Source organism: Melissospora conviva (assembly GCF_049523535.1).
In the GTDB taxonomy this organism is placed as follows: domain Bacteria; phylum Actinomycetota; class Actinomycetes; order Mycobacteriales; family Micromonosporaceae; genus Melissospora; species Melissospora conviva.
The window spans coordinates 713553-828895 of record NZ_JBLLDT010000001.1; the positions used below are offsets into that span (position 1 = coordinate 713553).

Below are 115343 nucleotides of genomic sequence, written 5' to 3' on the forward strand. Positions count from 1 at the left end.
CGCTGGCGTCGGGCGGCAACAACACCAAGGCGGAGCTGAACGCCGAGCGCCGCGACTACATGCGGTACCTGGCGCAGAGTCGCAAGCGAACCCGGCGGGCCGCCGCCCAGCAGCGGGGTGCCACCGCGTGGAAGCACCCCGAGCCGGACGCACTCTGGTCGATCGCGGCTTCCCGCCGGCTCTGGGAACGGCGCGTCACCGACGAGGACTTCGGCGACGCCCGGCTGGCCATCGGACCGCAGCAGCTGGCCGTGCAGATCGTTCCGCCGGAGACCAAGCCCGTCGAGGACCTGGAGCCGATGAGCGCGATCGCCCTGCGGCGTTTCGTCCGGGCGCACTCCACTGTGCCGCAGCTGCCGACCGCCGTCTCGCTGCGGGCGTTCAGCCGGGTGGCGCTGCGCGGCGACCGCGAGTCGGTGCTCGGCATGCTCCGGGCCGTGCTGGGCCAGCTGGTCACCTTCCACGCCCCGGACGACCTGCTCGTGGTGGTCGTCGCCGCGCCGGAGCGCCTCGGCGACTGGGAATGGGTCAAGTGGCTGCCGCACGCGCAGCACTCCGGGCAGACCGACGCCGCCGGAGCGCGTCGCCTGGTCTTCGCCACCCTCGACGAGGCGGAGGACTTCCTCGCCGAGGAGCTGTCGAGCCGGCCGCGGTTCAGCCCCGAGGCGAAGCCACTGACCACCGGGCCGCACCTGGTGGTGGTCCTCGACGGCGGCGAGTACTCGGCCGCCTGCCAGCTGATGGGCGCCGGACTGCTTGGCGCCACCGTCTTCGACCTCGCCGGCGGGGTGCCCCGCGACGCCGGACGGTGGCTGCTCTGCCTCGACGTCAACGGCGACAAGCTCGAGGTCGTCCGCGGCCGGTCGGTCTCCCTGCTCGGCCGCCCGGACCGGCTCGGGCTCGCCGAGGCGGAAGGGCTGGCCCGGCAGCTGGCGCCGTACCGTCTCTCGCAGCAGACGACCAGCGAGGAGCCGCTGGCGCGCAGCATGGAACTGCCGGACCTGCTCGGCATCGGCGACGCCGCCGCGGTGGACACCTCGGTGACGTGGCGCCAGCGCAGCCACCGGGACCGGCTGCGCATTCCGATCGGTGTCGCACCCGACGGCCGTACCATCGAGCTGGACTTCAAGGAGTCGGCGCACGAGGGCATGGGCCCGCACGGCCTGGTCATCGGCGCGACCGGCTCCGGCAAGAGCGAGCTGCTGCGTACGGTGGTGGCCGCGCTGGCGGTCACGCACTCCTCCGAGGAGCTCAACTTCGTCCTTGTCGACTTCAAGGGCGGTGCGACGTTCGCCTCGCTGGAGGCGCTGCCGCACACCAGCGCCGTCATCACGAACCTCGCCGACGAGCTGCCGCTGGTCGACCGGATGCGCGACGCGCTCGCCGGTGAAATGGTGCGCCGGCAGGAGCTGCTGCGCGCGGCCGGCAACTACGTCTCCCGCTACGACTACGAGAAGGCCCGGGCCAACGGCGAGCCGCTGCGCCCGATGCCGAGCCTGCTGATCATCTGTGACGAGTTCAGTGAACTGCTCGCCGCCAAGCCCGACTTCATCGACCTCTTCGTCATGATCGGCCGGCTCGGCCGCTCGCTCGGCGTGCACCTGCTCCTGGCCAGCCAGCGCCTGGAGGAGGGGAAGCTGCGCGGGCTCGACACCCACCTGTCGTACCGGATCGGTCTGCGCACCTTCTCCGCGGTGGAGAGTCGCATCGTGCTCGGCGTGCCCGACGCGTACGAGCTGCCCAACGCCCCCGGTCACGGCTACCTCAAGACCGACACCTCGACGATGCTGCGGTTCCGCGCCGCGTACGTCTCCGGCGCGTACCGGGCGGCGGGCCGCGGCAGCACCAGCCAGTCGGTGCTGCAGCGGCGGATCGTGCCCTACGGGGTCGACTACGTGCCGATGCCGGTGGTGGAGGCGGTCGAGGAGCCGGAGGCCGAGGAGGCCGCCGAGAGCGGCAAGGTTGTGGCGATGCTCGACGTCATCATCGAACGGCTGCAGGGCCGGGGCGCGCCGGCCCACCAGGTCTGGCTGCCGCCGCTGGCGGACCCGCCGAGCCTGGACGAGCTGCTCGGCACGATCTCGGTCGACCCGGTGCGCGGTCTGACTGCGGCGGGCTGGCCCAACCACGGCGGCCTGGTGGTGCCGGTCGGCGTGGTGGACCGCCCGTACGAACAGCGCCGTGACCCGCTGCTGGTGGAGCTGGCCGGCGCGGGTGGCAACGTGGTGATCGTCGGCGGGCCGCTCTCCGGCAAGACCACCATCCTGCGCTCGATGATCGCCTCGCTCGCGCTGACCCACACGCCGCGTGAGGTGCAGTTCTTCTGCCTCGACTTCGGTGGTGGCGCACTGCGGGCGGTCGAGCGGCTGCCGCACGTCTCCGGGGTCTCCGGACGCCGTGACACCGAAGGGGTGCGCCGCACCGTCGCCGAGGTGGTCACCCTCCTCGACGAGCGGGAGCTGCGGTTCAACCAGTACGGCATCGACTCGATGGCCGGCTACCGGCGGCGCCGGGCGGCCGGCGAGTTCGCCGACGACCCGTTCGGGGACGTCTTCCTGATTGTCGACGGCTGGAACACCCTGCGCCAGGATTACGAGGAGCTGGAGCAGACCATCACCACGCTCGCGGGCCGGGGCCTCGGTTTCGGTATCCACGTGGTTCTCACCGCGGCCCGCTGGGCGGAGGTCCGCATCGGCATGCGGGACCTGCTCGGCACCCGGCTGGAGCTGCGGCTCGGCGATCCGGCCGAGTCGGAGATCGACCGGCGGGCGGCGATGAACGTGCCGGAGAAGTCGCCGGGCCGTGGTCTGACCCGCGACAAGCTGCACTTCCTCGCCGCGGTCTCCCGGGTGGACGGACTTCGTGCCGTCGACGACCTCGCCGAGGCTACGGTCGCCCTGGCGGAGCAGGCAGCTGCCGCCTGGCCCGGTGCGCCGGCCCCTGCGGTACGGCTGCTGCCCCGCAAGCTCACCATGGCGGAGCTGGTCCGGGTGACCGACCGGGCGGCGCCGGGACTGCCGATCGGCGTCAACGAGTCGGCCCTGGCCCCGGTCTACCTGGACCTGCAGACCGAGCCGCATCTGACGATTTTCGGCGACGCGGAGTGCGGCAAGACGAACCTGCTGCGGCTGATCGCAAGCAGCGTCGTGGAGCGGTACACCCCGGCCGAGGCGCGACTGGTCATCGCCGACTACCGGCGCGGGTTGCTCGGCGCGGTAGAAGGCGACCACCTGCTCGACTACGCCGCCTCCAACCAGGCGTTCAGTCAGGGCCTGGCCTCGATCCGCACGGCCATGGAGAACCGGCTGCCGGGACCGGACGTCACCACCGCACAGCTGCGCGAGCGCAGCTGGTGGAAGGGTCCGGAGCTCTACATCCTGGTCGACGACTACGACCTGGTCGCCTCCGGTGGCACCAATCCGCTCAGTGAGTTGCGCGAGCTGCTGCCGCAGGCCCGTGACATCGGCCTGCATGTGATCATCGCCCGGCGGGTCGGTGGCGCTGCCCGTGCGCTCTACGAGCCGGTGCTGCAACGGCTGCGGGAGCTTGACTCGCCGGGCCTGCTGATGTCGGGCAACCGTGAGGAGGGCGCCATCTTCGGCACCCTGCGGCCCAGTCCGCAACCGCCCGGCCGCGGCACCCTGGTCCGGCGGCAGGACGGTCAGCAGCTCATCCAGACGGCGTGGTGCGAGCCGCGATGACCCCTCCTGCCTCCGGCAGGATGCGCGGCGGCACGCCCTCGGGTCACAGCTGGGCCACAAGCCAAGGATGGGCGGTAGGCGGTTCCGGCCGCTGTCCACGTCCTGTTCAGCGTGCCGATCGCTGAACCGTCCCGGGTGGAGCGGCCCCCGCCGGGAGTCTCCAGCGATCCGAAGATGAATGTCGATGGGGTGGCGAGCGGGCGGGTCTGCGCGGAATGGACGGCGTCGGCTACCGTTCCATTTAAGATTGTCCTTCGGTGGGGTGTCCGCGCCTTACCGAGGGGAGGACGCGGCATCGTGCCGCCACAACGTGACGAAGGGGTGAAGACATGACGTCCCCGTTCGAGGTCGATCACGCGACACTGCACACCGCTGCAAGTGACGTGCGTTCCACGCGCCAAGATGTCGATGGTGAGCTCAGGAAGCTCTGGAACGTGGTCGACGACCTGGCTCTCGCCTGGAAGGGCGGCGCGTCGACCGGTTTCCAGCAGCTCATGACCCGGTGGAACGAAGACACCGCCAAGCTGCTGGTAGCGATGGACAGCATCGCCGAGCTGCTCGACAAGTCGGGCACGACGCACCAGGTGAACGACGACGAACAGAAGCAGATGCTGGACAAGTTCCAGTCTGCGCTGAACCCGTGACCGGCTGACCAGGAGAGGAGGAGACCGCCGTGACGATCAAGGTTGATTACGCGGTCCTCGAGAGCAGCAATCAGCAGATGATTGCCATCTCGAAGACGATCGACGACAAGCTCGACACCCTTCGTTCGATGCTGTCCAAGCTGCACTGGGACGGTGAGGACCGGCAGGCGTACGAGATGCACCAGGCGCAGTGGGACGCCGCCGTGCGCAGCATCAACAAGATCCTGAACGACATCGGTGGCGCTGTCGGCGTCGCCAAGCAGAACTACGTCAACACGGAGATGAGCAACTCCAAGATGTGGGGCTGACACCAGCCACTTGCGGCTCCGGTCCGGTTCGACGGGACCGGAGCCGCAGTGTCTGCCCGTCGGGTACGGAGAATTTGGGGGATTCATGCGAGCGGATTCCGGCCTGCGCGGGGCGGCCCGTTCCGTAGGTGCGGCACTGGTGTCGTTGGCGCTCGTGACCGGTGGCGTGCTGGTCGCGCCGGCACCGGCGAGTGCGGACACGGTGCGTGGGCTGCAGTGGTATCTGGATTCGTTGCAGATCCCCCAGGCTCACAAGATCACCAAGGGGCGGGGCGTCACCGTCGCGGTGGTCGACACCGGGGTCGACGCGTCCCATCCTGCGCTCGTCGGCCGGGTACTGGGCGGCGCCGGCTTCGGTATCGCCGCAGGCTCGGACGGGCGCAAGGACGTGGACACCAAGTCCGGCCACGGCACGGGAATGGCCGGTCTGGTCGCAGGCGTCGGTGGCAGCGACATGGTGCAGTTGGGGATCGCGCCGGAGGCGGAGATCCTGCCGGTCGCGGTGGCTTCTGGTAGCACCGGAGCGCCGCCACGGGTGCTGGTGGAGGCGGTCCGGTGGGCCGTCGACAACGGGGCGGACGTCATCAATCTTTCATTGCGTATCGCGGGTTCTTCGCCGGAGTTGGCCGAAGCCATCGCGTATGCGATCTCCCGGGACGTCGTGGTGGTGGCTGCGGCCGGCAACACCGAGCAGGCGGATGTGGGCATCGGGCAGCCGGCGAACATCCCCGGCGTCATCGCGGTGACCGGGACGGGGCGCAACGGAAAGTTCCACTCCGGTTCGACCTTCGGTCCCGAAGCGGTCCTGGCGGGGCCGATCGAGGACATCATCGCTCCGGTTCCCTTCGGGGTCTCGCACAACGGTTACGGAGTGGGTACCGGTACGAGCAGCACGACGGCGATCGTGTCGGGGATCGCGGCGCTGGTGCGGGCGAAGTATCCGGATCTCGACGCGGCGAATGTGGTGAACCGGTTGATCGGCACGGCGTCGGATCTGGGCCCGGAGGGCCGCGACGACCGGTACGGGTTCGGTGCGGTCGACCCGGTCGCCGCGCTGACCGCCTCGGTGCCGTCGGTGCAGCAGCATCCACTGGTCGCCGCAGACGGTGGAGGTTCCGGGCCGGATGGTGCCGGACCTGAAAAGAGCGATGATGGCGAGCCGTGGCTGACCGTCGGGGTGACGAACAAGACCGGTGCGGTGATTCAGGTCGCGCTCTGTCTGTTGATTCCGGTCGCGCTGGTGGTGGTGCTGGTGCTGGTGCTGCGGCGTGGCTCCCGGCGTAAGGCCGCAGCCGCCCCCAATCCGCCCGGCTTCGGCAACCCGGGGCAGCCCGGCGGACCGCCGCCGCCACCCGGGCCCTTCAATGGTGGATACGGGCCGCCGCCCGGGCACCCGATGTGGCAGCCCCCGGCGGGCCCTCCGCAGCCCCCGGCGGGCCCTCCGCAGCCGCCGACGGGCCCGCCGCATCCCGGCTACCGGCTGCCGACGCCGCCGCCGCCCGCTGAAGGCGGTCCCGGCGAGCACCGGCCGCCGACCGGTGGCAGCGGCCGATAGGAGTAGCGCGACATCTGCGACGTCTGATCGATACATCGGAGGCAGGCAATGACTGACAGGACCGAACAGCCGGACAGATTCCAGGCCCGGGTGCCCTCCGTTCCCACGCTGACTCCCCAGTTCAGGGGTGTGTCGGTCGACAACATCAACAAGGCCGAGGCCCCGGAGGGGCTGGCCGGAACGAATGCGGTCACCGAGTGGGATGCGGACAGTCTCGACAAGGCGATCGAGTGGCTGGACTATCAGTCCCGTTATCTGGAGAAGCTCTACTACCGGATGCCGGAAATCGAGCAATTGATGGTCCCCGCTGACGGGAAGTCTGCCCTGGGCAGCTTTCCCATGGCCCAGGAACTGGCGGCCAAGCACAGTGGCCTGTATGCCACGACGCGGGCCAGTCTGAAGACCCAGTCGGACAATCTCGATCGTGCTGCCCAGGCACTGCGCAAGGTCAAGGAGAACTACCAGACCGCAGAGGCGGCGAACGAGATGAGCGCGGCCCAGATGCGGCAAATCTTCGGCGGCACGGCGTAGTCAGGGGAGGGGACAAGATGGGCAAGAGCTGGGAGGAGATGTGCCAGGAACTCGTCGTTGACGGGCGTCCGGGTGATGTCGCCAGCGCCGCTCTGGGCTGGGAGCAGTTGCTGACGAACCTGCGGTCCGTCCAGGGCAGCCTGGAGCGGGACGTCAAGGACATCAACACTGTCTGGAAAGGGCCGGCGTACGAGGCGTTCAAGGAGCATGTCGAAAAGATCGCCAAGGACATCGAGGGCATCATCAAGGATGCCGAAAAGGACGACGGCGTCGTCCACTCGCTCAACGAGGCGGCCGACAAACTGAGCAAGGCGCAGGCGGACTTTCCGGTCCCGACATCGTGCGTCAACGATGTTCTTGAGGCGCGCGAAGGCCGCATCCACATCAGTGCCGGCTTCTTCGAGGCGAAGATCACTCCGGACTTCCTCGGCCTGTTGGACCCGATCGTCAGCGTGAAGGACAAGGTCACCGACTTCCTCTTCGGCAAGACCGAGGAAGCGGCCAGGGTGTACAACAAGGCTGGCAACGACTACGTCAACACCGCCGTGGCGATGCCCGGTGAGGCCGGGCCTGGAATCATCCGGCGTCCGGATATGGAGACGCCGGACCTCGGACCGGGTCCTGGCGGTGGTCCCGGGCCGGGGCGGGTGCCGAGCATCGGCGGCGGACCCGGAGGCCCCGGTGGTCTGCCGACGAGCCCGACCACCTCCGTTGCGGAGTTTGCGCCGCTGAAGGGCCCCGGCGGCGGAAGCCTGGGTGAGCCGGGTGTCCTCACCCCGAGCACTCCCACCCTGGGCGTGCCGAGCCCGCTGACGCCCGGAGAGGGATATGGCACCCCTCCCAAAACCGAATACGGCACGGGGCTGGCGGGTGCGACGCCAACCGTCGGTAGCGGTCTGGTGGGCGCTGGTGGCGGTGGCCTCGGTGGCGGTCTGGGCACCGGCGGCATGGGTGGCGGCCTGGGCAGCGGCGGTGGGGCCGGCGGAGGAGTCGGCGTGGGTGTGATTCCCGGTGGCGGCTCGCTGGGCCGCCCCGTCTCTCCCACCATGGGAATGATGGGCGGGATGGGCGGCGGTGCCGGCGCCGGCACCGGCGCACGTGGTGCCGGCAAGGCCGGCGGATCACGTGCCGGCGGCGGTATGGGCGGCATGGGTGGAATGGTTGGGGGCGCCGGAGCCTCAGGTGCCGGCACGCGTGGTGCCGGGGCACGGGGCGGCGGTGCCGCTGGCGCCGGCGGCGCCCGGGGAATGGGGGCCGGTGCGGCAGGCGCCATGGGCGGCCGTGGCGGGATGGTCGGCGGCGTCGGCTCCTCGGCCGGGTACGGCGGTGGCGAGGATGTGGCCGACCGTTCCAGCTGGCTGGAGGAGGACGAGGACGTCTGGGGTGGTGGCGGCGGCGAAGCTTCGCCAGGCGTGCTGCGCTGATATCCGGACGCCGGGGCGCGGTCGCCGTCAGACCGAATGAGGCGAGCCAGTGTTGCGGGGGTCGGAGGACGAAGAGTCCGCCGGCCCCCGCGCTGCTGTCAGCGCAGTGGTGAAGGCTCGTGACTCGCCGGGGCCGACCCCAGCCAGCCGACCGTCCACGAGACCCAGCCCACGAGACCCAGCCCACGCGGGCCGGCCAGGCGACGCGTCAGGCGTCGGCGCGCCGCCCGGGGCGCCAGCCCCGGCTACGGCCGAGCCGGGCAGCCGGGCGTACCAGCAGCAGCGCCAACGCCAGCGCCAGGCCGAGCAGCGCGGTCCAGATCGCGACGTCACGCTGCCAGGCCAGCGGATCCTCCCGTGGGGGCGCCGGCGGCAGGGCTCCCAACGGGGCGGCGGTACGGGTCCCCAGCAGCTCGGAGACCGCCCGGTACGGGTTGACCACGCCGTACCCGACGTCGGCGTTGCGTCCCTCCGGTGGGGCGTCGGAGGTGCGGATGATGCGGTCGGCGACCTCTTCGGCGGTCAACTGCGGGTGGTAGCTGCGCACCAGGGCGGCCACCCCGGCGACGTACGCGGTGGCGTAGCTGGTGCCGCCCTCGGACTCGTGCAGGTAGCCGTCGCCACCCGGCGCCGGACCGTCGATCGCCAGACCCGGCGCGGCCACGTCGACGTAGTCGCCGCTGACGGAGCTGCCGACGTGGCCGCTCTGCTGGTCGATCCCGGCGACGGCGATGACTCCGGGGTAGCGGGCCGGGTAGGCCGGCTGCCCCGGCTGCTGTTCGGACTGGTTGCCGGCAGCGGCCACCAGGACCACCCGCTTGCTGACGGCGTACCGGACGGCCTCGGCGAGCGCGGGAGTGTCCACGGTGACCAGCGAGAGGTTGATGACGTGGGCGCCCTTGTCCACCGCCCAGCGGATCGCCATGGCGATCCGGGCCGGCAGATCCTGGTCGAAGGTGCGTGCGGTGTCGCGCAGGATCCGGATCGGCAGGATTCGCGCTTCGGGGGCGATGCCGCTGTAGGGGACGCCGGTGCCCGTCCGGCCGGCGATGATGCCGCCGATGAGGGTGCCGTGCCCGACCTCGTCGCACTGTCCTCTGTGGTTGGGCAGGCCCAGGTCGACGCCGGGGAGCACCTGCCCCCGCAGCAGGGGATGGCCGGCGGCCACCCCTGAGTCGATGACCGCCACGACGATTCCGCGGCCGCGGGTGAGGGGCCAGACCGACTCGGGTGCGAGGCGGTCCAGGGCCCAGGTCCGCTGGGCGGGTGCGGTGCCTCCGGCCGGACCGCAGGCGGGCGCGGCGGCCGCGGGTGCCGCGGCGGCCGGGACCAGAGTCAGGCCGAGCAGGAGCGCGGCGAGGCCGTTGCGCAACCGTCTCGGCATGGCCGGTCGTCGGTCCGCAGGGGTTCGCCGGTGGAGGCGGGCTCGCTCGTGCACGCCACGAGATTAACCGCCGTCGCGGTCCGGCGGGGGCCGGGGCGGCGGGCTGGTAGGGGCCCGCTGGCCCTCGGGGCCGTACCGGCTTTCGGCCGATGCGGCCCCGAGGCGCTTCCCTGCGGCCATGATGGGATCCATGGGTGCACTTGTGACGCTGGACCTGCCGGACGACTCACCGATGATCGCCCTGCCGTGGATCATCACGTTCGGCCCGTTGGACGAGGCCGAGGAGTGGGAGCCGGTGGTCTGTGGGCCGTACGAGCGGCCGCACGCGCTCTCGATGGCCGAGTGGATCGTCGCTGACGACGATCTGATGGCGGTGGTGGAACCCCTGCTGCCGGCGGTGTCGGTGGAGGAGATCCGCGGCGAGATCACCTCCGCGCGTACCGCGGCGGCCGACGAGGCCGCGCAGGTGGAACGGGCCGACCTCTACGGCGACTACGCCGACACCGTCGACGAGGAGGACGAGGAGGGGGCCGAGGAGGTGGAGACCCCGGATCCGCCGACCGAAGCGGAGGTCCGGGCCGGCTTCCAGCGCGTCGCCGACCTGCTGACCTCCCGGGCCTGAGAGCCGCGACCGCCCGGGCCGTTCGAGGTGGGACGGGGCCCGGCCGCCCGGCAGTGCGAGAACTCACCGGACGACCAGGGACCCGTCGGTTACCCGTTCACTCGCGTTCGAACCACGCGGCGGCGTCGACCGGCAGCGCGATCTCGCCGTCGACCTCGGTCGGCGGGGCGCTGGCGAGCAGGACCCGGCCGTACCCGCCGACCGGAGCCGGGGCCGCCGAGATGTTGACCACGCAGACCAGCTCCGGCGCGTCCGGCGTGGCGCGACGGCTGAAGGCCAGCACCCCGGGCGCGGCGTCGAGCCAGCGCACCGGGTCGTCCGAGCCGGCCAGGCCGGGGTGGGCACGCCGGATCCGCAGCGCACTGCGGTAGAGCTCCAGGGTGGAGCCGGCGACGCCGGTCTGGGCGGCGACGGAGAGCTGCGCCCAGCTCGCGGGGGCGGGCAGCCAGGACTTGTCGCAGCCGGCCGGCCCGAAGCCGTACGGCGGCTCGGTGCCCTCCCAGGGCAGCGGTACCCGGCAGCCGTCGCGGCTCTCGCCGGTACGCAGGAACGACGGGTCCTGGCGCAGCTCGTCGGGGAGGTCGAGCACCTCCGGCAGGCCCAGCTCCTCGCCCTGGTAGAGGTAGGTGCAGCCGGGCAGGGCGAGCATCAGCAACGCTGCAGCGCGGGCCCGGCGCAGTCCGACCTCGCCGTCGCCGTACCGGGTGACGTGGCGCTGCTTGTCGTGGTTGGAGAGGACCCAGGTGGTCGGCGCGCCGACGATCGTCGCCTCGGCGAGCGCGGTGTCGATGACCTTGCGGAAGGAGCCGGCTTCCCAGGTGGCGTCGAGGAAGTCGAAGCTGAACGCCTGCTGCAGTTCGTCCGGGCCGATGTAGCGGGCCAGCCGCTGGGGCGTTTCGGCCCAGGCCTCCGCCACGGCCATCCGGCCGCCGGGGTAGCTGTCGAGGATGGGCCGCCAGGCGCGGTAGATGTCGTGCACCTCGTCCTGATCGAAGTAGGGCAGCTGGCCGCTGCCGAGCATCGAGGACTGCCGGCGGCCGTCGATGAGCATGCCGAATCCCACGTCCGGCAGCCCTTCCTCCTTGATCATTCCGTGCGCCACGTCGATGCGGAAGCCGTCGACGCCGCGGTCCAGCCAGAAGCGCAGGATCTCTTCGAACTCGGCCCGGACCTCGGGGTGGCGCCAGTTCAGGTCCGGCTGGGCGGGGTCGAAGAGGTGCAGGTACCACTGGCCGTCGGCGACCCGGGTCCAGGCGGGACCGCCGAAGATCGACTCCCAGTCGTTGGGGGGCAGTTCGCCGTCGGCGCCCCGGCCGTCCCGGAAGAGGTAGCGCTCGCGTTCGGCGGAGCCGGGTCCGGCGGCGAGGGCGGCGGTGAACCAGGGGTGGGCGCTGGAGGTGTGGTTCGGCACCAGGTCGACGATGACCCGCAGCCCGAGGGAGTGCGCCTGGCCGATCATGGTGTCGAAGTCGTCGAGGTTGCCGAAGATCGGGTCGACGTCGCGGTAGTCCGCCACGTCGTAGCCGCCGTCGATCTGCGGTGAGGTGTAGAAGGGCGTCAGCCAGAGCGCGTCGACGCCGAGGTCGCGCAGGTACGGCAGGCGCTGCGTGATGCCGCGCAGGTCACCGATGCCGTCGCCGTTGGCGTCGGCGAAGCTGCGGACGTACACCTGGTAGACGACGGCGGAGCGCCACCAGGTCGCGTCGTCGGTGGTGCGGGGGGTGTTCTGGGTCATGGTGATCCCCGTTCTGCTGGCGCGGTGGTTGCCCGTGCGCGGCGGCCGGCCGCTGGGGCGCGGGCCCGGATGGTGAGGATTGGGCCGCTTTGCCAGCAGAATGCCGCGCCGGGCTTGCAAGAGTCAAGCAATCCTTGCGCAAGACGGATGGCGGGTGGTCAACGGGACGCGACGGCCGTCCGCAGTTCGTTCCCGGGGTCCGGTTCGGATCGCGGCGCGGGCTGTGCCGCGACGGGGGGAGTCGCCTCGCCGGCGCTGGTCGCCGGCCGGGCGGTTGCCTCGGGCCCGGTGGTCGCCGCCTGCGGCCGGGGCGGGTCCGCGGCGATCGCGGTGGAGCCGCGGACGACCAGCTCAGGGCGGAAGACGTACTCGGAGTGGGGTGCGCCGTGGCCGTTGATCTCGTCGACCAGGGCGCGGACCGCGGCCACCGCCATCGCCGTGACCGGCTGGCGCATGGTGGTCAGCGGCGGGTCGGTGAAGGCCATCAGCGGTGAGTCGTCGAAGCCGACCACGGAGACGTCCTGCGGCACCCGGTGACCCCGCTGTCGGGCGGCGCGGATGGCGCCCAGCGCCATCAGGTCCGACCCGCAGACGATGCCGGTGACTCCGCGCTCCAGCAGTCGCGCGGCGGCGGCCTCGCCCCCCTCGACACCGAAGAGCGACAGCTCGGCGAGCACGTCGAGGTCGGCGTCCGTGGTGGCCAGCAGCCGGCGCATCGCCTGCCGGTAGCCGGCGAGTTTGCGCTGCACCGGGCTGAACCTGTCCGGTCCGGTGATCAGGCCGATGCGCCGGTGGCCGAGCGCCACCAGGTGCGCCACGGCGAGCTCGGCGGCCTCCCGCTCGTCGCAGGAGACGAAGGGGGCGGCGAGGCCCGGGACGTAACCGTTGACCATCACGATCGGCAGCCGGCGGGCGAGCAGGGTCCGGTAGCGGTCGTGGTCGGCGGCGGTGTCGGCGTGCAGGCCGGAGACGAAGACGATGCCCGACACCTGGCGATCGAGGAGCATCTCCACGTACTCGTCTTCTGTGACGCCCCCCGCAGTTTGGGTGCAGAGCACGGGGGTGAAACCACTCTGCGCAAGGGTCGACTCGATGACCTGCGCGAACGCGGGAAAGATGGGGTTGTCCAGCTCGGGTACGACCAGGCCGACGAGGCCGGCGCTGCGCTTGCGCAGCTGGGCCGGGCGCTCGTAGCCGAGCACGTCGAGAGCGGTGAGAACGGCCTGCCGGGTCTCCGGCGCCACTCCGGGCCGGTCGTTGAGCACCCGGGAGACGGTCGCCTCGCTGACCTCGGCCTGCCGGGCGATGTCGGACAGGCGTGCGCGCATGGCCGCACCTTAACCCATCGGCAAATCCTTGCGTACACTTTGCAAAGTCTTCCAATCGCTGCAACCTGTTGCTAACGTCCCGGCAACACCTGGGACCGCAGCGGCGCGGCACCCGCGGGCGCCGGTTGCGTGAACTTTTGAAGACCAGAAGGCTGGCGGCCGCCCCCGGTCGTCAGCCACGACGACAGGAGCAACGATGCGCATCCGTACCACGGGTGTCGTCGCCGCTTTTGCCATGGCGCTGGCGCTTGCCGGTTGTGGCACGAGCGACGAACCGGCGGAGACGTCCACCGACGCGGCCGGCGGCAAGCTGGTGATCTGGGCCGACGACAAGCGGACCGAGGCACTCAAGCCCTTCGCGGAGAAGTTCGGCGCCGAGAACGGCGTGACCGTCGAGGTCCAGGCGGTCTCCAAGGACCTGCAGACCAACTTCGTGACCGCCTCCCAGCAGGGCGCGGGGCCGGATGTTGTCGTCGGCGCCCACGACTGGATCGGCAACATGGTGCAGAACGGGGCGATCGACCCCGTTCAGCTCACCGCCGAGCAGAAGGCCGGCTTCAACGAGACCGCGATCGCGGCCACCTCGTACAACGGCCAGCTCTACGGTGTGCCGTACGCCATGGAGAACCTGGCGCTGATCCGCAACACCGAGCTGGCACCCGAGGCGCCGAAGACCATCGAGGACCTCGTGGCCACCGGCAAGAAGCTCAAGGCCGATGGCAAGGTCAGCGAGATCCTCTGCCTGCAGGTCGGCGACAAGGGTGACGCGTACCACATCTACCCGTTCTACACCTCCGGTGGCGGCTACCTCTTCGGCACCGGCGCCGACGGCGGCTACGACCCGAGCGACCTGGGTGTGGGCAAGCCGGAGTCGGTCGAGGCCTTCTCCAAGATCGCCAAGCTGGGTGAGAAGGGCGAGGGTGCGCTGAAGCGTTCGATCAGCGACACCAACTCCATCTCCACCTTCGCCGGCGGCAAGTGCGCATTCCTGATCTCCGGACCGTGGGCCACCGCGGACGCCAAGAAGGCGGAGATCTCGTATGACATCTCCAACATCCCGGGCTTCGCCGACGGTGAGGCTGCCCGCCCGTTCATCGGCGCGCAGGCCTTCTACGTCGCCAGCAAGGGTGCCAACAAGGCCCTGGCGCAGGAGTTCGTCACCAACTACACCACCTCCACCGAGGTCGCGGTGGCGCTCTACAACGCCGAGGCCCGGCCGCCGGCGCTGACCGCCGCGCTCGACCAGGTCAAGGGCGCCGACCCGGACCTGGCCAAGTTCCAGGCCGCCGGCGCCGAGGGTGACCCGCTGCCCGCGATCCCCGAGATGGCCGCCATCTGGGACCCGTTCGGCAAGGCCGAGGCCGCGATCGTCGGCGGCGCCGACGTGAAGGGCGCCGTGGACGCAGCCGCGAAGAGCATCGCGGATCAGATCAAGTAATGAACGCGCCACTGACCGGCCCGGGGTCTGCACCGCAGACCCCGGGCCGGGGGCCCGAGGGCCCGCAGCCAACGAGCCGTGCCGCGCGCAGCGACGCGCCGGTCACCGTCACCGGACTCGTCGTCAAGGTGGTCCTGCTCGGCCTGGCCGCCGCGATCGCGGTCTGGGGAGCCTTCCCGCTGATCGAGGCCGAGGCCTGGGGTGGGCTCGCGCTGCTGGTGGCGACCACCGCCGGTCTCGGATACCTCTATCTGACCCGCCGGCACATCCCGATGAAGTACCTGGTCCCGGGGACGTTGTTCCTGATCGCCTTCCAGGTGCTCCCGGTGCTGATCACCGCGGCGACCGCCTTCACCAACTTCTCCGACGGTCACCGCGGCACCAAGGACGAGGCGATCACCGCCATCCAGACCGCCTCGGTGGTCCGGGTGGCCGACTCGGCCGACTACACCCTCTCGGTCGCGACCAAGGGGGATCCGGGCAGCGACCCGCTGGTCTTCCTGATCACCGACCCGACGACCGGGACCGCGTACGCCGGTGACAGCGACGGGCTCAGCCCGCTCGACCCGGCCGACGTGACAGTCGCCACCGGCGGCAAGATCACTGCCGCCGACGGCTACACCATCCTCAACTTCGGTCAGGCCGGAGCCCGCAGCCAGGAGGTCACCGACTTCGTCGTGCCCACCGAGGCGGGCGCCATCCGGGCCGCGGGTCTGACCCGGGCGTACGAGGGCCGGGCCGTGCGGGCGTACGACCAGGCGTGTGACTGTGTCCGCGACGCCGAGACCGGCAAGGTCTGGACCGCAGACGAGGCGACCGGTTCCTTCGTCGCCGACGACGGCGAGACGCTCGCGCAGGGCTGGAAGGTCGGCGTCGGGCTGGCCAACTTCACCCGGGTGCTGAGCGACCCGAACGTCTCCGGCCCGTTCCTGTCCACGCTGATCTGGAACTTCGCCTTCGCCATCGGCTCCACCGGCGGCACGTTCCTGCTCGGCATGTTCTGCGCGCTGGCGCTGCACCATCCGCGGATGCGCGGCACGAACCTCTACCGCATCCTGCTGATCCTGCCGTACGCGATGCCGTCGTTCGCGATGCTGCTGATCTGGCGGGACATGTTCAACACCGACTTCGGCCTGATCAACAACCTCTTCGGGCTGGACGTCAACTGGCTCGGCGAGCCCTGGTCGGCCCGGCTGGCGGTGATCATGATCCAGCTCTGGCTCGGGTATCCGTACATGTTCCTGGTGGCCACCGGCGCGCTGCAGTCGATCCCGAAGGAGCTGGGTGAGGCGAGCGCCGTGGACGGGGCGAATCCGTGGCAGCGGTTCCGCAAGATCACGCTGCCGCTGCTGCTGATCTCCCTCTCGCCGCTGCTGATCTCGTCGTTCGCGTTCAACTTCAACAACTTCAACGCGATCTGGCTGACCACAGAGGGTGCGCCCTTCCCGGTGGACAACCCGACCGTCGGCGCGACCGACCTGCTGATCACCTACACCTACCGGCTGGCGTTCGGCGGCCAGGGGGCGCAGTTCGGCTACGCGGCGGCGATCTCCATCTTCATCTTCGCGCTGGTGGCGACGATCTCGGCGATCAGCTTCCGGCGGACCCGCGCACAGGAGGAGGTCTGGTCATGACCATCTATCCGCAGCCTGTCGCGGTGACCGCCGGGGCAGGGGGAGGGCTGTCATGACGACGGACGTTGTCACGGACCGGGCGCCGGCGGGCACGTCCGCTGCCCCGGGGCGGGCGCGCCGACGCCGGCGCTGGCTGACCCAGGTCGGCTGGCGGCACGTGGTCGGGGTGCTGGCCGTTGTCTTCAGCCTCTTCCCGATCGTCTTCGTCGTCTCGGCGGCGTTCAACCCGCTCGGCACCCTCTCCTCCACGAACCTGGCGCCGACCAACGGGCTGTCGTTCGCGAACTTCACCGAACTGTTCGACCGGACCGCCTTCGGGTCCTGGTTCCTCAACTCGATGATGATCGCGCTCACCGCCTCGGCGGCGTCGGTCTTCCTCTCGGCGCTGGCGGCGTACGCCTTCTCGCGGATGCGCTTCCGCGGCCGGCGGGTGGGGTTGCTGTCGCTGCTGCTGATCCAGATGTTCCCGCAGTTCCTGGCGATCGTGGCGATCTTCATGATCTTCACGACGGTGAGCGAGTACTGGCCGCCGATCGGCTTCAACTCCGCCGGGGGCCTGATGCTCGTCTATCTCGGCGGCGCGCTCGGGGTGAACACCTGGCTGATGAAGGGCTTCTTCGACACGCTCCCCAAGGAGCTGGACGAGTCGGCCACCATGGACGGCGCCTCGCACGCGCAGGTCTTCTTCCGGATCATCCTGCCGCTGGCGGCGCCGATCCTCGCCGTCGCCGGCCTGCTCTCCTTCATCACCACGATCAACGAGTTCCTGATCGCCAACGTCTTCCTCACCGACACCGGCTCCAAGACCCTCGCGGTGGGGATGTACGGCCTGCTGGAGGGGACCGAGCGCAACAGCAACTTCGGCATCTTCGCCGCCGGCACGCTGCTGACGGCGATCCCGACGGTGCTGGTCTTCCAGTTCCTGCAGCGCTACATCGTGTCCGGGCTCACCTCGGGCGCGGTCAAGGGCTGATCCGGGCGGTGCCTGCGCTTTCGTCCCGCGGTGGGGGGAGTTGATTCCGGCGTACGGCAGTTATCGGGTGCAATCACTGCTAAAAGCCTGCCGTTCGACGACCGGGCGTAGTAGGAGAGGATTGGCCGCATGGAAGCTCTTCGCCTCGTGCTGCTCTACGTGCATCTGTTCGGTTTCGCGCTGCTGCTGGGCGGCGCCATCGCCCAGTACGTCACCGGGAAGCTGAAGATCAACTCGGCGATGCTCTGGGGCTCGATCATCCAGGTCGTCTCCGGCATCGGCCTCGCGGCTCCGCTGCGGGACGGCAACGAGCCCGACCCCGCCAAGCTCGTCACCAAGTTCCTGCTGGCCGTGATCATCTTTGTGATGGTCTTCTTCGCCCGCAAGCGGGACAGCGTCAACCGCGGCCACTTCCTGGCGATCATCGGCATGACGCTGGTGACCGCCGCGGTCGCCGTCTTCTGGCGCTGAGCAGGATAGCTCTGGCGCCTCCGCAGTGAGGCGCCAGAGCTCGCGGCGAAGCGGACCAAGAGACCACGCGGTACAAGTTTGTGACACCTAACGTGACGAGATGCACCGCCGGGTCACGCGCGCGTAACAGGCGTCCAACGGTCCGGCACGATTACCAAGTGGTGGGAAGCATGGGCGTACGCTCTGCCTCCGAAACTGTGGGAAGCCGCAGGCACCTGCCGCGCGGCTCGAAACTGCCACCGTCTGACAGCGGTGTGCAATGTGAAGGGAGACCGTCTTGCGCTCTCAGCGTGGGATGCGGATCGTCTCGGTATTCGCGGCCAGCGGGCTCGTCCTGAGCGCTGCCGCCTGTGGCGACGCTCCGGATGAGAACAACGCCGCCGACGGCGGCAAGAAGTACACCGCCTGCATGGTGACCGACACCGGCGGCATCGACGACAAGTCGTTCAACGCCTCCGCCTGGGCCGGCCTGCAGGCCGCCGCCGAGGAGAAGGACGGCATCGAGCCTAAGTACGTCGCGTCGAACGCCGAGGCCGACTACGAGGTCAACCTCAACGCCTACGTCAGCCAGAACTGCGACTTCATCCTCGCGGTCGGCGGCCTGATGAGCGAGGCGACCAACAAGATCGCTGCGGCCAACCCGGAGCAGCAGTTTGCGATCGTCGACGCCGGCTCCGAACTGAGCAACGTCTACTCGATGCAGTTCGACACCGCGCAGGCCGGCTTCCTCGGCGGCTACCTCGCCGCGGGCATGACCAAGACCGGCAAGGTCGGCACCTACGGCGCCATGAAGATCGAGCCGGTGACCATCTTCATGGATGGCTTCGTCGACGGTGTGGCCCACTACAACGAGGCCAAGAAGGCCGACGTGACGGTGCTGGGCTGGGACAAGGAGAAGCAGAACGGCTCCTTCTCGAACAGCTTCACCGCCCAGGACGAGGGCAAGAAGGTCAGCGACGCGCTGGTCGCCCAGGGTGCGGACATCATCATGCCGGTCGCCGGTGGCTCCGGCCTGGGCACCACCGCCGCCGCCAAGGCCGCCAACGGCAAGTACTCGGTCATCTGGGTCGACGTTGACGGCTGCGAGAGCACCCAGGACTGCTCCGTCCTGCTCACCACGGTCGCCAAGAACATCTCCGGCGCCGTGAAGGAGGCCGTCCTCAAGGGCGCCGCCGGCGAGAAGCTGGCCGACGCCGAGGCGTACGTCGGCACGCTGGCCAACGACGGCGTGGGCCTCTCCCCGTACCACGAGTTCGACGACCAGGTCTCGGCCGAACTGAAGGCGGAGGTCGAGCAGCTCAAGGCCGACATCATCGCCGGCAAGATCAAGGTCGAGTCTCCCGCTCAGCCGAAGTGACCCGGTCCGCGGCCGGTACGTACCACCTCCGGAACGCGGTTTGTAACACGTAGTACAGATCCGGCCGCTCCGGCACCGAGAGACCCTCGGGGCCGGAGCGGCTCGCATCACCGACAGCTCGTCGAGCCTGCGGTGCCTGGCGTGGAGGAACTCCCCTCCAGCGACCTCACCGCCCCACTCCAGGAGGTTGCGCTGAAACTCGAACTGCGCGGCATCACCAAGCGGTTCGGTGCTCTGGTCGCCAACGACCAGATCAACCTGACGGTGGAGCCGGGAGAGATCCACGCCCTGGTCGGCGAGAACGGTGCCGGCAAATCGACCCTGATGAACGTCCTCTACGGGCTCTACCAGCCCGACGAGGGCGAGATCCTGGTCGATGACAAACCGGTGCACTTCACGAGCCCGTCGGACGCCATCGCGGCCGGCATCGGCATGGTGCACCAGCACTTCATGCTCGTCCCGGTCTTCACCGTGGCCGAGAACGTCATGCTCGGGGCCGAGCGCACCCGCGGTGGCATCGCCGGGATCCTCGACCGGCGCCGCGCCCGCCGCGAGGTCGCCGAGGTCTCCGAGCGGTACAACCTGCCGGTCGACCCCGACGCGGTGATCGAGGACCTGCCGGTCGGCATCCAGCAGCGGGTCGAGATCGTCAAGGCGCTCACCCGCGACGTCGACCTGCTCATCCTCGACGAGCCGACGGCGGTGCTCACCCCGCAGGAGACCGAAGAGCTCCTCGCGGTGATGCGCGGCCTCAAGGAGAGCGGAAAGTCGATCGTCTTCATCACCCACAAGCTGGGCGAGGTCAAGGCGATCGCCGACCGGATCACCGTCATCCGCCGCGGCAAGACCGTCGGCACCGCCGACCCCGCCACCAGCCGTGAAGAGCTGGCGACGCTGATGGTGGGGCGCAGCGTCAAGCTGACCGTCGAAAAGGGCCCGGCCACCCCGCGCGAGCCGGTGCTGCAGATCGAGGGCCTGGTGGTCGACGACGACCGGCGGGTCCGGGCCGTCGACGGCATCGACCTGACCGTGCGGGCCGGTGAGGTCCTCGGGATCGCCGGCGTGCAGGGCAACGGCCAGACCGAACTGATCAAGGCGATCATGGGGTTGCAGCCCGTGCTGGCCGGCTCGATCAGCGTGGCCGGCGAGCGCATCGACGGCTGGAGCACCAAGAAGGTGCTCGGCGCGGGCGTCGGATACGTGCCCGAGGACCGCAGCGCCGACGGCCTGGTCAAGGAGTTCAGCGTCGCCGAGAACCTGATCCTCGACCTCTACGACCGGCCGCCCTTCGCCTCCGGCCCGGCACTGAACCGGGACGCGATCGCCGGCTCCGCGAAGGAGCGCGTCGAACAGTTCGACATCCGGACCTCCTCGCCGGGCGCCGCCGTCGGCACCCTCTCCGGCGGCAACCAGCAGAAGGTGATCGTCGCCCGGGAGATGTCCCGGCCGCTGAAGGTCTTCATCGCGGCCCAGCCCACCCGGGGCGTGGACGTCGGCTCGATCGAGTTCATCCACAGCCGGATCATCCACGAGCGCGACGTCGGCACCGCGGTGCTGGTCGTCTCCAGCGAGCTCGACGAGGTGGTCGGCCTGGCCGACCGGATCGCGGTCATGTACCGCGGCCGGATCATCGCCATCGTGGACCCCGACACCCCGCGTGACCAGCTCGGCCTGCTGATGGCGGGCATCGTCCCGGACGAGATCGCCGCCCGCGGCGACCGGGGCGCGTACGCGGGCTCCGCGGGTACCGCGGCCTCCGACGCCAACGAGGACAAGTCATGACCAACCCTGTTCCGCCCACGCAGCGGACACCGGATAACGAACCCGCCGCCGCGGTGCGCACGGCCACCGCGCCGGACCAGGACGGCCCGGAGCAGCCACCCTCGCTGGGCAAGCTCTTCCTGGCCAACCTCTGGGCGGCCAACAGCGCCACCGTGACGGTGCTGGCCCTGGTGCTGTCGATGCTCATCGGCGCTGTGCTCATCGTGCTCTCCTCGCCGGACGTGCTCGCCACGTTCAGCTACTTCACCTCCCGCCCCGGCGACGCGCTGAGCGCGAGCTGGGAGGTCATCAGCGACGCGTACCTCAACCTCTTCCGCGGTGCGATCTTCGACGCGGAGGCCTTCGCGGCCTGGCAGGCCGGGGAGGGCAGCTGGCAGCGGGTGCTCGCGCCGATCTCGGAGACGCTGACCTACAGCACCCCGCTGGTCTTCACCGGCCTGTCGGTGGCACTGGCATTCCGCGGTGGCCTGTTCAACATCGGTGCCCAGGGGCAGGCGATCATCGGCGTCATCTGCGCCGCGCTCGCCGGCTTCCTGCTGCCGCTGCCACCGGTGCTGCACGTCGTCGTCGCGGTCCTCGCCGGCGCCCTCGGCGGCGCGCTCTGGGGTTTCATCCCGGGCATTCTCAAGGCCCGCGCCGGCGCCCACGAGGTGATCAACACGATCATGCTCAACTACGTGGCGACCTACTTCCTCGCCTGGATCATCCTGCAGAACGGGGTGAAGAGCCCCGACCGGGCCGACGCGATCAGCAAGCCGGTGGACGCCTCCGCGCAGCTGCCCCGCCTCTTCGGCGACGACCTGCGGGTGCATTTCGGCATCATCGTGGCGGTGCTCGCCACCGCCGCGGTCGCCTGGCTGCTCGAGCGCTCCACCCTCGGTTTCGAGATGCGCGCGGTGGGGGCCAACCCCTCCGCCGCCCGCACCGCCGGCATCAGCGTCGGCAAGACGTACGTCCTGCTGATGGTCGTCGCCGGCGCCCTCGCCGGACTGGGCGGGACGAACATGGTGCTCGGCTCCACGGCGAGCGCGCTCACCCCGTTGGTGATCGCGCAGATCGGCTTCAACGGCATCCTGGTGGCCCTGCTGGGCCGGGTGAAGCCGTGGGGTGTGCTGGCGGCGGCGCTGCTCTTCGGCGCCCTCACCGCCGGCGGCAACCGGATGCAGTCCTACACCGGCATCTCGCTGGAACTGGTCAGCGTGCTCCAGGCGCTGATCGTCATCTTCATCGCCGCACCCGCCTTGGTGAAGGCGCTCTTCGGGCTCCGCGCCGCGCGGGCCGGCCGGGCGCAGACGAAGCTCGCGAAGGGCTGGTGACTCCCATGTCGACGACAACTGTCGCGCCGGCGCCTGCGGTGACCGAGGTCAGCGAGGGCTACTGGACGCGTAACCGCAAGGTCGGACTGCTGATTCTGGCCCTCGGTGTGCTGGCCGCCGTGATCTTCGGCGCGCTCGCCACCGATCAGCAGGCCCGGTTCACCCTCAGCGAGGACGCCGGCGGCACCGCGCTGGAGATCAACGGAACCTTCGGTGCGATCCTCTTCGGGATCATCGCCGCGGCGGCGGGCGCTGCCCTGCTCGCCAAGCTCCCCGGCAAGTGGTTCCTGCCGCTGCTCGCCGTCGGCGTGATCGGTTTCGTGCTCTCCTTCATCTGCTGGCAGGTCTCCGCGGCCCCGGCCGGGCAGAACTTCATGCCGATGGTCAACATGGTCCGCGGCACCTTCCTGCTCGCCCTGCCGCTGATCTTCGGTTCACTCGCGGGTCTGCTCTGCGAACGCTCCGGCGTGGTCAACGTGGCGATCGAGGGACAGCTGCTGATGGGCGCCTTCTCCGGTGCGCTCTTCGGTTCCATCTCGCAGAGTGTCTGGGTGGGTCTGGTCGCCGCCGCCTTCGGTGGCGCGTTCATCTCGGCGCTGCTGGCGATCTTCTCGATCCGGTACCTGGTCGACCAGGTCGTCATGGGCATCGTGCTCAACCTGCTCGCGGTCGGCCTCACCGGCTTCCTCTACGAGCGGCTGATGCAGACCAACGCCGCGGCGTACAACTCGGCGCCGCGCTTCGGCACCTGGGAGGTGCCGCTGCTGTCGGACATCCCGGTCCTCGGACCGGCGCTGTTCCGCAGCAACATCTTCCTCTACGTCGGGCTGCTGCTGGTGCTGGTGATCCACCTGGCGCTCTTCCGCAGCCGCTGGGGTCTGCGGACCCGCGCCATCGGGGAGCACCCGACCGCCGCCGACACCGTCGGCGTGAAGGTGCTGCGCCTGCGCTACCGCAACGTCATCCTCGCCGGAATGATCGCCGGCATCGGTGGCGCGTCGTACACCCTGGCGCTCTACAGCTTCACCAAGAACATGATCGGCGGTAAGGGCTTCATCGCCCTCGCCGCGCTGATCTTCGGCCGGTGGAACCCGACGGGCGCCCTGCTCGCCGCGCTCTTCTTCGGCTTCGCCGACCAGCTCGGCACGTACCTCAGCGCGATCAACAGCACCATCCCGAGCCAGTTCCTGGCGATGCTGCCGTACCTGGCGACGATGCTGGCGGTGGCCGGCCTGGTCGGCAAGGTGCGGGGACCCGCGGCGGCCGGAAAGCCGTACATCAAGAACTGACACTTCCGTCAACCGGGCCGGCCGCCAGCCGGTCGGCCCGGTTGGCCGGAGGTTCGGTTGGCGATGCGGAAGGATGCGGTGATGGACTCGCAGATCGACTGGGCGCAACTACGCGCCGCCGCCGTCGAGATGATGGCCCGGGCCTACGTGCCCTACTCGAAGTTCCCCGTCGGCGCGGCAGCGCTCGTCGACGACGGGCGCATCGTCGCCGGCTGCAACGTCGAGAACGCCGGTTACGGCGTGACGCTCTGCGCCGAGTGCGGCGTCGTCTCGGCGCTGCACGCCACCGGCGGAGGCCGGCTGGTCGCGCTCTCCTGCGTCGACGCCACCGGTGAGCCGCTGATGCCCTGCGGCCGTTGCCGGCAGCTGCTCTGGGAGCACGGCGGGCCGAACTGCCTGATCGAGGCGAAGGGCGGGCCGCTGACGATGGCGCAGCTGCTTCCGCACGCCTTCGACGTGGCCGACATCGAAGCGGTGGTCGGCGAGCACCCGGTGCCGGTGGTGCCGGACCGGCTCGCGGCCTGGCGCGGTCGCGGCAGCGTCTTCGTCCACCCCGATCTCGACGCCGGCCGGCAGGTCTGGACGGCGTACTGGGAACGCTCCGCCGGGGCCGAGGTCGAGGCGGAGACCGGGGTGCTCGAGGAGGGGCCGACCTGGCCGGACCCGGCCGAGGCGATCGATTGGGGACTGGCCCGCACGCCGCGGGTGGTCGTGGTCGACGCCGCCGGGGGCATCTTCTGGGCCGGCGAGGGCGAACCTCCGATGGAGATCCCGGTCCGCTGGGGCTGATCTTCAACAGCAGTACGTGGACTAGTGGGAAGTGGGTTTTGGCGGTGGGTGCTTTCAGCGCTGTGGACGTGATTCGGGCCAAGCGGGACGGGCATGTGCTCAGTGACGCGCAGATCGACTGGGTGGTCGACGCGTACACCCGGGGGCAGGTCGCCGACGAGCAGATGGCCGCGCTGGCCATGGCGATCCTGCTGAACGGGATGGGCGCGCCGGAGATCGCCCGCTGGACCGCGGCGATGATCGCCAGCGGCGAGCGCCTCGACCTCTCCGCGGTCACCCGGCCCACGGTCGACAAGCACTCGACCGGCGGGGTCGGCGACAAGATCACGCTGCCGTTGACGCCGCTGGTGGCGGCGTGCGGGGCGGCCGTGCCGCAGCTCTCCGGCCGAGGTCTGGGCCACACCGGTGGCACCCTCGACAAGCTCGAATCGATCCCTGGCTGGCGTGCCGGGCTGAGCAACGCCGAGTTCGTCGCACAGCTCGCCGACATCGGCGCGGTGATCTGCGCCGCGGGGGACCAGCTCGCCCCCGCCGACCGCAAGCTCTACGCGCTGCGCGACGTCACCGGCACCGTCGAGGCGATCCCGCTGATCGCCTCCTCGATCATGAGCAAGAAGATCGCCGAGGGGACCGGCGCCCTGGTGCTCGACGTCAAGGTCGGCCCCGGCGCCTTCATGAAGTCCGTCGAGGACGCCCGCGAGCTGGCCCGGACCATGGTGGAGCTCGGTGGCGCGCACGGCGTCCGGACCGTCGCGCTGCTCACCGACATGTCGACCCCGCTCGGACTCACCGTCGGCAACGCCGTCGAGGTCGCCGAGTCGGTCGAGGTCCTCGCCGGCGGCGGCCCCGCCGACGTGGTGGAGCTGACCCTCGCCCTGGCCCGGGAGATGCTCGACGCCGCCGGGCTGCCCGATGCCGACCCCGCCGCCGCGCTGCGCGACGGCCGGGCGATGGACACCTGGCGGGCGATGATCCGTGCCCAGGGCGGCGACCCCGACGCGCCGCTGCCGGTGGCCCGCGAGGTCGAGGTGGTCCGCGCGCACACCGACGGCTACGTCGCCGCGATCGACGCGTACGCCGTGGGCGTCGCCGCCTGGCGGCTCGGCGCCGGCCGGGCCCGGAAGGAGGACCCGGTCGACTTCGGCGCCGGTGTCGTGCTGCACAAGCGCCCCGGTGACCCGGTGCGGGCCGGTGAACCCCTCTACGAACTGCGCAGCGGCCGGGCGGACCTGATCCCGGCGGGTGCCGCCGAGGCCGCCTCGGCCATCACCATCAGCGCCGAGGCGCCGACGCCGGCCCCGCTGGTGATCGACCGGATCGCCTGAGGCGACCGGGTGGGAGTGTCCCGGCCGGGCGGGCCGGCGCGAACGGCTATCCTCGCTCGCCGGGACACCACCATGAGCAGCAGGGAAGTCGAGCCGTGACCGTACCCGCGCCGGACCCCCAGGTCGTCCGCGACGCCAGCCTGCAGGAACTGGCGCGGCTGGGACTGCCGCTGCCGCCTGCGGAGTACCCGATGGTCTGGGAACCCGGCGACCAGGTCGCACTGCGCCCCACCGCCGAACTGGAGGCGCGGGCGGCGGTGCTGCACCTGATCCAGGCCCGCTGCTTCGGGATGCCGCCGCAGACGGCGATGAGCTGGCTGCTCGGCTCCCGGCTGACCGAGCAGGTGACCGCGCCGGAGTGGCAGTTCATCACGCTCGCCGAGGGCGACCACCGGTCGTTCGTGCTGCACCACGAGGCGCTCTTCGCGCTCTCCTGGGTGCTCGGGCTCGCCGCGCACATCGACCCGACAGTGGCGCCGGACCCGCGTACCGCCGGGCGTTTCCCGGACCTGGCCGGCGGCGAGACCTTCGACCAGTGGCGGGCCCGGACCCTCGCGGCGCCCCGGGCCGCCGACGAGGCGGCGCAGCTGCTGGACCTCTACTACTGCCTGGACTGGAGCTTCCTGCACGCCGAGCGGGAAGGGCTGCCGCTGCCCGGAGAGCTGGACGCCAATGCCATCGGTCAGCGCCGCTGGGCGCTGGAGTGGGCGGTGGTGCTCGTCGGGCCGTACCACGAGGATCCGCCGCCGGGCTGGGAAGAGGTCGACCTCTCCACCTGAACCGGGCCGGCCGCTGTGCCGCCGGTCAGCGTGGGCGGTAGCAGCCGATGCGCACCGCCAGTGTCACCTCGACCGGCTCCGGCAGCGCCGTGAGCCGCTCGCCCAGCCGGTCCACGTCGGTGTGCCAGGCGCTCGGGCCCATCCCGACCAGGGTCCGCACCTCGCTGCGGCTCAACGCCAGCCGGGCGCTGACAGTCGTCGCGCCGACGGCGGCGAAGTGCCCGGCGAGACTCTGCGCGACCCGCTCCTCCTTTTCCGGGTCCACCCGCAGCAGGCCCAGCGTCTCCACCAGCTCCGCGAGGTGCGCGGCGGCGGGGGTGGCCACCAGCAGCACGCCGTCGGCCCGCAGCACCCGGTGGAACTCGGCGCCGTTGCGGGGAGCGAAGACGTTGAGCAGCAGCGCGGTCGTGCCGTCGGCCAGCGGCAGCCGGGCCCAGGTGTCGGCGAGGGCCGCGTCGGCGCGGGGGTGGGCCCGGGCGGCCCGGCGGGAGGCCGGCTTGGAGACGTCCAGCGCCAGCCCCACGGCTTGCGGCAGGGCGTCCAGGACCGCCGCCAGGTGCCGGCCCGTCCCGGCGCCGGCGTCGACCACCAGCGGGGCGTACGCGTCGCGGGGCAGGGCCTGCGCGGCGGCGTCGGCGAGCGCGGCCGAGACCGGGTCGTAGTGGCCCGCGGCGAGGAAGTCGGCGCGCGCGGCGATCATCTCGGCGGTGTCGCCGGTGTGCGGGGCCCGCCCGGTGAGCAGGTTGACGTAGCCCTGCCGGGCCAGGTCGAAGGTGTGCCCGCGCGGGCAGCGCAGCGAGCGCGGTGGGGCGGCGCCCACCTCGGCCAGCGGCTCGGCGCAGACCGGGCAGCGCAGGTGTGTCACGACGTCCGCGTTCATCTCGGACCCATCCTCCCAGCCGGCGGGTGGGCGTCCGGAGCAGGGCCACCGGGCCGGGGTGTCGGCTCGGGCGGGGCCGCACCATGATGGCCGCCACCACCGGTGGTGGCGCACGGGCGTGGCGGCGGCGCGCTGATTAGGGTTCGGTCATGGTCCCGATCGGATACGAAGAAATCGTCAAGGCACCAAAAGTGCTCCTGCACGACCACCTGGACGGCGGCCTGCGCCCGGCGACGATCGTCGAGCTGGCAGCGGCGGCCGGTCACGAGCTGCCCACCACCGACCCCGAGGCGCTGGGGCGCTGGTTCGTCGAGGCCGCCGACTCCGGTTCGCTGGAGCGTTACCTGGAGACCTTCGCCCACACGGTCGCCGTGATGCAGACCGCCGAGTCGCTGCGCCGGGTGGCGGCCGAGTGCGCCGTCGACCTCGCCGCGGACGGGGTGGTCTACGCCGAGGTGCGCTTCGCGCCCGAGCAGCACCTGGAGCGGGAGCTGACCCTGGACCAGGTGGTGCAGGCGGTGCTGGAGGGCTTCGCGCAGGGCACCGCCGAGGCAGCCCGCGCCGGCCATCAGATCCGCGTCGGCACGCTGCTGACCGCGATGCGGCACGCCGCCCGGTCGCAGGAGATCGCCGAGCTCGCGGTCCGGTACCGCGACACCGGCGTCGTCGGTTTCGACATCGCCGGCGCCGAGGCGGGTTTCCCGCCCACCCGGCACCTGGACGCCTTCGAGTACCTGCAGCGGGAGAACTTCCACTTCACGATCCACGCCGGCGAGGCATTCGGCCTGCCCTCGATCTGGCAGGCGATCCAGTGGTGCGGTGCGGACCGGCTCGGCCACGGCGTACGGATCGTCGACGACATCACCCGCGGCGACCAGCCCGAGCTCGGCCGGCTGGCCGCGTACGTGCGGGACAAGCGGATCCCGCTGGAGCTCTGCCCGTCGTCGAACGTGCAGACCGGTGCGGCGGAGTCGATCGCCACCCATCCGATCGGGCTGCTGAGCGATCTGCAGTTCCGGGTGACGGTGAACACTGATAACCGCCTGATGAGCGGTACCTCGATGTCGCGGGAGATGGCCTTGTTGGTGGAGGCCTTCGATTACGGCTGGGCGGACCTGCGACGGTTCACCATCAACGCGATGAAGAGTGCCTTCATCCCGTTCGACGAACGGCTCCGGATCATCGACGAGATCATCAAGCCGCGTTACGCCGCACTGATGTCATGATCATTTTCCCGCTCCGTGGCCGGCCGTCAGCGCGGCCACGGAGCGGATGACCTCGCGTCCCCGCGCCGGCCGGGCGCCGAGGGCGGCCTGACGCCCCAGCACCGCCGGTTCGGCGCGCAGCAGGGTGACGCCGCGGCGCAGCAGCACCTTGGGCTCCTTGCGCTGCTCGGCGAGGTCCCGTGCCAGCCGTCGCAGGAACGTCGTGCTGCGCGAACGACGCAGCGCGTAGGCGCCGGCGAGCAGGTCACGCCGCCGGCATTCTTCGACGATCTCCGCTGCGAAGATCCCCTCGGCGACGAAGAACGGCGATCCGGCCAGATCGAGCAGGCGGGTGTCGACCTGTCGATCCTCGCCGATGGCGTAGACCGGCACCTCGGCGCGGCCGTGGCGCAGCAGGTCGGCGATGGTCTCCACTGCGGCGGCGGCGTTCCAGGCGAGCGGGGAGTCCCAGTCGACCAGGTCGCCACGGCGCGGCAGCGACGGGTCGTCGCCGTTTTTGTAAAAGTCGTCCAGGCAGAGCACCGGCAGACCCGTCTGCCGGGCGATGTACGACTTTCCGGAGCCGGACGGCCCTGCGAGCAGCACAACTCCATATGGCTGATTCATTACTTTTAGTAACTCCGGACCGACGGGATGCTATCGAATTGCTCTCACATCCCACCACACGCCATATGCGAGGACGCCTGGGCTTTCTCTTTCTGTGACGGCGTGATGGAATCTCGGGGGTCCGACCCGCCGGGTCGGCCGCTGTGCAGTGCCCCGGGGCACGCCACAGGGCGCTGAAACGCGAGGACGGTGACGTGAGCAGCAGGCCAAAGGCGGCGGGTTCCTTCCTGTCACGTCTGCGCCGGCCTGTCGGCCGGCTCAGTGACATGCCGATCTGGTCCAAGCTCGGTCTCATCATGATCGTGCCCACCGTCGCCACTGTCGTGGTGGGTACGAGCGGACTGATCGACCACCTGGACACACTCAGCGATGCCGGCCGGGCCCACGACCTGGCGATCCTGACTCAGCACTCGGGCGAGCTCGTGGCGGCGCTGCAGGACGAGCGCGCCAACGCGGTTCTGCTGCTCGGCGCCGGTGGCGGCGAGCCGGTCGAGCGCTACACCGAGATTTACACCAATGTGACGAAGACCACCGACGCCGCCGCCGAGCCCTACTCGCGGCAGCGGACGACGATCCAGGACGTGCCGGCCAACTTCACCGACCTGCTCGGCCAGATCGACCAGAATCTCGGCGGCCTGCCCGGCATCCGCAGCCAGGTGCTCAACGGCAAGCTCAAGCTCACCGAGGCCGCGCAGACGTACGAGGGCCTGATCGCAGACCTGCTCGACGTGCGCGACTCGGCCACCCAGCTCGCCGGCGACACCAACCTCAGCGAGCGGATGCGCGCCGCCAGCGCCACCGCCCGCGCCAAGGAATTCCTCTCCGTACGCCGGGTCGTCGTGCACCGCGCGCTGATCCAGGGCAGCCTCACGCCGCTGCTGCGTACCGAGTACATCGCCACCCAGACCGGTCAGCAGCAGGCGCTGCAGACATTCCTGTCGGTGTCGAACCAGGCCGAGAAGGAGTCCTACGAGCAGACCGTTGCCGGTCCCGACCTGCGCGAGTCCGATCTCTACAGCGACTGGATCGGCAGCACCGTCGACGAGAGCCTCGCCGGGGCGCCCTTCACCGCCGACCGGTGGGACGCGGCGATGGCCGGCAACTCGCGGCTCATCCGCGCCGTCGAGGCCGACCTGGACGGCAAGCTGGTCGCGCAGGCCGACGAGATCCGCTCGGGCGTGCAGCGCCAGGTCTTCCTGGAGACCGGGCTGCTGCTCAGCACGCTGCTGCTGGCGATCCTCCTCGCCTGGGTGGTCGCCCGCTCGATGGCGCGTTCGCTGCGCGAACTGCGCGACGGCGCCTTCTCGGTCGCCCAGTTCGGCCTGCCGCAGGCGGTCGCCCGGCTGCGCGACCCGAAGGTCACCGGGCAGCTCTCGCCGACCCAGCTGGCCAGCCAGATCGCCGAACCGCTGCCGGTGCGCGGCAACGACGAGTTCGGCCAGGTGACGAAGGCGTTCAACGCCGTCCACCTGGAGGCGGTGCGGACCGCGGCCGAGCAGGCCGCCCTGCGCTCCTCGGTCTCCACGATGTTCGTCAACCTGGCCCGCCGCTCGCAGATTCTCGTCGACCGGCTCATCGGACACCTGGACCGCCTGGAGCGCGGCGAGGAGGACCCGGACCGGCTGGCCGAGCTCTTCCAGCTCGACCACCTCGCCACCCGGATGCGCCGCAACGACGAGAACCTGCTGGTCCTCGCCGGCGCGGACTCCACCCGCGTGCAGCGCGAGCCGGCCGCCCTGATCGACGTGCTCCGCGCCGCCCAGTCCGAGGTCGAGCACTACACGCGCATCGAGTTCGGCGTGGTCGACCGGGACATCGAGGTCTCGGCGCACGCCGTCAACGACCTGGTGCACCTCGTCGCCGAGCTCTTCGACAACGCCACCTCGTTCTCGCCGCCGGACTCGCAGATCCTCGTCGAGGCCCGCCGCGTCGGGGACCGCGCCTCCCTCTACGTCGAGGACCGCGGCATCGGCATCAGCGGCGACCAGCTGCGCGAGCTCAACGAGAAGCTGGCGATGCCGCCGGCGGTGGACGTGACCGTCTCCCGGATGATGGGTCTGGTCGTGGTGGCCCGGCTGGCCGCCCGGCACGGCGTCAAGGTCGAGCTGCGACCCGGCTCGGACCGCGGCACCGTCGCCGACGTCACCCTCCCCACCTCGGTGCTCGTGCCGCGCGCGCTCGCCGGCCGCAACGGCACGCGTCTGGACCTGCCCCCGGCCCCGGCCGCCCCGCAGGCCGGCCGCACGCCGACCTTCGGTGCGATCGCCGCCCTGGAGAGCGGCCCATCGACGCCGTCGCCGACGGCCCAGTCGACCGGCTTCGGTGCCGGCCGGGAGACCCCGCCCGCCCCGCGCAACGGCTCGGTGACCCCGCCGCCGAGCCGCCCGCTGCCGGCCTGGTCCGACCTGACCGGCGTGGCCGGACTGGAATCGGCCGACCCGTTCGTTCCCCGGCAGCCGGAGGGCGGCTTCGAGCCGCTGCCGCAGCGCCGGGCCGGTGGTGAGCAGTCGGATGCCCGCCCCGGCGAGGCCGCCATTCCACAGCAGCGCAGCGGCGAGAGCGACACCGCCGGCGGCGGTATGTTCGCGCCGCGCAAGAGCGCGACACCGGAGAGCCCGCAGACTCCGAGCGGCCCGCAGCACCCGGGTGGACCGCCGAAGCCGTTCGGTGCGCAGAGCCCGAGTGGTCCGCAGGACCGCTTCGGCGCGCAGAGTCCGGGCACCCCCGCCGGTGCTCCGCCGGCCTGGCCGCCGGCGGCCGGACGCCGGCCTGAACAGCCCGGACCCCAGCAACGGCCCGCCGCGTCGGACCTGACCACCGAACTGCCGCGAGTGCCCCGTACGGAGAGCACGGCGGGCGCCGCTGCCCCGCAGCGCAACGCCGGGGGACATGTGCCGGCCCGCCCCGCCGGCGCCCGTCCGGCCCCGGCCTACGCCGACGAGACGATGGAGCTGCCGATCTTCCGGGAGCTCGAGTCCAACTGGTTCCGTACCCGCCGGCCCGCAGACGAGGCCGGGCCGGGCACGCCGCCGGGCCCCGCAGCCCGCAAGGCCGTGCCGGCGCCGGGCTTCGCACCGCAGCAGGCGCGACCGGCCGCGACCCAGGACGAGGACCCACCCCCGGTACGCCGCCCCACCGGCGGTGGCGGGTGGCAGACCGCCGCCGACGAGGGCTGGCGGGCGGCCAGCGCCGCCAAGGCCGGTCCCGTGGAGACCACCACCGCAAAGGGCCTGCCGAAGCGCACCCCGATGGCGCAACTGGTCCCCGGTGGCGTGGAGAAGCCGGCCGTCGCGGTGCAGCGACGGTCCCCGGAGGCCGTACGTGGTCTGCTCTCCGCCTACCATCGTGGTGTCCAACGTGGGCGCACCAACCCGATGGACGGCACATCGACCAACCCGGAGGCAACTCCGGGAGGGCAGCAATCCTCGCAGTCTGGCTCGGGCGGTACGGCCAAGAGCGGGCAGAAGGAGCATGAAGGATGACAACTACGCAGGACTTGGGTTGGCTACTGACCAACTTCGCCGATCGCGTGCCGGGAGTCGCACACGCGATCGCGGTCTCCGCGGACGGCCTGCTCCTCGCGTCGTCCCGGGACCTTCCGCGGGACCGAGCCGACCAACTCGCGGCCATCGCCTCCGGACTGGTCAGCCTGACCCAGGGAGCGGCTCGCTGCTTCGAGGGCGGCGCGGTGCTCCAGACAGTCGTCGAGATGGACAACGGATTCCTTTTCCTGATGTCCATCTCGGATGGTTCCTCGTTCGCCGTCCTGGCGGCGCGCAGCTCCGACGTGGGTCAGGTCGGCTACGAGATGGCCCTCCTGGTTGACCGTGTCGGCGATGCGCTCACACCGCAGCCGCGGGCTGCCGCGGGCATGCTCGGCTGATCTGTGCCACGAGTCGGCCACCCGGCCGGCGCGGAGAACAATGAAGACAACGGGTGCCCCCAGCGGGGCCGGTTACGTGTACGAAGGAGGTGAACGGCGAAGTGGGTGATCATGACGAGCCCACCGGCGCACTGGTCCGTCCCTACGCCGTGACCCGAGGCCGTACGCGTCCCCGGCTCGACATCGCGCTGGAGGCGCTCGTAGAGACCACGGTGCGCGGCCGGACCGCCGGAAACGGCAATGGCGGTTCCGGCCGGGAGCATCAATACATCGCCGCACTGTGTGACGGACGTTTGCAGTCGCTCGCCGAAATCGCCGCGCGAATGCAACTGCCGCTCGGGGTGGCCCGGGTCCTCATCGCCGACATGGCCGCCGAAGGCCTTGTCGCGGTGCACGAGCCGACCATTCTGGAAGAGTCTGACGACGCGGTGGGTACTGAACTGCTGGAGAGGGTGCTGAGTGGACTTCGCAGGCTCTGACATGTCTCACCGCCCGCCGGCCGGGCGCGTGACATCGGCGAAGATTGTCATCGCCGGTGGATTTGGCGTCGGCAAGACGACGTTGGTGGGCTCGGTCTCGGAGATCACGCCGCTGACCACCGAGGCGATCATGACCTCCGCCGGCGTGGGCGTCGACGACACCCGGCAGGTGCCGGGCAAGACGACGACCACGGTCGCGATGGACTTCGGTCGTATCTCGATCGACCGGGATCTGATCCTGTACCTGTTCGGCACACCGGGCCAGACGCGCTTCTGGTTCATGTGGGACGAGCTGGTCCGGGGCGCGATCGGGGCTGTCGTGCTCGTCGACACGAGACGGCTGGCGGACTGCTTCGCCGCGATCGACTTCTTCGAGCACCGGCAGCTGCCGTACCTGGTGGCGATCAACTGCTTCGACGGGATGCAGTACCACGATCCCCAGGACGTCCGGGACGCGTTGGCGATCTCCAGTGACGTGCCGGTGGTCGCCTGCGACGCCCGGAACCGGGAGTCGACCAAGCACGTGCTGATCTCGCTGGTGGAGTACGTCCTCTCCATGCGGCGCTCGCGCGCCGTCACGCCCGCCTGATCCCCGGCGGCGCGTGCGCGTCCCGGCGCTGACCTGAACGAGGTCTCGCCGGGGCGTCAGGAGAGACGGCGGCCTGAACGAGGCCGCCGGGGCGTCAGGAGAGACGGCGGCCTGAACGAGGCCACCGGGGCTCAGGAGACGCGGACCCAGTCGCCGCGGCTGACCGAGAAGACGCCGAGCGAGTCCCGGTCCATCCCGCCATGGTGGATCGGGGTGAACGAGTAGCCGCCCGCGATCCCCTCGGTCACCTGCGACTGCAGGTAGGCGCGCAGCCGTCCCCTGTCGACGCTGATCGCGCGCCGGGCCGCGTCGGCGATCAGGCTCAGCGCGTCGAAGGCGTACGGCGCGAAGGGGCTGTAGTTGCCGTAGCGCTGCCGGTACCGGCTGACGAAGTCCCGCCGCGCCAGCGCCGCAACGCTGGTGCCGGTGAGGGTGGAGGTCACCAGCGAACCCGGGTGCACCACGTACGCGCCCTCCACGGCGGCCGCGGCCGTCCCGGAGATGGTGTCGGCGGCGACTGCCCCGGCGTCGAAGAAGAGCGGGCCCGGGTAGCCGGCCCGGCGCAGGGCCACGGCCGCCGCACCGGACTCCGGGGCGGTGCTCCAGACCACGACCGCATCGGCGCCGGTGGCGGCGATCCGCCCGGCGGGCTCGCCGTACGAATAGCCGGACCTCGGCAGCCGGACCACCTGCACCAGTGTCCGTCCGGCGTTGCCCAGGGCGTTCTCCAGCGCCCGTACGCCCGAATCGCCGTGCAGCCCGGCCGCAGCCAGGACCGCGACCCGTTGGTGCTTCTGCGACCGGATGAGCTGGGCCAGACGGCGGGCCACGTCGCGGGCCTCCGGGGTGAGCTTGTAGATGTAGGTGCGCCGGGACAGCGGGAGGACCAGGTCGTCGCCGGCGGCGAGCGAGATGAAGGGCACCTGGAGTTCCTGCGCCACCCCGATGATCGCCATGGAGTTCTCGGCGATGACGCCGCCGACCAGCGCCGAGACGTTCTGCTCCTCGATGAGTTCACGGGCCTGCGCCGCCGAGGTCTTCGGGTCGCCGCCGTTGTCGCGGACCACCAGCCGCACCGTACGCCGCAGGTTGCCGACCTGGATGCCGCTGACGTTGAGCGACTCGGCGGCGATGCGCAGCGCGCGTTCCTGCTGGATTCCGAGGTGCGCCCGCGGGCCGCTCAGTTCGAGGACCGCGCCGACGAGGAGCACCGGGTCGCCGCCGGCCTCCTCGGGGCCGCTCGTGTCGTCGCGTCCGCAGCCGGCCAGTAGCAGCGCGCCGCCTGTCGCCGTGAGCAGACCCCGGCGGGTGCAGCCCTCCGAAACGATCGTCCCAGCCCCCATCCGCGCCGCCTTCCCGCTGCGCCGGCCAGGCGCCGGCAGTCCCGCGGGTATGCTCCCGGCCCGCGAGTCACGCCGTCAACTCGACAGGGTGTGGGCAGGAACACCCAGCTCAGGTGCGGTTTCCGGCAGTGCGTCGGCGGTTCAGGAGCGGTAGCCGGCCGAGCGGTACTCGTACTCGCGTTCGTCGTCGCGTTCGTCGCCGTCGCGGGTGAAGTCCCAACCGCCGGCCGCCTCCCGGCCGGGCCGGCCGCCGACGGCGAAACCGCCGATCTCCTGCCCGCGCCGCCAGCCCTGGAAGTAGCCGGTGGTGCTCTCCGCCAGCCGCTGCGGGTTACGGACGATCCGCAGTGGACGCTCCTCGCGCAGCGGGGAACCCGGCACCAGGTTGGCCTGGGGCACCCGCTTGGGGAGCCCGGCCCTGGTCGAGTCACCGATGGCGGGGCGGGCGGCCTGTTCCGCCGCACGCCAGCCGGTGTCGGCAGTGGACGACCATTCGGCGTCCTCTTCCTCCGGCTGCCCGGTGAACCACGCCGACCGTGCCGCCGCGAAGATCAGCAGGTCGCCGTCCTCCTCGCCGCCCATCGGTGCGGGACCGCGTTCGGCGTGCTCGTCGAGGCGTTCCGGCCGGTGTGCGTCGAGCCGTTCCCGGCGGTTGACGTCGTGGTGTTCGGGCCGGGGTGCCTCGCGGCGCTCCAGTCGGGGTGCCTCGCGGCGCTCCAGTCGAGGGGCCTCGCGGCGCTCCAGCCGGGGGGCGTCGCCGCGTTCCGGGCGCGGAGCGTCGAGGCCTTCCGTGCGGATGGTGTCCCGGCGTTCAATGCGGTCGGGATCGCGCCGCTCCGGCCGTCGGGTGTCGGCACGCTCGGTGTCGCGTCGTTCCGGACGGGGCGTGTCGAGCCGTTCGGCCCGTGCGGGATCGCGTTCGGGCCGGGTCAGGTCGAGGCGCTCGAGCCGGCCGAGGTCGCGCTCGGGACGTGGGGCGTCCAGGCGTTCCGGGCCGTGTTCGCGGGGGGCGTCCTGCCGGTCGACCAGGCGCAGCGGGGCGTCCGGCTCCGGCGCCCGCCGGCTCCGTTCGCCGGGCGCCTCCACCAGCCGCAGCACGGGAGGCTCCGGCGGCAGGTCGTCGGCGAGCCACGGCGGGGTGACCCGCTCGACGGGGGCCTCGCGGCCGGCCGGCGGCTCGGGGGCCCGGGGTTGCACGGGCGGAGGGGCCGCCGCTTCGTCGTCGTCCTCCGGGGTGACCAACGGCCAGTTGGCGCGGGAGCCGGGCGGCGCGGCCGGGGCCTCGGTGGGCTCCGGCCGCCGGCTCGGCGGGACCTGCAGTTCGTGGTCGGTGATGCTGAACCCGCCGGTCGTCGGCTCCGTGTCGACGGGGGCGGCGCTGCGGGTAGCGGCGGCCCGTTGCCGTTCGGCCCGGGCGCTCTGCAGCGCGGCGGTGGTCAGGGTGGGACGGAACGGCTCGCCGGCCTCGGCGGGTGGCACCTTGCCGCGCTGGGTCGGAATCATCGGCGTCGGCGCGGAGACCGGGCGGTTCTCGCCGCGACTGCGCTCGGCGGGCGAGAAGGCCGGCGGCGGTGTGCCGTCGAAACGGGACGGCAACAGATCCGGCGGCGCACTGCGAGGGCCCGGCACCTGCGGCGGCCCGCTGACCGGAGTCGGGGCCGGCGGCGCGCTCATTGGCGCCGTGGTGCCGGGCAGCGCCGCGGAGACCGGCTCGGGACGGCTGCGTCGGCCGACGGTTCGGGCCGGTTCCGGACGAGCCGACGGCTGCGGAGCGGACTCGTCCCGCGGGCGGGACGGCAGGGCAGCGGTGCCGAGGCCCGCACGCTGGGCACTCGGCGCGGACGGATCCAGCGGCGCGGACGTGCTCAGCGCCGCGGAAGGGCTCAGCGGCCCGGACGTGCTCAGCGGCGCGGAAGGACTCAGTGGCGCGGTCATCCGCGCCGAGAGGGTGGCGACGAGCGCGTCGCAGCCGGCGTCACAGGCGCGTACCGCGGCGACCGCCTGGCGGATCGTCTCGGCCACCGCCGAGGTGAGGCTGCGGTTGACACCCGCGCGGCGGGGGGTCTCGGCGACCGCGATCCGCAGCGCCGTCACCGCCTCGCCGACCACCTCGGCCGGGGCGACACCGTCGCCGGCCAGATGCGCCGCGACGGCGTCGACAGCCAGGGGGATGCTGCGGCCGGTGCCGTTGCCGGCGGCGAGCATGCCCGGTTCGGGCAGCGCGTCCAGCACGGCCAGCGCGACCGGTGCGGCCGGATCGGCGTACGCCCGCAGCGCGGCCGGGTAGAGCTCGCGCAGCACCTCGCGCAGCACACCGGCCGCGGCGTGCCGGCCGCCGGCGAGGGCCGCGTGCGCGGCGAGGACCGGCTTGTAGCCCATCAGGTCGCGGGGGGTGGGCAGGGTGACGGCGGAGAGCGCGCCGGCCTGGAGCGCGCGGGCCAGCCCGACCGCGCGTCGCTGCGCCGGTCCGGCCTGGATCTCCTCGACGGACTCGTCGTCGGCGAACTCCTCGGCGAACTCGTCGACGCTGTCGTCGTCGGCAAGGGCGATCGGGCGCCCGGAGGTGCCCAGCAGCGACGTGACCAGGTGGTCGTCGCTGTCCGTCGCGATCGCGGCGCCGCTGGGGCCGCCGGAGCGTTCAACGAGGACGGTGACCAGCCGGGCGTAGCCTTCCGGGTCGTCGCCGATCTCGCCGACATGGAGCAGCCGGCCCGAGTCGTCGACCACAGCGGAGGTCAGCGTCGGGCCGGCTGACGCCGGCCGGACGGCCGAGTCAGCTGAGGCAAGACCGCAGTACACGCGCACAAGCGCCACGGCGTCGTCCTCCTCCCGGAATCGGTGATGTGCCAACGACTGATGGTCCCCTGCCGAGATCAGTCGCGCCAGTCCACGACAGCAGAGATCTTGCCGACAATGGTGCGCCACCCCAGGCTGGCGGTCTGCGCTCCGATCTTTTTCGTCCGCCGCCGGCCGAGCATGCCGCCGAGGCCGCCCTTGGCGGAGGCGCGCAGCGCTTCGTCCAGGTCGTCCAGCGACGAGCCGGGGGAGAGCATGTCGAGCACGCTGGGCAGCCGCAGCGCGTACGCCAGGTCGCGGGCGACCTCGCCGGAGGTGATCAGCAGCGGCGGGTCCCAGGCGTCGTGCCCGCCGCGCAGGTTCTCCACGACCAGGTCCAGTTCGTAGGAGTCCTCGGGCAGCGGGGCGATCGCCTCGGGCTCCAGCCGCTCCACCAGCTCGTCCCAGGTGTCCAGCTGCGCCATGTCGTTGGCAGCGCCGGAGCGGACGAAGGAAACCAGCCCTTCGGGGCTCTTGAAGAGCAGCAGCTTGCCGCGGTGGGTGAGGAAGACCGGCACCTCCTCGTCGGCGGCCTCGTCCTCCTCCGCCTCGTCCTGCTCGCCGTCCTTGCCGGTGGTGGCCTCGTCGTCGTCGGCGAACTGCGCGGCGACCTCCTCGTCGAGGATCACGACGTCGCTGTCGGTGTCGTCCTCGTCGGTGGCCGGGCGGCTGCGGGCGACGAAGGGGTCGTCCTCGTCGCGCTCGGTGGTGTCGGTGCCGGTGACCTCGGCCGTCGACCGGTACGCGCGCAGCGTGTAGCCGGCGCCGGCGGGCAGGGCGATCTCGACGGGGTCGATCCGCAGCTCTTCCCAGAGCGAACGGTCGACGTCCTGCCCGGGGTCGTCCGAGCCGCTGGTCTCCTCGGGCTCGTTGCCGGGCTCGTCGGGTCGGGAAGACGACTGGCGGGCCACGTTGACCTCCGTGTGCGTTCAAGGTTGCGCACCCGCCGGAGGGTCTCGATCGGCGAGTGACTCTGCGCACATACCCTAGTGGGCGACTCGCGACGGCCGGTGCCCGCACCCCGTACCGGCGGCGCGGCAGGGCGTCGGCGCAGGCCTTCCGCCTAGCGGCCCAGCGCCAGGTAGCCGCGCTCGGCCGCCTCCTGGAGCAGCCACTGCTCCCGGTACCAACCGGGTGCCTGCGCGAGCTCCGCGTGCCGGCCGCGCTGCAGGACCCGGCCGGCATCGAGCACCACGATTTCGTCGAACTCGTCCAGGCCGCGCAGCCGGTGGGTGACGAGCAGCACCGTGTGCTCCGCCGGCGTCGCCGCCAGCGCCGAGGCGAGCACCGCATCGGCCGCGGCGGGGTCGAGTCCTTCGGTCGGTTCGTCGAGGAGCAGCACCGGTGGCGCGGCGAGCAGCGCCCGGGCCAGGGCGAGGCGCTGCCGCTGGCCGCCGGAGAGCTGTGCGCCCTCTTCCCCGACGACGGTCGACCAGCCGTCGGGCTGGTCCCGGACCCAGTCGAGCAGGCCGGCGGCAGCGGTCGCGGCGGCGAGTTCGTCGTCGCCGGCGCCGGCCCGGCCGAGCAGCAGGTTCTCCCGGACGGTGGCGTGGAAGACATGGGCCTCGGCCAGCAGCCCGGTGACGAGACGGGAGCGCTCCTGCGAGGGGAGGTGATCAAGGTCGACGCCGTCGATGCTGACCCGGCCGGAGTCCGGGTGCACGGCGCCGGTCAGCACCGCCAGCAGGGTGCTCTTGCCGGCCCCGCTGGGTCCTACCACCGCGACCCGCCGCCCGGCGGTGAGATCCACGCTCACCCGGTCGAGAGCGGGGGCGGCGCCGGCGCGGTAGCGGACCGTGACGTCCTCGATCGTGCAGCGCCCCAGGGCCGGTGCCGGGGCGGAGCGCCCGCCGGGGAGCGGGCCGCCGGGCTCCGGTGCGGGGACGTCGGCGACAAGCTCGGCGACGCGCGCGACGCCGCCGCGGACCTGGACCCAGTGCCGGGCCGCGCCGACGAGGACCAGGGCGATTTCCACCGCGGAGAGCGTCGCGACGCCGAGCACACCGATCCAGACGCCGGAGACGCCGGAGTTGAGGGCGACCACGACCACGGCGGCGGCGGTGCCGCCGGCGAGCAGCACCCCGGCGCCGTCGACGGCGAAGCCGGCTGCGGCGAGGCGGCGTTCGATCCGGGCCAGGGCCTGGGCGCGGCCGTCCGCGGCACGCAGCGCGGCGTCGGTGGCGCCGAACGCGGCCAGGTCGGCGGCGCCGTGGGTCAGGTCGATGGAGTCGACGGTGAGCGCGGCCCGCAGCGGTGCCACCCGGTCGGCGGTGTGCCGGGTGAGACGCATGGCGATCAGCGGCAGGACCACCCCGGCGAGGAGCAGCCCGGCGGCGAGCACCAGCGCGGCGGCGGGGGAGACCAGCAGCGCGCAGCCGACGGCGGTGATGCTGACAAGCGCCGCGCCGGCGGCCGGCACGACAACCCGCAGCAGCAGGTTCTGTACGTCCTCGACGTCGGAGACGAGTCGGCTCAGCGCGTCGCCGGAGCGGTGCGAGACGTCGGCGCGCCGGCCGACCAGACCCGCGAAGATCCGGGTCCGTACGTCGGTGATGTAGCGCAGCACGGCATCGTGCCCGGCGAGCCGCTCGGTGTAGCGCAGCACGCCCCGGCTGATCGCCAGGCCGCGGACCGAGACGATGGCGACGGTGAGGGCGTCCAGCGGGGGCCGGCCGGCCGCGCTGATCAGCAGCCAGGTGGAGGTGGCCATCAGGGCCAGCGCCGCGAAGTCGGTGGCGGCGGCGAGCAGCGCCGCGCCGGTGAGCCGCTTCAGGTACGGCCGGGCCAGGCGCAGCACCTGCCGCTCCGGGGCCAGCCGGCCGGGGCCGTGGTGCCGGGTGCGCCGGTCGTCGCTCATGCCGTCACCTCGCTGTCAGCGGCCGTCAGTTCGGTGACCCGGCCGTCCTCGATGCGCAGGATCCGGTCGGCCTCGTCGAGCAGGGCGGGCCGGTGGGCGACCAGCAGCGCCGTACGTCCGGCGACGAGCTTGCGGGTGGCGTCGAGCACGGCGGCCTCGCTGGCGGCGTCGAGGCGGGCGGTGGGTTCGTCGAGCAGCACGATGCGGGCGTCGCGCAGGAAGGCCCGGGCGAGCGCGACACGCTGGCGCTGCCCGCTGGAGAGGCCGTAGCCCCGCTCGCCGAGCTGGGTGGCGAGGCCGTCGGGGAGGCCGGCGATCACCTCGTCGAGCGCGGCGGCGCGGATCGCGGCGTCGATCTGGGCGGGCGGGGCGTCGGGGCGGCCGAGGGTGATGTTGTCGGCGACGCTGCCGGCGAAGAGGTGGGCCCGCTGCGGCACCCAGCCGAGCTGCCGCCGCCACCCGTCGATGTCGAGCTCGGCCAGGTCGACGCCGTCGACGGTGATCCGGCCGCTGGTCGGGGTGACGAAGCCCAGCAGGAGCCCGAGCAGGGTGGTCTTGCCGGCGCCGCTCGGTCCGATGATCGCGATGCGCTCGCCGGGGTGCAGGGTGAGGTTGACGTCGCGCAGCGCGGTGGTGCGTTCGTAGGCGACGGTGACGGACTCGAAGCGGATCACGCCCGGCCCGGCGGGCGGCGGGGTGGCCGCGGTGGGGGCCTGCTCGCGGCGTACCGGCTCGTCACCGCGGATGGTCAGCGCCTCGTCCATCGCGGTCAGCCCCTCCATGCTGGCGTGGAACTGGCTGCCGGCGGCGCGCAGGGGAAGGTACGCCTCCGGGGTGAGGAAGAGCACCAGCAGGGCGGTCTGCAGCAGCAGGCCGCCGCTGAGCAGCCGGACCCCGATCGGGACGGCGACCAGCGCCACCGAGAGGGTGGCGACCAGCTCCAGCACCAGCGCGGAGAGGAAGGCGATGCGCAGCGTCTTCATGGTCGCCGAGCGGTGTCCGTCGGCCATCCGCTGCACGACGGTGACCTGGCCCTTGTCGCGGCCGAAGGCGCGCAGTGTCGGCAGGCCCGCGACCATGTCCAGGAAGTGCCCGCCGAGGCGGGAGAGGCGGCGCCACTGCCGTTCGGTGGCGGTCTGGGCCTGCCACCCGACGAGCGCGCCGAAGATCGGCATCAGCGGCAGGGTCAGCGCGATGATCAGCGCCGAGCTCCAGTCGGCGAAGAGCACCCGGGCGAGGACCGCCGCGGGCACCGTGACGCTGAGGATGAGCTGCGGCAGGTAGCCGGTGAAGTACGCGTCGAGGGCGTCGAGTCCGCGGCCCCCGAGGGTGGCGATCTGCCCGGCCCGCTGCCCGGCGAGCCAGCCGGGGCCGCGCCTGCTGACAGCGGTCAGCAGGTCGGTACGCAGGGTCGCCTTGACGGTGGCGGCGATCCGGGCGGCCACGACGCCCTGGGCCCAGCTGACCACGGCGCGCGCGCCGACGGCGACCACGAAGCCGGCCAGCGCCGCACTGTCGAACCGGTGGGTGTTGGCGGCGGCGAGCAGCGTCGCCAGGGCGGTCGCCTGGGCGAGGATGAGCAGCGCGGTGACCACACCGAGTCCGACGAGCAGCGCGAGCGGCCCTCGGACGGCGGGGACGTGGCGGAGCAGACGTGGATCGAAGGGGCGACGGTTCACCGGACCACCGGTGCCCGGCCGTTGATGTGTGCCCGCGACAGCCACCAGCTCATGAGATAAAAGCGTAGTCCGGCCTGCGGCGGTGACTCCGCCAGGCCGGTGCGGGGCTTCGGCGTCGATGTGCTCCTCGCGCTGCCGGCCGGGAGACGAGTGCCGGCTCAGGCGAGGAAGAGCGAGACCGGCATCGCCACCAGGCAGGCGGCCACGGTCAGCGCGGCCGGGCCCAGCACCGGCGACGACCGCCGCCGGGTGAGCAGCCGGTGTACCCGCATCTCGATGTCCTGGTCGGCGGCGCCGAGGGTGCCGGCGGGGGTGACGTGGCCGGCGGCGGCGAAGCGGCGCAGCGCCCGGGCCAGCTGCACGTCGGTGTGCTGGTCGCGGGCCTTGTCGTCGGCGCGCATCTCGACCAGCAGCGCCACCCGGTCGTTGGCGCGCCGGATCCAGCCGATCCAGGGCAGCGCGTGCCGCAGCGCGGTGAAGGGCAGGATCACCAGGTCGTGCCGCTCCTGGGCGTGCGCCCGCTCGTGGCTGAGCACGGCGGCGAGTTCGGCGCTGTCGAGGAGGTCGAGCGTGCCGGCGCTGACCACCACCTGGGGGCGGACGCCCGGCAGGCAGTACGCCGCCGCGCTCGGGTGGTCCAGGACCAGCGCGCCGGGGGCGGCCGGATCGGCGCGGGCGACCAGGGTCAGCAGGTCCCGGTGGCGGCGCTGGGCCCGTACGGCCAGCAGGAGGCTGCGCAGGGTCGAGGCGCAGAGCGCGCCGGTGATGACGACGCCGAGGGCGACCGCCAGCAGCTGCGCGCCGCCGATTCCGGCCGGCAGCGTGCGGGTGGCGAGATCACGGCCGAGCGCCACCAGGGACGCGGCGACCGGCCGGGCGTACGGGGCCACGCCCAGGGCCAGAGGGAGTCCGATGGCGCAGAGTCCCATCGCCAGACCGACCGCCTGCCAGCAGAGGATCGCCACCCGGGGGCTGTGCCAGGTCCAGTCGGACCGGATCAGCACCTGCGCGGCGAGGTAGCACGCGAGCATCGTCGCGCCGAAGTGCACCGCGTAGGCCATCGGCTCAGTCCTGCCGGTCCGCCATGGAGTTGGCCGGCGCCGTGCGTTCGGCGGGCGCCGCGGAGTCGGCCAGCGCCGCGCGGAGCACCTCGGCCTCGGTGCCGGTCACCGAGCGGGCGAAGCGCACCAGCGCTGCGTCACGGCTGCCGCCGAGGTCCAGCGCTTCGAGCATCAGCTGGGCGATGTGGGCCTCCCGGCTGGCCGCGGGGCGGTAGCTCCAGGCCCGGCCGGAGCGCTCCCGCTGCACCATCCCCTTGCCGGCGAGCCGGTCCAGCACCGTCATCACGGTGGTGTAGGCCAGCTCCCGGCCGTCGAGTGCGTCGGCGACCTCCCGGACGGTTCTGCCGCCGCCCGGGCCCGGATCGGCGTTCCAGAGGACGTCCATCACCGCACGTTCAAGATCACCCAGTCGCGTCACGCCGGTAGCCTACCGGTTGTAGTAGCAGCCGTCGCGCCACGTCGATGATCACCGGCGCGGGGCTCACATGCCCTTGGGGTGCCAGACCGTCTTCGTCTCCAGCAGCGCCGTCATCGGCTCCAACCCCGGGTCGGCGAACCAGTCCGGGGCGGTCAGCGGCGGGCGCAGCACCCGCTTGAGGTTCTCCGCGGCGGCCACCTCCAGCGCCGTCGCCAGCTCCGGGTCGGTGACGCCGGTCAGGTCGATCGCGTTGACGTCGGCGTGCGCGGCCAGCGTCGGTGCCGTCTCGGTGATCCGGCCGGTGAGCAGGTTCACCACCCCGCCGGGCAGATCCGAGGTGGCGAGCACCTCGGTCAGCGTCACCGCGGGCAGCGGCTGCGCCGGCGAGGCGAGCACCACCACGGTGTTGCCGGTGACGATCGCCGGGGCGATCACGCTGACCAGGCCGAGCAGGGCCGGCTCGGACGGGGCCACCACGCCCACCACGCCCGTCGGTTCCGGAGCAGAGAGGTTGAAGTACGGCCCGGCGACCGGGTTGGCGCCGCCGTACACCTGGGCGATCTTGTCGGACCAGCCCGCGTACCAGACCCAGCGGTCGATCGCGGCGTCCACCTCGTCGGCGGGCACGCCGAGGGCGGTGAACTGCTCACGCCGCCCCTCCAGCATCTCCGCCACCCGGTAGAGGATCTGCCCGCGGTTGTACGCGGTCGCCCCCGACCAGCCCTTGACCGCCGCGCGGGCCGTCACCACGGCGTCGCGGACGTCCTTGCGGGACGCCAGCGCCACGTTCACCGTCTCGCCACTGCCGGACTCCACCGGATACGACCGCCCTGACTCGCTGCGCGGGAACTTCCCGCCAATGAAGAGCTTGTACGTCTTGCGTACCGCCACCCGCTCAGACATCGAGGTACGCCTCCAGTCCGTGCCGGCCGCCCTCGCGACCGTAGCCCGACTCCTTGTAGCCGCCGAAGGGCGAGGTGGGGTCGAACTTGTTGAACGTGTTTGCCCAGACCACCCCGGCGCGCAGCCGGTCGGCGGTCCAGAGGATCCGGGAGCCCTTCTCGCTCCAGACCCCGGCCGAGAGCCCGTACGGCGTGTTGTTCGCCTTCTCGATCGCCTCGGCGGGGGTGCGGAAGGTCAGCACCGACAGCACCGGCCCGAAGATCTCCTCCCGCGCGATGCGGTGCGCCTGGGTGACCCCGGTGAAGATCGTCGGGGCGAACCAGAAGCCGCGTTCGGGCAGTTCGCACTCGGGCGACCAGCGCTGCGCGCCCTCGGCGTCGCCGGCGTCGCTCAGCTCGCGGATGCGCTCCAGCTGCGCCGCCGAGTTGATCGCACCGACGTCGGTGTTCTTGTCCAGCGGGTCGCCGACGCGCAGCTGCGCCATCCGGCGCTTGAGCGCCGCCAGCACCGGCTCGGCGACCGACTCCTGCACCAGCAGCCGGGAGCCCGCGCAGCAGACGTGCCCCTGGTTGAAGAAGATGCCGTTGACGATCCCCTCGACGGCCTGGTCGATCGGGGCGTCGTCGTAGACGATGTTCGCGGCCTTGCCGCCCAGCTCCAGGGTGAGCTTCTTGCGGGTGCCGGCCACCGAGCGGGCGATGGCCCGGCCGACCTCGGTCGAGCCGGTGAAGGCGACCTTGTCGACCCCCGGGTGCTCCACCAGAGCGCGGCCGGTCTCCCCGGCGCCGGTGACGATGTTCACCACGCCGGCGGGCAGGTCCGCTTGGGCGCAGATCTCGGCGAAGAGCAGCGCGGTCAGCGGGGTGGTCTCGGCGGGCTTGAGCACGACCGTGTTGCCGGCGGCCAGCGCCGGGGCGATCTTCCACGCCAGCATCAGCAGCGGGAAGTTCCAGGGGATGACCTGGGCGGCCACGCCGAGCGGCCGGGGGTCGGCGCCGAAGCCGGCGTGGGTGAGCTTGTCGGCCCAGCCCGCGTAGTAGAAGAAGTGCGCGGCGGCCAGCGGGATGTCGGTGTCGCGTGCCTCGCGGATCGGCTTGCCGTTGTCCAGCGTCTCCAGCACCGCCAGTTCCCGGCCGCGCTCCTGGATCAGCCGCGCGATGCGGAACAGGTACTTGGCCCGGTCCCGGCCCGGCATCGGACCCCAGACCCGCTCGTACGCCGTACGGGCGGCGGCGACCGCGGCATCGACGTCGGCGGCGCCGGCCTCGGCGACGGAGGCGAGCACCTCCTCGGTGGCCGGGTTGACCGACTTGAAGGCGGCGCCGTCAGCGGCGTCGACGAACCGTCCGTCGATGAAGAGGCCGTACGAGGCTCTGATCTCCACCACCGAGCGGGACTCGGGAGCGGGTGCGTACTCGAACATCAGCTCAGTCCAGGGTGAAGTAGTCGGGGCCGGGGTAGCTGCCGGTGCGCAGCTTGGTGCGCTGCATCAGCAGGTCGTTCAGGAGGCTGGAGGCGCCGAAGCGGAACCAGTCCGGGTCCAGCCAGTCGGCGCCGGCGGTCTCGTTGACCATGACCAGGTACTTGATGGCTTCCTTGGTGTTGCGGATGCCACCGGCGGGCTTGACGCCGATCTGGCGCCCGGTCAGCGCGCGGAAGTCGCGGACCGCCTCCAGCATCACCAGCGTCACCGGCGGGGTCGCCGCGACCGGCACCTTGCCGGTGGAGGTCTTGATGAAGTCGCCGCCGGCGATCATGGCCAGCCAGGAGGCGCGGCGGACGTTGTCGTACGTGCCGAGCTCGCCGGTCTCCAGGATCACCTTGAGATGCGCGTCACCGCAGGCGGCCTTCACGGCCACGATCTCGTCGTGGACCTCGCCGTAGCGGCCGGCCAGGAAGGCGCCCCGGTTGATCACCATGTCGATCTCGTCGGCGCCGGCGGCGACGGCCGCCTCGGTGTCGGCGAGCCGCACGGCCAGCGGCGCCTGCCCCGAGGGGAAGGCGGTGGCCACGCTCGCCAGGTGCACGTCGGAGCCGCGCAGCACCTCGGCCACGTGCTCGACCATCGCCGGATAGACGCAGACGGCCGCCACGCTCGGGCAGCCCGGGTCGGCGGGGTCGGGGCGCAGCGCCTTGGCGGCGAGTGCCCGGACCTTGCCGGGGGTGTCCGCGCCCTCCAGCGTGGTGAGGTCGACCATGCGGATCGCGAGGTCGATCGCCCACGCCTTGGCGGTGGTCTTGATGGAGCGGGTGCCGAGCATCGCGGCGCGTTGCTCGGCGCCAACCTGGTCCACGCCGGGCAGGCCGTGGAGGAAGGCCCGCAAGCTCGCCTCAGATCGTCCCAGTTCGGACAGGTCCGACCGGTCCGACGTCGTTGTCGCCGTCATGATTTGTAGTCTACGCACCCCCGACGCTACGTGATCTTGCTCACGGACGTAGGTTCACAATCGTGGACGTACTCGTTGTTGATCACCCGCTTGCCCAATCCCGACTCACCGTCATGCGGGACGAAGGGACCGATTCCGCGAACTTCCGGGCGGCGCTGCACGAACTCACCACGATGCTGGTGTACGAGGCCGCACGTCCCTTCCCGGTGGAGCACTTCCCCATGCGGACGCCCGTCACCGAGACCGAGGGCACCCGGCTGGCCAACCCGCCGCTGCTGGTGCCGGTGCTGCGCGCCGGTCTCGGCATGGCCGACTCCGCGCTCGGGCTGCTCCCCGAGTCCTCGATGGGCTTCGTCGGCCTCGCCCGCGACGAGGACTCCTACGAGCCGCGGGCGTACATGGAGTCGCTGCCCCGCGACCTGACCGGCCTGCCGGTGCTGGTGCTCGACCCGATGCTCGCCACCGGCGGTTCGCTGGAGCACTGCTGCCGGACCATCGCCGACCGGGGTGCCACCGAGATCACCGTGGTCTGCGTGCTCGCCGCGCCGGTCGGCATCGAACGGCTGGAGCGCAGCGGGCTGCCGCTGCGGCTGGTCACCGCCTCGATCGACGAGCGCCTCAACGACGACATGTTCATCGTTCCCGGCCTCGGCGACGCCGGGGACCGCCAGTTCGGCGGCATGCCCCGCTTCTGAGCGTCCGCGGCCGAACGCCTCTCACCAGGCGTTCGGCGCGGTCGCGTTCGCCGCGGGTGCGCACCCGCCCTTCGGCGCGGTCGCGCAACTTCGCCCGCCGCGGCGGGCGTAACTCGCGGTGCAGCGGCTAAGCGCCGGCTATGACTGGTGCCGCGCTCGCCGAGGAGCTGCTCCTGCTGGCCCACGACGACTCGGGACGGCCGACCGTCTCCCGCGACGGGCTCGACCTCGGTCTCGCCGCCGCGGTCCTCGCCGAGCTGGCCCTGGCCGACCGGATCGCGTACGCCGACGGCGCGCTACAGGTCGTCGACCCGTCAGCGACCGGTGCGCCCGTGCCCGACGCGGTGCTGGACCGGCTCCGGGCCGATACCGCGCACAGCCCCGAGTCGTGGCTGCAGCGGCTGCGGACCCGGCTGCGCGACCGGTTCCTGGCCGAGCTGATCGTGCGCGGGGTGATCCGGGAGGAACCCGGCCCCGTCGGAGACGAGCAGTCGGCGGGTCTCGGCTTCGTCCCCGTCCGGGTGGAGAACGCGCACCCGGACGTGCGCAACCGGCTCGCCGCCGCGCTGGCCGGCGCCGAACTGCCCGACGAGCAGACCGCCGTGCTGGCGACGCTGGTCGCCGCCGTCGGCATGGCACCGCCACTGCCGTTGAGCGGTGCGTCCGCCGCCGCAGCCGGTGAACGGCTCACCGCGATCGCCGAGTCGCCCGGCCTGCTGGGCGGGCTCCCCGGCGACGTGGTGCGGCCACAGCCGGCCCGCACGGTCGCGGCGCTCGGCCTGGCGATCCTGCCGAACGTCGTCCCGGCGACCGGGTAGCCCGGCCACCGGGACGAGGGCGCAGTCACCTTCCGGGGTGCTGCCCCGACGCCGGGGAGGAACGTGCCCCCGGCGTCGGGGGCGCTCACATTCCCAGCGCTGCGGCGATCTCCGTCCGCAGGGCGGCAACCGCCTCGCCGGCCCGCAGCCGGGCCGCGGCGACGTCGCCGTCGGTCACCGGCTCCACCACCTCCAGGTACGCCTTGAGCTTCGGCTCGGTGCCGGAGGGGCGGATGACGACCCGGGCCGCCCCGCTGTGCAGGATCACCACGTCGGCGGTGGGGAGCAGGTCACGTACCTCGGTCACCGGCGCGCCGACGAGGGTGACCGGGACGGCGGCGCGGATCCGGGCCATCGCCGCGGTGATCTCGGACAGGTCGTCGACACGCACCGAGTACTGGTCGGTGACGTGCAGCCCGAACTCGGTCGCCAGCTCGTCGAGCCGGTCGCGCAGCGTACGGCCCTGGGCCTTCAGTTCGGCCGCCAGTTCGGCGACGGTCAGCGCGGCGGTGATGCCGTCCTTGTCCCGGACGTGCTCCGGGGCGACGCAGTAGCCGAGCGCCTCCTCGTAGCCGAAGACCAGCGGCTCGCGTCCGCCGCCACCGCGCACGATCCACTTGAAGCCGGTGAGGGTCTCGTCGTACGGCACTCCCCGGGCCTCACACATGGCGCGCAGCATCGACGACGAGACGATGGTGGTGGCGTAGAGCCCGGCCACCCCGCGGCGCATCAGGTGGTCGGCCAGGAGCGTGCCCACCTCGTCGCCGCGGAGCATGCGCCAGGTCCCGTCCGGCTCGGGCACCGCGACGGCGCAGCGGTCGGCGTCCGGGTCGTTGGCGATCGCGATGTCGGCCCCGGTGCGGGCGGCGAGACCGGCGAGCAGATCGATCGCGCCGGGTTCCTCCGGGTTGGGGAAGGCGACGGTGGGGAAGTCCGGGTCCGGCTGGGCCTGCTCCGGCACCACACCCGGCATCTCGAAGCCGGCCGCCGCGAAGGCCGCACCGAGCACCGCCGCGCCGACGCCGTGCATCGGCGTGTACGCCACCGAGAGGTCCCGTGGGCCGCCGGCGGGCAGGACCGCAGCGGCGTCGGCGACGTACGCGCTGACCAGGTCGGTGCCGAGCACCTCGCCGGGCGGGCCGAGCGGCACGTCACGCAGCGGGCCGACGGCGGCGATCGCCGCCGAGATCCCGGCGTCGGCCGGCGGCACGATCTGCGCACCGGCGCCGAGTTCGCCACCGAGTTCGGCGCCCAGATAGACCTTGTAGCCGTTGTCCTGGGGCGGGTTGTGGCTGGCGGTGACCATCACGCCGGCCGCCGCGTCCAGCCGCCGCACCGCGTACGCGAGCACCGGGGTGGGCAGCGGGCCGGGCAGCAGCAGCGCGGGTCGGCCCGCGCCGGTCGCGACCCGGGCGGTCTGCTCGGCGAAGGCGTGCGAGCCGTGCCGCGCGTCGTAGCCGATCACCAGCGGGCCGGTGGCGCCGCCGTCGGCCAGCCAGCGGACCAGGCCGGCCGCGGCCTGGGTGACCACCGCGAGGTTCATGCCGTTGGGGCCGGCGCGCAGCGGACCGCGCAGCCCGGCGGTACCGAAGGTCAGTGGACCGGCGAACCGGTCCGCCAGGTCGTCGGCGCCGGCCGGAAGCCGGTCGAGTACGGCCTGCAGTTCGGCCCGGCTGACCGGATCGGGGTCGTCGGCGATCCACCTTTCGGCGAGTTCGCGCAGGGTGTCAGTTTCGAGAGATTTCGCCGCCATGCCCCTTTGATAGCACGGGTCCTGAACCCGCAACGCGAGCGCCCTCGGCGACTGTGGCCGCCGAGGGCGTCGGAGCGGTTCGTGCAGTGGCCCGCGGGGCCGAAGGTCAGCTCGCGGCGTTCAGCTTGAAGGTCGTCGTCATCTCGTCGAAGATCGGACGGCTCTCCTCGAAGCGGGCGTCGGTGGAGGTGAGGTAGAACGAGTACGCCTTGCCGTCGAAGATCACCGCACGCCAGATGCCGTGGCGCATGGTGTCGCCGGAGCCGCAGGTGTACTCGAACTGCGCGCCCGGCCGGCCCGCCAGCTCCACCTCGTCGGTCATCTCCACCCGCTTGTACGGCGCCGGGCAGGTCTTGTTCTTCTTGAGGTAGCTCTCGGCGATCTCCGCCCAGCGCAGCGCGCTGGTGCCGGCGAAGGGCTCGCTGATGATGCGGACCTTGCGGCCGTCGTCGTCGGGGTCGAAGAAGTCGACGAAGTAGCCCCCGCCGCTGCTGCGCTCCCAGCCCTCGGGCACCAGCACGGTGACGCCCTTGGCGCGGTGCTCCTGCATCGGGATGGCCGGCTGCGGCGGCGCGGTGGTCTCGGTGCCCGCCTGCGGCGTCGGGACCTGGTCGTCACCGCCGGGGATCACGAGCACGCCGACGATCAGCAGCAGGACCACCAGTCCGCCGGCGAGCGCGTAGCGGGTCTTGGCCGGCAACTGCTTGACCGCCGCCACCACGCCGGCCAGGCCGCCGGCCCGGTCGGCGTCGGGCCGGCCGGGGGGAGTCACCCACTGCTGCCCGGGAGCACCCCACTGCTGCTCCGGCGTGCCGTACGACTGGGCGGGAGCGCCGTACTGCTGGCCGGCGGAGTTGCCGTACTGCTGACCTGCCGGGCTGCCGTACTGCCCGCCGGCGGGGCTGCCGTAGGTCTGGCCGGGCTGGGCGGGGGTGCCGTACTGCCCGCCGGCGGGCGTGCCGTACTGCTGGCCCGGCCGCTGGCCCGCGGCGGGCTGGTAGCCACCGATGACCTGGGTCTGCTCATGCCCGCCCGCCGGTGGGCTCATCGCGCCCGTCGGGGTGTCCAGTCCGCCGAGGGCGTTCGGGCTGGTCTGGTCCAGCGGCGCCGAGGACGTGGTCGGCGCGGGGCGTTCACCCGCCCGCAGCTTGGCGAGCCGGTCGGTCAGGGACTCGCCGGGGGCGAGCATGGCCCGCCCGCCGATCTGCCCGGGCGCCGCGGCCGGAGCCGGCGGCGGGGGCGGGGGCGCCGGCGGCTGCGCGACCCGGACCACCGCGTACGGGTCGGTCATGTTGTTGATCGTGGCGTTGTTGGCCAGCGGCCCGGCGAGCAGCTCGCGGAGCAGGCCGCGGGCGGTCGGCACGTCCATCCGGCGGGCGGGGTCCTTCTCCAGCAGCCCCATCAGCACCGTCAGCAGCGGGCCGCTGCGCACCGGTGTGGCCGGCGGGTCCTCGACGACCGAGTGCATCGTCTCGATCGGGTCGCCCTTGTCGAAGGGCGGCCGCCCCTCGATGGCGGTGTAGAGCGTCACCCCGAGGGAGAAGAGGTCGCTGGGCGGCCCGAAGTTCTGCCCCATCGCCCGCTCGGGGGAGATGAAGTGCGGTGAGCCGAGGACCATGCCGGGCGTGGTGAGCTGCACGTCGGTCGGCATCCGGGCCACACCGAAGTCGGTGAGCACGCAGCGGCCGTCGGTGCAGATCAGCACGTTGGCCGGCTTGACGTCGCGGTGCAGCACGCCGTTGGCGTGGGCGACCTCGAGCGCACCGAGCAGCGCGATGCCGATCTTGGCGACCGCGCGCGGCGCGAGCGGACCGTCCTCGATCACCATCTCCGCGAGGCTGCGGGCCTCGAGCAGCTCCATGACGATCCACGGGCGGCCGCCCTCGGTCACCACGTCGTAGACCTGCACCACCGCGGGATGCTGCAGGGCCGCGGCGGCCCGGGCCTCGCGCAGGGTGCGTTCGTACATCGCATCGCGGTCGCTGGGGGCCAGTCCTGGGGGGAGGACGACCTCTTTGACCGCCACGTCACGTCGGAGCAGGGTGTCGGCCGCACGCCACACGGTGCCCATGCCGCCGTTGCCTACCGCCGAGCGCAGGGAATACCGGCCACCGATGACGGTGCCGGCCACGGCGCGGCCGCTCGGGGGAGTGACGGGACCAGTGCTCCAGGTCGGGATCTGAGTCACAGAAAAGCCACCGGGGGAGTTCGAGGGGGCTGGGACACAACACCCCTATCTTGCTTGTTGCGACAGCGGATGCGAAACCCGACGCGGCCCGGTAGGTAAAACTCCACTCACCGTGCGCGGATTGCTACCTGACGTGAGCTGCAATCCACCGAGTGTGCGGAATCCCTCACCCGTCGATGGAAGGGCGCAACTTACGATCCGGTAATGAGCGAACGGCGGACAAGCGAATCCGGTTTCCCGATCAAGAGCGTCTACACCTCGGCGGACCTTCCCGCCGATCTGGACGCCCGCCTCGGCGGCCCCGGTGAATACCCGTACACCCGTGGCGTCTATCCCACGATGTACACCTCACGCCCCTGGACGATGCGCCAGTACGCCGGTTTCGGCACCGCCACGGAATCCAACGCCCGCTACCACCAGCTGCTGGCCGCCGGCACCATGGGCCTCTCCGTGGCCTTCGACCTGCCCACCCAGATGGGGTACGACTCCGACGAACCGATCGCTCACGGCGAGGTCGGCAAGGTCGGTGTCGCCATCGACTCGATCGACGACATGCGGGTGCTCTTCAACGACATCCCGCTGGACAAGGTCTCCACGTCGATGACGATCAACGCCCCCGGCTCGGTGCTGCTGCTGCTCTACCAGCTCGTCGCCGAGGAGAACGGCGTACCGGGCTCGGCGCTGTCGGGCACCATCCAGAACGACATCCTCAAGGAGTACATCGCCCGGGGCACGTACATCTTCCCGCCGAAGCCGTCGCTGCGGCTGGTCGCCGACACCTTCGCGTACTGCCGTAGCGAGGTGCCGAAGTGGAACACGATCTCCATCTCCGGCTATCACATGGCCGAGGCGGGCGCCTCGCCCACACAGGAGATCGCCTTCACCCTCGCCAACGGCATCGCCTACGTCCGCGCCGCCATCGCCGCCGGGCTCGAGGTCGACGACTTCGCGCCGCGGCTGTCGTTCTTCTTCGTCGCCCGCACCACGCTGCTGGAGGAGGTCGCCAAGTTCCGCGCGGCCCGCCGGATCTGGGCCCGGGTGATGCGCGACGAGTTCGGGGCGAAGAATCCGAAGTCGATGATGCTGCGCTTCCACACCCAGACCGCAGGCGTGCAGCTCACGGCCCAGCAGCCGGAGGTCAACCTGATCCGTGTCGCGGTGCAGGGGCTCGGCGCGGTGCTCGGCGGAACCCAGTCCCTGCACACCAACAGCTTCGACGAGGCGATCGCGCTGCCGACGGAGAAGGCCGCCCGCCTGGCGCTGCGCACCCAGCAGGTGCTGGCGTACGAGACGGACCTGACGGCCACCGTGGACCCGTTCGCGGGCTCCTACGTGGTGGAGGCGATGACCGACGAGATCGAGGCGGAGGCGACCGCACTGATGGAGCGGGTCGCCGAGCACGGTTCGGCGGTCGAGGCGATCGAGGCCGGTTTCCAGAAGCGCGAGATCGAGTCCTCGGCGTACCGGATCGCCCAGGAGATCGACTCGGGCGAGCGGGTGGTGGTCGGGCTCAACCGCTTCACCGTCGACACCGAGGAGCCGTACGAGCCGCTGCGGGTGGACCCGACGATCGAGGCGGCCCAGGCGGAGCGCCTGGCCGAGCTGCGGCGTAGCCGGGACAACGATGCGGTCACCCGGGCGCTCGGGCAGCTGCGGGCGGCGGCGGAGGGCGACGAGAACGTGCTCTACCCGATGAAGGAGGCGCTGCGCGCTCGCGCGACGATCGGTGAGGTCTGCGGGACGCTGCGCGAGGTGTGGGGCGTCTACCGGCCCAGCGACCGCTTCTGAGGTTCCGGGTGCGGCCACCGGCAGAACCGGTCCGCCCGCTGATCGCCTGCGCCGACGCCGCGCACCCCGCCGCCGGGGTGTGCGGCGTCGGCGTTCGGGTAAGAACTGATCTGGGAAACGGGCCGGGATGGACCGGTGCCCGTCATTGATCGCGCCGCGATGGTCATGACGGACATGGTGTGCGGTCGGGCCCTGGTCCGACATGCCACTGTGAGAAATCGTCTGGTTGCCCGAACGGATGAGTTCGCGACACAGCGGCGGACCGCCCGGCGGCAAATGCGACAATCCGGATTGCTGTACGGGGTGGGGGCAGGCGCGGCGGACGGGTCGGCCGCTGATTACTCACGGTGGGGGGTGGCGTACAAGTGTCCGTTTCTGATGGCGACGCCTGTGCGAATCCGCCCGCTGGGGAGCGCGCCCACCTCGGAATCCGTGACGCTGCGCGGTCCGATTACTACCGCAATGATGTTGCGCAGCGTCACCGCCGTCGGTCTAGGCTGTCTGCTGTTGTGCCAGAAGGATCATCAACCTCTACTGATCGAGATGTCGACGTGACGAGTGCGCTCACCGCGCCCCCCGACGGGCAGCCGGCGTCCCGGCGGGACGCGCCCCTGGTGACCCCGGATCTTCCGCACGGGCTGGAAGAGCTGCTCCAGGTGCGACTGCCGGCCCTCATTGCGACCCGTCGGCACCTGCACGCCAACCCGGAGCTCTCCGGGCACGAGTTCGCCACCGCGGCCCTGATCGCCGCCGAGCTCACCCGCGCCGGGCTCCAGCCCCGGCTGCTGCCGAAGGGCAACGGCGTGATCTGCGACGTCAACGGCCGCGCTGAGGGCCCCGTCGTGGCGCTGCGGGCCGACATCGACGCGCTGCCGCTGGCCGACGTCAAGGACGTCCCGTACCGGTCCACGGTGGAGGGCGTCTGCCACGCCTGCGGGCACGACGTGCACACCACCGTCCTGCTCGGCGTCGGGCAGCTGCTGGCCCGCCTCGCCGAGCAGGACGAACTGCCCGGCCGGGTACGGCTGATCTTCCAGCCCGCCGAGGAGATCCTGCCCTGCGGCGCGCTCGAGGTCATCGAGGCCGGCGGGCTCGACGACGTCACCCAGATCTTCGCGCTGCACTGCGATCCGAACCTGCCGGTCGGCAAGGTCGGGCTGCGCGTCGGCCCGATCACCGCCGCCGCCGACAACGTCACGGTGCGCCTGACCGGACCGGGCGGCCACACCGCCCGCCCGCACCTCACCGTCGACCTGGTCGACGCGCTCGGCCGGGTCGTCACCGAGGTGCCGGCACTGGTCAACCGGCGGGTGCCCGCCAACAGCGGCCTGCTGCTCGTCTTCGGCCACGCCTCCGCCGGCACCCGCTACAACGTCATCCCCAGCGAGGCGGTCGCCTCCGGCACCCTGCGGGTGATGGACCGCGACACCTGGGACATCGCGCCCAAGATCGTCTCGCAGGTGGTCCGGGACGTCGTCGCGCCCACCGGCGCCACCGTGGACCTGGACTACCAGCGCGGCCGGCCGCCGGTGAGCAACGACTCCCGCGCCGTCCAGGTGCTGACCACCGCCACCACCGCGGCGCTGGGCCAGGACGGCATCGCCGAGACCCCGCAGAGCATGGGCGGCGAGGACTTCTCCTGGTATCTGGAGCACGTCCCCGGTGCGCTCGCCCGGCTCGGCGTGGGCCGGGTCGGCCCCAACGTCGACCTGCACCGGGCCTCGTTCGATGTGGACGAGCGCACCATCGAGGTGGGCGTCCGCCTGCTGGTGCAGACGGCGCTGCGCTCGCTCACGGCTGCGTAGCGCCTCCGGTCCGCACCGGCGCCGGCGCGGGGGGCGGCGTGGGGGCGGACCCGCCCGCAGCCGGGCCCGAACCGCCACCACCGGGACGACGGCGACGCCGCCGCCGGATCAGCAGCAGCGCGGCCACCGGCAGAGCGATGACGAACAGCCAGGGCAGCAGAGCCCCGACGACGAGCAGCAGGATGCGGCCGCTCTGGGCGAGAACGTCCAAGCTTCCGGTCAGCGCATCGGTGAAGCCCGGGTCCGTCTCCTGTGCCGTCGGCGGCGCGGCCCGGAAGAAGGTGACGGTGATGGTGGAGAGCGCCACCAGGTCGGCGAGCCGCCGCTGCTTCGCCTCCAGCGCCGCCAGGTCGGACTCACGCTGGGCGACCTCCCGTTCCATGGCGAGCCACTCCGTGCGATCGGTGACGCCGGCCAGGAGTTTGCGGCCGCTGGCCACCCGGACCCGCTGGGTCTCGATGCGGGCCGCCAGGTCGACGGTCTCCTCCGTGACGTCCTCGGTCTTCACGTCCCGATTGAGCTGGTCGCCGAGGGCCGCGAGCTGGTCGATCAGCGCGGTGAAGCGCGCCGCCGGCACCCGCAGCTCCAGCATCGCCTCATCGGTCACCGCGCCGCTGCTGCGCCGGTCCGCACCGACGAAGCCACCCGCCGTGGTGACCAGCGTGACCGCCTGCGCCGCCGCACCGTCCACATCGTCGACCCGGACCCCCATCGTGCCGGTGTAGACGATCGACCGGGCGGCCACGCCGGTGTCGGTCGCCCCGAGGTCGGGATCGGGAGCCTTCTGGCCTTCCGCCGCGCTGTCGGGGCGGGCGGCGGTGGAGTCGTCGGAGCTGCGCGGCCCGGCGCCGCACCCGGCCAGCAGCGCCAGCAACGTCGTCAAGGCCAGTGCCGGCAGGAGCGCCTGCCGGCGGAATCTCGTCCCGTGGCTCATCGGTTTCCCCGTCCTCGTAATCTGCGTGCGCAATGATCGGTCAGACGCGCGGTGGACCGGGTCTGGTTCCGGCAGACTGCGCGGAGAACGTCACGGTTCGGGATACGAGGAGTAACGATGCGGCTGACGAAGTACGCCCACGCCTGCGTACGGGTGGAGGACGGCGGTGTCCTCGTCATCGACCCGGGGATCTTCACCGACCCCGAGGCGCTGGCGGGCGCCGACGCCGTGCTGGTCACGCACGAGCACCCCGACCACATCGACGTCAAGGCGCTGACCGCCGCGATCGGCGGCCGCCCGGTGCCGGTCTACGGCCCGGAGTCGCTGCGCCCCATGCTGAGCGGCACCGACATCGAGTTCACCGCGGTCGCGCCCGGCGACGAGTGGCGCGCCGCCGGATTCGACATCAAGGGGTTCGGCGGTGAGCACGCCGTCATCCACCCGGACATCCCGCAGATCACCAACGTCGGCTACCTGATCGGCGGCGAGCTGTACCACCCCGGTGACGCGCTCTTCGTCCCCGAGGGCGTGTCGGTCGGCACGCTGCTGGCGCCGGTGCACGCGCCTTGGCTGAAGGTCTGGGAGGGGATCGACTTCGTCCGCGCGGTCGCCCCGGAACGCGCCATCGGCATCCACGACGGACTGCTCACCGCCGCCGGTCTCCAGTTCACCAACGCCCACCTGGACCGGCTCGGCGGCACCGACTACAGCTGGGTCGAGCCGGGCACCCGGATCGGCTGAGACGCGATGGCGGTCTCCCGGGATGTCGTCCGGCGGCTCTACGCCACCCCGCCGGCCGGTTTTGTCGCCGCCCGCGACGAGGCGGTCGCCGCCGCCCGGTCCGCCGGGGACGCCGCCGCCGCCCGGGAGATCGCCAAACTGCGCAAGCCGACCGTGGCGGCGTGGCTGGTGAACCTGCTCGCGATCCGCCGCCCGGAGCTGGTCGCCGATCTGGTGGCGCTCTCCGACGAGCTGCGGGCGGCCCAGCGGCAGCTGCGCGGGCCCCGGTTGCGGGAACTCTCCGCGCAGCGGCGGGCGCTGGTCGGCGCGCTGGTGGCCGCCATCGCCGAGCTGGCCGCGGAGGCGGACCCGTCGACCGCCGCGAAGCCGCCGCCGGCCGAGGTCGAGGCGACCCTGCAGGCCGCGCTCTCCGACACCACCATCGCCGAGCAGGTACGTCTCGGCCGGCTGACCAAGACCGTGACGTACGCGGGCTTCGGTGAGGTGCCCCGGCCCCGGCTGCGGCTGGTCACCGACGCCGACGCCGAACCGGCCGCGGAACAGACCGGCCAGTCCGCCGAGCCGGAGCGCTCAGATGGCCAGGACGGCTCGGAAACGGGCCGGGGTGCCGGGCGGGGCGGCAGGGGCGGTTCGGGGGCGGACCGGGGCGCTGGAACGGGCGGCCGGGGTGGTTCCGGGGCGGACCGGGGCCGGCGGGAGCGGACTCAACGGACGTCGCAGGCGGACCGCGCCGCGGCGGCCGAGCAGGAGAAGCGCCGAAGTGCCCTGCGCCGGGAGCTGGACCACGCCCGTACCGAACAGGAGCGGGCCGAACGCGACGCCGCCGAGGCGGTCGCGGCCGAGGAACAGGCGGTCGACGCGCTGACGCGGATCGAGCAGGAGCTGGCCGACCTGGAACGGCGGCGGGTCGGCGCCGAGCACGAGGTGAGCCGGCACAAACTTGCCCGCAAGGGCGCCGAACGGACGGTGATCGCCGCGCGGCGCCGGGTCGGCGAAGTCGAGGGCGCCCTGGAGGAGCTGACCGACCGGGGGTGACGGCACCGCCTCGGCCGGGGGAGACTCGGCGGCAGCGGACGCGCATGTCCGTCGATGCCTCACAGGGAAGGGCGACCGGATGACCCCGGAGCAGGCGGCCGCGGCGAACAGGGCACTGGTGCTGCGGGTGGGCGGCGCCTTCGCCGAGTGTCCGCAGACGCTGCGCCGGGCCCGGCTGCTCGGACTGACCGGCTGGCAGTTCCAGATCACCGGCCGGGCGGGCGCGCTCGGCGAGGTGGGGGTGGAGGCCGTCACCGCGGTACTCGGCTTCCTCGCACCCGAGGCCGTCGCCGACGGCTGGCAGCCGGCGCACCGCGAACCGCGCCCCGAGGAGGTCGCGATGGCGAGCTACCTGGAGTGTTGCCGCTGGGGGAACGCGCACCTGGCCGGCCTGCCGCAGGTCGAGCGGCTCGCGGAGCTGACCGGACGGCTGGTGTCGGCGGCCGACGCGACCGGGATGCCGCTCTTCGCCGCCTGGCGGGCCCGCCCGATCCCCGACGACACGCCTGCGGCGCTGCTCGCGGCCCACCTGCACCTGCTGCGCGAGTACTTCATCGAGGCGAACCTGCTGGCGGTGCGGGCCAGTGGGATCAGCCCGCTCGGGGCGCTGCTGGCCAGGCCCGACGGCGAGGCCGAGGCGGTCGCGGCGGGCTGGGCGCCGCCGTACCCGCCGGCCGGTCCGCTGGTGCGCCAGCGGCTCTGGGCCGAGGCGGTGACCGACCGCCTGGCCGGCAGCGCCTTCGGGGTGCTCGACGTCGCCGAGCGGCGCGAGGTGACCGACCTGCTCGCCGAGGCCCACGAGGGCCTGCGGACAGCGCTGCGGCCCTGACACCACACGCCCGGTTGTGGGGCGTGCGACCCCCGGTGGGACCCGCCGGGCACCGTCGCGGACAGCAGAGCAGACTGGAGCTGTGCTGGACGACTCAGGCCGAAGCGGTGCCGGTCGGCCGGGCCCGCAGCTGGTTGACGTAGTCGTCCGGCGCCCCGGCCTGCTCGGCGGCGTTGGCGATCTCCGAGAGGTACCAGGCGGTCGGCAGGCCGCCCTCGTAGCCGTCGAAGACGTAGACCCAGGCGGTGATCTCGCCGTCGAGGGTCGAGACCCGGACGTGCAGTTTCCGGTACGTCCCGGCGGTCACCCCCTCGATCTCGTCGAGCTGCTCCGCGTCGCCGTCGTGGATGTCGTAGAGCGCTACGAAGACCCGGTCTCCCGGGGACTCCACGACGGTGCTGACCGAGCCTTCCCAGCCGATGATGTCCTCACCGGCGAAGGTCAGGCGCCAGCCTTCGAGCCAGCCGGTACCCACCATCGGCGAGTGCGGGCAGTAGGCGCGCATCCGGGCGGGGTCGAGGTTTGAGCCATAGGCGGCGTAGTGACGCACGGCGATGACGATAGCCCGGCGACGGGGTGGGGGAGAATACAACTGTGCGTGTCGAATCTCGTGGGGAGAAGAAAGTCACTGTGAGCATCAGGGAGAGGCGGGCGCTGTGAGCCGGATCGTGATCATCGGCGGCGGTCCTGCCGGCTACGAAGCGGCGCTGGTCGCCGCGCAGCTGGACGCAGACGTCACCATCGTGGAGGCCGAGGGGGCCGGCGGCGCCTGCGTGCTGTCCGACTGTGTGCCGTCCAAGACCTTCATCGCCAGCTCACAGGTGGTGACCGGGTACCGCGACAGTGAGGAGTTCGGAGTCGACTCCGAGGGCATGGAAGGCGTCACGGTCGACGCCCGCGCCGTGCACGAGCGGGTCAAGCGCCTCGCCCTGGCCCAGTCGTCGGACATCCACAACAAGCTGATCAAGGCCGGCGTCACGATGGTCGCCGGCACCGCACGTCTCGGCGAGAACACGCTCGGTCACACCCACCGGGTCCTGGTCGCCCCCGCGGACGGCGGCGAGGAGTACTCCATCGCCGCCGACACGGTGCTGATCGCCACCGGCGCCACCCCCCGGGTGCTGCCCACCGCGGTCCCCGACGGCGAGCGGATCCTGACCTGGCGCCAGGTCTACGACCTGCCGATGCTGCCCAAGCACCTGATCGTGATCGGGTCCGGCGTCACCGGCGCCGAGTTCGCCAGCTCGTACCTGGCGATGGGCATCGAGGTGACCCTCGTCTCCAGCCGCGAACGGGTCATGCCGCACGAGGACGCCGACGCGGCGATGGCGATCGAGCGGGTCTTCCGCTCGCGGGGCATGCGGATCCTGAACAACTCCCGGGCCAGCGCGGTGCGCCGTACCGAGAAGGGCGTGGAGGTCGAGCTCGCCGACGGCAGCACCGTCGCCGGTTCGCACGCGCTGATGGCGGTCGGCTCCGTGCCGAACACCACCGGGCTGGGCCTGGCCGAGTACGGCGTCGAGGTCAAGCCCGGCGGGTACGTCGCCGTCGACCGGGTCTCCCGTACCAACGTCCCCGGCATCTACGCCGCCGGCGACTGCACCGGGGTGCTGCCGCTGGCCAGCGTCGCCGCCATGCAGGGGCGGATCGCCATGTGGCACACGCTCGGCGAGGCGGTGGCGCCGCTGCGGCTGCGTACGGTCGCCGCGAACGTCTTCACCGACCCGGAGCTGGCGACGGTCGGCGTCTCCCAGGACGAGGTCAACTCCGGCCGCGCCCAGGCGCGGGTGGTGATGCTGCCGCTGGACGGCAACGCCCGCGCGAAGATGGACGGCCTCGCCGACGGCTTCATCAAGCTCTTCTGCCGGCCGCTGAGCGGTCAGGTCATCGGCGGGGTGGTGGTGGCCCCCAAGGCCAGCGAGCTGATCCTGCCGATCACCCTGGCGGTGGAGAACCACATGACCGTCGACCAGCTGGCCCACACCATCACGATCTACCCGTCCCTGTCGGGCTCCATCACCGAGGCCGCCCGCCAGCTGATGCTCCACGAACTGGAGTAACCCCCCGCCCTGCCCGCCCTCGTTGCCCCGCCGGCCTGCCCCGGCGGGGCACTGTGCGGGGGACTGAGGGCTCCTGCGGCGGGACCTGTGGACCCGGCGGTCAGTCGAGGGTTGCTTCGGCGATGGCGCGGCGGCGGTTGGCCAGCGTCGCCAGGATCCAGCCGGTCCCGCCGAAGAGGCCGGCCGTGACGGCCGCGACCAGTGCCAGTTCCCAGCCCGCGCCGGCGAGTGCCCGGCCGCCGATCCGGCCGGCCAGGGTCCCGTACGCCGCCCAGGCCAGCGCCGCCGTCACCTCGTACGCCAGGAAGCGGCGCGCCGGGTAGCGGCTGCGTCCGGCGTGGAAGCAGGCCGCCATCCGGCCGCCCGGCACGAAGCGGCAGAGCATGAACGACACCGGGCCGGGACGGTGCAGCCGGCCGGCGCGTTGTAGTGCCCGGCGGATCAGGCCGGGCCGGGTCGGGTCCACCCCGGTGTCGGGTGCCCGACGGCGCAGGTGGCGTCCGAGCAGGTAGCAGGCGAGGTCGCCGACGAAGACTCCCAGTGCGCCGACCGCGAGGGTCATCGGCAGGCTCAGGCCGCCGTAGACGGTGAGCGCCCCGCCGGTGATCATGACGACCTGGGTGGGCACCACCGGCACGAAGGCATCGACGACCAGCAGCCCGAACAGCACCAGGTACGCCGTGCTCGGTGACGCGAGCGCGAGCAGAGCTTCGGGCACGATGAGAGCTCCTCGGGGTCCTGTGGTGACCTTTCGCCAGCGCAGTGACATCCACGCAGAGACGACGGTACTACGCATCGCGGAATAGCGTTGCCCAGTTTCTCTCGTGCCGATGTCGGCGTGCGCATCCGGGCGCCGCGGCGTGACCCAACCCACAGCGGGCGCCGATGGGGACGAAATCCCTGTTCGGGGCGTACGGCCGCGGACACGCCAACCCTGCGACGGGTGCGAAGGGAGTGCCGGGGCCGTTTCGGACGTACGGTTTCATCGACGCGTGCGGTGGTCCGGAACGCCGGCGCGTCCGCGGCCCGCCGGCAGGTCCCGTGCCGGCGGGCCGCCCCACAAACGAGCGGTGTCAGGCCTGTGCGCGAGCGGTGTCAGTGCCTGTGCGCGAGCGGTGTCAGCCTGCCGCGCCGGCCCTGGCCGGCGGCGCCCCAACCGGCTCCTCCTCCTCGGCCACCGCGGCGGCGAACTGCGACTGGTAGAGCCGGCGGTACGCCCCCTGCGCGGCGAGCAGTTCCTCGTGCGTGCCCTGTTCGATGATCCGGCCGTTCTCCATCACCAGGATCAGGTCGGCGTCGCGGATGGTGGAGAGCCGGTGGGCGATGACAAAGCTCGTCCGGTCGGTACGCAGCGCGGCCATCGCCCGCTGCAGCAGCAGTTCGGTACGGGTGTCCACCGAGCTGGTCGCCTCGTCCAGGATCAGCAGCGACGGGTCGGCGAGGAAGGCGCGGGCGATGGTGATCAGCTGCTTCTCGCCGGCGCTGACGTTGCTCCCCTCCTCGTCGATCACCGTGTCGTAGCCGTCGGGGAGGGTGCGCACGAACCGGTCGACGAAGGTCGCCTCCGCGGCGGCGTGGATCTGCTCCTCGGTGGCGTCCGGGTTGCCGTAGGCGATGTTGTCGCGGATGGTGCCGCCGAAGAGCCAGGTGTCCTGCAGGACCATACCGATCTCGCCGCGCAGCTCGTCGCGGCGCATGGTCGCGATGTCCACCCCGTCGAGGGTGATCCGGCCGCCGTCCAGCTCGTAGAAGCGCATGATCAGGTTGACCAGCGTGGTCTTGCCGGCGCCGGTCGGGCCGACGATCGCCACCGTGTGCCCGGGCTCGGCGACCAGGGAGAGGTCGTCGATCAGTGGCTTGTCCGGCTCGTACCGGAAGGAGACGTTCTCGAACTCGACGCGGCCGTGCGGGTCGGTCACCCGGGCCGGCGGCTCGGGGTCGGGGCGCTGTTCGTCGGCGTCGAGGACCTCGAAGACCCGCTCGGCGGAGGCGATGCCGGACTGCAGCAGGTTCGCCATCGAGGCGACCTGGGTCAGCGGCTGGGTGAACTGGCGCGAGTACTGGATGAAGGCCTGCACGTCGCCGAGGCTCATCGTGCCGGAGGCGACCCGCAGGCCGCCGACCACGGCGATCAGCACGTAGCTGAGGTTCCCGATGAACATCATCGCGGGCATGATGATTCCGGAGATGAACTGGGCGGCGAAGCTCGCCTTGAACAGTTCGTCGTTCTTGGCCTGGAAGGTCGCCTCGACCTCCGGCTGCCGGCCGAAGACCTTCACCAGGCCGTGCCCGGTGAACGCCTCCTCGATCTGGCCGTTGAGCGCGCCGGTGTGCTTCCACTGGGCGACGAACTGCTTCTGCGAGTGCTTGGCGATCTGCTTGGTGACCAGCACCGAGGCCGGCACCGCGACCAGCGCGATCAGCGCCAGCAGCGGCGAGACGTAGAACATCATCACCAGTACGCCGACCACCGTCAGCAGCGAGGTGAGCAGCTGGCTCAGCGTCTGCTGCAGCGTCTGGGAGATGTTGTCGATGTCGTTGGTGACCCGGCTGAGCAGTTCGCCGCGGGGCTGCTTGTCGAAGTAGGGCAGCGGCAGGCGGTTGAGCTTCGCCTCGATCTCGGCGCGCAGTCGCCGTACGGTGCGCTGCACCACGCCGTTGAGGATGTAGCCCTGGGCGTAGGCGAGCACACTCGCCGCCACGTAGAGCACGAGCGCCAGCAGCAGCACCTGGCCGAGCCGGCCGAAGTCGATGCCGACGCCGGGCGTCACCGCCATCCCGGCGATCATGTCGGCGAAGGTGTCGTTGCCGGCGGCCCGGGCGGCCTCGACGGCCTGCTCCAGGCTGGTGCCGGCCGGCAGTTGCTTGCCGATCACACCCGAGAAGATCACGTCGGTGGCGCGGCCCAGGATCAGCGGTCCGAGCACGCTGAACACGACACTGACCACGGCCAGGACCACGACGGCCGCCAGTCGCAGCCGGTCCGGGCGCAGCCGGGCGAGCAGCCGCCGGGTCGACGGCCAGAAGTTCATCGACTTCTCCACCGGCATGCCCATGGCCGCGCCGGGGCCGTGCCCGACGGGGCCGGGACGGCGCGGTGCGGCGGGCCCGTCCTTGGCCGGTTCACCGGCGGCCGACGGTCGGTCGCGTACGTCGCTGCTCATGCGGTGACCCCTGTGGTGAGCTGGGAGGCGACGATCTCGGCGTACGTCGGGCAGCTCTCCAGCAGCTCGTCGTGGCGGCCCCGGCCGACGATCCGGCCGTCGTCGAGGACGAGGATCTCGTCGGCGTCCAGGATGGTGGAGACCCGCTGCGCCACGATGATCACCGCTGCGTCGGCGGTGACCGGCCGCAGCGCCGCGCGCAGCCGCGCGTCGGTGCCGAGGTCCAGGGCGGAGAAGGAGTCGTCGAAGAGGTAGATCTCGGGCTTGCGGACCAGGGCCCGGGCGATCGCCAGGCGCTGGCGCTGCCCGCCGGAGACGTTCGTGCCGCCCTGCGCGATCGTGGCCTCCAGCCCGCCCGGCATCGCCTCGACGAACTCCCGGCCCTGGGCGATCTCCAGCGCCGTCCAGAGCTCCTCGTCGGTGGCGTCGGGGTTGCCGTAGCGCAGGTTGCTCGCGATCGTGCCGGTGAAGAGGTACGGCCGCTGCGGCACCAGGCCGATGCGGCGCCAGAGCAGCTCGGGGTCGATTTCGCGGACGTCCACGCCGTCGACCAGGACGCTGCCGCCGGTGGCGTCGAAGAGGCGGGGGATCAGCGAGATCAGGGTGGTCTTGCCCGAGCCGGTGGCGCCGATCACCGCGGTGGTCCGGCCGGGGCGGGCCTGGAAGGAGATGCCGGTGAGTACGGGCGCGGCGGCGCCCGGGTACTGGAACCGGACGTCGCGCAGCTCCACCTCGCCGTGCGCGGTGACCTCGGTTACGGGGTTGGCCGGCGGCACCACGGAGGAGTCGGTCCGCAGCACCTCGGTGATCCGTTCGGCGCAGACCGCCGCGCGCGGGATCATCATCAGCATGAAGCTGGCCATCATCACGGCCATCAGGATCTGCATCAGGTAGGTCAGGAACGCCGTCAGCGAACCGACCTGCATCTGGCCGGCGTCGATGCGCTGCGCGCCGAACCAGAGCACCGCGACGCTGGAGACGTTGAGCACCAGCATCACGATCGGGAAGATCAGCGCCATCAGCCGGCCGGTCCGCAGGGCGGTGTCGGTCAGCTCGTCGTTGGCGACACCGAACCGCCGGGTCTCGAAGGGCTCGCGGACGAAGGCACGGACCACCCGGATGCCGGTGATCTGCTCGCGCAGCACCCGGTTGACCGCGTCGATGCGGGTCTGCATGAGCCGGAACTGCGGCACCATCCGGCGGGTGAGCGCGCCGACGGCGAGCCCGAGCACGGGGACGCTGACCAGCATCAACCAGGAGAGGCCGACGTCCTCGCGCAGTGCCATCACCACGCCGCCGACCATCATGATCGGCGCGGTCACCAGCATGGTGCAGGTCATCATGACCAGCATCTGCACCTGCTGGACGTCATTGGTGTTGCGCGTGATCAGCGACGGCGCGCCGTACTGGTTGACCTCGCGGGCGGAGAAGCTCATCACCCGGCCGAAGACCGCAGCCCGTACGTCCCGGCCGAAGCTCATCGCCGTGCGCGCGGCGAGGTAGACCGCGCCGATGGAGCAGGTGATCTGCAGGGCGCTGACCAGCAGCATCCAGCCGCCGGTACGCATGATGTAGCCGGTGTCACCGCGGGCGATGCCCAGGTCGATGATGTCGGCGTTGAGGCGGGGCAGATAGAGCGAGGCCATGGTGCCGATCAGTTGCAGCACCACCACCCCGGCGAGCGGCCGGGCGTACGGCCGCAGGAACTCGCGCGTCAGCCGGATCAGCACGGGCTCTCCTGCGGTCCGGGTGTGGCTGCGCCGCCGGCCGCGCAGCCGGCGGTGATCGTTGCTCGCTTCAATGCCCACGTCCTCGTTCGGGTCCGGACGGGCGGGTCCGCGCGCCGCGGCCGACCGTCGGGGGAAACGGTAGTCCGCGGGCTCTCAGGAGCCAAAGTGAATTGCCGGCGCGGCGCCCGGCTCGGCATCACCAACTCGTCGGCAGGGGCATCCCCTCGGTGTAGCCGGCGTGGCTCTGCACCCCGATCAGCGCCCGCTCGTGGAACTCGGCGAGGTTGGTCGCCCCCGCGTACGTGCAGGCGCTGCGTACTCCGGCGACGATCTCGTCAATCAGGTCTTCCACACCGGGCCGGGCCGGGTCCAGGAACATCCGGGCGGTGGAGATCCCCTCGTCGAAGATGCCCTTGCGGGCCCGGTCGAAGGCGGACTCGTCGCCGGTGCGCGCGCTGACCGCCCGCGCCGAGGCCATCCCGAAGCTCTCCTTGTAGCGGCGGCCGTCCGGGTCGGTGTAGAGGTCGCCGGGGGACTCGTAGGTGCCCGCGAACCAGGAGCCGATCATCACGTTGGAGGCGCCGGCCGCCAGCGCCAGGGCCACGTCACGGGGATGCCGTACGCCGCCGTCGGCCCAGACGTGCCGGCCGAGCGCCCGCGCCGCCGCCGAACAGTCCAGCACCGCCGAGAACTGCGGCCGCCCCACCCCGGTCATCATCCGGGTCGTGCACATCGCACCCGGCCCGACGCCGACCTTGACGATGTCCGCGCCGGCCTCGACCAGATCCCGTACGCCCTCGGGGGTGACGACGTTGCCGGCGGCGACCGGCACCGGCGGGTCCAGCGCCCGCACCGCCCGCACCGCGGAGAGCATCTTCTCCTGGTGGCCGTGGGCGGTGTCCACCACCAGCACGTCCACCCCGGCCTCGATCAGGGCCCGGGCCTTGCCGGTGACGTCGCCGTTGATGCCGATGGCGGCGGCGATGCGCAACCGCCCGTGATCGTCGAGGGCCGGCTGATAGAGGGTGGCGCGCAGGGCGCCCTTGCGGGTCAGCACCCCGACCAGGCGCCCGGCGTCGTCCACCACCGGCGCCAGCCGCCGCCGCCCGGCGGAGAGCAGATCAAAGCCGGTACGCGGGTCCGCCGACTCCGGCACGGTGTGCAGCTCGGTGGACATCACGTGCCGTACCTGGGTGAAGCGGTCCTGTCCTTCGGTGTCGGCCTCGGCGACGACGCCGAGCGGCCGCATCTCGTCGTCGACGACGACCGCCGCGCCGTGTGAGCGTTTCGGCAGCAGGTGGATGGCGTCGCCGACGGTGTCGGTGGGGCGCAGGGTGATCGCGGTGTCGTGGACCAGGTGCCGCTGTTTGACCCAGCTGATCACCTCGGCGACCACGTCGATCGGGATGTCCTGCGGGATCACCGTGATCGCGCCGCGGCGGGCGGTGGTCTCGGCCATCCGCCGGCCGGCGACCGCGGTCATGTTGGAGATCACCAGCGGGATGTGGGTGCCGGTGCCGTCGCTGGTGGAGAGGTCCACGTCGAGCCGGGAGACGACGGCCGAGCGGGACGGGGCGAGGAAGACGTCGTTGTAGGTCAGGTCCTGGTGTCCGACATAGTCGTTGAGAAACCGCACCGGGACATCATTCCCGGTGCGGTTCCCGAACGACCACTTATGCGCGAACTCGCCAGGAGACCGCCGTTGTCAGGAGCGCCGTTGTCAGGAGCGCTGCTGTCAGGAGATCGTGCAGATCGCCGAGCCGGCGGTGATGACCGCGCCGACCTCGGCGGTGAATCCGCTGATCACGCCGCTCTTGTGGGCGTTGAGCGGCTGCTCCATCTTCATCGCCTCGAGGACGACGATGAGGTCGCCCTCTTCGACGGTGTCACCCTCGGCGACTGCGATCTTGACGATGGTGCCCTGCATCGGGGAGGTCAGCGAGTCGCCGTTGGCGCCGCCGCCGGCCTTGGATCCCCCGGCCCGGCGGGCGGGCTTGCGGGCGGCGGTCGCCGCGGCGGTGCCGCCGCCGACGTGCAGCCCGGCCGGGAAACGGACCTCGAGGCGCTTCCCGCCGACCTCGACCACCACGGTCTCCCGCTCGCCGGCTTCGGCGGCGTCGCCGAGGGCGGGCTGGAACGGCTCGCAGGTGTTGTCGAACTCGGTCTCGATCCAGCGGGTGTGCACCGTGAACGGCTCGCTGGTGAAGGCGGCGTCGCGGACCACCTGCCGGTGGAAGGGGAGCGCGGTGGCCATGCCTTCGACGACCATCTCGTCGAGGGCGCGCCGGGCCCGCTCCAACGCTTCGGTACGGGTCTCGCCGGTGATGATGACCTTGGCGAGCAGCGAGTCGAAGTTGCCGCCGATGACGTCGCCGGCGGAGAAGCCGGTGTCGACCCGTACGCCGGGGCCGGCGGGCAGCCGCATCGCGGTGATGGCGCCCGGGGCGGGCAGGAAGTTGCGGCCCGGGTCCTCGCCGTTGATCCGGAACTCGATCGAGTGGCCGCGCGGCGTCGGGTCCTCGGTGAAGCGCAGCTTCTCTCCGGCAGCGATGCGGAACTGCTCGCGGACCAGGTCGATGCCGGCGGTCTCCTCGGTGACGGGGTGCTCCACTTGGAGACGCGTGTTGACCTCGAGGAAGGAGATGGTGCCGTCGACGCCGACGAGGTACTCGACGGTGCCGGCGCCGTGGTAGCCGGCTTCGCGGCAGATCGCCTTGGCGCTGTTGTGGATCTCGGCCCGCTGTTCGGGGGTGAGGAACGGCGCGGGGGCTTCCTCGACGAGCTTCTGGTGCCGGCGCTGCAGTGAGCAGTCGCGGGTGCCGACGACGATGACGTTGCCGTGCGTGTCGGCGAGGACCTGCGCTTCGACGTGCCGCGGCTTGTCCAGGTAGCGCTCGACGAAACACTCACCGCGGCCGAAGGCGGCGACCGCCTCGCGGGTGGCCGACTCGAACAGGTCGGGGATCTCTTCGAGGGTGCGGGCGACCTTCAGGCCGCGACCGCCACCACCGAAGGCGGCTTTGATGGCGACCGGCAGGCCGTATTCCTTGGCGAAGGCGAGCACTTCGGCCGGGCCGGCGACGGGGTCGGGAGTGCCGGGCACCAGGGGCGCGCCGGCGCGCTGGGCGATGTGCCGCGCGGTGACCTTGTCACCGAGGTCGCGGATGGCCTGCGGCGTGGGGCCGACCCAGGTCAGCCCGGCGTCGAGGACGGCCTGGGCGAAGTCGGCGTTCTCGGAGAGGAAGCCGTAGCCGGGGTGCACGGCGTCGGCGCCGGAGCGCTTCGCCACGTCGAGGAGCTTCTCGATGCGCAGGTAGGTGTCCGCCGCCGAGTCGCCCTCCAGCGCGTACGCCTCGTCGGCGAGCGTGACGTGCATGGCGTCGCGGTCGGAGTCCGCGTATACGGCCACGCTGCCGAGGCCGGCGTCGCGGCAGGCCCTGATGACCCGGACCGCGATTTCGCCCCGGTTGGCGATGAGTACCTTGCGCACCTTGTCGACTCCTCCCCGGAGGTTACTGCGGGGAGTGTATCGGTCGGCCTGGGTAGCTTCGCTGCCTCCGGGTGTGGGATGCGGCACTCGGCACCCGTACGTGGGTGGGGGTGGTTCCGGTCCGCCGCCGGGCTGCCGACGGCGGACCGGCGTGCGCTCGGCCTGGTGTGTCGGCGTGCTGTCGGCGGCGGACCGGAACGTGTGGATCAGCGGCGGCGGGCGAGGGTGACGCCGTCGGCGAGCGGCAGCATCACCACGTCGACGCGGTCGTCGGCGAGCACCTGCGTGTTGAAGGCGGCGATGGCGCGGTCGGCGTCGCTGCGCGGGTCGAGCACGGCGCCGTTGCGCAGCACGTTGTCGACGGCGATGACTCCGCCGGGGCGCATCCGCGGCACGAGTTCCGCCCAGTACGCCGGGTAGCCGACCTTGTCGGCGTCGATGAACGCCAGGTCGAGGTACGGCTCGTCGGGCAGACCGGGCAGCGTTTCCCGGGCCGGGCCGATCCGCAGTTCGATGCGGTTGTCGAGGCCGGCGCGGGTCCAGTACCGACGGGCAACGTCGGTGTATTCGGTGGAGACGTCGAAGCAGGTCAGCTTGCCGTCGTCGGGCAGGGCGGTGGCGATGGCGAGCGAGGAGAGCCCGGTGAAGGTGCCGATTTCGACGGCGTTGCGGGCGCCGAGCATCCGGGTCAGGAAGGTGAGGAAGGTCGCCTGCTCCGGCGCTACCTGCATGTCGGCGTCGGCGGGCAGGAGCCGGCGGGTTTCCTCGGCAAGCTCGCGCATCAGGTCGCTGATGGGGGCGCTGTGCGCCACGACGTAGTTGTGCAGTTCGTCGCTCAACCCGAGCGTCTTGAGACTCATGCCGCGACGCTAGTCGACGGGACTGACGCGTGTCGTTCCCGCCGACCTGGCCGTCGTGGGGCGGTCAGCTGGGGCGGGCCGCCCAGAGTTCGGTGATGGAGATGTCGAGTTCGGCGAGCATCTGGCGCAGCAGCGGCAGGGAGAGTCCGACGACGGTGCCGGGGTCGCCTTCGATGCGTTCGACGAAGGGGCCGCCGAGACCGTCGATGGTGAACGCGCCGGCGACGGCGAGGGGTTCGCCGGTGGCGACGTATGCGGCGATTTCGGCGTCGCTGATGTCGGCGAAGTGCACGACGGTGGAGGCGACGGCGTCGACGCGACGTTCGCCGCTGCCGTCGATGAGGCTGTGGCCGCTGTGCAGGACACCGCTGCGGCCCCGCATGCGTTCCCACCGCTGTACGGCGTCGGCCGCGTCGGCGGGTTTGCCGAGGATTTCGCCGTCGAAGGCGAGCACCGAGTCACAGCCGAGTACGAGCGTGTCGGTGCTGGGGTCGGGGAGCCGGTCCACGACCGCGCGGGCCTTGAGCCGGGCGAGTGCCACGCAGAGTTCTTCGGGACTGTCGCTGGTCACGGTGGATTCGTCGACTCCGCTGACGAGCACTTCCGGTTCGATGCCGGCGGCCCGCAGGCTCTTGAGCCGGGCGGGGCTCGCGGAAGCGAGGACGAGGCGCACGTTGTTCTTCTTCTTTCGCACGGTTTGTCACCGTACCCGCTGCGCCTGTTGGCGCATTCGGGCCGTCGCTTCAATGCATTCGGGTCGTCGTTGAGCCCGGGTTTGTCAGTAGGTGCGGCGGCGGGATCGGTGCCAGGCGGTGCCGAGGATGGTGGCGGCGATGGCGGTGAGGATGCCGCAGCCGATGGTGCCCCAGGGGAGTCCGGCGCCGTCGCGGTCGATGGCTTGGGCGGTGGGGGTCGAGGTGATCTTGGTGGGGTTGATGGTGGGGGTGGGTTGGGGTAGGGGTGGGACGTCGGCGGTGAGGGCGGCGACGAGGTTGACGATGCCGTGGCCGTATTCGGGGTCGTGTCCGGGTGGGCCTTTGTCGGTGGCGGTTGAGGTGAGGCGGTGGATGACTTCTTCGGCGGTCAGATCGGGGTAGCGGCTGCGGATGAGTGCGGCAGCTCCGGAGACGATCGCGGCAGAGTTCGATGTGCCGTCGCCGGTCTCGTAGTCATTGCCCTTGCTGGTCGTCCAGATGTCGTCGGAGGGAGCCGCGATGGCTACTTCTTGACCCGAGACGGAGATTTTCGCGTGCCGGCCCCTGCGATCGACTCCGGAAACGGCAACCACCCCCGGATATGCGGCAGGGTAGTCAACGTAGTCCGGCCCGGGTGAGTTCCCTGCCGCAGCTACGACCACGATGTCTTTGGCGATGGCATCCTCGATAGCCAGACGTAAGCGAGGCGCAGAGGATCCTCCACTAGAGATGTTTATTATGCGGGCTCCATTGGCAATAGCCCACTCAACGCCGATACCTATATCGGTTGATCGGCCATCGTCTGCTGGCGGGGAGGCGAAGACAGGTAGGACTTTGGCTTTGGGCGCGATGCCGAGTGCGCCACCGTTACGGCCGTTGGCGGCGATGATGCCCGCCATCGCGGTTCCGTGACCACTCTGATCGCGCTGCCCCCTACCGTCGCCGCCATGAACAATGTCGACGCCTCGCAACAGGTTGCCGCGCAGGTCCGGATGAGGTGATACCCCGCTGTCGATGACGGCGACGATGACATCCTCACCCTCGCTATGCTGATGAGCTTCGGCGACGTCGAGAGAATGCAGATGCCATTGGCGATCCCGTATTCCTTCGGCAGCCGCTGCCTCGGCGGGTGCGACCGCAGCGGCCGCGACCATCAACGCTGCCACGAGAGCACGCATGATTAGCGGACTCACCGCAGATGCCCGATCGCAGGACCAGGGTCGAATCGGCCGGTCGACGCGGGAGGGAGTAGGACCGGTTCAACCCCCTGGTTGGTCTCCCAGGGATGATCAGGGTTCCAGAGTCTTTGCTCCTCATCGCTTTGCCCGCGTGCGCCTCCACCACCCCGAGGTGCTAGATGCCCGGCGGGTGGCCCAATCAGGTTCTGCCCACGGGTCGAACTGCGGCCGACCGGCGCGGTGCCAGTTCCACCGGCACCGCCGATCACGCCACCGACTGGATTGATCCGATTCGTACGTTCCGGCGGGATAGCTGCCCCGGCAACAGCAGTCCCACCGATTACCCCGCCAGTTGCGATTACCCGGTTTCCGGGCAGCCCACCAGTTGCAGGGCGGCTCGACACGGACCGTCCCGAGGTTAAACCGGCGCCTCCGGAGCGGGGCGGTGGAGGTTGCCCATTCCCAGCTCTGTCGAGAGGGGGAATCACTGGTGGCACCGTTCCTCCGCTAACCGGGCCGGGGGCGGTAGGCGGACCCGCGACCGGCGGGTTCGTGGGGTTTATTGGCGGAATAGGAGCGGTCGGGCCGGCGCTCCCCAGCACCGGCCCGCTTCCTGATGGGTAGGTCATGGACGGAGTGGTGCTAGATGAGGGGACGATTGCGGAGCCTGCTGCGGCCGATGCGAAAGCTCCAGTAAGCGGCAGCTCGTCGGGGGGCCTGTTGGAGTCTGAGCTTCCTGGGGCCTTTGTTCGCTTCTGTGGCTCATATGCGGGCGGGCTTTGTAATTGATCTTGCGCTTGTTGTAGCTCACTGCTAAGGCCGTACATGACCAGGCGGGCGCGGCCGCGAAGCTGCTGCAACTCCTGGTCTGAGACTGGCGGTGCGCTGTTGACGATCTCCCCGCCGCCCATTGCCTTTCGTTCCTGCATCAGTCGGTCGTAGTCGAGGCGGATCTGTGCCTTTGCGGTGTAGTCGTCGTAGATCTGCTGGAGGTCCCGGCGGCTCTGTGTGACCGCCGAGGTGGCGGCGGCGAAGGTGGTGTAATTCGTCGAGGCGGTGTCATGCGTCTGACGGATGGTGGCGATCAGAAAGTCCAGCCGGTCGAGATACTCCCGAGCTGCGGCGCTGCCCGTCGGGGACCAGGTCGCCGCCAACTCCCGCCGGTAGGCCTGAAGCCGATGCAGGTGAAGCTGGGAGAGCTCGGCTGTCTTGCGCCAGCCGCTGACCACCCGCTGGTGTGCCTCGGTTTCGTGGTCGGCGATCATCGCCCAGATCTGCGGGACGTCGAGGGAGAGCCAGTCGGTGCCGCGGGTCACGGGTGTGCCGGGGTCGATCATGCCAAGTCCTCGTGCTGAGAAGTTGGAGGCGGCGTCGGTGTCGATGCTGGGGACGGCAGGGCTGACCGGCTGAGTACCGCGTTCTCGTCCAAGTGCTTATTTACGACGTGGAATTGGGCCGCCGCGAAGGCATCCGTGTTTTGGTAGGACTCGGCGACCTGGCGGGCTGCCGTGGCGAAGCCTTGTGTTGCCCGCTGAATCGCATCCATCAACAAGGTGGTGTCCTCCTTCGCCGCGTGGTGCGACGCGAGGAAGCCGGTTAGTTCGCCGAAGCCGGGATGCCCCGGTGGCAGGGCCACCGCCATGTCATCTTTGATCTTCTGCAGGTGCGGGAGGTAGTTCTGCATCAGCTCGTCTTCGAGCGCGGCGGCGAACTCGTCCAGTCGGCTGAAGTCGACGCGCAGGTCGCCGTACCCCCGCAGCCAGGCCGGCGCCCGATCCTCCTCAGGGATCACTGATCCTCCCCCGCTCAGTCACCCTCCGTGTCCTGAGCGAGGTTAATCGATGTGTGCCAGCGGTGGCAGCCCCGCCTGGCGGCCTGTGGAAAACCCTTGGAAAACCCTGGGTCAGCGCGGGAGACCGGAGAGGCGCCAGGCGTTGCGGCCGGCGAGCAGCAGAGGAGTCGGGCGGGCGCTGCGGGACCACGCGGAGACCGGTGCCGGCGGTGCGGTTTCCGGCCGGGACCGCGAGAAGACTGCTCCCACCAGCGCGGCGAGTTCCTCGGCGGTGGGGGTGCCCCGGACGACCCGGAACAGCGGCTCTTCGGCAGACATGGGCCGAGGATACGCGGTTGTTTCTCCCGCTGGATGGTCGGTGGCGTGCCGGGGGTGTGGGCGGGAATCCCATTGGGTACCGTTCCAGGCAATGTCGAACGCGCTGCCCCAACTCGTTGCTGACCGATATCGGCTACTTTCGCCGCTCGGTCAGGGCGGCATGGGCCGGGTCTGGAAAGCCCGCGACGAGGTGCTTCACCGCGACGTCGCGATCAAGGAACTGGTGCCGCCGCCGGGCCTGACCGATGACGAACGCCGGGAGATGCGGGAGCGCTCGCTGCGTGAGGCCCGTGCCATCGCCCGGCTCAACCACGCCAACGTCGTACGCGTCTTCGATGTGCTCCGCACGGACGCCGACCCGTGGATCGTGATGGAGTACGTCCCGTCCCGCTCCCTTCAGGACATCCTCGCCCAGGACGGTCCCGTCTCCGTGACGCGGGCCGCCGAGATCGGACTCGGGGTGCTGGGGGCGCTGAGCGCCGCGCACAAGGCCGGCGTGATGCACCGGGATGTCAAGCCGGGCAACGTGCTGATCGGTGATGACGGCCGGGTGGTGCTGACCGATTTTGGTCTCGCCACGGTCCCCGGTGACCCGAACGTGACGCGCACCGGTCTGGTGCTCGGCTCGCCCGCGTACATCGCGCCGGAGCGGGCCCGGGACGGCAGCGCCGGCCCTGAGGCGGACCTCTGGTCGCTCGGCGCCACCATCTACGCGGCGGTCGAAGGGCAGTCGCCGTACGCGCGGCCGTCGGCGATCGGCACGCTGACCGCGCTCGCGACCGAGCCGCCGCCGCCGCTGAAGAACGGTGGCCCGCTCAAACCGGTCATCAGCGGGCTGCTGCAGAAGAACCCGGCAGAGCGGATGAAGGCCGACGCCGCCGAGCGGGTCCTGCGCAAGGTCGTGGGGCGCAAGGCGCGCACCGGGATTTCGCTGCTCGACATGCGCCGCCAGAGCAGCGACGCCCCGCGCCCACCCCGGGTGGCAGCGGTGCCGGCTCCGCGCGCGGCGCAGGAACAGCCGCGGCCCGCCCCACCGGCGACCGAGGGCGCCGCGGCGACGGCGAAGGTCGACGCTCCCGCAACGGCGAAGATCGACGCCCCGAGCGCAACCCCTGCTGCGGCGAACACCGACGCGCCGGGCGCCACCGCTGACGCGACGAGGACCGGGGCGCAGGGCGCGACCGCCGACCCGGCGAGGACCGACGGCTCCCGGGCCGACGCGGGAGCCTTCGCTGCACCGGCTGCCGGAGCGACCCGGCGGATGGACCGGCAGGACTCTCCGACGCGAGTCGGACCGCCGATGCCACCGGGCGCCGGACGAGCCGCCGTCGTGCCGCAGGAGCCGGACCGGGCGGCGAAGAACCGCAAACTGGCGCTGATCGGAGCGGTCGCCGCCGTGGTGCTGCTGCTCGCGATCGGTCTGCCGTTGTTCCTGGACCGTGGCAACGGTGGCGGCGGCGGCGTGCCCAGCGCGGACGGCTCCGGCGACGCCTCGGCGCCGCCGCCGAGCGAACCGGCGCCCACCTCGGCCGCGCCAAGCGAATCGGCCGCCCCCTCGCCGACGCCCAGCGACACCGATGACGATGACGACCTGCCGCAGGGCTGGGAGCTGCACGAGGACCGCACCGGCTTCAAGGTCCCCGTGCCTATAGGTTGGAAGGGGAGCCGGCTCCCCGACGGCTCTGTCGTCTTCCGGGACCCGGACGGCAAGCGTCTGCTGCTGATCGGGCAGACCAACCAGCCCAAGGGCGACCCGGTCGCCGACTGGAAGCGCCAGGAGCCCTACCGGCGCAACTTCGTCCAGGGCTACGAACTCCACGGCCGGATCCGCGCGGTCGACTACCGCGACTGGCCCGCCGCCGACTGGGAGTGGCTGGAGACCCAGAACGGCACCCGGATGCACGTACGCAACCGGGCCTTCGTCACCGACGAGGACGACCAGGCGTACGCGATCCGCTGGGAGGTTCCGGCCGACCGCTGGGACGCCGAGCTGAAGAACTTCCAGATCATCGCCGACGGCTTCGAACCGGCGTAACTCCTCCCATCACCCGGCAGGTGGTCGTCCCGGCGTAGCGAAACGGCCGCGGCACCGTGCGGTGCCGCGGCCGGATCACTGCCCGGGATCGGAGGGCGTCAGCGCCGTACGATCGCCTGGTTGTAGGTGCGGCCCTTGCCGTCGGGCCTGTGGTTCTTCTCGACGTTGCCCGCCGTGTCCACCGAGAACCAGTGGACGGTGGCCCCGCCGCCAGGGTCAGGGTCCAACTGCGGTGCTCAGGGCGTGTTGTTCGCCAGGGCGATGAGGCGGGCGCGGGTGCCGTTCCAGTAGTTGCGGTCGACGTCGCCGCTGATGCCGGAGACCCGGCCGGTGGCGCTGTACTGCCAGAAGCTCCAGACACCCCAGCCGGCTGGCAGGGTGCCGACGGTGCTCGCCCAGCGCGCCACCCACATCGGATGGTTGGCGGCGAAGCCGGTGTAGTTGCCGGTGCAGGTGTTCCAGAAGTTCGTGGTGGTGTAGATGACCGCGTAGCGGCCGGTACGGGCCCGGTAGGTGTTGAGGAAGTCGGCGATCCAGTTGCGCATCTGCGTGGTGCTCAGCCCGTAGCACTGGGCACCACTGGGGTTGTTCTCGATGTCGAGCGCGGCCGGGAGCGTACGGCTGTCGGCCGACCAGGCGCCGCCATTGCTCGCCAGGAAGTTGGCCTGCACCGCGCCGGAGGAGGCCGCCGGGCGGGCGAAGTGGTACGCCCCGCGGATCACCCCGGCGTTGTAGGCGGCCACGTAGTTGGTGTTGAAGCGCGGGTCCTTGTAGCTGGTGCCCTCGGTTGCCTTGATGAAGGCGAACTCGATGCCCGAGTTGCGGACGCTGGTCCAGTTGATGACGCCCTGGTAGTGCGAGATGTCGATGCCGTTGACGGTGGCGGCCTGGGCGGGGGCGGCGGTCGCCACCAGCGTCGCGGCGCTGACGACGAGGGCGGCGCCGGCGGCGAGCAGCCGGCGCAGGGCGGGGGACGTGCCGATACTCATGAGCTCTCCCTGGGGGATAGGTGAGAGTGGATGCGGGTACGCCCAACTGTGGAGAAAAAGTGCAGTCCTGGCAATGGACGTAAAGAAAGTTTCAGTCAGGCGATACCGGCTGTTAAGCCGGACCCCGGCGCGGGCCGCTCTCGCCTGGCCAACGCCCGTCATCGCTGACTAGGCTCCCGGACTGTGCCGACCGCCGTGATCGACCTCTGGAACGAACTCTTCGGCGCCCAGCCCGATCCGCCGCCACTGCTGGTGCTCATCACCGGACTGGTCGCGCTGCTGGTGGTCTCGACCGGGCTGCCATGGCGGATCGCCCGCAACGCCGTCACCATCGCCCACGAGGGCGGCCACGCACTGGTCGCGCTCCTGAGTGGCCGCAAACTGCGGGGTATCCGGCTGCATTCGGACACCTCCGGGCTGACTCTCTCGGCCGGCCGCCCCACCGGGCCGGGCATGATCCTGACGCTGCTGGCCGGCTATCTCGCCCCCGCGCTGCTCGGGCTCGGCGGGGCCTGGCTGCTCGCCGGCAACCGGATCACCCTGCTGCTCTGGATCACCGTCGCGCTGCTGCTGGCGATGCTGGTGAACATCCGCAACCTCTTCGGAGTGCTCTCCCTGCTCGTCACCGGCGGTGTCGTCCTCGCCGTGAGCTGGTACGCCGACGCCGACGTGCAGGCCGCGTTCGCGTACACGGGGGTGTGGTTCCTGCTGCTGGGCAGCGTGCGGCCGGTGATCGAGCTGCAGCGGATGCGCAGCCGCGGCCGGCTGCCGGGATCCGACGCCGACCAGCTGGCGCGCCTCACCCGGCTGCCCGGCCTGTTCTGGGTGGGTTTCTTCGTCGTGGTCAACCTGCTGGTGCTGCTGACCGGCGCCGGTCTGCTCGCCGGGGCGTACCTCGACAAACTGCCGCTGCCCTGACCAGCGTTGGCCAGAGCTGCCGACGACGGGCCGGAGCAGCAAACGCGGGCCGTTGCCTCGCGACGGTCGGCCCGGAAACGACGTACGGGCCGGTCAGCGGTGACCGGCCCGTACGCGTGACACTTTCTACAGCGGGATGTTGCCGTGCTTCTTCGGCGGCAGCGTCTCGCGCTTGGTGCGCAGCACCCGCAGCCCGCGCACGATCTGCCGGCGGGTCTCCGAAGGCTTGATGACCGAGTCGATGTACCCGCGCTCGGCGGCCACGTACGGGTTGGCGAGGGTGTCCTCGTACTCGGTGATCTTCTCGGCCCGCAGCGCCACCGGGTCCTCGGCCTTGGCCAGCTCCGAGCGGTAGAGGATGTTCACCGCGCCCTGCGCGCCCATCACCGCGATCTGCGCGGTCGGCCAGGCGAAGTTCAGGTCCGCGCCGAGGTGCTTGGAACCCATCACGTCGTACGCGCCGCCGTAGGCCTTGCGGGTGATGACGGTGACCTTCGGGACCGTCGCCTCCGCGTAGGCGTAGATCAGCTTCGCGCCGCGGCGGATGATGCCGTCCCACTCCTGGCCGGTGCCGGGCAGGAACCCGGGTACGTCCACGAAGGTCAGTACCGGGATGTTGAAGGCGTCGCAGGTCCGCACGAAGCGGGCGGCCTTCTCGCTGGCGGCGATGTCCAGGGTGCCGGCGAAGTGCATCGGCTGGTTGGCGACCACACCGACCGGACGTCCCTCGACCCGGCCGAAACCGACCACCATGTTCTGCGCGTAGAGGGGCTGGACCTCCAGGAACTCCCCGTCGTCCAGGACGTGCTCGATCACCTTGTGGATGTCGTAGGGCTGGTTCGCCGAGTCCGGGATGAGCGTGTCCAGCTCCAGGTCGGAGTCGGTCAGCTCCAGGTCCGCCGGGGAGTCGTAGACGACCGGCTCGTCGAGGTTGTTCGACGGCAGGTACGACAGCAGCGCCTTGACGTAATCGATCGCGTCGTCCTCGTCGTGGGCGAGGTAGTGGGCGTTGCCGCTCTTGGTGTTGTGGGTGCGGGCGCCGCCGAGCTCCTCCATGCCGACGTCCTCACCGGTGACGGTCTTGATGACGTCCGGGCCGGTGATGAACATGTGGGAGGTCTCGTCGACCATCACCGTGAAGTCGGTGACCGCGGGGGAGTAGACCGCCCCGCCGGCGCAGGGGCCCATCACCAGCGAGATCTGCGGGATGACACCGGAGGCGCGGACGTTGCGGAAGAAGATCTCGCCGTAGAGGCCGAGGCTGACCACACCCTCCTGGATGCGGGCGCCACCGGAGTCGTTGATGCCGACGACCGGGCAGCCGATCTTCATCGCCAGGTCCATCACCTTGACGATCTTCTCGCCGAAGACCTCGCCGAGCGATCCGCCGAAGACGGTGAAGTCCTGGGCGAAGACGCAGATCTGCCGGCCGTCGACGGTGCCGTAACCGGTCACCACGCCGTCGCCGTACGGGCGGCTCTTCTCCAGCCCGAAGGCGGTCGAACGGTGCCGGGCAAGTTCGTCGAGTTCGACGAAGGAGCCCTCGTCGAGGAGCAGCTCGATGCGCTCGCGGGCAGTCTTCTTGCCCCGCGCATGCTGCTTCTCGACCCCGCGCGCGGATCCGGCGTGCACCGCTGCATCGGTCCGGCGCTCCAGATCCGCCAGCTTGCCGGCGGTGGTGTGGATGTTGACCTCGGTCGCGCTCTGCTGCCCACTCACGGGATGGATCGTAACGACGCCGCAGTGAAACGGTGCGCCGGTGGTCCTGTGCAGTTCGCCTCACCTGTCGCCGACGGCTGCGCCTAGGCTGACGGAATGCCCGGCTCGCCCTACACCGACCTGGACCGACCGCCGCTGGACGCCCGGCGCCTGACGCGTGCCCTCGTCGCGCCGAACGGCCCGTGGAACCGCCTGGAGCTGCGGGCGGAGACCGGCTCCACCAACGCCGACGCCGCCCGGGCGGCCCGCGACGGGGAGCCGGCCGGACTGGTCGTGGTCGCCGAGCGGCAGACCGCCGGCCGCGGCCGGCAGGGACGGCAGTGGGAGTCGCCCGCCCGCGCCGGGCTCGCCGTCAGCGTTCTGCTGCGCCCCGGCCTGCCCGAGCCGGACCGGGACTGGCCGGCCGCGCCCGCTGCCGCGTACGGCTGGCTGCCGCTGCTGGCCGGCGTGGCCCTGGTGGAGGCGGTGACCCGGCTGGCCGAGATCGACGCGGCGCTCAAGTGGCCCAACGACCTGCTGGTCGGCGCGGCCAAGTGCGCCGGCATTCTCGCCGAAGCCGTACCCGACGTCGGCGCCGCGCCCGCGATCGTGGTCGGCGTCGGACTGAACGTGACGCTGCGCGCCGACGAACTGCCGGTCAACCCGTCCGGACTGCCGGCCACCTCGTTGCAGCTCGCCGGCGCGAAGGCCACCGACCGGGATCCGCTGCTGCGGGCACTGCTGCGCGCCTTCGCCTCCTGGTACGACCGTTGGCGTCTCGCCGGCGCCGACGCCGAGGCCTGCGGGCTGCGCCGGGCCTACCAGGAGCGTTGCGACACCATCGGGCGGGACGTACGGGTGCTGCTGCCTGACGGTGCGCAGCTCACCGGGGCTGCCACCGGGATCGACGCCGACGGCCGGCTGCTGGTGCGCACGGCCGCCGGTGAGCGCGCCGTCGCCGCCGGGGACGTGCTGCACCTGCGGTGAGCGAAAGTCGGCCCCTGCGGGTGACCCCGGCGCCCGGCGGCACCGGATACGGTCAGCGCCGACATTTGTTCATCCCAGGAGGTTCGCGTGGCTTTCCCCGAGGATGTGCTCACCAGTGACGAGCACGTCGTACTGCACCTGCACCCCCACTGGAAGGCGTTGATCCGTCCGATCGTGGTGCTGGTGGCGGCCATCGCCGCGGTCGCCGCGGGATTCCTGCTGCTGCCGACCGGACTGACGGGCACCGTCGCGCTCTACGTGATCGCCGGGCTCGCCTTCGCGGCGGTCTGCTGGCTGACCATCTGGCCGATCCTGGTCTGGCGCAGCACCCACTACCTCTTCACCAACGAGCGGGTCGTCCTGCAGCTGGGGGTGCTCTCCCGCGAGCGGCGCGACATTCCGCTGGGCCGCATCAACGACCACTCGATGAACCAGCACTTCTTCGAGCGGCTGCTCGGCTGCGGCACGCTCACGATCGAGTCGGCGGGTGAGCGCGGCCAGTCGGTGCTGACCTCCATCCCGGACGTGCAGAAGGTGCAGACCACGCTCTACGACCTGGTCGAGACCCACCACGACAAGCACTCCCTCGGCGACGACGAGATGCGCGAGATCATGGCGGACATGCGCGAGGGCAAGCCGCTGCGCACCGACCCGAAGAAGGCCTGACCGCCCCAGCGCCCACCGGCCGGCGTCTGGCCGGCCGGTGCTCGGCGGGCGTCAGTGCTGTCCGGTCAGCGGTTGCCGGGGCGCCGGCTGCTCGGGTGCAGCTCGGAGGCGATCTGCTCCTCGAGTTCGAGGTCGATCGGGTCCTTGAAGGTCGCCGGCAACGGGGTCAGCGGAGTCGGAGTGGATGTCACGGGCTGCCGCCCGCCGCGGCGCTCCGGCTTCGCGGGCCGTGCGTGCTCCGGGCTCGTCGCGTCGTCGGGCCGTGCGTGTTCCGGGCCCGTCGTGTCGCCGGGCCGTGCGTGCTCAGGGCCTGTCGTGTCGTCGGTGGGTCCGGTGTCCGCAGCCGGCTGCGCCGCCGCTGGCTGCCGCGCGCCGGCACCGGTCTCGGTCCTGCCCTCGGCCCGGTCGAGTTCGTTCGCCGTCTCGGCGACCTCCGCGGTCGGGTCGAGAGCGGCGACCGCGTCCGTCTCCGGTGTGGCCGTCGCCGGGACGTTACGGAAGACGAACGTCCGGTACGACCAGAAGCGGAACAGGGTGGCGAGCACGATGCCGAGGGTCTTGGCGCCGTTGAGTGCCAGCAGGCCGGTGATGCCGAAGCCGTACTTGGCCGCGGCCAGCACGCCGAGCTCGATCGCCAGCCCGGTGGCGTTGAAGAGGAAGAACAGGCTTGTCTCGCGCCGCAGGGCCGACTTCGGCCGGTCGCGGTACGTCCAGTGCCGGTTCATCAGGTACGAGGTGATCGTCGCGACGATGGTGGCGACGACCGTGGCCTTGAGCTGCCCACCGAGGAAGATCGTCAGCGCCAGGATGTTGAACACCGCGTAGTTGATGACGGTGTTGATGCCGCCGACGATGCCGAACTTCAGCGCCTCGTTGATGAACTTCTGCCAGCGTTCGGGCAGCAGACGGACAAGACGCATACGCACACCTTAGGGCAGTCGGGCGGATGAGCCGGGCCATCCGTGTCGGTGGTGGATCTGTGGTGGTCGTCAGCTCCGGTCCGGGGAGCCGCGCTGCGTGTCGCGGGCCGGACCAGGCGGATTACCCGCGTCGCGGAAGACGAATCGCCGGTACGACCAGAACCGGAACAGGGTCCCGAGGCCGGTGCCGACCAGGAAGCTGGCGATGTTGTCGGCCAGCACGGTGCGGAACACCGCCGGCCAGATGGCCCCGAGCCAGTAGTGACTGATACCCAGGCAGGCCAGCCCGATACCGAGCCCGACGGCGTTGAAGAGGAAGAAGAGCGCGTACTCGCGGGCCGGGTTGCGGTGCTCGCGGTGCCGCCAGGTCCAGAACCTGTTGCCGATGAAGGCGAAGGTCGCGGCGATGACGGTGGAGATCGTCTTGGCGGTCAGCTGCTCGGTGCCGTGGGCGTGGACCGCGTAGTTGAAGATCGTGAAGTCGACGAGGAAGGCGGCGCCGCCGACGGTGGCGAACTTGCCGACCTCGCGCACGAGATGACCGAAACGGTCGCTGAGGGTGTGCCACAGACCGGCCCCGGGGGCTTGGGGCGGTGTCGCGGGTTCCTCGGCAACGGTGGTCGGCACCCGTCGAGAGTACCGGCGCGGACGCACTCGGGAGGGAACCAATCGCCCGAGAAGGGCCACATCGTCGGAGGGTAGCCGGGTCCATACGTCGCGTGGCGCTGCGACGGAGACGGTCGCGGGGCGCTGATCGCCCCAAGAGCTGTCAATCTCGACGTAGGGGACTTTTGGCGTTCAGTGGGATTCTTCTCAACTCTGGCGCGGCGGACCGTGAGATTTGCGTGAAACTGCGCGCTCGAGCGGGTAATAGCTCGTGATACGGCACCCGCGCCGTAGGCTGTGCAGTTCTTCACAACCCGTCCCACTGACCGGACGTAGGCCGCGGTTTACGCTGTGGCCAATTCCTGGTTTCACGAAGGCGACGCGGCGCCCCGCCCGCCCAAGTCGTGCATCCATAGCGCAGGTCAGTGCCGACCCAGAAGGAGATGTTTCAATGGTTGCTCCGGCTCCGGTTCGGGGAATCGATGAAGCCCCGACGTCCCATCCCGAACTGCTCCGCTGGGTCCGTGAGGTAGCCGAACTGACGACGCCGGAGCGTGTTGTCTGGGTTGACGGCTCCGACGAGGAGTGGCAGCGCCTCACCGACGAGCTGGTCGAGGCCGGCACCCTGATCCGGCTCAACCCGGAGAAGAAGCCGAACTCCTTCTACGCCCGCACCGACCCGACGGACGTCGCCCGGGTCGAGGAGCGCACCTTCATCTGCTCGGTCGACGAGGCCGACGCCGGACCCACCAACAACTGGATGGCGCCGGCCGAGATGAAGCGGACCATGACCGAGCTCTACCGGGGCTCGATGCGTGGTCGCACCATGTACGTCATCCCGTTCTGCATGGGCCCGGTCGAGGCCGAGAAGCCGATGTTCGGCGTCGAGATCACCGACAGCCCGTACGTGGTCGCCTCGATGCGCATCATGACCCGGATGGGGCAGCGGATCCTCGACGCCATGGGTGAGGACGCTGACTTCGTCCACGCGCTGCACTCCCTCGGCGCGCCGCTGGAGCCCGGTCAGGCCGACGTGCCGTGGCCGTGCAGCCAGACCAAGTACATCTCCCAGTTCCCGGAGACCCGCGAGATCTGGTCCTTCGGCTCCGGCTACGGCGGCAACTCGCTGCTGGGCAAGAAGTGCTACTCGCTGCGGATCGCCAGCGCGATGGCCCGCGACGAGGGCTGGCTCGCCGAGCACATGCTGATCCTCAAGATCACCTCGCCGGAGGGGAAGGTCTACCACATCACCGGCGCCTTCCCGTCGGCCTGCGGCAAGACCAACCTCGCGATGCTCGAGCCGACCCTGCCGGGTTGGAAGGTCGAGACCATCGGCGACGACATCGCCTGGATGCGCTTCGGTGCCGACGGCCGCCTCTACGCGGTCAACCCGGAGTACGGCCTCTTCGGCGTGGCGCCGGGCACCGACTGGAAGACCAACGCCAACGCGATGCGGACCCTGGACAAGGGCAACTCGGTCTTCACCAACGTCGCGCTCACCGACGACGGCGACATCTGGTGGGAGGGCATGGGCGAGCCCCCGGCCCACCTCATCGACTGGAAGGGCAACGACTGGACGCCCGAGAGCGGCGAACTGTCGTCCCACGCCAACAGCCGGTTCTGCACGCCGATCAAGCAGTGCCCGATCCTGGCCGACTCCTACGACGACCCGAACGGCGTGCCGATCGACGCGATCCTCTTCGGTGGCCGCCGTCGCGACACCATCCCGCTGGTGACCGAGGCGCGCGACTGGGTGCACGGTGTCTACATGGGCGCCACCCTCTCCTCGGAGACCACCGCGGCCGCGGCCGGCCAGGTGGGCGTGGTGCGCCGCGACCCGATGGCGATGCTGCCGTTCATCGGCTACAACGCCGGCGACTACTTCCGGCACTGGATCGAGATGGGCAAGGGCTCCGACGGCGACGAGTCGAAGCTGCCGAAGATCTTCTACGTCAACTGGTTCCGCAAGGACGACGAGGGCTCGTTCCTCTGGCCGGGCTTCGGCGAGAACTCCCGCGTGCTCAAGTGGGTCGTCGAGCGGCTCGAGGGCAAGGCCGACGCGGTGGAGACGCCGATCGGCATGGTCCCGACCCCCGACGCGCTCGACATCGAGGGCCTGGACATGACGCCCGAGGACGTCCGGATCGCCCTCAAGGTCGACCCGGAGGAGTGGCGCAAGGAGATCCCGCTGGTCACCGAGTGGTTCGAGAAGTTCGGCGACAAGCTGCCGGGCGTGCTCTGGGCCGAACTGGACGCGCTCAAGGCCCGGCTCGACGCCGCCTGACGGGTGTGAACCCGGCCCCGATGGGGCATCATCGACAACCATGACGACGACGGCCGCCGCAACCACGTTGCGGCGGCCGTCGCCCGTACGGGTCCTCACCTGGCTGCTCGCCGCCACCGCCACGGTCACCGTCGCGGTCGAGGTGCTCAACTTCTGGTACGCCCCGGAGCAGGGCTTCGCCCTCGGCGTACGGACCGGCTGGGCGCTGCTGCGGGCGTTCGGTTTCGTCCTGCTGATCGGGCAGGTGCGCCGGGGCCGGGCCGGTGCCCGGCCGTTCGGACTGATCCTGGCGGTCACCACCGTCTTCGCGGTGGGGCGCCTGATCGTGCCGCGCTCCGGCGTGCCGCCGCTGCCGGGGCTGATCGGTTTCGCGCTGCTGACGCTGCTCTGCGTGGCCGTCACCGTGCTGCTCTACCGCAGCCAGGCCGTACGGCAGGCCCTCAACCGGCACCCGCGGCGGCTCGTGCTCGACCGCGACGGCTTCGCCCTGCGGGAGACGCCACCGCGCCGTCCGGAGACCACCGGCCGCCTGCTCACCGCCCGGGTCGCCGCCCTCACCTACAGCCCGCTGATGCTGCTGCCGGCGCTGATCGCGGTGAGCACCCTCGGGGGCGGCCGGCTGCACCTGCTGCCCGTGGTGGTGGCGTGGCTGGGTGCGGGCGTACTGGTCAGCTACGTGGTGCTGCTCGGCACCTTCTTCCTGCTGCGCGGCCGGGACTGGGCCCGCCGCTACCTCGTCGTGGTCACCCTCGCCGTGCTGGCCATCCAGCTGCCGCTGAGCTGGTGGCTGCTCGGCCTCGACGGGCTGATCCGCGACGGCGCTCCGCTGCTCGCCGCCGCCGGCATCACCCTCTACGCACTGCGGCCCGGGCCGGGGGAGCCGACATGAGCGACGAGTACGACCTCGTGGTCGTCGGCGCCGGCCCGGCCGGGTCGAGCGCGGCGCTCGCCGCCCGCCGGCTGGGAGTCTCGGTGCTCCTGCTGGACCGTGCAGACTTCCCCCGGGACAAGCCCTGCGGCGACGGCATCGCCCCGCACGCCCTGGCGGTCCTCGCCGGGCTCGGCGTGCCGGACGCGGCAGCCGGGTACGCGCCGGTGCCGACGCTGCGGTTGATCGGCCCCGGCGGCGGGGAGGTCGCCCGCGCGCTGCCCCGGCCGGCGTACACCGTGCCGCGGCGGGTCTTCGACGCCCGGCTGGTCGTCGCGGCGACCGCCGCCGGCGTGGTGCTGCGCCGGCACACCGTACGCCGGGCCGAGCAGCGCGGCGACCGGGTCGTCGTCGACGGCGTGATCTCCGCCCGGGCGGTGGTCGCGGCCGACGGCGCGGGCTCGGTGCTGCGGCGCGGGTTGGGCGAGGCGGTGAACCCGCCGCGGCACCTGGCGCTGGCGATGCGCGGCTACGCGCCGGCCCGCCCCGGCCCGCCCGAGCAGCTGATCGTCACCTCCGGGCGGCGCTGGCCGGCGTACGCGTGGAGCTTCCCGATCGGCGACGGCCGGGCCAACGTCGGCTACGGCGAGGTGCTGCGCGGCGAACCGCTGACCCGGACCCACCTGATCGAGCGGATGGCCGAACTGCTGCCGGGTACCGCCGACGCCGGCGATCTGCGCGCCCACCATCTGCCGCTCTCCACCCACCGGCCGGTGCCCGGCCGGGGCCGGATCCTGCTCGCCGGCGACGCGCTGTCGTTGATCAATCCCTTCACCGGCGAGGGGATCTTCTACGCTGTCCTCTCCGGCTCGCTGGCCGGTGCCGCCGCCGCGGCCGACCCGGCACGGGCCGTGCCCGGGTACGCGCGCGCACTGCGGCGGCAGCTCGGGACCCATCTGCGGCACAGCTCGTTCGCGGCCCGGCTGGCCCGTCGGCGGCAGATCGTCGACGCCGCCGTGCGGGCCGCCGCCGGTGACGGCGAGGTCTTCACCACGATCGCCGAGCTGGGGCTCGGTGCCGGCCGACTCGATCTGCGGACCCTGGGCCGCATCGGCGCGTCCCTGCGGGTGCCCGTCGGTGCGGCGGGGCGTCCCGCCGAATGAGGCACCGGGACCGGGTGCGGCAGATTGGGTCGCTACTCTGCAGGGGATGACTCTGCGGAACCTTGTCTACTCCGTCTACGAGCGCCGGCTCAAGGCCAAGCTCACCGGCAGTCCGGTGCCCCGGCACGTGGGCGTTCTGTGTGACGGCAACCGTCGCTGGGCCCGGGAGATGGGGCTGGTCGACCCGAACGACGGACACCGGATGGGCGCCAAGCGGATCAAGGAGCTGCTGCGCTGGTGCGACGAGGCCGGCGTCGGCTACGTGACGCTCTGGCTGCTCTCCACCGACAACCTCTCCCGCCCCGCGGCGGAGCTGGATCCGCTGCTGCAGATCATCGAGGAGCTGACCACGGAGCTGGCCGAGGAGGGCAACCCCTGGCGGCTGCGGATGGTCGGCGCGCTCGACGTCCTGCCGGCCCGGCACGCGGCGGCGCTCAAGGCGGCCGAGGAGCGCACCCACAGCCACGTCGGTGGCGCCCAGGTCAACATCGCCGTCGGGTACGGCGGCCGGCGCGAGATCATCGACGCGGTCCGGGCGCTGCTGCACGAGCACGCGAAAGCGGGCACCAGCCTCGAGGAGCTGGCCGAGACGATCGACGTCGACCACATCTCGGAGAATCTCTACACGCGCGGCCTGCCGGACCCGGACCTGATCATCCGGACCAGCGGGGAGCAGCGCCTGTCCGGGTTCATGCTCTGGCAGTCGGCGCACAGCGAGTTCTACTTCTGCGAACTCAACTGGCCCGACTTCCGTCGCGTCGACTTCCTGCGCGCCCTGCGTTCGTACGCGACCAGACAGCGCCGCTTCGGCTCCTGAGGCCTGCGGGCGCTGAGCCGGCCCGCGGCTGTGGCCCGCGCCTCGTCCGGCTCAGAGCCGCGGGCCTCGTCCGGCTCAGTCGTTCGGCGTGGCCGCGGTGGGCCCGGCGGCCGGCGCGGCGAGCCGGCGGGCGGCGCGGGTGAGGAACACGCCGAGCGCCTCCGGGGAGTCGAGTGTCAGGTCGGCCGCGGCGGAGACCTCGTCGCCGGTCTCCGGGTTCGCCACGGCGACGCAGACGCCGAAGAAGTCCGGCGCCACGGCCGCGCGCTCCCGCAGCGCCGCGAAGGCCTTGATGTCGGAGACGTCGTCGCCGAAGTACCAGGCGCAGCCGGTGGAGCGCACCGCCTCGGCGATCACCATGCCCTTGTCCCCGTCCACCGGGGGCTTCAGTTCGATCACCATCCGCCCGATCTGCACCCGCAGGCCGAGTCGCTCGGCGGCGGCGCGGCCCCAGGCCTCGACCTGGGCAGCCAGCTGCGGCACCGCGCGGTAGTGCAGCGCGACGGAGAGCCGCTTGAACTCCACGAGAGTGCCACTGGGCAGCTCGGCGGTCGCCTGCTCGGCCAGTTCGGCCATCGTCGGCACCCAGGGCTCGGCCGCCGGTTCGGTGATCGTCGCGCCGCCGAGGTGGCTGTGCTCCAGCCCGTAGAGCCCGTAGAGGTCGATGCGGGTCAGGTCGCCGAAGTGTTCCCGCAGGAACTCGACCGGACGGGCCGAGACGATGACGATCCGCTTGACCAGCGGGGTGAGCGCCGCCAGCGCGGCGATCGCCGCCGGGTCCGGGCGGACCGCGGTCGGATCCTCCTGGACCGGGGCGAGGGTGCCGTCGAAGTCGAAGAAGAGCACGCACTGGTCCGCGCGTGCGGCGGTGGCCTGCCAGAGGTCGTCAGGGTCGCGGAGATGGCGTCCGTCGCCGATGTTGATCAGTGGCACGCGGGTCAGCGTACCCCGGTGACCGGCGGCCAACCCTGTCCCGGCGAACGGCGGGTCCCGGAGCCCCGATCACCGCCGTCGCCGCAACCGGCGCCGGTGGCTCGTGCGAGCGGCCCGGCTCGCCCGCCGGGTCGGCGTGGACGGGCGTACGCGGTGTCCCGGCAATTGTGTCCGAGCCGACCTCGCAATTCATGGCCGGCCCCTGGCAATTGTGAGCACGCCGCATATCCTGTTCTTTCCTGTGCGCGGTGGAAATTGCCGGGACGTGCGGGCTGTCAGCCCTCCTGGCCATTGTGCGATTTGATTTCACCGGACCGGTTTCCGCACGGGGGCGACCGGGCGCGTGCCGCTGATCATGCCGCCGCACCTGCGCCAACCCCGCGACGTACCGCCGGAGGGGCGACTGGTGTACGGGGCTCGACCCCGCCGGAAAATATGATTGCTTCTCTCGATTTTCGGGCGCTTCTCGTGCGGTTTCCCGGCGCGCCGTACGGGGCAGTTATTTGAGGTCGGTGTCATCTGGGTGCCGGGCCGAAAGGCTGATACCGTCACGCCGGTGAAGCGTGTCCCGCGTCACAGCGCGGGGTGCCCGGTGATCACCCGCGGCGGTGGGTTCGAGACGAAGGAGGGGCCGATGACCGAGGTGGCGACCCGAGCCCAGGCGTTCGGACTGCTCTCGGCGGGCGTCGCCGCCGGACTGAGCGCGCCCTGGCGTCTCTATCTCGCCCGCGGCTGCCGCTATGTCTGCCTGAACGTCGCCGACCGGGACGAATGGAACGCCTGGCGGACCCACCTGGGCTGCCCGGAGCTCAGCGTCCGGGTCTATGACGAGGACGGTGAGATCCGGCGCGTCTCGATCGCCGAGGTGGTCCTGGACGGCTGCCGGTTCAGCGTGCAGCTCATCGAAGAGGTGAGCACTGCCGACCTCGACCGGCTCCTCGTCGCCGAGCCGCCGGCGGCGGACCCGGATCCGGAGGTGCGATGAGCGCGCGGCTCCGCCGGGGAGGCATCCGATGACTCCGCTGCTCGCGGTCTTCCTGGTGCTGGTCGTCAGCGCCACCAGCTACGCGGCGGGACGCCTGCACGGCCAGCTCAGCTACCGGGTCGGCTACCGGTTCGGCTACCGGCAGGGCTACTTCGACGGGGACCGGGGCGCCTGGCACCGGCGGCGGTACGAGAGCAGCTCCGCCCTCGCCGCTGTGCTGACCGGGCAGGCGTCCGAGAGCCCCGTGCCGGAGAGCAGCCCACGCGGCACGACGTACCGCGGTGGCGCCTTCGTCCCGGCGACCGTCACGACGCGCAACGCTGTCGCCGCCGAGCGCACCGCCGCGGTCGGTGCCGGCACATCCCCGGTCAACGCCGTGCGGCCGGTGACGCGCAGAGCCGGCAACGCCGCGGTCACCGGCCGGGCCGAGACCGGTAAGCCCGTGAACGCGGCGGCGGTGCCGGGACGGGCTCCGGCGTGGAAGCCCGTCACCAAGCGGCCGGCCCCGGCGGCCGCGATGCCGACGGTGTCGGCGCCGACGACGGCGCAGCCGGGCGGCATCACCGCCGTGTCGCCCGCGCCCCCGGGAACACCCGTGCGGATGCCGCGTTCGTCCGTGCCGGCACCGGAGCGCCCCGCCGGCGACAACGACGGGCCGGCCCCCGGTACGCCCGGCGACTGAGCCCAGCCGAACGTCAGGGGGCATCGTCGTTCGTCGAGGTGTCCGGGACCCGCCGGCAACGCGCCCGGTACGAAACAGCATTGTCACAATGGACTCTGGTCCCCGGGGCCGGACCCGGCTAGCGTCTAGCCATGGCCGGGACTTCACCCGGCCAGCCGGTCAGCCCGGTCCGCGATCCTCGCACCACGGGGCCCGCATCCGACCCCGTGTCCCCGGGCACCGGACGAGGCGGAGCGCGGGTGGCGGATGTCCCACCCGGTCGGAGCAGATCTGTGACGACTCGCCGTAGGACTTCCGGGGCCGAGAAGGGCCCGGCCGCTACCACCACGACCCGAGGCGCCCAGCCGGGCCGGCCCGTGGCGCAGACCCGGGCCGACGAGCCCGAGGAGCCCCGACCAGCGGGCCCGGTGTACGTCCTGGACACCTCCGTTCTGCTCAGCGACCCCGCGGCCCTGCGTCGCTTCGCCGAGCACGAGGTGGTCCTCCCGCTGGTGGTCATCTCCGAACTGGAGGGCAAGCGCCACCATCCTGAACTCGGCTGGTTCGCGCGGCAGTCGCTGCGGGTCCTCGACGAACTCCGGGTCAAGTACGGCCGGCTGGACCAGCCGATCCCGGTCAACGATCTCGGCGGCACGATGCGGGTGGAGCTGAACAACACCGACGACGGTCTGCTGCCGCCGGGGCTGCGCAACGGGTCGAACGACGAGCGGATCCTCTCGGTGGCGCTGCACCTGGCGCTCGACGGGCGTCAGGTCACGCTGGTCAGCAAGGACATGCCGTTGCGGGTGAAGGCCGCTGCGGTCGGTCTGGTCGCCGACGAGTACCGGCACGGCCAGGCCAGCGATCCGACCTGGACGGGGATGACCGAACTCGAACTGAGCACCGAGCAGGTCGACGCCCTCTACGCCGCGGGCGCCACCGATCTGGACCAGGCCGCGGGTCTGCCCTGCCACACCGGCCTGGTGCTGCACTCGCCGAACGGGTCGGCGCTGGGCCGGGTGCTGCCCGACAAGCAGGTCCGGCTGGTCCGCGGCGACCGGGAGGCGTTCGGTCTGCGGGGTCGTTCGGCGGAGCAGCGGATCGCGCTCGACCTGCTGCTCGACGAGACGATCGGCATCGTCTCGCTCGGCGGCCGGGCCGGCACGGGCAAGTCCGCGCTGGCGCTCTGCGCCGGTTTGGAGGCGGTGATGGAGCGCAGCCGGCACCGCAAGGTCGTGGTCTTCCGTCCGCTCTACGCCGTCGGGGGCCAGGAACTGGGGTATCTGCCCGGCTCGGAGGCCGAGAAGATGTCGCCGTGGGCGCAGGCGGTCTTCGACACCCTCGGTGCGGTGGTGCACGAGAACGTGATGGAGGAGGTGCTCGCTCGCGGAATGCTGGAGGTGCTGCCGCTGACCCACATCCGGGGGCGCAGTCTGCACGACGCGTTCGTGATCGTCGACGAGGCGCAGTCCCTGGAGCGCAATGTCCTGCTCACCGTCCTCTCCCGCATCGGGAAGGACTCCCGGGTGGTGCTGACGCACGACGTGGCGCAGCGGGACAACCTGCGGGTCGGCCGGTACGACGGGGTGACCGCGGTCATCGAGACGCTGAAGGGCCATCCGCTTTTCGCGCACGTCACCCTCACCCGATCGGAGCGGTCACCGATCGCCGAGATGGTTACAGATCTGTTGGAGGATCTGCCTGGCTGAGTAGCTGATCTTTGCCCGCTTTGCATAGGTTTCAAATATTTAATACAGTGACGCAGGACACAAAAGCGCATCAGGGTTTTCCCTGAGGCTCACTGTGCGCAATCGTGTCCAGCGGGCTTGCAAAAGCCAGGCGGATAGTTGATGATCGTTTGTCCGCTCGGGCAAAACGAACACAGCAGTGCCTGGTGGCCGGTGGAGACCGGCCGTGCCAGCCCACGGCACGGCCGGGCCCCGAGGGTCCGTCCGCGCCTGTCCTGCCCCCGACGAAGGGACCCACTTCGTGAGTCGGCTGTGGAGCCGGTTCGGCGTGCGGACTGCGGCGATTGCGCTGCTCTCCGTTGGCGTCGCCGGCGGCGTCTTCCTCGGTGAGGACCGAGAGACCCAGCAAGAAGGAATCAAGGCCCACCAGGCCGCCGAGATCGCCGACCAGGAGATCCAGCTCCAGCGTGAGCGGGAGTTCGATCAGACGATCCTCATGGCCGAGAAGCAGGAAATGAGGGAACAGGCCCGGCTCCGGGCGGCGAAGATCGCCAAGGAGGAGGCCGAGCGGACCCGCAAGGCCGAGGCCGCCGCGGCGGCCCGCAAACAGCGCGTGGCGGAGGAGAAGGCCGCCGCAAAGGCTGCCGAGGAGGCCAAGAAGAAGGCCGCCAAGCCGTACGACGGTCCGATCCCCGAGTCGTGCAACGAGTACAGCGGCAACCGCCGTACCGGCTGCGCCCTGATGATCGACTACGGCTTCGGCATCGACCAGTTCCCCTGCCTGGAGAAGCTCTGGACCAAGGAGAGCGGCTGGAACCACCAGGCGGAGAACTCCTACTCCGGCGCGTACGGCATCCCGCAGGCGTTGCCCGGCAACAAGATGGGCTCGGCCGGCGACGACTGGCAGAGCAACCCCGCCACCCAGATCAAGTGGGGCCTCGGGTACATCAAGGGCCGGTACAACACGCCCTGCGGCGCATGGAACTACTTCCTGAACAACGGCTCCTACTGATCGCCGTACGGCGATCCGGGGCGGGCCGGTAAGACTCAGCTCACCGAGGTGGGGTGTCATCCGAGAGGATGGCACCCCACACTCGTGCGCGTCAGCACTGGCGGCGGTGGCCGTTAGCTGATAGCTGTGTGTGGGTGACCTTTCCCGGGGAATTCCGTGACGACGCCAATCGCTTCGGCACCGAGGCCTTCTACGCCTCGCTGGGGCGGGCCTTCGTGGCGATGTGCGCGGTGGTCCCCCTCCTCTTTCTCATCGAGCTGATCGACTACGGCCTGAACGCCAACCTCGACGCCGCCGGCGGCATCATCCCGCGCCGAATCGAGGGCATCGACGGGGTCTTCTTCAGCCCGCTGCTGCACCACGGCTTCAACCACCTCTACAGCAACAGCGTGCCGTTGATCCTGCTCGGCACCTTCGTGCTCGCCTCCGGCGTCAAACGCTTCATCTGGTCGACGCTGGTGATCGTGCTGGTTAGCGGCTTCGGTGTCTGGTTCACCGGTTCCCCCAACACGATCGTGGTCGGCGCCAGCGGTGTCGTCTTCGGCTACTTCGGACTGCTGCTGGTCCGCGGCATCGTCGAGCGCAGCTGGTGGAACTTCGGCGTGGTGCTGCTGGTCGCGCTCCTCTACGGCTGGCAACTCGTCGGGGTGCTCCCCACCGACGAGCCGATCTCCTGGCAGGGTCATCTCTTCGGCCTGCTGGGCGGGATGGTCGCCGCGGTGCTCTTCCGCCGCCCGCGCCCCGCGCCTGATCCCTTCTAGACCGCCGCGGCGAATCGCCGAATCCGCGCCCCGCGGCCCTGCCCCGTCGTACGGTCGTCGTCGCGGCCTTCTGCCTGGCCACGCCCATCGACGTCTCGCGGGGTGACATTTCCTTGCCGGACAACCTGGCGGCAACCTACGGTCGGTGCGGAATCATCGGATACGGAAGAGGTGGCTGGGTGGCCATGCGGGAAATTGATGTCGCCGTCATCGGCGCCGGTCCCAGCGGCCTCTTCGCCGCCTACTACGCGGGCTTCCGGGGCCTGTCGGTGACGGTGATCGACGCGTTGCCCGAGCCGGGCGGCCAGGTCACCGCGATGTATCCGGAGAAGCTCATCCACGACATCGCCGGCATCCCCGCCATCAAGGGCCGGGACCTGGTGGCGAACCTCGTCACGCAGGCCGCGCCCTTCGACCCGGAGTACCGGCTGGGCGTACGGGCGGAGAAGCTCTCGCATGTGGACGGCCGCGTCGTGCTCGGCCTCTCCAACGGCGAGCAGCTCGACTGCGGTGCCGTGATCATCACCGGCGGCCTCGGCAGTTTCAGCCCCCGGCCACTGCCCGCGGCCGAAAGCTTCTCGGGCACCGGCATCGTCTACTTCGTGCCCCGGCTGGCCGACCTCGCTGGTCAGGACGTGCTGATCGTCGGCGGCGGCGACTCCGCCTTCGACTGGGCCGCGGCGCTCCAACCGCTCGCCCGGTCGGTGACGCTGGTGCACCGGCGGGAGAAGTTCCGCGCCCATGCCGCCAGCGTCGCCCGGGTGCAGGAGCTGCCGGTGCGCATCGTGGTCAACGCCGAGGTGACGCGGCTGCACGGCGAGACCGAGGTGACCGGCGCGGAAATCGTCGTGCGCGGGGAGGAGCCGGAGACGATCCCGGTCGACTGTGTGGTCGCCGCGCTCGGCTTCACCGCCGACCTCGGACCGATCGCCGAGTGGGGGATCGACCTGCAGCGACGCAACATTCTCGTCGACAGCAGCATGGCGACCAACCTGCCGAGGGTCTTCGCCGCCGGCGACATCACCGAGTACCCGGGCAAGGTGCGCCTGATCGCCACCGGCTTCGGTGAGGCGGCGACGGCCGTCAACAACGCCGCGGTGGTCATCGACCCGAGCGCCCACCTCTTCCCGGGCCACTCCTCCGACGGCACCTGATCCGTCCCCGGCTGTCCGTGCCGGAAGCCGCCTCGGCGGCGGCCTTCGACGATCAGCACCGCGAGTGCATCGCGGCACAGCGTGCTCGGCGGCCGGTCAGCGGCCGGTCAGCGGCGGCTGGTCAGCGGCGGCTGCCGAGCGCGGCGATGAGCACCGCGACCAGGGTCAGCGCCGTGCCGAGCAGGGTCCGGGGGCCGGGCTGCGAGGCGGCGGTGGGGAAGACGACGTCCATTGCGACCGCGCCGAGGACCTGGCCGGAGATCGTGGCAAGCCCCAGCAGCAGCACCCCGGTGAAGCGGACAACGGCGGCGGCGATGGCGATGAAGACGATGCCGATCGGGCCGCCGATGTAGAGCCACGGCTCGGCCGGGAAAGCCCCACCCGGCCTGCCGCGCAGCGCCAGGTCGACGAGGAAGACCACCAGCAGCCCCACCGTGCCGACCGCGAAGTTGACCAGCGTGGCGGTCAGGACACTGCCCGCGGCGATGCCGACCCGCCCGTTGACCGCCTGCTGCCAGGCCACGGCGAGCCCGGCGAGCAGCGGCAGCGCCGCGAGGGCCAGCGCGGCCGGGTCGGCGAGCCGGTCGCCGACGGCCAGCAGGACCGCCAGCACGGTCAGCACCGCCCCGGCCAGCCGGGCGCCGGTGACCGGCTGGGCCCCGCCGGGGCCGATGCCGAAACGGTCGACGACGAGGCTGCTGGCGGACTGCCCGGCCACGACGGCGACGGTGAAGACAGCGACCCCGAGCACACCGACGGTCAGCCCCTGGGTGGCGACCAGGAGCGCGCCGCAGAGACCACCGAGGCACTGCCAGGGGCGCAACGTCCCCTCGGTCAGAGCGCGGCGCAGCATGCGCAGCCCGCGCCGCCCGCCGGGCAGGGCCGGCACCAGCACCGCGAGCACCAGCAGGCCGACGCCGAAGGAGACCAGCGCCGCGGCGATGCCGTCCTGCAGCCGTACGCCGAGTTCGCCGTTGACGCGCGACTGGGCGGCGACGGCGACGCCCGAGGCGACCGCCAGGCCGACCCCGAGCGCCCGGCGGGCCGGGGTCAGGACCGGCGCGGCGGTCGCGCCGGTGTGTGTCACTCCTGCTCGGCCAGGGGACGACCGTCGAAGTCGATCGCCGAGTAGAGCGCCAGCTTCTCGAGCCGGTGGTACGAGTCGATGACCCGGATGGTGCCGCTCTTGGAACGCATCACGATCGACTGCGTGTACGCCCCGCCCGACTGGTAGCTCACACCCTTGAGCAGGTCCCCGGAGGTGACGCCGGTGGCGACGAAGAAGCAGTTGTCCCCGGTGACCAGGTCGTCGGTGGCGAGTACCCGGTCCAGGTCGTGGCCGGCGTCGATCGCCTTGCGCCGTTCGGCGTCGTCGGTCGGCCAGAGCTTGGCCTGCACCGCGCCGCCCATGCACTTGAGCGCGCAGGCCGCGATGATTCCCTCCGGCGTGCCGCCGATGCCCATCAGCACGTCGATGCCGGTGCCGGCGCGGGCGGTGGCGATGGCGCCGGCGATGTCGCCGTCGGAGATGAACCGGATGTTCGCCCCGGCCTTGCGGATCTGGGCGACCAGGTCGTTGTGGCGCGGCCGGTCGAGGACGGTGACGGTCACCTCGGAGACGCTGGTCTTCTTGACCTTCGCGATGCGGCGCAGGTTCTCGCCGACCCCGGCGGAGATGTCGATCACGTCGGCGTAGTCGGGGCCGACGGCGAGCTTCTCCATGTAGAACACGGCGCTCGGGTCGAACATCGCACCCCGCTCGGCGACGGCGAGCACCGCCAGGGCGTTCGGCATGCCCTTGCTCATCAGGGTGGTGCCGTCGACCGGGTCGACCGCGACGTCCACCTTCGCGCCGCTGCCGTCACCGACTGCTTCGCCGTTGTAGAGCATCGGGGCGTTGTCCTTCTCGCCCTCGCCGATCACGACGACCCCGTCCATCGGGATCGAGTTGATCAGCTTTCGCATGGCGTCGACAGCCGCGCCGTCCCCGCCTTCCTTGTCACCGCGACCCACCCAGCGGCCGGCGGCCATCGCCGCGGCCTCGGTCACCCGGACCAGGTCCAGGGCCAGGTTGCGGTCCAGGTTCTGCGGAATGCGCGTCCTGCTCGTCATGTACGGCTCCTCCTCGCGTCACTGCGGGGTGGCCCGGCGGAGTACGGCGTCAGCCGCGGCCAGCCTGGCTCAGATCCTCACATGGTGGCTGATTCCGCGCCGGACGGGGTGTCAGGTCACCATGATCCGAGCCGAACGTGACCGGAACCCCGCCCCCGGCGGGGGCACGCGGCGGGGCCGGAGCGAGCTGGAACAATGGGCGCGTGGACCCTGTGCAGCATGACCGCGTTCCGGCCGGCACGTCCGCCCCGGTGACCTCCGAGCCCTCCGCCGCCGCGAGCGGGGCGGCCCCGGACGGCACCCCCGTGGAGGTGGTCGAGGAGGGCCGGTCCACCCGGTCGCCGAAGGACATGGCGATGTCGCTGCTGGTCCTGCTGATCCCGATCGCGCTGCTGATGGGCTTCTCCCGGTTCGTCCTCGGCGGCGAGGAGCCGAATGTCGTGGATCCGACCGAGGCGGTGGCGCAGGCCCGCACCGCCGGGCTGGCCGTGCGGGAGCCGGTCGATCTGAGCACCGAGTGGCGCACCCTGACCGCCCGGTCCCGGTCGGAGGAGGCGGGTGTGACGCTGCGCGTGGGCTACCTCAGCCCGGACGGCGAAGGGGTGCAGGTGGTGCAGAGCAACGCCCCGGCCGACCAGCTGCTGCGTACCGAGCTGACCGACAGCGCCAAGCCGCAGGGGCAGGTGGTCCTCGCCGACGAGACGTGGCAGCTCTACTCGGCGCGCCGCAACGAGCAGGCGTACGTGCTGCTGACCCCGGAACTGACGGTCGTCGTGGTCGGTTCGGCGCCCGACGCGGAGCTGCGGGAGCTGGCCCAGGCCCACAGTTGAGGGCGGGCGGGCGAAACGCGCACGCATAGTTGACCTTGAGCGGTACTCTCCTCGGCGTACTTCCCCCTCGGCACACCCCGTGCCGGATACGACTTGGAGATCCTCGCGTTGAATATGCGACGCCGTGTCGGCCTGCTGGCCGCCGCTCTGCTCATCCCCGCCCTCGCCGCCTGCGGCTCGGACGCCACCGACGGCTCCGGCGATGCCAAGAAGGAAGCGGCGATCCCGGCCGACCCGAAGCAGGCCCTGGTCGAGGCCACGAACGCCCTGGAGTCCGGGGACTTCCGGTACACCCTCACCGGTGACCAGGTGAAGGGCGAGGGCGCCGTCCACATGCCCAGCAACAGCGCCCACATCTCCATGACCATCGGAGACGCGGCGCAGGGCTTCGCGATGGAGATGGAGTACATCTTCATCGGCGAGGAGGGCTGGATCCGGCTGGACATCCAGGGCCTGGGCGCCGACGCCAACCCGACGGCCGGCAAGTTCCACCACGTCGACACCAAGAAGGTGCCGGATTCCTCCAGCATGATCCTGAAGAAGGGTGAGGCGGACCCGGTCGGTAGCAAGGCGCTGATGAACAGCATCGTCGAGGTGCAGAAGACCGGCGAGGGCGCCTACAGCGGCACGATCGACGTCACCAAGGCCGGTGAGATGCAGCTGGTCGACAAGGACACCATCGAGGCCCTGGGTGACCAGGCCACCAAGCTCCCGTTCACTGCCAAGATCGACGACCAGGGGCGCCTGGTCGAGTTCGGGATGCAGATGCCCGCGGCCGGGGACTTGCCGGCCCAGGACATCAAGATGGTCTACTCCGACTTCGGCTCCGTCACCGGCATCCAGGCGCCGCCGGCGGCCGACGTGGTCGAGGCCGACGAGGAGTTCTACCAGAAGCTCGCCTGAGCGAGACTCGCACGGGTGCGGGGCGGGCCATCGGCCCGCCCCGCACCATTTGCGCCCACGGTGGTCGTGCTCAGGACTCCGTGCGGGCCTGGCGGGCGGCGTCGATGCGCTCCCGGGCCCCGTCGAGCCAGCGCTGGCAGATGTCGGCCAGCCGCTCGCCCCGCTCCCAGAGCGCCAGCGACTCCTCCAGTGAGGTGCCGCCGGCCTCCAGCCGCTCGACGATCGTCGCCAGCTCGGCCCGGGCCTGCTCGTAGTTGAGCGGCTCGGTCTTCTCCTCAGCCATCCGTTGATCCCATCCTGCTGCGGTCACTGTTCCCTGCCGGGCCGCTGTCCGTGCCGGCCCGCCGGGCTGTCGTTCCTCTGCCGGTCCGCTGTTGGGCCGGTTCGCCTCCGGGGCGGGCGTCGCTCATCCGTCCACCGTCGCGCTCAGCTCGCCGTCGGCGAGCCGGACCCGCAGCGGATCGCCCTTGGTCACCTCGGCGGCGGCGCGCACCACGTGGCCGTCGGCGCGCTGCACGATGGCGTACCCGCGCTCCAGGGTCGCGGCCGGGGAGAGCGCGCGGAGCCGGGCCAGGGTGTGGCGCAGGTCGTTCTCGGCCGCGCCGAGGCGGTGCTGAAGGCAGCGCCCGGCGCGCTGGCGCAGCTGCGCCACCTCACCGCCGCGCTGGTCGACCATCAGCTCCGGTCTGGCCAGCACCGGCCGGGAGCGCAGCCCGGTCAACCGGTGCTCCTCGCGGTCGACCAGGTTGCGTACGGCCCGTTCCAGCCGGCTGCGGGCCTGGCCGATGGCGCGTACCTCCTCGGCGAGGTCGGGGACGAGGCGCTTGGCGGCGTCGGTGGGGGTGGAGGCGCGGACGTCGGCGACGAAGTCCAGCAGTGGCGTGTCGGTCTCGTGCCCGATCGCGCTGACCACCGGGGTGCGGCAGGCGAAGACGGCCCGGCAGAGCGCCTCGTCGGAGAAGGGCAGCAGGTCCTCGATGCCGCCGCCGCCACGGGCGATGACGATCACGTCGACGCTCTCGTCGGCCTCCAGCGCCCGCAGCGCGTCGATGATCTGCGGTACGGCGGTCGGCCCCTGCACCGCGACGTTGACGGTGCGGAACTCCACGGCGGGCCAGCGCCGGCGGGCGTTGGTGAGTACGTCCCGCTCGGCGGCCGAGGCGCGGCCGGTGATCAGGCCGATCCGGGTGGGGAGGAAGGGTGGGCGGCGCTTGCGGGCCCGGTCGAAGAGCCCTTCGGCGGCGAGCAGCTTCTTGAGCTTCTCCAGCCGGGCGAGCAGCTCACCGAGCCCCACCTGCCGGATCTCGTCGGCGCGCAGGCTCAGCGTGCCCCGGCCGGCGTAGAAGTCCGGTTTGGCGTGCAGCACCACCCGGGCACCGGGGGCGAGCTCCGGGGCGCCGCTGTCGAGGACGTCCCGGTTGGTGGTGACGGTGAAGCTGATGTCCGCCGACGGGTCGCGCAGGGTGAGGAAGACGGTGGCGGCGCCGGGGCGGCGGCTGATCTGCGCGACCTGGCCGTCCACCCAGATCCAGCCGAGCCGGGCGATCCAGGCGCCGACCTTCTGGCTGACGACCCGGACCGGCCAGGGCTCTTCCGGGCTGCTGCGGGGCACGTCGGCTGCGCTCACCCGGCCAGCCTACGGCCCGGCCCGACAATCTCCGCGGTCCCGGCACCCCGCCCGCCCATGATCGAAAGTGGGTGTCGCCGCGCCGCGGCCGATGTCGGTGGATGCGATCGCACGTAGGATGGCCGGGTGACTGAGGCTCAGACCACCCCCCGGACCGGTAAGCGCGTGCTCCTCGCCAAGCCCCGCGGCTACTGCGCGGGCGTCGATCGAGCCGTGCAGACAGTGGAGGAGGCGCTCAAGCTCTACGGCGCCCCGATCTACGTGCGCAAGCAGATCGTGCACAACAAGCACGTCGTGCAGACCCTGGAGAGCCAGGGCGCGATCTTCGTGGAGGAGAACGAGGAGGTCCCCGAGGGCTCCACCGTGATCTTCTCCGCGCACGGCGTCGCCCCGGAGGTGTACGAGCAGGCCAAGGAGCGCTCACTGAAGGCGATCGACGCGACCTGCCCGCTGGTGACGAAGGTGCACCACGAGGCGAAGCGGTTCGCCGCCGAGGACTACGACATTCTTCTCATCGGTCACGAAGGGCACGAGGAGGTCATCGGCACCGCCGGTGAGGCCCCCGCCCACATTCAGCTCGTTGACGGCCCGGACTCCGTCGACCAGGTCAAGGTCCGCGACCCTGAGAAGGTCGTCTGGCTCTCCCAGACCACGCTCAGCGTCGACGAGACCATGGAGACCGTGGCCCGGCTCAAGCAGCGGCTGCCGCTGCTGCAGTCCCCGCCCAGCGACGACATCTGCTACGCCACCTCCAACCGTCAGCACGTGATGAAGGAGATCGCGCCGAGCTGCGACGTGGTGATCGTGGTCGGCTCACGGAACTCGTCGAACTCGGTCCGCCTGGTCGAGGTCGCCATGGACGCCGGCGCCCGCGCCGGCCACCTCGTCGACTTCGCCCACGAGATCGACGACGCCTGGCTGGAGGGCGCAAACACCGTCGGCGTCTCCTCCGGAGCGAGCGTCCCCGACGAGCTGGTCATGGAGGTGCTGCAGCGCCTCGCCGGGCACGGCTTCACCGAGGTCGAGGAGATCATCACCGCCAACGAGCGGCTGACCTTCTCCCTGCCGCAGGAGCTGCGCCGCGACATGAAGGCCGCCGCCGCGGCCCGTGGCTGAGTGATGGAACCCGGGAACGGATCGCGCCGCCGCGGCGTCCAACCCGACATGAAGACGCTGCGGTTCGCGGTCCCCACCCTCGTCGCCGCTCTCGCGCTGGGCGCCTGCGCCCCCGGAGACGCCGCGACCGATCCCACCCCGACCCCGAGCGGAGGCACGGTGACAACTCCGGCCGAGCCGACCCCGAGCGAGCCGACCCCGGTGACGCCCTCCCCGGCCGACCCGACCCTCGGCATCCCGTCGGGGCCGGGCAAGAAATCGCCACGTCCGGACAGGAGCGTCACGCCGGGGCTGCTCACCCTCACCGGCACGGTCAGCTCCGGCGTGGAGCCGGGCTGCCTGCTGCTCGACTCGTACCTGCTGCTCGGCGGCCCGGGCGACGTGCTCAAGCCCGGCGCGCGGGTGACTGTCACCGGCCAGGCCCAGCCCGACCTGATCACCACCTGTCAGCAGGGCACCCCGTTCGTGGTGGAGAGCGCCAAGCGCTCCTGAGCGCCGGCACCGCGGCCTGCCCGTCAGGAGACGCCGGCCGGCCACGGGATGCCCGGCCGGTCACGACACTCAGCGCAAACGACACGGCGCCCGCCCCCAACCTGGGGACGGGCGCCGTGCCTGTTGCGTCAGTGCGTCAGTTCACCGCACCGATGGTGACCGTGCCGCGTCCGACGACCGCGCCGTCGGAGGTGACAACGGCCAGCTCACCGGCGATGGTGCGACCGGCGATGGCCGAGTTGGCCACGACCGTGGCGGTGAGCGTGGCGCTCTCGCCGTTGGCCAGGGTGACCGAGCCGCCCGCGGCGGTCAGCGAACCGAAGGCCGGGTTGGCGATCGAGTCGCTGTAGTCGTACTCGGTGGTGCCACCGGCACCGTCGACCGAGTACGCGTCCACCTCGATGGTGTACGTGCCCGGCGTCGGGTTGGTCAGCGTGACCGCCTCTTCGGAGTCACCGTCGGCCTGGTACGCCACCAGCGTGGAGCCCAGGTAGACGAAGATGTCCAGGTCGGCGCCCGGGTTCGAGGTGTTGCCGATCTTGGCGGTGAAGCTGGTGGTGCCCGCCGGGATCGTCACCTCGAACTGCTGCTGGGTCAGCTCGGTGATGGTGGGCCGCTCGGCGTGGACGCTGGAGAGCGGGCCGCCCTGACCGGAGACCGTGACCGGGCCGAACGAGTTCGTCACGTTCCAGCTGACCTCGGTCGCCTCACCCGCGGTCACGCTGTCCAGGTGCACCTCGCTCGGCTCTACCGTCACGCCCAGGATCTTGGCGTCCAGCTTGAACGGGTTCGCCAGCAGCGGCGAGGTACGCCGCGACTCGACCTCGATCTCCCACACGCCCGGCATCGGGTTGGCGTACGTGCGCTGGAGCGGGTTGCACGTCTCGACCGGGGAGAAGTTGGTGAAGCAGGTGAGGCTGGAGGTGCTCTCCACCGGCACGCCGTGCGGGCTGAAGGCGATGAAGCGCGTCTGCGAGCTGTCGGCGATACCGGAGAGGTTCACCTGAAGCGCGCTCGCACCCTCGGGCACCGTGACGAAGTACGACTTGAAGCTGTTGCGGTCAACCGAACCGGAGGCCTTGACGTCGTACGCCGGGGCCTTGGCCTCGCTGGCGGCGACGACGACGAGCGACACCTCGAAGTCGATGGTGCTGGTCAGCGGGTCGTTGATCGTCATGATGGCGCTGTGGACGCCGGCGGAGGCCTTGGCGACCACCGGGATGCTGACGGTCTTGTTGAGCGGCAGGGAGACCAACGGCGGCGCGATGAACGTGCCGTCGTTGCCACGCAGCGAGACGGTGTGCAGCACCGCGAGCTTCGGGCCGCTGGTGCGGGTGACGTTGACCTGGTAGGTCTTGCGCTCGCCCGGCTTCTGACCACCCGCGGTCGCGGCGCAGTCGTTGTAGAGGCCGGTGCCCCGGTTCGGGGTCGCCAGGAAACCGGAGAGGACGGTGCAGACCGGCGCGTCGGAGGTGTAGGCGCGGTCGGTCTTGACGCCCCGGTTCAGCAGCTTCCAGGCGTCCGGCACGTTGAACATGCCGTAGCCCTGGGCGTAGGTCGGGACGTCCTTGATCGGCTTGGCCGAGCTGTAGATCGCCCGGCGCAGGGCGGCCGGAGCGGCGTTCTTGCCGGTCGCCTTGGCGGCCGACAGGAGCAGCGCGGCGCCACCGGCGGCCTGCGGGGAGGCCATCGAGGTGCCGTTGAACATGCCGTAGCCGGCGGGCAGGGTGTAGCCGGCCTCGACCGGACCCTCGCCGGCGAGGAACATCGGGATCGGCGAGACGGCCGAGCCGGGGGCGGAGATGTTCGGCTTGAAGCCGCCGTCCTCACGCGGGCCACGCGAGGAGAAGTTGAACAGGTTGTTCTCCTTGCGGACCGCCGAGCCGTAGTTGGACAGCCAGGTGTCCTTGCTGACGCTCGCCGCGACGCTGACGACATCGCTCGCCGCCGACGGGTCGCCGATGGTGTTGATACCCGGGCCCGAGTTGCCGGCGGAGATGAACATCTGCACGCCGTACTGCTCGATCAGGTTGTTGTAGAGGATCGCGCGGGCGTTGTTGCCGTCGTTGAGCGCCGGCAGACCACCGATCGACATGTTGATGACGTCGACGCCGCGGTTGATCACCAGGTCGGCCATGCCGGTGGTGAGCGCCGCGGAGGTGCAGCCGCCGGCGAAGGTGCAGGCCCGGCTGGAGACGAGCTTCGCGCCGGGGGCGGCGCCGTCGAAGTCGCGGTTGCCGAACATGTCGTTGGCGGCGGTGATGCCGGCGACGTGCGTGCCGTGCGAGCTGGAGACGATGCCGATGTTGACGTAGTCGACCGGGCCGATGTTGGTCGGCACGTCCTCGCGGTACTCGACAACGAAGGGCAGCTGCTCGCGCACATCGGTGGCCGGGTTGTCGGTGCCGAAGTGGCCGACGTCGTAACGCTCGTTGTACGGCCGCATCACGGCGTCGTCGGTGAAGTCGCGGTTCTGGTTGGCGTCGACGATGATGTCGTGGCTCTCGGCGTCGTAGATGATGCCGAAGCTGTCGTTGGTGTCACCGTCGCGGTTGACGTCACCGCCGATGTCGCTGCCGGTGGTGATGCTCTCGCTGAAGGTGTTGAAGCGCCACTGGCCGGCCGGGGCGGTCCAGGTGGCGCCGACGACGGTGAACGTCGGGCCGGTGACCTGGTTGTTCATCGGGCGCCAGGAGGCGTCCTCACCGGGGCTGGTGGCGGTCACCCAGTCGACGATCTTGCGCTCGCCGGTGGTGGTCTGCGCCAGCGCCGGGTGGTCCAGGTCGACACCGGAGTCCATGATGCCGATGGTCACGCCGCGTCCGTCGTACGACGGGTTCTTCTTCTTGAAGTCGACCGCGCCGATCTCGTTGGTCGGCATGAACGGGTTCGACGCCTTGGTCTTGGCGCCCGGGGCGGTGCCGGCGGGAAGGCCGGATCCCTTGCCCTTGCCGCCCTTGCTTTCGACCTTCGGGTCCTCGAGCTTGATGACCTCGCTGAGGTCGATCGCGGTGACGCCGGAGAGCGCGGCGGCCTTGAGGACCTTGCCGGTCGGGACCTCGGCGAGCACGTAGCCGATGGTGTCGAAGCGGCGGTCGACGGTGCCACCGAGCTTGTCGAGGTCGGCGGCGACCTTGGCGGCCTTGCCCTCCTCGGTGGCGACGATCAGGGTCACCGACTGCTCGTTCTTGGCCTTGGCCTCGGTGAGCAGCTCCATGTCGTGAGAGCCCAGCGTCTCGGCTGCACTCTGCTTGGGAGCCTCGGTCTCGCTGTCTTGGTTTGCGCCGGCGGGGGTGGCGCCGGCGACGGTCATGGCGCCGGTGGCCAGAACTGACGCGAAGAGCGCTGCGGAAATGCGCTTCCGCTTGTGGGGTCTACTCACGTTCTCTTCCTCCAGAGAACAGGGCCCGAATTGCAGGGCACGTGTGAAGCGAATCTTTCGCGCTATCGCCCGTTTGTGTCACTACCTGAAGGTCCGTTGTGACCTGCCCGTGACATGATCCGGGCCACTCGTCGTTGTGAGTATCGATGAACATCGTGATTACTCCATCGGCCGGTGTGGATGATCAACCTGTCGTGGCTTCGACGCCGTCGATCGGTTCACCGCAATTCGGCGAACGGATGATGCGGCAGTCGGCCGGATACCGGTAATGGGGCCGGTCGCACGACCGTGCCCTCCGCGACGGGTCGGCGCCGCCGCAACGACCCCGGGCGAGTCCGTGGCCGGGTCTAGGAGGTCAGCTCCGGGGACTGCGGCTGGCGCGGCGCCACCTCGAGCTGGGCCGGGGTGGGCAGCTCCGTGTCGGAAACACCCAGCTCGCCGAGCTTGCGGGCGCTGACCAGCACCCGCGACTCCAGCGAACCGACCGCCCTGTTGTACGCGGTCACCGCCCCGCCCAGCGACGTGCCGAGCTTGCCGACGTGCTCGCCGAGGGTGGCGAGGCGTCCGTAGAGCTCCCGGGCGAGGCGGTGCACGGCCTCGGCGTTGTGCGCCAGCGCCTCCTGCCGCCAGGAGTAGGCCACCGTACGCAGCAGCGCGACCAGGGTCGCCGGGGTGGCGAGCACGACGTTGCGGCTGAAGGCGTGCTCCAGCAGCGTCGGATCGCGCTGCAGTGCCACGTCCAGGAACGGATCGGCCGGTACGAAGAGGACCACGAACTCCGGTGTGGAATCGAAGGCCGCCCAGTAGTTCTTTGCCGCCAGCGCCTCCACGTGACCGCGCAGGTGCTTGGCGTGCGAGTCGAGCAGGTTGTCCCGGCTGCGCTCGTCGCGCGCCTCCATGGCGGTCAGGTACGCCTCGAAGGGGGCCTTGGCGTCGACCACCACCGACCGGCCGCCGTGCAGGCGTACCATCAGGTCGGGGCGGATCGTGCGGCCGTCGTCCGCGGTGGCGGTTACCTGCTCGGTGAAGTCGCAGTGCTCCAGCATCCCGGCCGCCTCGACGATGCGGCGCAGCTGGTGCTCACCCCAGCGGCCGCGGACCTGCGGTGCGCGCAGCGCCGCCACCAGCTGCTTGGTCTCGGTGCGCAGCTCGCCCGAGACCGCCCCCATGGAGCGGACCTGCTCGCGCAGCTCGGCGTAGGCGTCGACCCGGTCGCGTTCGAGCTCGGTGACGCGCTTCTCGTAGCGCAGCAGCGTCTCGTGCAGGGGCGCGACCGCCCGGGCCACCGCCTCCTGCGACTGGGCGGTCGCCTCGTAGTTCAAGGCCCGCATCGACTGCTCCAACCGCCCCTCGCCGTCCCGGGCGGCCTGCAGCGTCGCCTCCAGCCGGGCGATCCGGCTTGCCTGCTGGGCGTGGGCGGCGAACCAGCCGAGCGCGACGCCGGCAGCCAGACAGAGGAGCACCACAGCCACCGTCGAAGCAGTCATGCCGCGAAGCATGCCAAACGGGTACGACCGGCGGCACGGCGACCGCGTCGGCCCCACTGCCAGTTCTTTGACAGGAATGCGGTTTTGGCTGCTCGGGTACCGTTGCGCCATGAAGTACCTACTGCTGCTCGTACTCGTGGCGATGTTCGTGGGTTTCCTGCTCTACTGGCGGCGGGACAGCGCCGCTCGGCAGGAACGGGCGCTGGCCGACGCGCGTGCCGACGCGCAGCGCTGGTACGAGCGCCTCGGCGGTCAGGTGATGAACCTCGGCGGCAACGAGGACCCGGCGGTACGCCAGGCGCTGGTCGACGCCGGTGAGCGCTACAACGCCGCCGGTTCCCAGTTGGAGCAGGCGCGCACGATCCGCCAGTACGAGCTGGCGCGGGAGACCGCGCTGGAGGGGCTGGCGTACACGCGTGCGGCGCGTACGGCGATGGGGATCGACCCGGGCCCGGAGCTGCCGCCGCTGGCCGCCGCGCAGGGCGCCGGAGCGATCACCCGGGAGCGGACGGTCGACGTGCAGGGGCAGACCTTCCGCGCCGGCCCGCAGCCTGGCGCCGGCACCCCCTACTACTACCCGGGTGGCCGGATGCAGGGCCGCCCGGTGCCGGCCGGCTGGTACTCGACGCCGTGGTGGAAGACGGCGCTCGGTGCCGGCGCCGGCGTGCTCGGCGGCATGCTGATCGCCGACGCTCTCTTCTCGCCGGCCTTCCACGACCCCGGCTACGGCGCGGAGGCCGCCGGCATGGGCGACATGGGTGGCGGGGACATGGGTGGCGGCGACATGGGCGGCGACTTTGCCGGCGGTGACTTCGGTGGCGGTGACTTCGGCGGTGGCGACTTCGGTGGCGGCGGCTTCGGCGACTTCTGACCCCGGCCACGGCTGATATCCCGGCCAAGGCGGACCCCGGCCACGGTTGGTTCAGGTCACGGTTGGTTCAGGCCACGACGACAGCGACGCCCGACGGGCCCCGCGGCTGATGCCGCGGGGCCCGTCGGCGTTTCAGCCGGTGTTGCGCATCCCGGCGGCGATGCCGTTGACCGTGGTGAGCAGCGCCCGTTCCAGGGCGGTGCCGTCGCTGGGTGCGCGCCGCCCGCCGGGGGCGGTGATGACGGCCCGGTTGACCGCGCCGGAGTCGCGGTACTGCCGCAGCAGCGCCACCTGCAGGTGGTGCAGCGGCTGCAGGTAGGTGTCGCGCACCGCCAGGGTCCGGCGCAGCACCGGGTTGTTCTCCAGCAGCTCGGACTCGCCGGTGATCGCCAGCAGTTCGCGCCGGGTCAGCTCGTACTCCGCCTCGATCTTGGCGAAGATCGGGTGCAGGTTCTTCGGCATCAGCGACTCGACGTAGCGCCGCGCGATCTCCAGGTCGGTCTTGGCCAGCATCATCTCCACGTTCGACAGGAACGTGCGGAAGAAGTGCCAGCCGCCGTGCATCTCGGCGAGCACCTCGTCGAGCCCGGCGGCACGGGCGGCGGCCAGGCCGGAGCCGACGCCGTACCAGCCGGGGACGATCTGGCGGGTCTGGGTCCAGCCGAAGACCCACGGGATCGCCCGCAGCCCGGCCAGTCCGGCGCCGGTGTTGGGGCGCTTCGCCGGGCGGGAGCCGATGTTGAGCGCCCCCAGCAGCTCCGTCGGGGTCGCCGCCCAGAAGTACGCGGGCAGGTCCGGGTCCTCGACCAGTTCCCTGTACGCCCGGTAGGCGGAGTCGGAGACGACGTTCATCGCGCCGTCCCAGCGCTGCAGCGCCTCGGCGGGCTGGCGCGGGGTGGTGTGCAGCAGCGCGCTCTGCAGCACCGCCGCCAGGGTCAGCTCCAGGTTCTCCCGGGCCAGCGACGGCAGGCTGTACTTGTCGGAGATGACCTCGCCCTGCTCGGTGACCTTGATCGCCCCGTCCAGGGTGCCGTACGGCTGGGCCAGGATCGCCTCGTGCGTCGGCCCGCCACCACGGCCGACGGTGCCGCCCCGGCCGTGGAAGAGCCGCAGCCGTACGCCGTGCCGGGCGGCCACGTCGCGCAGCGCGCGCTGGGCACGGTGGATCGACCACTGGCTGGTGGTGATGCCGGCCTCCTTGTTGGAGTCGGAGTAGCCGAGCATCACCTCCTGCACGTCACCGCGGGCGGTCACCAGCGACCGGTACGCCGGCACGGCCAGCAGCTGGTCGAGCAGCTCTCCGCCGGCGTCCAGCTCGGCGGGGGTCTCCAGCAGCGGCACGAAGCCGATGCGGGCCCGGCCGCTGTGCGGGTCGACCAGCCCGGCTTCGCGCGCCAGCACCACCGCGGCGAGGACGTCGTCCACCCCGAGGGTCATCGAGATGATGTACGACTCGATCACGTCCCGGCCGAACTGCTCCTGGGCGGTGCGGATGGTGGTGAAGACGTCGAAGGTCTTGCGGGCGCTCTCGGAGAGCGGGGTGTCCACACCGGCGAGCGGGCGGCGTCCGGCCAGCTCGTCGGCGAGCAGCTTGGCGCGTTCCAGCCGGCTCAGCGCCGGATAGTCGGTGACCTCGCCGACGGCGGCATAGAACTGGGCCAGCACGGTGTGGTGCGCCTCGGCGTGCTCGCGGATGTCCATGGTCGCCAGTTGCAGGCCGAACGCCGAGATCGTACGGATCACCGAGGCGAGCCGGCCGACGGCGGTGAGCTGACCGGAGTTGCGGGCCAGCGAGGCGCGCATCAGTTCGAGGTCGGCGATCAGCTCGCGGTTGCCGAGGTAGTCCCGGCCCGGCACGTGTGCGGTGCGGTCGCGCAGCCGGGCCCGGGTGTTGGCCAGCTTGGCCTTGATGCAGCGCGCCTTGAGGCGGTACGGCTCCTCGGCGTTGACCCGGCGGAACCGGGCCGCGACCTCGGGGAGGACGTCCAGGTCGGCGGCGAGGCTCGCGGAGAGGTCCAGCGAGACCCCGCGCAACCGCCGCGAGACCGAGATTTCCTTGATCAGCTCGTCCATCGCCCGTTCGGCGGACTGGATCCCGTGTTCGAACTGGATGATCAGCACGTCGTGGGTGACGCGGGGGGTGACGAAGGGGTTGCCGTCGCGGTCGCCGCCGATCCACGTGCCGAAGGTCAGCGGGCGGCCGGTCGGTGGGGTCTCCACGCCGAGCCGGCGCAGGGTGGCGGCCAGGTCGTCGAGGACCTGCGGGGCGGCGTCGGCGTAGAGGTCGCGCAGGTAGTAGATGGCGTTGCGGGCCTCGTCGGTGGGGTCCGGGCGGTCCAGCCGCAGCTCGTCGGTCTGCCAGAGCAGGTCGAGCAGCTCGGCGAGGCGGCGGTTCGTCGGCTCCTCGTCGGTGGCGCCGTAGAGGATCGCAGCGGCGGTCTCGGCGTCGAGTTCGTCGGCGACGGCCCGCAGCTTCGTCAGGATCGACCGGCGGGCGGCCTCGGTGGGGTGGGCGGTGAAGACCGGCCGGACCGCCAGCCGCCGGGCCGCGGCGGCGATCTCATCGGCCGGTACGCCGCGTTCGGCGATCATCGCGGCCGTCTGGTCCAGCCAGCCGCCGTGGGCGGCCCGCCGCCGGCGCAGGTCACGGGAGCGGTGCACCTGCTCGGTGATGTTGGCCAGGTGGAAGTAGGTGGAGAAGGCCCGCGCCAGCTTGGTCCCGTTGACCACGCTCAGCCCGGCGAGCCGCGTCGCTGCGGCCGGCGGGTCGGTCCGTACCAGGGTGCGGACCTCTTCGACGAGATCCAGCAGGGGCGGCCCCTCCTGCCGGGCGAGGGTCTGCCCGAGCAGGGTGCTCAACCGCCGGATGTCGGCGCGCATCGCGGCGTCGCGCGCTTCGGTCTCCGACAGCGGAGCTTCCGGGTCGGTCTCCGGCTGCGGGTCGGGGTGGTCGTGGGGCCGGTCGGTCACCGTGCGCTCCTAGGTCGAGAGGCGGAGGACAGCGTTGTCCGGCGTCGCGGGCCGGTGGGGCAGCGGCGCCGGACAGATCATCCTCCGCCGTCGACGGCCCACCCGCCTGATCGGAGCCTAGCCGCAGACCGGATCCGGCTCAGCGGCTCTGCGGCATCGATCACCTGTCGGAACCGGCCCCGGGAGCCGTCGGCCCGGGTGTCACCAGGTGATCGGGCAGCGGCCGGCGCTGAAGTGCTGCACCGCGGCCATGATCTCCGCCTCCGGCTTGTCGGCGAAGTTCAGGGTGGCGGTGAAACCGGAGCCGAAGAAGAGCTTCACGATGCTCGCGTCCAGGGCGGTGTAGCCGCCGAGGTTGCTGTCCGCGCGGGGGTCCCGGGCCTTGACCACGAGCATCTTCTCCATGCTCCAGCGGCGTCGCGAAATGTGGGCGACAGCCTCCCAGGGCAGCCAGATCGCCTGACCCCGGGTCGGCCGGGTCTTGATCCAGAGGCCGGCCGGTGAGAGCGCGAGTACCGGCCCACCCGAGGCCACCATCCACACCTGCACAGCGAGGGTCGCCACGACAAGGATCAGCAGAAGCATCGGAACGATGAGCGACTGAAGGGCCTCCCCGTCGGTCGCCGACACCAGTCCGCCGACGCAGAGGAGGAGCGGAAGCACGACGACCGCGAGGAAGGCGCCCACGATCAGGCTGCGCTTCAGTGCGTTCGGGCGTACGACAAAGGGCAGGTCTTCAGGGATTCGCTTGGTCACCGGGGGCGGCGGGGCGAATCCGCCGTGCTGACCGGGGACCTGACCCTGCGGCGCGGGATACCCGCCGGGGTAGGGCGCCTGCTGCCCGGCCTGCGGCGGCTGCCACCCGCCCTGCTGCTGCGGAAAGCCGGCCTGCGGCTGCGGCCATCCGGCCTGCTGCTGTGGGAATCCGGCCTGCTGCTGTGGCCCGGGGCCGGGCGGGGGATAGCCGCCGTTCGGGGGCTGCCAGCCGGGCTGCGGGGCGTGCGGAACTGTCACGGGGAGCTCCAGGCGAGGGTGGTGTCGAGAAGGGAGACAGGGTACGACGACAGTGCCACGATCATGTGGTCACCGGTCGGGGCGGCTGCCAGCCGAGAGGACAGCGGCCCGCGCTGAAGTGCGTGATCGCGGCGGCGATCTCGTCGGCACTTCTGTCGGTGAAGCGCGTCGCGGTGATGTACCCGGCGCGCGGGGCACTCTTGCGACCCCCGCCATGCGGATCCACCGGCTGAATCCTGAGCGCGGCCACGTTGCCAACCTGCTGCATGGAGATCTGCGCGACGGAGGACCAGGGCAGCCAGACCGCGCCGGGTCCGCTCATCCGGGTCCTGGTCCAGATGCCGTCCGGCCCCACAGCCAGCAGTGGTACGCCGGTGGCGAGCGGCCACATGTTGCGGGCGACGACCAGCAGGGCGAGCATGATCGAGCCGCCGCAGAATGCGGAGGAGAGCAGCAGCACGAGCCGGTTCTCCGGCGCCGCGACTGTCAGGCCGACGATGACCACCGCGCCGAGCAGGCCGAGCGTCACCGCCGCCATCACCAGCAGCGTCCCCCGCAGCATGGTGTGCGCCCGGCTCGGGAGGAACCGTACGGTGAACGGCTCGGTCTCGGGGATGCGTGAGGCCCTCGTCGGGCCGGACGTATTCATGTTCGCCATAGAAGCAGATGGCGGCCCGGCAGTCACCGGTGTCGGCCGCGCCGACAGCCCCTAACCGGAGACCCGGCAGCGGTCGCGGCTGTAGTAGGGGATCGCAGTCAGGATCTCCGCGGGCGATCTGTCGAGCTGGTACAGCGGGATCCGGATTCCGTAACGCCGGAACAACCACAGCTCCCGGCGGGTCAAGACGGACACCGCGTCGGGAAAGCGGTCGAGCTGTGGTCGCAGAATGAGTGAGTCGATCAACCAGCCGGAGCGGCGCTGCACGAGCGCGACACCGTCCCAGGGCAGGTGCACTGCGCGGCCGAAGCTGGACTGCCACCAGATGCCTGCGGGGCCGACCGCCAGCGTCGGCACCCGCGTGGCCAACGCCATGAAGAGTATGAGAGCCAAGACCAGCCATGAGTTCCGCATCGTCCGGAAGAGGGCTTCGCGAAGCTCTTCCGCGGTATCGCCGTCCGTGAACAACCCGGGCCCTATCAGCACCAAGGCATGGAGTCCCACGACCGGCAGGACGGCCTTGACGGAATCGATGCGGACGGAGAAGGGCATGTCGTGGGGGATCCGCTTCCGCACAGTCAGTACGAGCGGCGCCGTACGGCCGGCCGGTGCGGACCCGCCCGGTCGCGGCTGAGGCGAGGGCTGGACTGGCTCTACCGGAATCATGGCCTGCTCCACTGATCGATGTGTGTGAGTGTCAGCCGTCCACGACGGCGAAGGCGCGCACCGGGAAGGTGCCCATCCCCTGGACCATCGGCGGGGCGGCGGTGAAGCGGAACCCCTCCGGCGGTAGCGCGTCGAGTCCACGCAGGTGTTCCACGATCGGGATGCCGGCCGCCAGCAGGGCGCTGTGCGCGGGGCGTCGACCATTTGCGGCCGGACTCATGTCGTCAATGTTGATCGAGTCGATGCCGACCAGGGCCGCGCCGGCCTCGACCAGCCACCGCGCGCCGTCGTCGGTCAGGTACGGGTGCTCCGGCGAGGCGTACTCCGGGGTGCCGAAGTGCACGTCCCAGCCGGTCTGCAGCAGCACCGCCCGCCCCGCCACCTCGTACGGCGCCAGCAGTAGCCGGTCGATCGCCCGTACCCCGGCGGGCATCCGCACGACGATGCCGGGCAGGTCGGCGAGGCGCTCGATCGGCGTGGCGGCCAGGTCCGCGGCGCCGGGCCAGCGGTGCGCGGGAGTGTCGAGGTAGGTGCCGGTGTTGGCGATCATGTCGATGCGGGCGATGTGGAACTCGACTCCGGCGGCGTACCGCTCGCGGGACGCCTCCCAGGTCAGCCAGTCGCTGATGCGGGGCGGCGGGAATCCGGGCAGCGTGACCATGCCGT

Annotated in this window: 94 protein-coding genes and 2 pseudogenes (2 of these 96 cut by a window edge); 50 read left to right on the top strand and 46 right to left on the bottom strand. The window is 71.4% G+C overall.

Going from position 1 to position 115343, the window contains the following annotated elements; genetic code table 11:
* The 6 genes from eccCa to ACK8GG_RS03655 form a co-directional block, all read left to right on the top strand.
* Window positions 1-3701: the 3' portion of a type VII secretion protein EccCa gene (gene eccCa / locus ACK8GG_RS03630; RefSeq protein ID WP_440355528.1), read on the top strand. 253 nt of this gene lie to the left of the window's left edge; the window shows 3701 of its 3954 coding nt (coding positions 254-3954); its start codon lies beyond the left edge, outside the window; the stop codon is at window positions 3699-3701.
* Between the two features lie 329 nt (window positions 3702-4030).
* Window positions 4031-4345 carry a WXG100 family type VII secretion target gene (locus tag ACK8GG_RS03635; protein WP_440355529.1) on the top strand — a complete coding sequence of 105 codons (315 nt, stop codon included), beginning with the start codon at window positions 4031-4033 and terminating at the stop codon, window positions 4343-4345.
* 29 nt (window positions 4346-4374) lie between these two features.
* Complete coding sequence (locus ACK8GG_RS03640) at window positions 4375-4653, top strand: WXG100 family type VII secretion target (protein ID WP_440348248.1); 279 nt, start codon at window positions 4375-4377, stop codon at window positions 4651-4653.
* Between the two features lie 139 nt (window positions 4654-4792).
* A complete protein-coding gene (locus ACK8GG_RS03645) occupies window positions 4793-6208 on the top strand; it encodes a S8 family serine peptidase (RefSeq protein ID WP_440355530.1) in 1416 nt (471 codons plus the stop codon).
* Window positions 6209-6256: 48 nt separating this feature from the next.
* Window positions 6257-6739, top strand: coding sequence for a hypothetical protein (locus ACK8GG_RS03650; protein ID WP_440354083.1), 483 nt, complete (start codon window positions 6257-6259; stop codon window positions 6737-6739).
* 17 nt (window positions 6740-6756) lie between these two features.
* On the top strand, window positions 6757-8163 hold the full coding sequence (locus ACK8GG_RS03655; RefSeq protein WP_440355531.1) for a WXG100 family type VII secretion target: 1407 nt from the start codon (window positions 6757-6759) through the stop codon (window positions 8161-8163).
* Window positions 8164-8371: 208 nt separating this feature from the next.
* On the opposite strand, the gene mycP (ACK8GG_RS03660) is transcribed toward ACK8GG_RS03655, so the two are convergent.
* Window positions 8372-9547 carry a type VII secretion-associated serine protease mycosin gene (mycP, locus tag ACK8GG_RS03660; RefSeq protein ID WP_440355532.1) on the bottom strand — a complete coding sequence of 392 codons (1176 nt, stop codon included), beginning with the start codon at window positions 9545-9547 and terminating at the stop codon, window positions 8372-8374.
* 190 nt (window positions 9548-9737) lie between these two features.
* Between mycP (ACK8GG_RS03660) and ACK8GG_RS03665 the strand changes: the two genes are divergently transcribed.
* Complete coding sequence (locus ACK8GG_RS03665) at window positions 9738-10169, top strand: hypothetical protein (protein WP_440354080.1); 432 nt, start codon at window positions 9738-9740, stop codon at window positions 10167-10169.
* A gap of 97 nt (window positions 10170-10266) precedes the next feature.
* On the opposite strand, the gene ACK8GG_RS03670 is transcribed toward ACK8GG_RS03665, so the two are convergent.
* Window positions 10267-11904 (bottom strand): glycoside hydrolase family 13 protein, encoded by a 1638-nt coding sequence (locus ACK8GG_RS03670; protein WP_440354079.1) that lies wholly within the window; start codon window positions 11902-11904, stop codon window positions 10267-10269.
* Window positions 11905-12215: 311 nt separating this feature from the next.
* Window positions 12216-13232 (bottom strand): annotated as a pseudogene (locus ACK8GG_RS03675) (LacI family DNA-binding transcriptional regulator); the annotation flags it as partial.
* A gap of 196 nt (window positions 13233-13428) precedes the next feature.
* Between ACK8GG_RS03675 and ACK8GG_RS03680 the strand changes: the two are divergent.
* The 11 genes from ACK8GG_RS03680 to ACK8GG_RS03730 all read left to right on the top strand — a co-directional run bounded on the left by ACK8GG_RS03680 (window position 13429) and on the right by ACK8GG_RS03730 (window position 26385).
* Window positions 13429-14670, top strand: a complete 1242-nt coding sequence (locus ACK8GG_RS03680) for a sugar ABC transporter substrate-binding protein (RefSeq protein WP_440355533.1) — start codon at window positions 13429-13431, stop codon at window positions 14668-14670.
* Window positions 14670-16304: an ABC transporter permease subunit gene (locus ACK8GG_RS03685; protein ID WP_440355534.1), complete on the top strand. Its 1635-nt coding sequence runs from the start codon at window positions 14670-14672 to the stop codon at window positions 16302-16304. The genes ACK8GG_RS03680 and ACK8GG_RS03685 overlap by 1 nt, the downstream gene beginning before the upstream one ends.
* 52 nt (window positions 16305-16356) lie before the next feature.
* Window positions 16357-17277: a sugar ABC transporter permease gene (locus ACK8GG_RS03690; protein WP_440348238.1), complete on the top strand. Its 921-nt coding sequence runs from the start codon at window positions 16357-16359 to the stop codon at window positions 17275-17277.
* A 129-nt stretch (window positions 17278-17406) separates the two neighbouring features.
* Entirely contained in the window at window positions 17407-17748 is a 342-nt protein-coding gene (locus ACK8GG_RS03695) for a hypothetical protein (RefSeq protein ID WP_440348237.1), read from the top strand.
* Window positions 17749-18043: 295 nt separating this feature from the next.
* Complete coding sequence (locus tag ACK8GG_RS03700; protein ID WP_440349194.1) at window positions 18044-19105, top strand: BMP family lipoprotein; 1062 nt, start codon at window positions 18044-18046, stop codon at window positions 19103-19105.
* Between the two features lie 141 nt (window positions 19106-19246).
* Window positions 19247-20887, top strand: a complete 1641-nt coding sequence (locus ACK8GG_RS03705) for an ABC transporter ATP-binding protein (RefSeq protein ID WP_440355535.1) — start codon at window positions 19247-19249, stop codon at window positions 20885-20887.
* Window positions 20884-22203, top strand: a complete 1320-nt coding sequence (locus ACK8GG_RS03710) for an ABC transporter permease (RefSeq protein WP_440348235.1) — start codon at window positions 20884-20886, stop codon at window positions 22201-22203. Before ACK8GG_RS03705 ends, ACK8GG_RS03710 begins: the two co-directional genes overlap by 4 nt.
* Window positions 22204-22208: 5 nt before the next feature.
* Window positions 22209-23492, top strand: a complete 1284-nt coding sequence (locus tag ACK8GG_RS03715; RefSeq protein WP_440355536.1) for an ABC transporter permease — start codon at window positions 22209-22211, stop codon at window positions 23490-23492.
* An 81-nt stretch (window positions 23493-23573) separates the two neighbouring features.
* Window positions 23574-24281, top strand: a complete 708-nt coding sequence (locus ACK8GG_RS03720; RefSeq protein WP_440348233.1) for a cytidine deaminase — start codon at window positions 23574-23576, stop codon at window positions 24279-24281.
* Between the two features lie 44 nt (window positions 24282-24325).
* Window positions 24326-25606: a thymidine phosphorylase gene (locus ACK8GG_RS03725; protein WP_440348232.1), complete on the top strand. Its 1281-nt coding sequence runs from the start codon at window positions 24326-24328 to the stop codon at window positions 25604-25606.
* 95 nt (window positions 25607-25701) lie between these two features.
* The gene (locus tag ACK8GG_RS03730; protein ID WP_440348231.1) at window positions 25702-26385 is read left to right on the top strand and encodes a DUF4272 domain-containing protein; all 684 of its coding nucleotides are present in this window, start codon (window positions 25702-25704) and stop codon (window positions 26383-26385) included.
* 25 nt (window positions 26386-26410) lie between these two features.
* On the opposite strand, the gene ACK8GG_RS03735 is transcribed toward ACK8GG_RS03730, so the two are convergent.
* Window positions 26411-27265 (bottom strand): putative RNA methyltransferase, encoded by an 855-nt coding sequence (locus ACK8GG_RS03735; protein WP_440348230.1) that lies wholly within the window; start codon window positions 27263-27265, stop codon window positions 26411-26413.
* A gap of 149 nt (window positions 27266-27414) precedes the next feature.
* Between ACK8GG_RS03735 and ACK8GG_RS03740 the strand changes: the two genes are divergently transcribed.
* The gene (locus ACK8GG_RS03740; RefSeq protein ID WP_440348229.1) at window positions 27415-28491 is read left to right on the top strand and encodes an adenosine deaminase; all 1077 of its coding nucleotides are present in this window, start codon (window positions 27415-27417) and stop codon (window positions 28489-28491) included.
* Here ACK8GG_RS03740 and ACK8GG_RS03745 read toward each other — a convergent pair whose 3' ends face one another.
* A complete protein-coding gene (locus ACK8GG_RS03745) occupies window positions 28492-29097 on the bottom strand; it encodes a uridine kinase family protein (RefSeq protein ID WP_440348228.1) in 606 nt (201 codons plus the stop codon).
* Window positions 29098-29291: 194 nt separating this feature from the next.
* Here ACK8GG_RS03745 and ACK8GG_RS03750 point away from each other — a divergent pair, with 194 nt between their 5' ends.
* The 4 genes from ACK8GG_RS03750 to ACK8GG_RS03765 all read left to right on the top strand — a co-directional run bounded on the left by ACK8GG_RS03750 (window position 29292) and on the right by ACK8GG_RS03765 (window position 34048).
* Window positions 29292-32579, top strand: coding sequence for a sensor histidine kinase (locus ACK8GG_RS03750; protein ID WP_440348227.1), 3288 nt, complete (start codon window positions 29292-29294; stop codon window positions 32577-32579).
* Window positions 32576-32980 carry a roadblock/LC7 domain-containing protein gene (locus ACK8GG_RS03755; RefSeq protein ID WP_440348226.1) on the top strand — a complete coding sequence of 135 codons (405 nt, stop codon included), beginning with the start codon at window positions 32576-32578 and terminating at the stop codon, window positions 32978-32980. Before ACK8GG_RS03750 ends, ACK8GG_RS03755 begins: the two co-directional genes overlap by 4 nt.
* Window positions 32981-33081: 101 nt before the next feature.
* Window positions 33082-33459, top strand: coding sequence for a DUF742 domain-containing protein (locus tag ACK8GG_RS03760; RefSeq protein WP_440349193.1), 378 nt, complete (start codon window positions 33082-33084; stop codon window positions 33457-33459).
* Between the two features lies 1 nt (window position 33460).
* Entirely contained in the window at window positions 33461-34048 is a 588-nt protein-coding gene (locus ACK8GG_RS03765; RefSeq protein ID WP_440348225.1) for a GTP-binding protein, read from the top strand.
* A gap of 131 nt (window positions 34049-34179) precedes the next feature.
* On the opposite strand, the gene ACK8GG_RS03770 is transcribed toward ACK8GG_RS03765, so the two are convergent.
* From ACK8GG_RS03770 to deoC, 10 genes are all read right to left on the bottom strand, one after another.
* Window positions 34180-35391 (bottom strand): ABC transporter substrate-binding protein, encoded by a 1212-nt coding sequence (locus ACK8GG_RS03770; RefSeq protein ID WP_440348224.1) that lies wholly within the window; start codon window positions 35389-35391, stop codon window positions 34180-34182.
* A gap of 141 nt (window positions 35392-35532) precedes the next feature.
* A complete protein-coding gene (locus tag ACK8GG_RS03775; protein WP_440355537.1) occupies window positions 35533-38241 on the bottom strand; it encodes a transposase in 2709 nt (902 codons plus the stop codon).
* Between the two features lie 23 nt (window positions 38242-38264).
* The gene (locus ACK8GG_RS03780) at window positions 38265-39137 is read right to left on the bottom strand and encodes a SatS C-terminal domain-containing protein (RefSeq protein ID WP_440348222.1); all 873 of its coding nucleotides are present in this window, start codon (window positions 39135-39137) and stop codon (window positions 38265-38267) included.
* A 152-nt stretch (window positions 39138-39289) separates the two neighbouring features.
* Window positions 39290-41083, bottom strand: a complete 1794-nt coding sequence (gene cydC, locus ACK8GG_RS03785) for a thiol reductant ABC exporter subunit CydC (RefSeq protein WP_440348221.1) — start codon at window positions 41081-41083, stop codon at window positions 39290-39292.
* The gene (gene cydD / locus ACK8GG_RS03790; protein WP_440348220.1) at window positions 41080-42762 is read right to left on the bottom strand and encodes a thiol reductant ABC exporter subunit CydD; all 1683 of its coding nucleotides are present in this window, start codon (window positions 42760-42762) and stop codon (window positions 41080-41082) included. The genes cydC and cydD overlap by 4 nt, the downstream gene beginning before the upstream one ends.
* Window positions 42763-42920: 158 nt before the next feature.
* Window positions 42921-43823, bottom strand: coding sequence for a M56 family metallopeptidase (locus tag ACK8GG_RS03795; RefSeq protein WP_440354069.1), 903 nt, complete (start codon window positions 43821-43823; stop codon window positions 42921-42923).
* Window positions 43824-43827: 4 nt separating this feature from the next.
* A complete protein-coding gene (locus ACK8GG_RS03800) occupies window positions 43828-44241 on the bottom strand; it encodes a BlaI/MecI/CopY family transcriptional regulator (RefSeq protein WP_440355538.1) in 414 nt (137 codons plus the stop codon).
* Window positions 44242-44304: 63 nt separating this feature from the next.
* Window positions 44305-45144 (bottom strand): aldehyde dehydrogenase family protein, encoded by an 840-nt coding sequence (locus tag ACK8GG_RS03805; RefSeq protein WP_440354067.1) that lies wholly within the window; start codon window positions 45142-45144, stop codon window positions 44305-44307.
* Window positions 45137-46567, bottom strand: coding sequence for an aldehyde dehydrogenase family protein (locus tag ACK8GG_RS03810; RefSeq protein ID WP_440354066.1), 1431 nt, complete (start codon window positions 46565-46567; stop codon window positions 45137-45139). The genes ACK8GG_RS03805 and ACK8GG_RS03810 overlap by 8 nt, the downstream gene beginning before the upstream one ends.
* A gap of 4 nt (window positions 46568-46571) precedes the next feature.
* Window positions 46572-47531, bottom strand: a complete 960-nt coding sequence (deoC, locus tag ACK8GG_RS03815) for a deoxyribose-phosphate aldolase (RefSeq protein ID WP_440348215.1) — start codon at window positions 47529-47531, stop codon at window positions 46572-46574.
* Between the two features lie 62 nt (window positions 47532-47593).
* On the opposite strand from deoC, the gene upp reads away from it, so the two are divergent.
* Together upp and ACK8GG_RS03825 are read left to right on the top strand one after the other, a co-directional pair.
* A complete protein-coding gene (upp, locus tag ACK8GG_RS03820) occupies window positions 47594-48226 on the top strand; it encodes a uracil phosphoribosyltransferase (protein ID WP_440348214.1) in 633 nt (210 codons plus the stop codon).
* Between the two features lie 140 nt (window positions 48227-48366).
* Window positions 48367-49044, top strand: a complete 678-nt coding sequence (locus ACK8GG_RS03825; protein WP_440354065.1) for a GOLPH3/VPS74 family protein — start codon at window positions 48367-48369, stop codon at window positions 49042-49044.
* Window positions 49045-49129: 85 nt separating this feature from the next.
* Here the strand turns inward: ACK8GG_RS03825 and ACK8GG_RS03830 are convergent, their stop codons facing one another.
* Window positions 49130-50797 carry a phospho-sugar mutase gene (locus ACK8GG_RS03830; protein WP_440348212.1) on the bottom strand — a complete coding sequence of 556 codons (1668 nt, stop codon included), beginning with the start codon at window positions 50795-50797 and terminating at the stop codon, window positions 49130-49132.
* Between the two features lie 106 nt (window positions 50798-50903).
* Window positions 50904-52985: a serine/threonine-protein kinase gene (locus ACK8GG_RS03835; RefSeq protein WP_440348211.1), complete on the bottom strand. Its 2082-nt coding sequence runs from the start codon at window positions 52983-52985 to the stop codon at window positions 50904-50906.
* A gap of 204 nt (window positions 52986-53189) precedes the next feature.
* Between ACK8GG_RS03835 and ACK8GG_RS03840 the strand changes: the two genes are divergently transcribed.
* Both ACK8GG_RS03840 and ACK8GG_RS03845 read left to right on the top strand, forming a co-directional pair.
* Window positions 53190-54773, top strand: coding sequence for an acyl-CoA mutase large subunit family protein (locus ACK8GG_RS03840; RefSeq protein WP_440348210.1), 1584 nt, complete (start codon window positions 53190-53192; stop codon window positions 54771-54773).
* 551 nt (window positions 54774-55324) lie between these two features.
* On the top strand, window positions 55325-56578 hold the full coding sequence (locus ACK8GG_RS03845; RefSeq protein WP_440355539.1) for an amidohydrolase: 1254 nt from the start codon (window positions 55325-55327) through the stop codon (window positions 56576-56578).
* Here the strand turns inward: ACK8GG_RS03845 and ACK8GG_RS03850 are convergent.
* On the bottom strand, window positions 56565-57512 hold the full coding sequence (locus tag ACK8GG_RS03850; RefSeq protein ID WP_440348208.1) for a DUF4349 domain-containing protein: 948 nt from the start codon (window positions 57510-57512) through the stop codon (window positions 56565-56567). The genes ACK8GG_RS03845 and ACK8GG_RS03850 overlap by 14 nt on opposite strands.
* 117 nt (window positions 57513-57629) lie before the next feature.
* Between ACK8GG_RS03850 and ACK8GG_RS03855 the strand changes: the two genes are divergently transcribed.
* The 3 genes from ACK8GG_RS03855 to ACK8GG_RS03865 all read left to right on the top strand — a co-directional run bounded on the left by ACK8GG_RS03855 (window position 57630) and on the right by ACK8GG_RS03865 (window position 60117).
* A complete protein-coding gene (locus ACK8GG_RS03855; RefSeq protein WP_440348207.1) occupies window positions 57630-58253 on the top strand; it encodes an MBL fold metallo-hydrolase in 624 nt (207 codons plus the stop codon).
* Between the two features lie 6 nt (window positions 58254-58259).
* Window positions 58260-59288, top strand: a complete 1029-nt coding sequence (locus tag ACK8GG_RS03860; protein WP_440354064.1) for a hypothetical protein — start codon at window positions 58260-58262, stop codon at window positions 59286-59288.
* A 79-nt stretch (window positions 59289-59367) separates the two neighbouring features.
* The gene (locus tag ACK8GG_RS03865; RefSeq protein WP_440348205.1) at window positions 59368-60117 is read left to right on the top strand and encodes a helix-turn-helix domain-containing protein; all 750 of its coding nucleotides are present in this window, start codon (window positions 59368-59370) and stop codon (window positions 60115-60117) included.
* Between the two features lie 94 nt (window positions 60118-60211).
* Here ACK8GG_RS03865 and ACK8GG_RS03870 read toward each other — a convergent pair whose 3' ends face one another.
* On the bottom strand, window positions 60212-60667 hold the full coding sequence (locus tag ACK8GG_RS03870; protein WP_440348204.1) for a gamma-glutamylcyclotransferase: 456 nt from the start codon (window positions 60665-60667) through the stop codon (window positions 60212-60214).
* 106 nt (window positions 60668-60773) lie between these two features.
* Between ACK8GG_RS03870 and ACK8GG_RS03875 the strand changes: the two genes are divergently transcribed.
* Window positions 60774-62177, top strand: a complete 1404-nt coding sequence (locus ACK8GG_RS03875; protein ID WP_440355540.1) for an NAD(P)H-quinone dehydrogenase — start codon at window positions 60774-60776, stop codon at window positions 62175-62177.
* 100 nt (window positions 62178-62277) lie between these two features.
* Here the strand turns inward: ACK8GG_RS03875 and ACK8GG_RS03880 are convergent, their stop codons facing one another.
* The 10 genes from ACK8GG_RS03880 to ACK8GG_RS03925 form a co-directional block, all read right to left on the bottom strand.
* Window positions 62278-62895 (bottom strand): DedA family protein, encoded by a 618-nt coding sequence (locus ACK8GG_RS03880; RefSeq protein WP_440348202.1) that lies wholly within the window; start codon window positions 62893-62895, stop codon window positions 62278-62280.
* 400 nt (window positions 62896-63295) lie between these two features.
* Window positions 63296-65341, bottom strand: coding sequence for an ABC transporter ATP-binding protein (locus ACK8GG_RS03885; RefSeq protein ID WP_440354062.1), 2046 nt, complete (start codon window positions 65339-65341; stop codon window positions 63296-63298).
* Entirely contained in the window at window positions 65338-67071 is a 1734-nt protein-coding gene (locus ACK8GG_RS03890) for an ABC transporter ATP-binding protein (RefSeq protein WP_440354061.1), read from the bottom strand. The genes ACK8GG_RS03885 and ACK8GG_RS03890 overlap by 4 nt, the downstream gene beginning before the upstream one ends.
* Before the next feature lie 196 nt (window positions 67072-67267).
* Complete coding sequence (locus ACK8GG_RS03895) at window positions 67268-68707, bottom strand: GuaB1 family IMP dehydrogenase-related protein (RefSeq protein ID WP_440348199.1); 1440 nt, start codon at window positions 68705-68707, stop codon at window positions 67268-67270.
* Window positions 68708-68806: 99 nt separating this feature from the next.
* Window positions 68807-70561: an acetyl/propionyl/methylcrotonyl-CoA carboxylase subunit alpha gene (locus tag ACK8GG_RS03900; RefSeq protein ID WP_440348198.1), complete on the bottom strand. Its 1755-nt coding sequence runs from the start codon at window positions 70559-70561 to the stop codon at window positions 68807-68809.
* A 206-nt stretch (window positions 70562-70767) separates the two neighbouring features.
* Entirely contained in the window at window positions 70768-71421 is a 654-nt protein-coding gene (locus ACK8GG_RS03905) for an O-methyltransferase (RefSeq protein WP_440348197.1), read from the bottom strand.
* Between the two features lie 64 nt (window positions 71422-71485).
* Window positions 71486-72115, bottom strand: a complete 630-nt coding sequence (locus ACK8GG_RS03910) for a Maf family protein (RefSeq protein WP_440355541.1) — start codon at window positions 72113-72115, stop codon at window positions 71486-71488.
* Between the two features lie 84 nt (window positions 72116-72199).
* Complete coding sequence (mycP, locus tag ACK8GG_RS03915; protein WP_440355542.1) at window positions 72200-73309, bottom strand: type VII secretion-associated serine protease mycosin; 1110 nt, start codon at window positions 73307-73309, stop codon at window positions 72200-72202.
* 1318 nt (window positions 73310-74627) lie between these two features.
* Window positions 74628-75086 carry a hypothetical protein gene (locus ACK8GG_RS03920; RefSeq protein WP_440355543.1) on the bottom strand — a complete coding sequence of 153 codons (459 nt, stop codon included), beginning with the start codon at window positions 75084-75086 and terminating at the stop codon, window positions 74628-74630.
* A gap of 111 nt (window positions 75087-75197) precedes the next feature.
* Window positions 75198-75404 (bottom strand): acyl-CoA carboxylase subunit epsilon, encoded by a 207-nt coding sequence (locus tag ACK8GG_RS03925; protein WP_440355544.1) that lies wholly within the window; start codon window positions 75402-75404, stop codon window positions 75198-75200.
* 91 nt (window positions 75405-75495) lie between these two features.
* On the opposite strand from ACK8GG_RS03925, the gene ACK8GG_RS03930 reads away from it, so the two are divergent.
* Complete coding sequence (locus tag ACK8GG_RS03930) at window positions 75496-77439, top strand: serine/threonine-protein kinase (RefSeq protein WP_440355545.1); 1944 nt, start codon at window positions 75496-75498, stop codon at window positions 77437-77439.
* Between the two features lie 98 nt (window positions 77440-77537).
* On the opposite strand, the gene ACK8GG_RS03935 is transcribed toward ACK8GG_RS03930, so the two are convergent.
* Together ACK8GG_RS03935 and ACK8GG_RS03940 are read right to left on the bottom strand one after the other, a co-directional pair.
* Window positions 77538-77666, bottom strand: a complete 129-nt coding sequence (locus ACK8GG_RS03935; protein ID WP_440348191.1) for a hypothetical protein — start codon at window positions 77664-77666, stop codon at window positions 77538-77540.
* A gap of 9 nt (window positions 77667-77675) precedes the next feature.
* The gene (locus tag ACK8GG_RS03940; RefSeq protein ID WP_440355546.1) at window positions 77676-78428 is read right to left on the bottom strand and encodes a lysozyme; all 753 of its coding nucleotides are present in this window, start codon (window positions 78426-78428) and stop codon (window positions 77676-77678) included.
* 183 nt (window positions 78429-78611) lie between these two features.
* Between ACK8GG_RS03940 and ACK8GG_RS03945 the strand changes: the two genes are divergently transcribed.
* Entirely contained in the window at window positions 78612-79346 is a 735-nt protein-coding gene (locus ACK8GG_RS03945; RefSeq protein ID WP_440355547.1) for a M50 family metallopeptidase, read from the top strand.
* A gap of 126 nt (window positions 79347-79472) precedes the next feature.
* On the opposite strand, the gene ACK8GG_RS03950 is transcribed toward ACK8GG_RS03945, so the two are convergent.
* Window positions 79473-81065 carry an acyl-CoA carboxylase subunit beta gene (locus ACK8GG_RS03950; protein WP_440355548.1) on the bottom strand — a complete coding sequence of 531 codons (1593 nt, stop codon included), beginning with the start codon at window positions 81063-81065 and terminating at the stop codon, window positions 79473-79475.
* Window positions 81066-81161: 96 nt separating this feature from the next.
* Between ACK8GG_RS03950 and ACK8GG_RS03955 the strand changes: the two genes are divergently transcribed.
* Both ACK8GG_RS03955 and ACK8GG_RS03960 read left to right on the top strand, forming a co-directional pair.
* Window positions 81162-82031 carry a biotin--[acetyl-CoA-carboxylase] ligase gene (locus ACK8GG_RS03955; protein ID WP_440354052.1) on the top strand — a complete coding sequence of 290 codons (870 nt, stop codon included), beginning with the start codon at window positions 81162-81164 and terminating at the stop codon, window positions 82029-82031.
* 87 nt (window positions 82032-82118) lie between these two features.
* Window positions 82119-82697: a PH domain-containing protein gene (locus tag ACK8GG_RS03960; RefSeq protein ID WP_440348186.1), complete on the top strand. Its 579-nt coding sequence runs from the start codon at window positions 82119-82121 to the stop codon at window positions 82695-82697.
* Window positions 82698-83056: 359 nt separating this feature from the next.
* Here the strand turns inward: ACK8GG_RS03960 and ACK8GG_RS03965 are convergent.
* Window positions 83057-83617, bottom strand: a pseudogene (locus ACK8GG_RS03965) (GtrA family protein); the annotation flags it as partial.
* A 69-nt stretch (window positions 83618-83686) separates the two neighbouring features.
* Window positions 83687-84244: a GtrA family protein gene (locus tag ACK8GG_RS03970; protein WP_440348185.1), complete on the bottom strand. Its 558-nt coding sequence runs from the start codon at window positions 84242-84244 to the stop codon at window positions 83687-83689.
* Window positions 84245-84674: 430 nt separating this feature from the next.
* Here ACK8GG_RS03970 and ACK8GG_RS03975 point away from each other — a divergent pair, with 430 nt between their 5' ends.
* Genes ACK8GG_RS03975 through ACK8GG_RS03990 form a run of 4 tightly spaced genes read left to right on the top strand, consistent with a single transcriptional unit; the run spans window position 84675 to window position 89355 of the window.
* Window positions 84675-86507, top strand: a complete 1833-nt coding sequence (locus ACK8GG_RS03975; protein WP_440348184.1) for a phosphoenolpyruvate carboxykinase (GTP) — start codon at window positions 84675-84677, stop codon at window positions 86505-86507.
* Between the two features lie 40 nt (window positions 86508-86547).
* Complete coding sequence (locus ACK8GG_RS03980; RefSeq protein ID WP_440348183.1) at window positions 86548-87396, top strand: hypothetical protein; 849 nt, start codon at window positions 86548-86550, stop codon at window positions 87394-87396.
* On the top strand, window positions 87393-88538 hold the full coding sequence (locus tag ACK8GG_RS03985) for a geranylgeranyl reductase family protein (protein ID WP_440355549.1): 1146 nt from the start codon (window positions 87393-87395) through the stop codon (window positions 88536-88538). The genes ACK8GG_RS03980 and ACK8GG_RS03985 overlap by 4 nt, the downstream gene beginning before the upstream one ends.
* A 46-nt stretch (window positions 88539-88584) precedes the next feature.
* Window positions 88585-89355 (top strand): isoprenyl transferase, encoded by a 771-nt coding sequence (locus tag ACK8GG_RS03990; RefSeq protein WP_440348181.1) that lies wholly within the window; start codon window positions 88585-88587, stop codon window positions 89353-89355.
* 75 nt (window positions 89356-89430) lie between these two features.
* On the opposite strand, the gene otsB is transcribed toward ACK8GG_RS03990, so the two are convergent.
* Window positions 89431-90288 carry a trehalose-phosphatase gene (otsB, locus tag ACK8GG_RS03995; RefSeq protein WP_440355550.1) on the bottom strand — a complete coding sequence of 286 codons (858 nt, stop codon included), beginning with the start codon at window positions 90286-90288 and terminating at the stop codon, window positions 89431-89433.
* Window positions 90289-90922: 634 nt separating this feature from the next.
* Here otsB and ACK8GG_RS04000 point away from each other — a divergent pair.
* The 6 genes from ACK8GG_RS04000 (at window position 90923) to ACK8GG_RS04025 (ending at window position 96549) form a co-directional block, all read left to right on the top strand.
* Entirely contained in the window at window positions 90923-91273 is a 351-nt protein-coding gene (locus tag ACK8GG_RS04000) for a hypothetical protein (protein WP_440348179.1), read from the top strand.
* 28 nt (window positions 91274-91301) lie between these two features.
* A complete protein-coding gene (locus ACK8GG_RS04005) occupies window positions 91302-91955 on the top strand; it encodes a hypothetical protein (RefSeq protein WP_440355690.1) in 654 nt (217 codons plus the stop codon).
* 272 nt (window positions 91956-92227) lie between these two features.
* Complete coding sequence (phoH2, locus tag ACK8GG_RS04010) at window positions 92228-93643, top strand: RNA 5'-3' helicase PhoH2 (RefSeq protein WP_440355551.1); 1416 nt, start codon at window positions 92228-92230, stop codon at window positions 93641-93643.
* A gap of 280 nt (window positions 93644-93923) precedes the next feature.
* A complete protein-coding gene (locus ACK8GG_RS04015) occupies window positions 93924-94634 on the top strand; it encodes an aggregation-promoting factor C-terminal-like domain-containing protein (RefSeq protein ID WP_440355552.1) in 711 nt (236 codons plus the stop codon).
* A 134-nt stretch (window positions 94635-94768) separates the two neighbouring features.
* Entirely contained in the window at window positions 94769-95395 is a 627-nt protein-coding gene (locus tag ACK8GG_RS04020; RefSeq protein WP_440348176.1) for a rhomboid family intramembrane serine protease, read from the top strand.
* Between the two features lie 185 nt (window positions 95396-95580).
* Window positions 95581-96549, top strand: a complete 969-nt coding sequence (locus ACK8GG_RS04025) for an NAD(P)/FAD-dependent oxidoreductase (protein ID WP_440354044.1) — start codon at window positions 95581-95583, stop codon at window positions 96547-96549.
* Window positions 96550-96670: 121 nt separating this feature from the next.
* Here the strand turns inward: ACK8GG_RS04025 and ACK8GG_RS04030 are convergent, their stop codons facing one another.
* Window positions 96671-97636 carry a DMT family transporter gene (locus tag ACK8GG_RS04030; RefSeq protein WP_440355553.1) on the bottom strand — a complete coding sequence of 322 codons (966 nt, stop codon included), beginning with the start codon at window positions 97634-97636 and terminating at the stop codon, window positions 96671-96673.
* Window positions 97633-98661: a class II fructose-bisphosphatase gene (glpX, locus tag ACK8GG_RS04035; protein WP_440348174.1), complete on the bottom strand. Its 1029-nt coding sequence runs from the start codon at window positions 98659-98661 to the stop codon at window positions 97633-97635. The genes ACK8GG_RS04030 and glpX overlap by 4 nt, the downstream gene beginning before the upstream one ends.
* 203 nt (window positions 98662-98864) lie before the next feature.
* On the opposite strand from glpX, the gene ACK8GG_RS04040 reads away from it, so the two are divergent.
* Together ACK8GG_RS04040 and ACK8GG_RS04045 are read left to right on the top strand one after the other, a co-directional pair.
* Window positions 98865-99491 (top strand): DUF4245 domain-containing protein, encoded by a 627-nt coding sequence (locus ACK8GG_RS04040; RefSeq protein ID WP_440354042.1) that lies wholly within the window; start codon window positions 98865-98867, stop codon window positions 99489-99491.
* Between the two features lie 114 nt (window positions 99492-99605).
* Window positions 99606-100394, top strand: coding sequence for a hypothetical protein (locus tag ACK8GG_RS04045; protein ID WP_440355554.1), 789 nt, complete (start codon window positions 99606-99608; stop codon window positions 100392-100394).
* Window positions 100395-100464: 70 nt separating this feature from the next.
* Here ACK8GG_RS04045 and ACK8GG_RS04050 read toward each other — a convergent pair whose 3' ends face one another.
* Window positions 100465-100677, bottom strand: coding sequence for an exodeoxyribonuclease VII small subunit (locus ACK8GG_RS04050; RefSeq protein WP_440354040.1), 213 nt, complete (start codon window positions 100675-100677; stop codon window positions 100465-100467).
* A gap of 123 nt (window positions 100678-100800) precedes the next feature.
* Entirely contained in the window at window positions 100801-102021 is a 1221-nt protein-coding gene (xseA, locus tag ACK8GG_RS04055) for an exodeoxyribonuclease VII large subunit (protein ID WP_440348170.1), read from the bottom strand.
* Window positions 102022-102147: 126 nt separating this feature from the next.
* Between xseA and ACK8GG_RS04060 the strand changes: the two genes are divergently transcribed.
* Window positions 102148-103137: a 4-hydroxy-3-methylbut-2-enyl diphosphate reductase gene (locus ACK8GG_RS04060; protein WP_440355555.1), complete on the top strand. Its 990-nt coding sequence runs from the start codon at window positions 102148-102150 to the stop codon at window positions 103135-103137.
* A 48-nt stretch (window positions 103138-103185) separates the two neighbouring features.
* Window positions 103186-103629: a hypothetical protein gene (locus tag ACK8GG_RS04065; protein ID WP_440354038.1), complete on the top strand. Its 444-nt coding sequence runs from the start codon at window positions 103186-103188 to the stop codon at window positions 103627-103629.
* Between the two features lie 136 nt (window positions 103630-103765).
* Here ACK8GG_RS04065 and ACK8GG_RS04070 read toward each other — a convergent pair whose 3' ends face one another.
* Window positions 103766-107011, bottom strand: coding sequence for a S8 family serine peptidase (locus tag ACK8GG_RS04070; RefSeq protein ID WP_440355556.1), 3246 nt, complete (start codon window positions 107009-107011; stop codon window positions 103766-103768).
* A 347-nt stretch (window positions 107012-107358) separates the two neighbouring features.
* Window positions 107359-108498, bottom strand: a complete 1140-nt coding sequence (locus ACK8GG_RS04075; protein ID WP_440355557.1) for a DNA recombination protein RmuC — start codon at window positions 108496-108498, stop codon at window positions 107359-107361.
* Window positions 108499-108607: 109 nt separating this feature from the next.
* Between ACK8GG_RS04075 and ACK8GG_RS04080 the strand changes: the two genes are divergently transcribed.
* The gene (locus tag ACK8GG_RS04080) at window positions 108608-109369 is read left to right on the top strand and encodes a hypothetical protein (protein ID WP_440348165.1); all 762 of its coding nucleotides are present in this window, start codon (window positions 108608-108610) and stop codon (window positions 109367-109369) included.
* 132 nt (window positions 109370-109501) lie between these two features.
* Here the strand turns inward: ACK8GG_RS04080 and ppc are convergent, their stop codons facing one another.
* The 5 genes from ppc to ACK8GG_RS04105 form a co-directional block, all read right to left on the bottom strand.
* Window positions 109502-112339, bottom strand: a complete 2838-nt coding sequence (gene ppc / locus ACK8GG_RS04085) for a phosphoenolpyruvate carboxylase (RefSeq protein WP_440355558.1) — start codon at window positions 112337-112339, stop codon at window positions 109502-109504.
* A 201-nt stretch (window positions 112340-112540) separates the two neighbouring features.
* A complete protein-coding gene (locus tag ACK8GG_RS04090; protein ID WP_440355559.1) occupies window positions 112541-113353 on the bottom strand; it encodes a hypothetical protein in 813 nt (270 codons plus the stop codon).
* A gap of 61 nt (window positions 113354-113414) precedes the next feature.
* Window positions 113415-114002, bottom strand: coding sequence for a hypothetical protein (locus ACK8GG_RS04095; protein ID WP_440355560.1), 588 nt, complete (start codon window positions 114000-114002; stop codon window positions 113415-113417).
* A 60-nt stretch (window positions 114003-114062) separates the two neighbouring features.
* A complete protein-coding gene (locus ACK8GG_RS04100; RefSeq protein ID WP_440355561.1) occupies window positions 114063-114563 on the bottom strand; it encodes a hypothetical protein in 501 nt (166 codons plus the stop codon).
* A gap of 145 nt (window positions 114564-114708) precedes the next feature.
* Window positions 114709-115343 carry the 3' portion of a cyclase family protein gene (locus ACK8GG_RS04105; RefSeq protein WP_440355562.1) on the bottom strand. It continues 271 nt past the right edge of the window, so only the last 635 of its 906 coding nucleotides appear in the window; its start codon lies beyond the right edge, outside the window; it ends in the stop codon at window positions 114709-114711.

Coding starts and splice junctions, on each gene's coding strand:
- ACK8GG_RS03665 (WP_440354080.1), top strand. CDS start 9,738: ATGGGTGCACTTGTGACGCTGGACCTGCCGGACGACTCACCGATGATC.
- ACK8GG_RS03840 (WP_440348210.1), top strand. CDS start 53,190: ATGAGCGAACGGCGGACAAGCGAATCCGGTTTCCCGATCAAGAGCGTC.
- ACK8GG_RS03825 (WP_440354065.1), top strand. CDS start 48,367: ATGACTGGTGCCGCGCTCGCCGAGGAGCTGCTCCTGCTGGCCCACGAC.
- ACK8GG_RS03715 (WP_440355536.1), top strand. CDS start 22,209: ATGTCGACGACAACTGTCGCGCCGGCGCCTGCGGTGACCGAGGTCAGC.
- ACK8GG_RS03655 (WP_440355531.1), top strand. CDS start 6,757: ATGGGCAAGAGCTGGGAGGAGATGTGCCAGGAACTCGTCGTTGACGGG.
- ACK8GG_RS03990 (WP_440348181.1), top strand. CDS start 88,585: ATGACTCTGCGGAACCTTGTCTACTCCGTCTACGAGCGCCGGCTCAAG.
- ACK8GG_RS04080 (WP_440348165.1), top strand. CDS start 108,608: ATGAAGTACCTACTGCTGCTCGTACTCGTGGCGATGTTCGTGGGTTTC.
- ACK8GG_RS03925 (WP_440355544.1), bottom strand. CDS start 75,404: ATGTCTGCCGAAGAGCCGCTGTTCCGGGTCGTCCGGGGCACCCCCACC.
- ACK8GG_RS03670 (WP_440354079.1), bottom strand. CDS start 11,904: ATGACCCAGAACACCCCCCGCACCACCGACGACGCGACCTGGTGGCGC.
- ACK8GG_RS03770 (WP_440348224.1), bottom strand. CDS start 35,391: ATGGGGGCTGGGACGATCGTTTCGGAGGGCTGCACCCGCCGGGGTCTG.
- ACK8GG_RS03975 (WP_440348184.1), top strand. CDS start 84,675: ATGGTTGCTCCGGCTCCGGTTCGGGGAATCGATGAAGCCCCGACGTCC.
- ACK8GG_RS04050 (WP_440354040.1), bottom strand. CDS start 100,677: ATGGCTGAGGAGAAGACCGAGCCGCTCAACTACGAGCAGGCCCGGGCC.
- ACK8GG_RS04045 (WP_440355554.1), top strand. CDS start 99,606: ATGCGACGCCGTGTCGGCCTGCTGGCCGCCGCTCTGCTCATCCCCGCC.
- deoC (WP_440348215.1), bottom strand. CDS start 47,531: ATGACGGCGACAACGACGTCGGACCGGTCGGACCTGTCCGAACTGGGA.
- ACK8GG_RS03955 (WP_440354052.1), top strand. CDS start 81,162: ATGCCCGGCTCGCCCTACACCGACCTGGACCGACCGCCGCTGGACGCC.
- ACK8GG_RS03865 (WP_440348205.1), top strand. CDS start 59,368: ATGACCCCGGAGCAGGCGGCCGCGGCGAACAGGGCACTGGTGCTGCGG.
- ACK8GG_RS03740 (WP_440348229.1), top strand. CDS start 27,415: ATGGTCCCGATCGGATACGAAGAAATCGTCAAGGCACCAAAAGTGCTC.
- ACK8GG_RS03985 (WP_440355549.1), top strand. CDS start 87,393: ATGAGCGACGAGTACGACCTCGTGGTCGTCGGCGCCGGCCCGGCCGGG.
- ACK8GG_RS03850 (WP_440348208.1), bottom strand. CDS start 57,512: ATGAGCCACGGGACGAGATTCCGCCGGCAGGCGCTCCTGCCGGCACTG.
- ACK8GG_RS03930 (WP_440355545.1), top strand. CDS start 75,496: ATGTCGAACGCGCTGCCCCAACTCGTTGCTGACCGATATCGGCTACTT.
- ACK8GG_RS03690 (WP_440348238.1), top strand. CDS start 16,357: ATGACGACGGACGTTGTCACGGACCGGGCGCCGGCGGGCACGTCCGCT.
- ACK8GG_RS03735 (WP_440348230.1), bottom strand. CDS start 27,265: ATGAACGCGGACGTCGTGACACACCTGCGCTGCCCGGTCTGCGCCGAG.
- ACK8GG_RS04100 (WP_440355561.1), bottom strand. CDS start 114,563: ATGCCCTTCTCCGTCCGCATCGATTCCGTCAAGGCCGTCCTGCCGGTC.
- ACK8GG_RS03635 (WP_440355529.1), top strand. CDS start 4,031: ATGACGTCCCCGTTCGAGGTCGATCACGCGACACTGCACACCGCTGCA.
- ACK8GG_RS04065 (WP_440354038.1), top strand. CDS start 103,186: ATGAAGACGCTGCGGTTCGCGGTCCCCACCCTCGTCGCCGCTCTCGCG.
- ACK8GG_RS03685 (WP_440355534.1), top strand. CDS start 14,670: ATGAACGCGCCACTGACCGGCCCGGGGTCTGCACCGCAGACCCCGGGC.
- ACK8GG_RS03695 (WP_440348237.1), top strand. CDS start 17,407: ATGGAAGCTCTTCGCCTCGTGCTGCTCTACGTGCATCTGTTCGGTTTC.
- ACK8GG_RS03860 (WP_440354064.1), top strand. CDS start 58,260: ATGGCGGTCTCCCGGGATGTCGTCCGGCGGCTCTACGCCACCCCGCCG.
- ACK8GG_RS03810 (WP_440354066.1), bottom strand. CDS start 46,567: ATGTTCGAGTACGCACCCGCTCCCGAGTCCCGCTCGGTGGTGGAGATC.
- ACK8GG_RS03700 (WP_440349194.1), top strand. CDS start 18,044: ATGCGGATCGTCTCGGTATTCGCGGCCAGCGGGCTCGTCCTGAGCGCT.
- ACK8GG_RS03710 (WP_440348235.1), top strand. CDS start 20,884: ATGACCAACCCTGTTCCGCCCACGCAGCGGACACCGGATAACGAACCC.
- cydC (WP_440348221.1), bottom strand. CDS start 41,083: ATGAGCGACGACCGGCGCACCCGGCACCACGGCCCCGGCCGGCTGGCC.
- ACK8GG_RS03830 (WP_440348212.1), bottom strand. CDS start 50,797: ATGGCGGCGAAATCTCTCGAAACTGACACCCTGCGCGAACTCGCCGAA.
- glpX (WP_440348174.1), bottom strand. CDS start 98,661: ATGACGAGCAGGACGCGCATTCCGCAGAACCTGGACCGCAACCTGGCC.
- ACK8GG_RS03805 (WP_440354067.1), bottom strand. CDS start 45,144: ATGTCTGAGCGGGTGGCGGTACGCAAGACGTACAAGCTCTTCATTGGC.
- mycP (WP_440355532.1), bottom strand. CDS start 9,547: ATGCCGAGACGGTTGCGCAACGGCCTCGCCGCGCTCCTGCTCGGCCTG.
- ACK8GG_RS03885 (WP_440354062.1), bottom strand. CDS start 65,341: ATGAGCAGCGACGTACGCGACCGACCGTCGGCCGCCGGTGAACCGGCC.
- ACK8GG_RS03765 (WP_440348225.1), top strand. CDS start 33,461: ATGTCTCACCGCCCGCCGGCCGGGCGCGTGACATCGGCGAAGATTGTC.
- ACK8GG_RS03855 (WP_440348207.1), top strand. CDS start 57,630: ATGCGGCTGACGAAGTACGCCCACGCCTGCGTACGGGTGGAGGACGGC.
- ACK8GG_RS03940 (WP_440355546.1), bottom strand. CDS start 78,428: ATGAGTATCGGCACGTCCCCCGCCCTGCGCCGGCTGCTCGCCGCCGGC.
- ACK8GG_RS03720 (WP_440348233.1), top strand. CDS start 23,574: ATGGACTCGCAGATCGACTGGGCGCAACTACGCGCCGCCGCCGTCGAG.
- ACK8GG_RS04095 (WP_440355560.1), bottom strand. CDS start 114,002: ATGAATACGTCCGGCCCGACGAGGGCCTCACGCATCCCCGAGACCGAG.
- ACK8GG_RS04000 (WP_440348179.1), top strand. CDS start 90,923: ATGACCGAGGTGGCGACCCGAGCCCAGGCGTTCGGACTGCTCTCGGCG.
- ACK8GG_RS03980 (WP_440348183.1), top strand. CDS start 86,548: ATGACGACGACGGCCGCCGCAACCACGTTGCGGCGGCCGTCGCCCGTA.
- ACK8GG_RS03755 (WP_440348226.1), top strand. CDS start 32,576: ATGACAACTACGCAGGACTTGGGTTGGCTACTGACCAACTTCGCCGAT.
- ACK8GG_RS03680 (WP_440355533.1), top strand. CDS start 13,429: ATGCGCATCCGTACCACGGGTGTCGTCGCCGCTTTTGCCATGGCGCTG.
- ACK8GG_RS03795 (WP_440354069.1), bottom strand. CDS start 43,823: ATGGCCTACGCGGTGCACTTCGGCGCGACGATGCTCGCGTGCTACCTC.
- ACK8GG_RS03650 (WP_440354083.1), top strand. CDS start 6,257: ATGACTGACAGGACCGAACAGCCGGACAGATTCCAGGCCCGGGTGCCC.
- ACK8GG_RS03745 (WP_440348228.1), bottom strand. CDS start 29,097: ATGAATCAGCCATATGGAGTTGTGCTGCTCGCAGGGCCGTCCGGCTCC.
- ACK8GG_RS04025 (WP_440354044.1), top strand. CDS start 95,581: ATGCGGGAAATTGATGTCGCCGTCATCGGCGCCGGTCCCAGCGGCCTC.
- ACK8GG_RS04005 (WP_440355690.1), top strand. CDS start 91,302: ATGACTCCGCTGCTCGCGGTCTTCCTGGTGCTGGTCGTCAGCGCCACC.
- ACK8GG_RS03905 (WP_440348197.1), bottom strand. CDS start 71,421: ATGAGTCTCAAGACGCTCGGGTTGAGCGACGAACTGCACAACTACGTC.
- ACK8GG_RS04075 (WP_440355557.1), bottom strand. CDS start 108,498: ATGACTGCTTCGACGGTGGCTGTGGTGCTCCTCTGTCTGGCTGCCGGC.